Here is a 115343-nt window from a genome sequence, read left to right as displayed (position 1 = left end):
ATTACCATACGAACTGAATACAAATATTATTTCATTACCAAAAACAGCATTACGCCGCTATCTCATTGATAGTTTCATCTTTTTCGCAATGCTAGCAATCCCGCTTACTGGGATAAGTATATACTTTGAAAAGCACTACATCATGTGGGCATTACTACCGCTCGCAATCCTCATCTTTACACTTGGGTACGCAACATTTAAAACAAATGGTTACAGTGTAAATGGAGAGCAAATCACGCTTGTATATCGTAGCGTGGGAAAATATACAGGACTTGTTAGAAGAAGACACGTCCAATCAATGGAAAAGACACAATCATATTTCCAGCGCCGAGCAAATTTATGTACGTATAAGTTCTCTAACGCATCATCGGAGTATAAATTAGAGCATACGAGAGTAGAAGATGCGGAGAGAATGCAGGATTGGTATAAGAAGAGAATAAGTGAGAATTAAGTGGAATGGCTCGTCTTTTGCAGAAGACGGGCTATTTTTTCATGTGAAAATAATGAATAATATATGGGGAAGGGAAAAAGTGAGGTGAATGAGAGTGAGCAAATTTTTAATTCCGTATTCATTTTCTATATTAAGTTTTTTTATTTCAGTAACGGCACTTGATTTATATGATAGGATAGAAAATTTTAATGAGGGGACGTCGCCGAACATAATTGGAAAGGTAATTCAATCTACTTCGCAAATGGGAGTCCTTACATTGTATTTCGGAGTACCTATTATTTTAGGTGGATGTCTTCTTGGTGAGCTATTGTTTAGAGGTATCATTTTACGATTTAAATTGAGCTATATTATATCTTTATTATTATATCTACTTTTAGCTTTTAGTATCGTTTTCGTAACGGTAGGGATTCCAACTACATATGAAGATTCTAATAATTTTTTCATGGGGATAACTGTGATTTGCGCTGTTACATTCTTTGTGAGTCGGAATATATGGGAGAAAAAGTTGATAATGGAGTGACAAAATGAAACATACATGTCCATGCTGCGGATATAAAACAATAGAAGAAGAACCACCACCAGGTACATATGAAATTTGTAATATATGTTATTGGGAAGATGATGAGGTTCAGTTTAACGATCATGACTTTGAAGGCGGAGCGAATGAAGTTTCGTTAAGGCAAGCACAGAAAAATTTCATTGTATTTGGTGCTTGCGAGGAATGTTTTGTTGGATCAGTTAGAAAGCCGACTAGTGAAGATGTGAAGGATGCTAGTTGGAAGCAAACTTGTTAAATAGCTTTAAAAAAATGTTATTACTCAATGTAACAAGAGTAATAACATTTTTTTATGCAACGATGAAAGGATTAACGCCGTCTTATAAGGTAAAAAGAAGGAAGTAAATTTCACTAATGGATATATTAGGAATAAACATAAAGTATAGATGTATAGTCAGCTTTGTGTATTTAATGTTATCATATTGAATGATATGGAAATTTTTAATAGAAGAAGTAACGAACAATTCAAAGGCAATGAAGCTTTTGTTGTATAAAGAAAATATTTATTATTACTCAGCGATATTAAAAATAAGATACGTATTTATATAAATTTAGTAGAAATGGGGTTTTAAAAAGGAATGAGTACAAGTATAACACGGCAAAAGATTTTAGAAGCTGCTTCTCAAATTGTGCAATGTAAAGGGGTTGCTAAATTAACCTTAGAAGCGGTAGCAAAAGAGGCGGGGATAAGTAAAGGTGGATTGTTGTATCACTTTTCAAACAAAGAGGCTTTAATAGAGGGCATGATACTCAAAGGGACCGAGGAGTATCAAGACGCTATTCACAATAAAGTAGCGGAAGACTTAGAGAAGAAAGGAAGGTGGGTACGTTCTTTTGTAGAGGAAAGATTAAGTAATGAGAGAAGAGTAGAAGAGCTGGGTAGTAGTATGATGGCAGCATTAATGCTAAAACCTGAATTACTTGAACCGTTACAACAATCATTTCAGCAACTGCAACATAAAATAGAAAATGATGAGATAGATTCAGTTTGTGCCACAATTATTAGATTAGCAGCAGATGGATTATGGTATTCGGAATATTTAGGGGTTGGAAGATTAAGCCCCGAATTAAGAGAAAAAGTAATTCAAGCTCTTATCTATAATTCATATAAATAGAATATACAAACTATATAATGTAAAATAATTCACCATTACTTATTTAATGTAGTGGTGAATTATTTTTTTTATTAGAAAAATAGAACAATTTTATAGAGTATTGAATTATAACCGTCCAGACGGTATAGTAATATTTGGTTTAAGAGGAAAATGAAACAAAAAAAGAATAAAAAATATTTTTAGCACACTATTCGAAAGGATAGGCCGCAAAGCTTAGAGTCTACGGTAATACATATTGGTTACTAAGATCGTCTGGTTGCACATTTTTGATGCAACCGGACGGTCTTTTTTTGTTATATAAATATAAAAAATAGGAGGGAATTATGCAAATGAAAAGTACTAAAAGGCATATTTCAATGGTTTCATTAGTTTTTCTAGTATTATTTTCAGTGCTAAATGTGTGGGCTCCAGTTATTCAAGCCGCTGTGATAAAAAATCCAGTGGACGAGATTAATATCTCCCGTACTGATGGTACAACGTCTGAACCATATCAAGCCTCAGATGGCATGAAAGTAGAAGTGAAGTGGTCAGCTAAAGAAAAAATAAAAAGTGGTGATCAATTCACAATTGATATGCCAAAAGAATTTAGAAAAGATCTTATGAATATGAGTTTTCCTTTAAAAGATGCTGAAGGAAAAACAGTTGGTACATGTGAGATGAAAAAGGGTCTATTGACATGTACTATGGGTGATTACGTAGAAGGAAAGAATAACATTAAAGGTTCTTTATTCGTAGAATTTTATTTTGGTCTAGAAGCATATGATGGTATTAAAAAAATCCCATTAGAATTTAACGTTGATGGTCAAATCGTAAATAAAGAAGTAAGTGTAAATAATACGACAGAGAGACCGAAGCCACAGCCCAATACAGATAATCTAATGAAATGGGGTTCTTATAATCAGGAAGATCCTTCAATTGCAGACTGGACGGTATATGTAAATGCAACTGGAACAGAAATGCAAGATCTTAAATTAACAGACACATTAGGACCTGGACATGAATTAATTACAGATAGCTTAGTATTAGAAGAGGCTGTGTTTGAAGATGGCTATGCAGCAACAAATATTAAGCCAGCAGATTTATCTAAAATTAAAATTAATGCAATGAAAACTGGATTTACAATTGAGTTTCCAGACAGTTCAAAAGGTTATATTTTAAGATATAAAACAAAGATTACTAATCCTGCTGCAAAGCCTCATAAAAATACTGTGAAATTAGAAGGTAAAAATATTGTAACTGAAGAAAAAGTTGGAGAAGTATTCGTAAGTGGTGGGGGAGGAACAGGTTCAGGTGACAATAATCCACCTAGCATTGAAAAAAATATAGTTGATGAGAAAGATAAACTTGTAGAGAATCAGCAGTTAACACAAATCGATCAAGCTATTCAATACCAAGTTGGTATACATATACCAAACGATCCTCCTAAATACACATCTATGGTAATTAGTGATGATTTAGAAGATGTTTTAGAAGTATTAGAGGCAAAAGTGTATGATCAAAATGGCCAAGATATTACTTCTAAAGGAACGTTAAATATAGATAAACAAAGAAGTGAAGTAACATTTACGTTTGGTGAGAATTTTGACTATAAGTCATATGAAGACCAGGTAATTAACTTGAATATTAAGGCGAAAATTAAAGCCAATGCAGATTTATCTTCATACGTAGATAAGAAGATTCCTAATAAAGCGGAATTACATTTTGATGATAAAACATTAACATCAAAAGAAGTAACTGTTACGCCGCCTGAAGCTCCAAAAGACGGTACAGTATCGATTCATAAAATAGATTCTGAGAATCCGAACAAGGGGTTAAAAGGTGCCGAATTTGAAGTTCGAAATAGTGCAAATGAAGTTGTTGCAAAACTGATAACGGACGAAAACGGCTTTTCAGTACCTCAAACTTTAGCTCCTGGGACGTATAAAATTTATGAAACAGTAGCGCCAGAAGGATATCAAAAATCAACAATTCCAGTAGAGGTTACACTTCAAGCTGGTGAAACAAAAGCCATTGAAGTCAAAAATACTTTGCAAAAGGGTCAAATTGAATTAAAGAAAATTGATTCGGAAAATGGTGAAAAACCATTAGCAAATGCAGAGTTTGATATAGTAAAAGACAGTGTAGTAGTTGAGCATATTGTTACAGATAAAGATGGTAAGGCAATCTCTAAACCGTTAGCGCCAGGGAAATATATGTTAAAAGAAACGAAAGCGCCTGAAGGATACCAATTAAAAGAAACAGAGTTCGAAGTAAATGTAACAGGGGACGGCATATTCCCAATAACAGTAAAAAATGCAATGACAGACAAAGGTAATGTAGAAATTACAAAGGTGGACAAAGAAAACGGTTCAGTATTAGCGGGTGTCGAATTTGAAGTTCAAGATGAGAAAGGTGAAGTAGTAAAAAAAGTAACGACGGATAAAGAAGGAATGGCAAACGTTTCAGATCTTTCAGTAGGAAAGTACAAATTAGTAGAGACGAAAAGCTTACCAGGTTACAAGAAACTAACAGAGCCAGTATCGTTTGAAATTACAAAAGGTATGACGAAAGTCCTATCATTGAAAGTAGAGAATGAACAGTTAGATAAAGGTTCAGTAGAAATTACAAAAGTAGATAAAGACAGCCAGAAAGCATTAAAAGGCGTAGTTTTCGAAGTACGAGATGAAAAAGATAAAGTAGTGAAAGAAGTAACAACAGATAAAGAAGGAAAAGCAAACGTTTCAGATCTTTCAGTAGGAAAGTACAAATTAGTAGAGGCGAAAAGCTTACCAGGTTATAAGAAACTAAAAGAACCAGTATCATTTGAAATTACAAAAGGTATGACGGAAGTCCTATCATTGAAAGTAGAGAATGAACAGTTAGATAAAGGTTCAGTAGAAATTACAAAAATAGATAAAGACAGCCAGAAAGCATTAAAAGGTGTAGTCTTCGAAGTACAAGATGAAAAAGATAAAGTAGTAAAAGAAGTAACAACAGATAAAGATGGAAAAGCAACAATTGCAGATTTATCAGTAGGAAAGTACAAATTAGTAGAAAAAGAAAGCTTACCAGGCTATAAGAAATTAACAGAGCCAGTATCGTTTGAAATTACAAAAGGCATGACCGAGATCTTATCATTAAAAATAGAAAATGAAATGGTAGATACGGGGAATGTAGAGATAACAAAGATAGACAAAGATAATAAAGCACCGCTAGCGGGAGTAACGTTCGTTGTCCAAGATGAAAAAGGTAACGAAGTTAAAAAAGTAACGACAGATAAAGAAGGAAAAGCAAATGTTGCAGATTTACCTGTAGGCAAGTATGAATTAGTAGAGATAGAAAGTTTACCAGGTTATAAAAAGCTAGAAAAACCAGTATCATTTGAAATTACAAAGGGCATGACCAAGATACTATCATTAAAAGTAGAAAATGAAATGATGGATACTGGAAATGTAGAGATAATAAAAATAGATAAAGATAGTAAAGCACCATTAAAAGATGTTGTATTTGAAGTACGTGATTCAAAAGGAAAAGTAGTAAGAAAAGTAACGACAGATAAAGAAGGAAAAGCAAACGTTTCAGAGTTATCTATTGGAAAGTATGAGTTGGTGGAAGTAGGAACACCAGCAGGATACAAACCACTTGAAAAGCCAATTTCATTCGAAATTGAAAAAGGCAGAGTAACAGCATTAAAGCTAACAGTCGAAAATGAATTAGTAGATACAGGAAATGTAGAAATTAAAAAAGTAGACAAAGAAAATAAAGATGCTTTAGCTGATGCAGTATTTGATGTTCAAGATGAAGCAGGACAAGTAGTCGCTAAAATAACGACAGATAAAAAAGGACAAGCACAAGTCACTAATTTATCAGTTGGCACATACAAGCTAGTAGAAGTGAAAGCACCAAAAGGATATAAGCAATTAGTAGATCCGATTACTTTCCAAATTGAAAAAGGTATGACAAAATCTCTTGCTTTAACAGTAGAAAATGAAATGTTAGATAAGGGTAACGTAGAAATTACAAAAGTAGATAAAGACAGTCAAAAAGCATTAGCAGGCGTAGTCTTCGAAGTACAAGATGAGCAAGGAAAAGTAGTAACGACAGTAACAACAGATAAAGAAGGAAAAGCAACAATTGCAGATTTATCTGTAGGAAAATACAAATTAGTAGAGAAAGAAAGCTTACCAGGTTACAAACAATTAACAGAACCAGTATCGTTTGAAATCAAAAAAGGTATGACGAAAGTTTTATCACTAAAAGTAGAGAACGAACTGTTAGATAAAGGAACAGTAGAGATTACAAAAGTGGATAAAGAAAGTGGCGCAGTATTAGCGGGCGTAACATTCGAAGTGCAAGATGAAAAGGATAAAGTAGTAACAAAAGTAACGACAGATAAAGAAGGAAAAGCAAACGTTTCAGATTTATCAGTAGGGAAATATAAGCTAGTAGAGGTAGAGAGCTTACCAGGATATAAAAAACTAGCGAAATCAGTATCGTTTGAAATTACAAAAGGTATGACAGAAATTTTATCACTAAAAGTAGAGAACGAATTAGTAGATAAAGGTTCAGTAGAAATTATAAAAGTAGACAAAGAAAGTGGCGCGTTATTAGAAGGCGTAACATTCGAAGTGCAAGATGAAAAAGGAAAAGTAGTAACGAAAGTAAAAACAGATAAAGAAGGAAAAGCGAAAATTTCAGATCTATCTGTAGGAAGTTACAAACTAGTAGAAGTAGAGAATTTACCAGGCTACAAAAAATTAACAGAGCCAGTATCATTCGAAATTAAAAAAGGTATGACAAAAGTCTTATCATTGAAAGTAGAGAATGAACAGTTAGACAAAGGCTCAGTAGAAATTACAAAAGTAGATAAAGATAGTCAAAAAGCATTAGCAGGCGTAGTCTTCGAAGTACAAGATGAGCAAGGCAAAGTAGTAACCGAAATAACGACAGATAAAGAAGGAAAAGTGAAAGTCTCAGACTTATCTGTAGGAAAATACAAATTAGTAGAGAAAGAAAGCTTACCAGGTTACAAACAATTAACAGAACCAATATCGTTTGAAATCAAAAAAGGTATGACAGAAGTTCTATCATTAAAAATAGAAAATGAAATGGTAGATACGGGAAATGTAGAAATCACAAAAATAGATAAAGATAATAAGGCACCATTAGCAGGTGTAGTCTTTGAAGTTCAAGACGAAAAAGGCAAAGTAGTAACGAAAGTAACGACAGATAAAGCTGGAAAAGCAACAGTTGCAGATTTATCAGTAGGAAAGTACAAGCTAGTAGAAGTAGAGAGCTTACCAGGTTACAAAAAGTTAACAGAACCAGTATCATTCGAAATCAAAAAAGGTATGACAAAATCTCTAGCGTTCACTGTAGAAAATGAAATGGTAGATACGGGGAATGTAGAAATCACAAAAATGGATGCTGAAAGTAAGAATGTATTATCAGGGGCAGTGTTTGAAGTTCATGACGAAAAAGGAAAAGTAGTAACGAAAGTAACAACAGATAAAGAAGGAAAAGCGAAAGTCTCAGACTTATCTGTAGGTCACTACACACTTGTAGAAGTAGAAGCACCAAAAGGTTATGAAAAATTAACTCATCCAATTCCATTTGAAATTACAAAGGGAATGATAAGTTCAGTTCAATTAGAAGTATTAAACAAATTGACTTCTTTAGCACCACCAGGCCCAGGGAAACCAGAAACAACGGATCCAGAAAAGCCTGAAACACCAAATCCAGAAAAACCGGAAACAACGGATCCAGAGAAGCCTGGGACACCAAATCCAGAAAAACCGGAAACAACGGATCCAGAGAAGCCTGGAACAACGAATCCAGAAAAACCGGAAACAACGGATCCAGAGAAGCCTGGAACACCAAATCTAGAAAAACCGGAAACAACGAAGCCAGAGAAGCCTGGAACACCAAATCCAGAAAAACCTGAAAAAGAATTACCGAAGACAGGAAAGAAAATGCCTGTGGAACCATATATGGGAGCATTTCTTGTAATGATGAGTTTTGGATTACTCGTATTAGGTAGAAAACAGCAGAGATAATAAAAGAGAAAAGGTATCCTTCAAGTATTGAAGTGCACCCCAATTGTTAGACACGGTCTAACAATTGGAGGTGCATTTTTTATTTTATTTGGCATAAAAAAAGCATCTAGCACAAGAACTCGATACCAATAAAAACAAAAAGGAAGACAAAGTGCGTCCTATTTTCTTAATGTGGTTATATCAAAAAAGTTAGCTATATATTTAATGTGAAAGTACAAGGTTAAAGGTCTTCGTAATATTTGGGTGAAAAAAGAGTTATCTATGTAATTAATTTGAGTACTTTAGAAAAGAGGTCTATTTCCTAAAGTATTCAAAGGATGATAGTCCAATAGCAGGTGGAGATGAAACTCGTTTTGGCACTGTATTAGCGCCTTAAAATGTAGATTGGGGAAAATAATGTAAAAAAACTATTGTATATTCAAAAACCTTATGTTACATTTGTGTTACAGAAGAGTTACAAATCGTAACTTATATTACGGTTTGTTTTCTTTTGTCTTTCGGTATGTTACGAATTAGAGTTCGTATCCAATCAACTGAGAATATATAAAATTGAAAAAGAGTTTTTCTATGTGTATAAGAGTGTGTGTAGTAAAGAGCCTGGTGAGAGCTTTACGCACATTATTAAAATTCCTTTCTGTCTTAAAAGAAGAAAACCAACTACCAACTATTTAGGAGTTTTAAATAATGATAGTAAATGAAATGTACTTCCTTTCCCACACACAATGTAGTACATATTTACTTTCAGTCTAATTACTACACAGACTTTTATACATATGACGTTATTGTTTTAGGAATACATAGGGGGAGAAACATTGAGGAAGTTATTAACGGTAATTGGGATTACATTTTTAATGTTAGCAGGATGTAGTAATGGAGATTTTGAAAAAGAAATAGATGCAGGGAAGACCGCGTTAACGAATAAAGAATATAAGAATGCTTTATCATCATTTGAACGAGCGCTGGATGAGAAAAAAGACGATTCAGATGCAATAGTGCTTGCAGAACAAACGAAAATCATGATGGAAGCAGTAAAGTTAAAAGAAGAAACAAAGATAGAAGAATCAATTCAGTCATTTGAAAAAGTAGAGAACATGAAGGATGGAAATACTACGCTTATAAAGCAGGCCAAGGAAGAACGAACAGCATTACTAGCCATTTTAGAACAAAAAAAGAAGTATAGCGAGCAACTGACGAAAAGTGAAGAGTTAATAAATAAGAAAAATTATGGAGAAGCGAAAGAGACATTAAATAAGCTAGTTTCAGAAACAAAAAATAACAAGAACCTTGAAGAGTATAATAAAAAAGCAGTAGGATTAGTTACGAAAATTAGTGAAGAAGAAAAAACTACAAAGAGTGAAACAGCAGCAAAGGCACAAAAAACTGATGCAGGAACGAACCAAAAGGTAGCAACAGAAAAGACTCAAAAAACAGAGGCAGAAAAAAATCAAAAGGTAGCGACAGAGAGTGATAAAAAGGTAGAAGCAGACAAGACTCAAAAAGTAGCGACAGAAAATAATAAAAAAGTAGAAGCAGACAAGACTCAAAAAGTGGCGACAGAAAATAATAAAAAGGTAGAAACAGGAAAGACTCAAGATACATTTACTTTTGAGAAAGCTAAAGCATATATTAAAAATGAATATAAAGAAGACTATGATTACACACTAGAGAACACGCAAGTAGAGAATGGAAAGAAATATTATCAAATTAGAGTGCGTACGACATATAAAATAGAAGGCGCAGCTGGACCAGGATTTACTGGCGTATTCAAAGTATTCGAAGATGGTACAATTATTGAAATGCACTAAATTGATGAAAAAGGTATCCTCAAAGTATATGAGGGTACCTTTTTTCCATAAAAAAAGCATCTAGCAAAAGTACTAGATGCAAATAAAAACACAAGGGAAGACAAAATTCTTCCCTTTTCCCGTAAGTAATTATATCAAAAAATTTATAAAAAACTAGCTTTATTTTTAATATAATTGATGTGTGAAGCTATGAAAGTATAAGATTACACTATTTTTGTAGTGTTTTATTGAAAAAAGGAGCTGCGTATATGATTAATTTTAAACCAGAAAATTTGAACCAACTATTAAAAGTGATGTTAATTAGTGCGAATCAGTCTTATGATGCGATTAAAGAGTATGAATGTACGGGAGAAGCAGTCGTATTCCGTGTAGACTTCGAGTATATTGACGTTTCTCTAATGATTGTAGATATGTTAGGAAGATCAGCTTCTCAATTTACCATTTTGCCATATGCCCGCCCTAATACGAATGAAATAGATTACATTCAGTTTCAAGTGTATTCGATTAATGAAGGGAATTTTAAAGAAATGATCGATATGATGTAAAAACTATAATTTTACAAATATGTATATACCAACTAATATATAATTAATAAATTTATATAATTGGAGTGATGAGATGCAGCCGTTAGAAAGAGAGATTCATGCTAATATGCTGAAAGTGTGGCGAATTCACGCTTTAATTGGGGCGGCGGTTATACTAGCAGTCGTAATTGCATATTTCTTTTTTATGATCAATTTTAATTGGTGGGGTTGGTTGTTTGGCTTGTTAGTAACAGGGGCTATTATATTTATCCCACTTGATTATTTTGTGTTTCCAAATTTACGTCAACGCTATTATAGTTACAGATTAAATGAAGATGAGATTGAGATTCAAAAGGGAATGTTCGTTGTAAAACGCGTGCTCATTCCGATGATTCGCGTGCAGCACGTAACGATTGAACAAGGACCGATTATGAGAAACTATAATTTAGCAGAATTACATATTTCAACAGCAGCAATTTCTCATAGTATTCCAGGCTTAACGAAAGAAGAAGCAGAACAGCTGAAAAGACAAATTGGAGAGCTTGCGAAAGTGAGTGATGAGGATGTATAAGAGGCAACATCCGATTACGATATTATTAGGTATTCGAATTGCGACTTTGTTGCCTTTTATTCTTCTTGTTTTATTTCGGTCAGATGGTCAAGTAAAACCTTGGTATATCTTTCATCTTGTTCTCTTGGCCTTATTATTTATTATGGCTATTTTCTCAGCTATAAAATGGTATTTCAAAGTGTACTGGGTTGAAAACAATATTTTACATATTAAACACGGCGTTTTTGTAAAGAAGGAAAGTTACTTAAATAAAGAACGTGTGCAAAATATTAGTACGTCTTCTAACCTTATTTATCAAGTGCTTGGACTGACGAAATTAAATATAGAAGTAGCGGGCGGCGGGACTGAGCCAGAAGTGATGTTGGCGGGTATTAGAGAAGAGGAAGCGAAGGAACTCATTGCCTTATTACATAAAGAAAGAAGTATTGTGAGTGAAGAGGTGCCTGAGGAAGAAGGAAGTAAGACGGTTTATCAGTTAACAGCGAAAGAAATTTTAGCAGCATCTATTACATCTGGTAGATTCGGGTTAGTATTTTCTGGACTTCTTCTTATTTACTCAGAGTTTAATCAATTTCTACCAGAATGGCTTATTAATAAAGTGGAAGCGTATGTGATGGATAACGGTGTATATGAATTAATCGTTATGGCTGCGATTTTAATGGCGATTTCGTGGGTCGTTTCAACAGGTGGCTATGCGTTAAAATATGCGAACTTTAAAATTGAGCGAAAAGGAAATGAAATTCGCATCGTGCAAGGGTTGTTTGATAAGAAAGAGTTTGTGTTAAAATTACACCGCATTCAAGCGATTACGGTGAAAGAGGGAATTCTCCGTCAGCCTTTCGGTTATTGCTCTGTTGAAGTAGAAGTCATTCAAAGTATAGAATCGGCTGGAAATGAAGTGATGTTACATCCTTTTATGAAAAAGAAAGATGTCCAGCAGCTACTTACGTATTTGCAGTTGCCGTATGAAATGGAAGAGGAAATCGTTCACTTACCGAAGGATGCATTGCGCCGTTACGTAATAATGGGCTGGATTACAAGTACGGTGCTTGCACTGCCGATCATCGGTGCGAGTATATATTTTAAACAAAATATTGCGTTGTTCACGCTAATACCACTATTTATCACATTTACGTTACTTGCATACGCTCGGTATAAAAGTGGTGGATATATGATACGAGAAAATCAGTTAGTCATGGTATACCGTGGCCTTGCGAAATATACAGGGATCATGCGAAGAAGGCATGTTCAAGCAGTAGGATATAGTCAGTCGCATTTTCAAAAGAAAGACGAGTTATGTACAGCTGCCGTATCAGTAGCGGGGCATAGATATAATGTGAAACATATGCGAAAAGAAGACGCGCTTCGTATATATAATTGGTATAAAGAAAAAGGAAACACCGGTGTGTAATGGTGTTTCCTTTTTTATGTCGTGATTTGTCGATAAGTCGATATATTGGAAAAATCGTTGATATATTCAAAGATACGATAGATATATTCAGAAAATCGTTAATATAATTTCACATACCGACAACGCCGAACTCCGAAACCTAAACTAACACATCAAAAGTAGTCACAAAAGACGGACGAGAGAAAATACTTTTTTGCCCTTCTGCATGTGGATGCGCTTGAGCTTGTCCCTCTGCTTGTGCAGGGCGTTTTTTATGAGCATTTTCAAATGAACGTGATTCTGTCCAGTCTTTAAAGTTTTGCTCTGTTTCCCACATCGTTAAGATGACATATGTATCGTTACTTAATGGGCGAAGAACGCGGATCGCTTGGAATCCTGGTTCGTTTTCGATAAGGCCTGCGCGGTTTTTAAAACGGTTTTCAAATACAGGGCGACCTTCGTCTGTTACAGAAATGTTGTTACAAACGATATAGCCAGGTTGTCCGTTAAATTCGCCAACAGCGTCTAGTACGTCATACTGAAGTGATCCTTCTACAGATTCTTCAGTATTTTCTTTATAAAACATATTCTTCTCATCATTTTTTGCAGTGAAATGTGCTTGTTCTAGAGGTGTTTCGTATGAAATAATAGCCTTCATTTTAATGCCCCCTTAATTGTTTGTTTCCATTATATCAACTCTCGTAAAAAACTTCGAAGATTATATACATAAAGATACTTCTTTTTCAAATAATAAATGTACCATCATTTGGAAAGAAGGCCGATGTATGAAGAAAGTAAAGTGGACTTTATTAGGTGGGTTAGCAACGATTGTATTAGCGATTGTACTCTATAAACTTATTGTGTTAGCTGGTGGCTATATGATGGATGAAAAGCAGCTCGTTTTCCACTCTTCATCACGTATCGTTGACCAGAAAGGGAAAGAAATTACGAAATTATATGTAGAAAATAGGGACATCGTACCAGTCGAGCAAATTCCAAAGCATGTACAGCAGTCGTTTATTGCGGTGGAAGATTCTCGTTTTTATGAGCATCAAGGAATTGATTACCCGTCTATATTCCGTGCTCTTTATAAAGATACATTAGCTGGAGAAAAAGTAGAGGGCGGTAGTACGATTACGCAGCAACTCGCTAAAAACGTCTTTTTAACTCGTGAAAAAACATTTACGCGCAAGTTAAAGGAAATCGCAATTTCCCTTCAATTAGAGCAAAAATATACGAAGCAACAAATTCTTGAAATGTATATGAATCATATTTATTTTGGTCATGGAGCTTATGGTATTCAAGCTGCAGCAAAGTTGTATTTTAATAAAAATGTAGAGGATTTAACAGTAGAAGAGGGGGCAATGCTTGCAGGCCTTCCGAAGTCGCCAAACGGATATTCACCGTATTTCTCTCCAGAGAAAAGTAAGGAGCGCCGTGATCTCGTATTGTCACTTATGCATAAACAAGGTTATTTGACTGCAGAAGAAAGCGTACGTTATCAAGGAAAGACGATTGCTCTTTACAAAAACTTAGATGAGAATGAGCTCGCATATATGCCGTATATTGATATGGTCATAGATGAAGCAGCTCGTTTATACGGGTTGTCTCATCAAGAGGTACTCCGAGGAGGATATACGTTTGTCGTACCGATGGATGAAAAAATTCAAAACGTAGCGTATAACCAGTTTCAAGATGCAAGGAATTTTCCTGGTAAAGAAGAGGGGGCGCAAGGTGCTTTTTTATTAATGGATAATCGTACGGGCGGAATTAAAGCTGCGATTGGCGGAAGAAAGTATGTCCCGAGAGGGTTTAATCGTGTTTTTGCAAAAAGACAGCCGGGATCTGTGCTAAAACCACTGATTGTCTATGCACCAGCACTCGAAACGAAAAAATATAATCCGTATTCTTTATTAACGAATGAAAAAACTTCTTTTGAAGGTTATGAACCTCGAAATTACAATCGTCAATATACGAAAGAAATGACGATGTACGATGCGATTTTAGAGTCAGCAAATGTACCGGCAGTTTCTTTATTAAATGAGTTAGGGGTAGAAGAAGGCAAGCAATATTTAGAGAAAGGCAATGTTCATATTGCTGATGCTGGTTTAAGTACAGCGCTTGGCGGATTGAAAAATGGTGTTTCAACATTTGACCTTGTGAAAATGTATCGTGCATTTTTAGCAAATGGCGCTATTATTGAGCCGCACGTTATAGAAAAGGTGTTAAATAGACACGGCGCAGTCATTGGAGAATCGCCAAAAGTAGAAACGAAAATTTTCTCGAAACAAACGGCATGGTATATGACGAAAATGTTAGAAGGAGTTGTGAAGGAAGGGACAGCGAAAGCAGGTATATATAACGGGGCGTTAGCTGGGAAAACGGGTACCACTTCCTTACCAGATGACGACAATGGAGCGAGAGATATGTGGTTCGTTGGCTATACGCCAAATTTAGTAGGTGCAGTTTGGATTGGTTATGACCGTACGGATAAAGAGCATCAGTTGCAAGGAGAAAGTGCGTCAGCAACGAAATTGTTTAAGAAAATTTTAACGAAGGCAAATGTAGAACAGAAAGAGCAGTTTATGAAACCAGAAGGTGTGGAAACAATCGGTGCTCCAATACGGTTGCGCAAGATTGAAGATGTGAAAATGAAATTAGCGTTTAGCCCTTTCGGTTTATTTAAAGTGAAATTAAGCTGGACACCACTTCCAGATGAAAGAATTATGTACCGAATTTATAGAGTAGAAAATGGTATTCATACGCATGTAGACACTGTAAACGGTGCTGGAGAATATGAAGAAAAGTTTGTTAACATCTTTTCAAAACCGAGTTTTTACGTTGTACCATATAACACACAAACGAACCGTGAGGGAGAAAAGTCAAAAGTAGCTAAACCATAGTTTTTCTCTGTGCTATAATAAGAATGTTGTGAAAATAGTAAGCGGTTTTACGAATGTTTGTGTCAATTTCATGAACAACGTACATAATGTTATGCATTTTGTTTTTACAAGCTGTATAGTAAAAAAAGATAAATATCGGAATAGAACGTATTTAGAGCAAAAGCATTGGCAAGGAAGGGAGCAAGGGTCTTGGTAAGAACTATAAATGAGACATTTTTAAAAGCATGTAGGGGGGAACGTACCGATTATGTACCAGCATGGTATATGCGTCAAGCAGGTCGTTCACAGCCGGAATATAGAAAGATAAAAGAAAAGTATTCTTTATTTGAAATTACACACAATCCAGAGCTATGTGCTTACGTTACAAAGTTGCCAGTTGATCAATATAACGTAGACGCAGCAATTCTGTATAAAGATATTATGTCACCACTACCTGCAATTGGTGTGGATGTAGAAATTAAATCAGGTATTGGCCCAGTTATTGATAATCCAATCCGTTCTTTACAAGACGTAGAAAAACTAGGGGAAATCAATCCAGAAGATGATGTGCCGTACATATTAGATACGATTCGTTTATTAACGACTGAAATGTTAGACGTACCGTTAATCGGTTTTTCAGGAGCTCCATTTACGTTAGCAAGCTATATGATTGAAGGCGGTCCGTCTCGTAACTATCATAATACGAAAGCGTTCATGTATGCAGAGCCGAAAGCTTGGTTCGCATTAATGGATAAGCTAGCAGATATGGTTATTACATATTTAAAAGCGCAAATTAACGCAGGAGCAAAAGCAGTTCAAATTTTCGATTCTTGGGTTGGCACAGTGAATGTAGCAGATTACCGCATATTTATTAAACCAGCGATGGAGCGTATTTTTGCAGAAGTTCGTACGATGGGTGTTCCAATGATTATGCACGGCGTAGGAGCTGCGCACTTAGTGAATGAATGGCATGACTTACCTCTTGATGTTGTAGGTTTAGACTGGCGTTTACCGATTGAAGAAGCACGTGCACGCGGTGTTCATAAGGCGGTACAAGGAAATATGGATCCTTCATTCTTACTAGCACCTTGGTCTGTTATTGAAGAACATGTAAAAGCTATTTTAGATCAAGGGATGAAAGAGCCAGGTTATATCTTTAACTTAGGTCACGGTGTATTCCCAGAGGTAAATCCAGATACATTAAAACAATTAACTACATTTATTCATGAATACTCTAAAGAACAGTTAGCGAAGTAAAGGAGAATAGCTGTATGAAAAAGAAAATTGGTTTGCTTGTAATGGCATACGGAACGCCATATAAAGAAGAAGATATTGAACGTTACTATACACATATTCGTAGAGGAAGAAAGCCAAGTCCTGAAATGCTAGAAGATTTAACAGAGCGTTACCGTGCAATTGGTGGCATTTCTCCTTTAGCTACTATTACATTAGAGCAAGCTAAAAAGTTAGAACAGCGTTTAAATGAAGTACAAGATGAAGTAGAGTACCATATGTATCTTGGTTTAAAACATATCGAACCTTTCATTGAAGATGCAGTGAAGGATATGCATAACGACGGTATACAAGATGCAATCGCACTTGTTCTTGCGCCGCACTATTCTACATTTAGCGTGAAATCGTATGTAGGACGAGCACAAGAAGAAGCTGAGAAACTTGGAAACTTAACAATTCACGGCATTGATAGCTGGTATAAAGAACCGAAATTCATCCAGTACTGGGTTGATGCAGTGAAAGGTATATATAACGGTATGTCAGACGCAGAGCGTGAAAAAGCAGTATTAATCGTATCTGCTCATAGCTTACCAGAGAAAATTATTGCAATGGGCGATCCATATCCAGATCAATTAAATGAAACAGCGGATTATATTGCAAGAGGTGCTGGAGTAGCGAACTATGCAGTAGGTTGGCAAAGTGCAGGAAACACGCCAGATCCTTGGATTGGTCCAGATGTACAAGATTTAACGAGAGAACTAAATGAAAAGTATGGATACAGTTCATTCGTATACGCACCAGTTGGATTTGTTGCGGAGCATTTAGAAGTTTTATATGACAATGACTTTGAGTGTAAAGTTGTGACAGATGAAATTGGCGCGAAATATTATCGTCCAGAAATGCCGAATGCATCGGACGCATTTATTGATTGCTTAACAGATGTTGTATTAAAGAAAAAAGAATCTGTAATGTAAGAAGAAAGGGGGAGCCTGCTTGAGGAAAAAAGTTGTAATTATCGGCGGTGGCATCACAGGATTAACAACAATGTATCACTTACAAAAAGATATTCGTGACAAGAACTTGCCGATTGATACATTACTTATAGAAGCATCGGGTAAACTTGGCGGGAAAATTCAAACCGTTCGAAAAGATGGATTTACAATTGAACGCGGACCGGATTCTTTCTTAGCACGAAAAGAAAGTGCAGCTAGATTAGCGAAAGAATTAGGTCTTGGCGATGAACTTGTAAATAATAAGGCCGGTCAATCATTTATCCTCGTAAACAATCGGTTACATAAAATGCCGAGCGGATCAATGATGGGAATTCCAACGCAAATTACGCCGTTTCTATTTTCCAGGCTGTTCTCCCCAATTGGTAAGATAAGAGCTGGTTTTGATCTGTTAATGCCGCGATCAAAGCCAGTATCTGACCAATCACTCGGGCATTTTTTCAGACATCGCCTCGGCAACGAAGTGGTTGAAAATTTAATCGAACCATTACTATCGGGTATTTATGCAGGGGATATCGATGAAATGAGCTTAATGTCAACATTCCCACAAATGTATCAAATTGAGCAGAAACATCGCAGTATTTCACTCGGTATGCGTACGCTCGCTCCGAAAAAAGAGACATCTGAACCGAAAAAGGGAATCTTCCAAACAGTGAAAACAGGTTTAGAATCTATAGTAGAATCTCTCGAAGCGAAGATACATGAAGGTACGATAATAAAGGGAACTCGCATTGAAAAAGTTGCAAAACTTGGTGATGGCTATACGATTATTCTTAGTAACGGAAAAGAAATAGAAGTGGACGCGGTCGTAGTTGCGACGCCGCATAAAGTATTGCCATCTATGTTCGCGCAGTACAAGCAGTTCCGTTTCTTCCGTAACATTCCTTCTACATCAGTTGCAAATGTGGCAATGGCTTTTCCGAAATCAGCCATTCAGCGTGATATCGATGGTACAGGATTTGTCGTATCAAGAAATAGTGATTACACAATTACAGCATGCACGTGGACACATAAAAAATGGCCACATACAACGCCAGAAGGAAAAACGCTTCTTCGTTGTTACGTTGGACGACCTGGTGATGAAGCGGTTGTAGAACAAACAGAAGAGGAACTCGTTCAGCTTGTGCTAGAAGACTTACGAAAGACGATGGATATTACAGAGGATCCAGAGTTTACAGTCGTAAGCCGCTGGAAAGAAGCGATGCCCCAATATACAGTAGGCCATAACGAGCGAATGAAGAAACTCACAACATTTATGGAGAAAGAGTTGCCAGGTATATACTTGGCAGGTAGTTCTTACGCTGGTTCTGGTCTTCCGGACTGTATTGATCAAGGTGAGAAAGCCGCAAAGCGTGTACTATCTCATTTGGAGAAAGTAATAGAGACTGAATTAATCGCACAATAAAGTGAAACGCCTTCAATCATATTGAAGGCGTTTCGCTTGTTATATAAAATATTTATTCGCCAATAAACATATATAAGTTATTTGGCTTTATCACTGCATCTCCCGCATAAATAACCCACTCTGTTAAGTTATCAAAATCTAAATGATAACTATTTCCTTCACTCATATCTTTTATAAAATATGGTTCATTAATGAGTATTCCTTGAATGAAATCTTCCGTAATGTCTTGCATTTCAAACCACATATGTTCACTTTTTCCTTCTTCGTAGGAGACACCAAACTTAGCGAGGAAACGAAAATCTTCATTTGATTGTTCAATGTGAAAAATATTGCTGAAATACCCGAAAGTATTCTTCGCATTGTAAGCCATACGGTCGGTTTCACTATTTGTTTTATAGAACATAAGCCCTGTAGCTTCCTCGTGTTCTTTGAAAAAACTTTCAATATATTCTTCTGAAGTATTAAATTTGAATAAGAGAACGGATGGAGATTGATGGTATTCATCTCGGTCATCCATCCCGCCTAAGAATACGTTTTGTGCATCTATTGGTTGTAGTTTCACTTCTTCATCCTCGATGGAAGACAATTGATCCATACTCGTTTTATGCCCCATATAAGATAATCCTTTTTCCCACGGAACAGCTACTGTATGGATAGAACCTTGCTGACTATGTGCGATAACGATAGGCTCATTCATAGGGACTTGTCCATTCTCAACGGCATTATTAGCAAATGTTTGAAAGAGATCACCAATGCCGTAATAAGAAGAAATGCGATTTGGAATCATTAATTCTATTTCTGTTACGCCTGCTCTTAAAAGGCCGTGTGTATGAAACCAATATTGCGTAGGCTCGCCTTCTTTATCGTCTTCATAAACAGAATGAATAACGTATAGGTCAGGAATGTCAGGTAATAATTCATTTTCAACGTGATATTCAATATAGTTTCTAGATATCACTTTCATTGCTGCGCTTGAATCAATTACAAATAATAAGTCTGGAGCGAGGTTCCATAAAAATTGTATTTGCTGGAAAAAGCAGTCCAGTACATCACCTACAAATAGCGTGCGAGTGAAAATTTCAGTACCATTAGCTGCATCTTCAAAAGTACGGTCTACGATTGTGGAATCTTGTCTATTGTACAGTTTATATTCTTCAGGATCATTCGTTTCATCAATATGCAGTTCATACGGTATGACTGTTTCATCCATATGTAACTCAACAATAAGGCTTGTCTCATCACTATAAACAATTTTTAACTCATCAACTTTAGTAGAGACAGTTTCTAGCCGCTGTTTTAGCTGCTCAATTGTAATTCTAGTTGGTATAACGGCAATCATATCTGAAAAATGACGTTCTAATGTTCCATTCATAGCTGCGCGGTATGTTTCTGTTTGCACTTCCATCCAATCACTCCTATTCAAATGAATCCATTTTACATGCCAATTAAATTTCGATATTTTCTGTTTTCTCTCTCTACTATTATAGTTCGCATTCGTAGAAGGTGTAAAATTATTATTTTGTATTGTAGTTTGAAAGCTTGTAAATTAAATAAATTTTTTGTAAAATTTGTCGAAATATCATTCTATATAACGAATCATTTGATATGATAGAAATGCTGAGAAAATATGAAATAGGGAGAGGAAAATGGCTGTGAAGAAATTGTTAAGTATCTTTTTATCATTCTTGCTATTGCTTTCATTTACTGGAACTTTAGCACAGGCAGAAGAAACGACTTCTATGTCAGTAGAAAAAGCAATTCAAGTATTTAAGCAGCAAGGAAAAATGAAGGGGATGGTGGAAGGATATATTGTCGGATATACGCAAAGTCCTTCTAAATACACGAAAGATCCGGCTAAGTTTGATGATACAAACGTAGCAATTGCGGATTCGCCAAATGAAACGAATCCAGACAAAATTATGCCTGTTCAGTTGCCAAAAGGCGATGTGAGAGCAGCAGTAAACGTGAAAGATCATCCTGAAAATATCGGGAAGAAAGTTAGTTTAACAGGGACGCTTGAATTATATTTTAGTAGCCCAGGTTTAAAATCCGTAACAGCTCATAAGTTTCAAGGGGAAGGACAAAACCGTGTTAGCGATGTAGTAGCTTCGCCTGGTGGCGGAGAAATTGCGAAGGGCACAGCGGTAACATTAACAACGAATACAGAAGGAGCAACAATCTACTATACGTTAGATGGCTCTAACCCTACAAATAAAAGTGTTCGTTATAACGGACAAATTGTAGTGAATGAAAATAGTGTGATTAAAGCAATTGCAGAGAAAGAAGGGTTTACTTCTTCAGCAATTTCAACGTTTTCATTTATTATCGTAAACAATGAACAGGTTCGTATTCATGATATTCAAGGAAAATCACATATTTCTCCTTACAAAGGGAAGAAAGTATACAATGTGGAAGGCGTTGTCACAGCGCTTGATAAAAATGGTTTTTATATAGAAGATAATCAGCCAGATAATGACCCAGCTACTTCAGAAGGTATGTACGTATACAAAAAAGATGCGAATGTAGCGGTAGGAGATCTTATTCAAGTTGATGGAGAAGTGGAAGAATATGTTGGTCCTGGATATGCAGAGCGATTTGAAACTGACTTAACGACGACGGAAATTAAGGCGAGCCGTGTTGCTGTAATCGCAAAAGATCAACCTTTACCAGCACCGATTGTATTAGGGGAAAATGGTGTGAAAATTCCTGATCAAATTATCGATAATGATGCATTCGGTTTATTCGATCCAAATGAAGATGCAATCGACTTCTATGAAAGTGTAGAAGGTATGCGCGTTACGATGCCAACGCCAAAAATTATTGCACCTCAGAAAAACGGGAATTTATATGTAACAGTAGAAAATGGTGGAGATAAAGTCGTAACGAAATATGGCACACCTTTATTAGATGAAAATCAATTAAACCCAGAGCGCCTTTCTGTAAAGGTACCTCGTGATTATGTAGCAAAAGTAGGAGATACTTTCACTGGAGATATAACAGGGGTAGTCGGATATGATTACGGTTCGTTCCGCATTTCACCAGTAACAGAATTACCATCTGTAGTGGACGGTGGATTTAAGCAAGTAGGGGCAAATATTCAACCTCGTCTTGATAAGTTAACAGTTGCTACATATAACATTGAAAACTTCTCGGCGAATAAAAAAGAAACAACAGATGAAAAAGTAAAAGCGTTAGCCTATTCAATTAAATACAATTTAAAAATGCCAGATATTATCGGTGTAGAGGAAATGCAAGATAATAATGGAACAATTAATGACGGTACAACAGATGCTTCGTTAAGCGCAAAACGTATCATTGATGCAGTGCTAGAAATTCGTGGACCGAAGTATGAGTATGTAGAAATTGCTCCGCATAATAATCTAGATGGGGGAGCACCAGGAGCGAATATTCGCGTCGGTTTCTTCTACAATCCATCACGTGTGAAATTAGCAGCAGTACCGAAGTTACTTGATAAAAATGTTGTTCGTATTGGAGACGAAAACCCATTATTTGAAAGTACACGTAAACCGCTTGCAGCAGAATTTACGTTCCAAGGACAAAACGTTGTTGTCGTTGCAAATCACTTAAACTCAAAAATAGGGGATGCAACGCCATTTGGAAAAGTGCAGCCGCTCGTATTAATGAGTGAAGAAAAACGAATTCAATTAGCGCAAGAAGTAAATCACTTCGTACAAGGAATTCAGAAAAAGAACACGAATGCACCAGTTGTTGTGTTAGGGGATATGAACGATTTTGAGTTCGCTAAACCACTAAAAACACTAGAAGGAACAAACTTAAAAAATATGTTAAACACAGTGCCGAAAGAGAACCGCTACACGTACATTCATGAAGGAAATGCACAAGTGTTAGATCATATTTTAGTAACAAACAACATCGCACCACACACAATTGTAGATCCAGTACACTTAAACTCAAACATTATGAAAGAACATGGACGTGTAAGTGACCACGACCCAGTACTTGCTCAAATCGATTTGAAGAAAGCTTCTTAAATAGTTGAAAAAGAGCGCTTAATATACTAAGCGTTCTTTTTCTGTGAAAATCATGTTAAAATTGATTAAAAATTCAGTTTTTTTAACAAGGAGGTTAAAGATGCAAGCAGGAATAAATGGAAAGTTAATGAATCAGCTTGCAATATTTTTTAGTACAATTGTCATGCTCCAATTTGTAGCGGAGATAACAGGACTTACTCAAAATTTGGACATTACGTATAACTTAATACATACAGCATCGTCCTATGTAACATTTAGTTTGGCAGTGATTTTTACTTTAATAGGCGCAAGAAGAGAATTAAGTAAATATGCAATTATTTTATTATGTTCAGTTGTAGGTATTAAAGCGATTTATTTTGCGGCGGTCGTTATTTTATGGGGATTGGCAGGTACGCCGTAAAGGGGGGATGATTATATGAGTATTGAAAATATAAGATTGATACATGTAAATGAGAATAAGAGCGTAATTCTCTAAGCTAAATTAGGGAATTACGCTCTTATTCATATCATCATTTAGTCTGAAATTGCTTGAAACGCTTTTCTACACCGATCTCTTTTTTGCAGTCTTCTTCTATATTTTTTTCGATCCCGTTTTACTCCTTGTATATACATGAATAAGCTAACGAGAAGGAAGAAAGTACATTGCATCGTTAAAATATACGGTGACATGCCTTGCAATGGTTGTTTCGGATCATATAAATGAAAAGGTGCTCCGCCTATTGAAGGAAGTATTGTATTTAGCAGGACGTACGGAATGGAGGCAACTGCAAATGGAAAGAGAATTGCCATATAGTCCTTTTGTGACCATACAGATGCAGCAAGTCCTAAAAGGGCCATTAAACCTGCAAATAAAAAATTAATTCCGATATATACAGTAATGTAAGTGAGAGGTGCATCAAAATATAGGTTTGCGAACATTCCCTCATCATTTATGATGCCTGAACCAGCTGTAGGTTCTCCGTCTGGAATGGTTAATTTGCAAAATAATAATGATAAGATGAATGGAAGCGTATAAAGAAATCCTCCGCAAAAAAACGTAACGATATATTTCGTTACTGAATAAGTAAAGATAGAAATCCCCTTACTCACAAACGGTTTAAAACCATCTGACTTATCCGAATTGTAACTTGTACTAAAGGGAAAACTCGCAATAACTGGCATTAATAACAAATAAACGTCCATTTCATTGTCGCGAAATCCAATCCATTTCATATCTGTTGAAATAGGTCCACTCGCTGGATCTCCTAAATAACGAATTACATAATAATAGTGATAAATACAAATAAGAACGAATCCACTAAACATAATAATTAAAGAAACACGATTACAAAAAGCTTGCTTTATATTTAAACGAAGCGCACGCATCATGACTGAAAAAGCCTCCACTATTTTGATAAACTTGTCTATTTTCTATATTACTATTAAATGTAAAGATTTTCTTGGTTTTTTTATTTGATTATTTGAAAAAAGGGAAATTTGTTGTTGTTAAGTAAGGTTTAGTTGAAAGTAGTTTTTTCTAAAATTTGGTTGACAATTAAGTATTACATTTGTAATCTTAGTTATAGATTACAAATGTAATACAAGGGAGTGAAATATACTATGACATATCAATTACCTAAAATATCTGAAGCAGAATTAGAAATTATGAAAGTACTTTGGTCGAACTCTCCACAAACAGCGAATGAAATTATAGAAGAACTGGAAGATGCAATGGATTGGAAACCGAAAACAATCCGGACATTAATTAATCGGTTAGTACAAAAGGAAGCCGTTTCTTACCATCAAGATATAGGGCGTATGTACGCTTATTATCCGTTAGTATCACAAGATAATTATTTACAAGTTGAAACGAAATCTTTGCTAAAGCGTTTTTGTGGCGCAGCGTTTAAGCCACTACTTGTTAATTTTTTAAAAGAGGAAAAATTATCTTCAGAAGATATTAATGAACTGAAACGCATTTTAGATGAGAAGACTGAGGAGAACAAGAGGAAGGATAGATAACAATGATAGACACGCTTATAAATGTATACCTTCCTCATTTTTTTGATTGGCTTATAGAAACGTCACTTATGGCTAGCATATTAGTTGGATTTATTCTATGTATAAAAGTGCTATTTAGAAATAAATTAACGCCCCGGTGGCAATATATGCTGTGGATCGTACTAATGATAAGACTCCTTTTACCATGGTCACCAGATAGCTCTTATAGCATTTATTCATTACTTTCTTATAGTTCTAGTGTGTCGGAAGTTATTCCAAAAAATATGCCGGCTACTGAGAGTATAGTGAACATAGAAAGCGACCGTAAAGTGGAATTCGAATCAAATTCAGAAACTGTGACAAAAAATAGTGGACCTGAAGTAAAAGCGGGTGCGGAACAACAGACTGCATTTTCTTTATACAAAATCGCTCTATATGTTTGGTTAGCTGGGGTAATCATATTAGCAGTCATAACGTTTATTACAAATAGACGTTTATATTCTTACATAAAGAAACAACCGGATATTACAGATGAACAGGTCGTTACAGTGTTTAATCGCTGTAAGCAGTCTATGAAAATAAAGAAGGCAGTTTCATTACGTCTAGCAGGAAAAATTGCGAGTCCAACCGTATTTAGTTTCTTTCGTCCGAAAGTATTACTATCAAAAAAACATATGAAAGTATTAAATGAACAACAATTACAATATGTCTTTTACCATGAGTTAGCTCATATTAAGAGAAATGACGTAGCGGTAAATTGGATTATGTATAGTTTACTCCTATTAAATTGGTTCAATCCGATTCTTTGGTACGCCTATTTCTGTATGCGAGAAGATCAAGAATTAGCCTGTGATGCATATGCGCTTACTTTTATAGATAAAGAGGAGCAAATTGCATACGGTCATACAATTATTACCCTTCTAGAACACTATTCCTATCAAGCACCAAGCCTAGCAAATTTAAGTAGAAATAAACGAACACTAAAAAGGAGAATCGTTATGATTAAAAAGTTCCAAAAGAAATCGTATCGTCTTTCTTTACTTGGAGTTATTGCTATAGTTGCTATAGCATCCCTCTCTTTATTCAACGCACGTGCAACGGAAGGGCAAGAAAAACAAGAGGATCAGGTAGAGCAGTCAAAGGATGCTTTCCAAAATGCTGTAGATATGCTGTATGGTACAGAAGAAAATGCGAAAAAAGAATATCATTATTCAGCAAGAGTGTATGAACAAAAGACAGATTATATATATTTAGCTGAAAAGGCTTTAACAAAAGATGAATTCCAGCAGTACATAAAATTATCTAAAGAAATTATTAATATACAGAAAAAAGGGGCTCCGAGAGATTCTGACTACGAGTCAATATTTTTTAGAGAAGAGCGTTTAACAGAAGCTGATCGTGACAAATTATATGCACTTTATGATCAAGCAAAACCATTTGATGACAAAGTATACGAATCTTTAAATTACACGGTAAAGGAAGCGCAACAACATGTTGATTTTCAAATTAAGAAGCCAACGTACACAATTGAAGGATACAATCTGAAGGATGAAAATGTAGGTTATTTTATTAAGAGAAGACCTGAATTAATTATTGAATTAGAGTATACAAACGGAAAAGGAAACTATACAATTTATCAATCGCAAGTATTTGGAGAAAGTAAAGATCCGTTTCATGCTTTATTCGGTGTAGAAGAAAACATTGAACAGTACGAATTAGAAGGTAATCAAATATTCTACGCTACTCATAACTCGGATAGTAATTTACAAGGTATGAAGATGATTGTTCCTGCAAAAGGGAAAGATAGTGCGTATCAAATTGTCATTATTAATCATAGTTTAGAGGATCAAGGAGAAGCAGTATTTGATAAAAATGTAAATAAGAAAGAGTTAGAGAAGATTATGATTTCTATGTTGAAATAATAAAAAGGTGTTCTAGAGATGTATATCTTAAGAACACCTTTTCCTTTTCTCTTTTCTTCTGATACACTATGGACAGTATGATATAACTTGACTGGAATTTTTTATACTGGAAATAATAAAAAAGAGAACTTGTATAGAATGTAAGCGTGTGGTAATATCAAAGATGTACTGATTGACTATATTATCCAATTGGTCATTTTTGGAGGTGACGATGTGGCGATAGATCGAAAGCGTTCTATTATTGAAGCTGCAACAAAGTCTTTTTCAGCGTTCGGTTATAAAGCAACAACGATGGATCAAGTAGCGAAGTTAGCGAATGTAGGAAAAGGAACGATTTATACTTTTTTCAAAAATAAAGAAGAGCTATTTGGTGAAATTATTTCTAATTTAATTACAGAAATGAAGCAAGTTGCAGAACATGCAATTCGTTCAGATGTTTCATTTTTTGAAAATGTACATAGAGCATTATATAGCATATTAGAATTCAGAAAAGAACATCAGCTCATGATTAAGTTAATTCAAGAAGAACGTGATATGGGAACGAAAGAAGTACAAGAAGTGATGCAACAAGTAGATGTGGAAATCGTTTCTGTCATTCAATCGTATTTAAAGATTGCGATTGAAAAAGGTGAAATTAGCAAATGCGATCCAGAAATTACAGCATTTATTATGCTTCGCTTATACGTATCGCTTATTTTTGATTGGGAAAAAAATCATAAACCGTTAGAAAAAGAAAAAATCGCAGAATTATTTGAACTTTATTTATTAAAAGGATTGTCAAACTAAGATAATCCTTTTATTATTATAAAAAGTGACCACTTGAACAAAATGGTCATATATTTATTTTAGGAGGGATAATAGAAATATTTACTTCATAGTAAGGAACATTTGCATAGTATAAATTCGGGGATAAGGCATATGTATGAATAAGTATAGCCTTTTTATTTGGGTAAAAATGACCAAATGAACATTTTGGTCATTCAGAAAAAAGGGGGAGAAATGATGAAAGGAAATCAGTTACTTCGTAAAGAGTTCACACAAATTATAAAAAGTAAAAAAATATTAATTCCAATTATCGCGGTTTTATTCGTACCAATTTTATATGCAGGTATGTTTTTATGGGCCTTTTGGGATCCGTATAAACAGTTAGATGATTTACCAGTTGCGGTAGTCAATTTAGATAAAGGTGCAGTATTTGATGGGAAACCAATTGAGGTCGGAAAAGGGCTCGTTGATAACTTAAAAGATAATACAAGTTTTAAATGGGAATTTGTAAGTGAAAAAGAGGCGAAAAAAGGAATGGAAGGTAGAAAGTATTACATGTTAGTACGCATTCCAGATGACTTCTCAAGTAACGCTACAACGTTATTAAAAGATGATCCAAAACCATTAAACTTAGAATACATTCCAAACGAAAGTTTAAACTTCTTATCTTCACAAATTGGCGGAACAGCCATTGAAAAGATTAAAACTGAAGTATCAAGTACGTTAACCAAAACATATGCAGAGAAAATGTTTGATTCCATTCAAGACGTCTCAAAAGGATTAGCAGATGGGGCGGAAGGAGCAAATAAACTACACGACGGATCAAGTGAATTGCACGATGGTTCAAGTAAAGTGACAGATGGCCTTCATACACTGCAAGGGAAGTCTGGGGAGATGAAGGATGGAGTTCAGAAATTAGCAGATGGATCTAATAAATTAGTAGATGGCTCCGGAAAAGTAACAAACGGTTTAAATACGCTAAATAGCAAAACAGGTGAAATGCAGATAGGTGTCGGGAAATTATTAGACGGTTCCGGAAAAGTAACGAACGGTTTAAATACGTTACATAGTAAAACAGGTGAGATGCAAACAGGTATTGGAAAATTGGTAGATGGCTCCGGAAAAGTAACAGACGGTTTAAATACGTTAAATAGTAAAACGGGTGAAATGCAAAAAGGAATTGGCGAATTGCGTGATGGATCTGAGAAAGTGACCGGTGGTTTGAACCAATTAGTAATTAAATCCGGTGAATTAAAAGCAGGAACAACGGATCTATCAAATGGTATGGGAAAACTTGCTGAAGGGCAAAGTCAATTAGAAAAAGGGTCTCAAGAAATTCAAAAGGGATTGCAAGATTTAAATAGTAACGTACAAAAGTCTGCTGCAGGATTAGGTGAAATGCAGTCGGAAATTCCTTCTATATTGAATGCAGTAAATGAGAAAATAGATGGGGCTGGGGCGAATGTAAATCAGTTAAATGAACTTACACAATCAACAGCAGGAGATGCAAAAAATGCAGCACAAGAGGTAGCGAATTTACAAAAGCAAATTGAAAGTTTACCAAAAGAATATCAAGAGCAGTTACAACCGTTCATAACAAGTGCTGTAAAAAGTACAGCGACAGTTCAGCAAAAAGCTTCCGGAGTAGCGGGTGGAACAAATAAATTAAATGAAGAAGTAAAACAATTAAAAGGCGAAATACATCAAAAAACAAATGGATTGCAAAACAAATTACCAAATCCAGCAGGGGTGGAAACTCTAGCAGGTGGTATTGAGAAACTAACGAACGCACAAAATGAATTTGTTAGTAAGTTTCATGGGTTTGGTGAGGGATTAGATAATGCAAAAATAGGTGCTGATAAATTAAAAGATGGATCAGTTCAATTAATTGATGGCGTAACGCAATTACAAAACGGATCTGGAAAAGTGACAGCTGGTCTAGGTGCATTATCTGCAGGAGCAAATCAAATGGCAGGTGGAGTAAATCAATTAGCAGATGGCTCAAGCCAAGTAACAGGCGGTTTAGGTACATTATCTGCAGGAGCAAACCAAATGGCGGGTGGAGTAAATCAATTAGCAGATGGCTCAAGCCAAGTAACAGGCGGTTTAGGTACATTATCTGTAGGAGCAAACCAAATGACAGGTGGAGTAAATCAATTAGCAGATGGCTCTGGTCAAGTAACAACTGGCTTAGGTACTCTAAATGGTGGTCTAAATAAAATGTCAACTGGTTCAACCCAGCTAATCGACGGCGTAAATAAACTAGCAGACGGCTCAGGAAAAGTGACAGATGGCCTCGTAAAAGTAAACGATGGTTCAGGTGAACTTGCTGAGAAACTTGGCGAAGGGGCTGAGAAAACGGGTGAAGTAAAAGGAACCGATAAAACGTATGATATGTTTGCAAGTCCTGTAAAAGTGAAGACGGAGAAAATGGCGGAAGTTCCAAACTACGGAACAGGATTCACACCATATTTCTTATCACTCGGTTTATTCGTTGGGGCATTGCTACTATCAATCGTATATCCATTACGTGATACAGTCGGCGTTCCGAAATCAGGATTTAGCTGGTTTATTAGTAAGTTTGGTGTTTTACTATCAGTTGGAGTTATTCAAGCGGTAGTAGCTGATGTTATATTACTATTTGGGTTAGGTGTAGAAGTACAAAGCATTCCGTACTTTATACTCTTTAGCATCGTTACAAGCTTAGCGTTTATCGCATTAATTCAATGTTTAGTAACAGCATTCGGTGATGCAGGGCGTTTTATTGCCATTATCACATTAATTATTCAGCTTACAACAAGTGCTGGAACATTCCCACTAGAATTGATTCCGAAGTTTTTACAACCATTCAACGCTTGGTTACCGATGACATACTCTGTATCAGGATTGAAAGCAGTCGTATCAAGTGGAGACTTTAACTTCATGTGGCAAAACATAGGAATACTCATGATTTTCATCGTTGTGTTATCACTTGGAACTATCGCCTCATTAACTTGGATGCATAAACGACAGTTTAAAAATATTGCTGAAAATCAATCGGTTGAAGCGTAAATAAGACCAATAAAAAAGGCACTGAAAAGGTGCCTTTTTTATCGGTTTTATTTTATTGGATGAGAAATTTTATTTGTTTTTTTATTTTTACGGAACAAGTGTATACCAACACTTATGAGGAGAATAGTAGCTACAATCCAAACAAATGGACCATATCTTTCAGCAAAAGTATATAGTTTCATGTTCCTGGCAATATCCTCTTTTGTTTTTCCTATTAGAATTTCTGAGCCACTATAGCCTTCAAGTGTATCTCCTTTTTTTATACCAAAAATAAGAGTATCTGATTTGTTTTCTATTCCTGTATATCGGTAGCCCTTACCTTTAATTGTTAATTGAGTATCATCCTTTTTTAGTGAGTAATCTTCGGCAGAAATATCTTTTCCTAACAGTGTAATTGGCTCCATTGAAAAACGGATTTCTTTTAATGTAGGAAGAGTTTCATTGTTTAATAAGAGTTGCTTTGCAATATGCTGCTCAGTATCAATGTTTATCCAATTTGCCTTTCGGCGTTTATACGTATTAATTTCAAGGAGTGCGAATTCTTTATTTTGAAGTTTTTCTTCTGTAATAGGTTGCGCAGTAGTTAACGTCCCTTTTAACAAAATTACACCGTCTTTTGCAGATTGAAATGAAGAGACTTCTTCCGTTTTTTTAATGTATTGATAGCATTTCTATAATCTTCTTTTCCTAAAAGAACAGCTCCTGTATGTACAGTTAAAATCAGATATAGGATGCTTAATACTATAATAGCTTTTTTCACTATGTACCCTCCAAAGTATGTATAAGTTAATTATAACATAATTTACCATATGAAATTATTGATTTGAATAATAAGTTACAAGTATAAAAATGATGAATAAATTAAAAAAGTGTGGAGGAGAGGAGTAAAAGTGAAAAGGACTTACAACAATTTACAGAGAAACATAGGGTAGGGGAGTTGATATGATGAAAGGAAATCTTATTTATTATTTTATCTTAAATCCATTAATCATCTTTCTTGTTTCATAAAGAAAAATATATAAATATGAAAGATGCACTAGGAATACTTGTAGTTTACTATGTGCTAATTAGTGGGTATTACTTTATGGATGTTGTAAGTGAAAGAATGAAGAAGAATAGTAAGGACAAACAATAAAGTTTTATTGTATAAAAATCAATGGGGGACAATAAAATGACTGAAAGTGAAATGAAATTTAGGGATACGACTATCCGTAACTTTTTCGATAAAGAGGATCGCTTAAAATCGATTCCAGGTCAAAAGAAGAAAAAACTAGTATTGTTAGAGCATTTAATTAGCAAATTAAACGCTGGAAATCAATATACGGAAAAAGAAATGAATACATTTATAAAACAATACCATGATGATTTTTGTACGATTAGACGTGAGTTTATTGTGCACGGGTTTATGGATCGAGAGGATAATACGTACCGTATAAATGGGAGAGAAGTTTGGGTGAAGTGGGAGGAGTTAAAATAATGAATCAGCAGGGGGATCCCCACTGATTATGAGCTCGTACTAGTCTTGCACTTTCTGCGTAGTAAGTCTATGAATTCTTCAATATTTGAACTTGTAATGTATCCCAGCGTGATATATTCATCTTCATAGTAAAATATTATTTTTTTATCAAAGATTCTTCTCTTCGTTTCTATGGATAGAATTTTTTCATAATCAAATTCGGCAATGAATGTGTTTTTATATTGGCTAAAAAAGAGAAGTCTTCCATTCGTAGCAAGTAGCATGCCTGGATGCGGAACTTTATGCGTAATTATATAGCCAGTAAGTGAACAATTTAAAGTAGATAAAATTGTTTCTTCTTTATGTAATAGTTGTTTTGCAGCTGTTAAAATTGGATTCATTGTATACATTCCTTTTATATAGATGTAAAGATATTGTATCAAAAGTGGAAAAATTCTCAATATGTAATGTTGCATTTTGAGCGTTATATAGTTTTAATGTTATTTTTTAAAGAAAAAGGTACGAGGTGATTTAGTGATACGATTTGCAAAAGAGATTGATGCAGAATCAATTATAGATATTAGAAAAGAAATTATACTATCGGAAACTACTACAAAGTTTTTTATAGTATCTCCAAATAAATTACCAAATGATAGTAATGCAGAAATTGAAAAGATACGGAAAAGTAATGAAAAAGGTAATCTTTACATAGTTTATGAAGTTGATAAAAAAGTGGTTGGTTTTTTAATTTTCAATCGATATGAACTAGAATGCTTACGACATGCAGGTACAATGGGAATGGGGATAAGGGAGGCGTACTGTAATCAAGGCATTGGTACGAAACTAATTGAATTTCTTATTAGTTGGGCTAAAGAGCAGAAAGGTTTAGAGAAAATTTGCTTAGGCGTAGTTTCTGTTAATGATAGAGCGATTAAGGTGTACAAACGTATGGGATTTGTAGAAGAAGGCAGACAAAGAAAGCAAATTAAATATGAAGATGGATCATATGGAGATGACGTATTGATGTGTTTTTATATTGAATAAAAAAGAGGAGTCTTCTATTGATAGCAAGTGGGAATTTATGAATTGTATAGGCGGTGCATATTTTAGTGAAGAGACTGCCAATATGGGCAGTCTCTTTTTAGTGGAAATGTTAACACTTAGCAAACCTTAAGTTCCAATCTTTCTTTCTGACGTAAATGATGTGCAAAATGCATAGAAATAAGCTGGAACCATTCTGCTGCATGTAAGTAACCAAGCCCAGGATGTTCGACTTTACAATCACTAGAGATAGAAGAAAGCGTTGGCTCAATGTCTTTAACAATTGTAATTAATTCTAGAATCTGTTTCTGTACGTCTTCTTTATTAGCTGGGTTTTCAGGCGTATATCCAGGATGATCTGGTAATTTGATTTTTATGTCTGGGAAAGCTCCCATCATATATACCTTTTCTCCCATATCTGTTTTCTTGTTAGTTACAGAAGGTAATTCAGTTCTGCATTTTGCGATTGCATCTAACTGCATGCGTGTAGCTGAAATTAAGTGATTATACATTTGACCGAGAGACCATTCCTCATTAGAAGGCTTCATCCTAAATTGTTCTATAGAGTACTTTTCTAATTCCTCTATGTAGTACGTTGCTAACTCTTCAAATTTCTTCATATCACTAACTCCTTTTTATGAAAATGTATTTGTTAATACCTACTATAAAGGAGAGATACTGACAGCATTATGTCAGTAGTGAAATTACAGTTTTAACATTTTTTTTGCTTCATCACGGATTTTCTCAGAAAGAATTTTTGGCTCAAGTACTTGTACTTGGCTTCCCCAGCTTAATACCCATTGAAATACTTCGTCTATGTTTCTTGATTTCAAAAAAACGTGAAAACCGCTATCTCTATGCTCATATGAATCTATAAAATAATATCGTGATTCAATAATTTTATGTGCAATATGAGATGGAAACAATAAATGAATCATAACAGTGCGATTATTTTCAGGTTGATAGTTTTGTAAAGAAAAGTCTTTCGGTTTCGTAAAGAATTCTTGCTCTTGTTGTAATTCCTCCATACGATCTAAACGAAAATTACGTATTTGTTTTCGAAGTAAACAGTGGGCAACGATGTACCAAATTCCTGAAATATTGACTAAGCCGTAAGGATGAACAGTCCGTTTTATTTTTGTAGTTTCCCTCGGTTTACGATAAGAAAAAGAGATAACCTGTTCTTTTTGAATAGATTCTTGCAATAGGAGAAGTTGATTTTCTAGTGTTTCTTGTTCAGATTGCTGATGTGAGAATATAGGAGAAAGGAAACGAAAAGTTCCTCGTAATTCCTGGGCTTTCTTTTGTTGATCAGCAGGGAGAACAATTTCAAGTTTCTCTTTTGCTGATCGTGCATGTACAGAAAAAGAAGAAGTGAAAGTTTTCTCGATATAATCACCGCCTAATAAAAGAGTAACAGCCTCTTCAGGCGTAAGTTGAATGGGGGGTAAGAAATAACCATCCATTAATGAATAACCGTGGCCGGGCATGGCGAAAAGTGGGACGCCAGATTCACTAAGTGCATCCATGTCTCGATAAATAGTTCTTATACTTGTCTCAAATTTTTCCGCTAAGCTTTGTGCTGTAACAGTGTGTCTTCTTTGTAATTCAATTAATATAGCTAATAAACGATCCGTCCGATTCATGAAATATCTCCCTTTATCTTTAGTAAATATGCCTACTGTAAAGTTCTAAAAGTAGTATAAATTCCCCTCCCATTAACAGACTTTTCCCTATGAATAATATTAATATAGTAAAATCATAACAACCCATATTGCAGTTTCCAATAATATACTATATAATCAATTTAAGAAAACGTTTTCATGCAAAGGGGGAGAATTTCGTGTCGACTATAGAGGACGTGGCGAAATTAGCGGGGTTATCAAGGACAACGGTTTCTAGGGTGATTAATAATCATCCATATGTTTCAGATGAGAAGAAAAAAAGGGTTCAATTAGCAATGAAGCACTTAGGCTTCGTTCCTAATTCTGCGGCGAGAAGGCTTCGTAAACAAAAGACGGAAACAATTGCGGTGCTCGTTCCAAGGATTACAAATCCTTTCTTCAGTAGATTTATCGAAGCAATCGAGATTGCTGCTTCTGAACATAAATATAAACTGATTATTTGTCAAACAAGATATTTACCAGAAAAAGAGATGGAGTATTTACAATTATTATCTACGAAACAAGTAGATGGGATTATTCTATGTTCACTAGAAAATCCGTGGGAAGATGTAGAGCCATACTTACAGCACGGTCCAATTGTGTTATGTAATGAATATATTGAGGAAGCAAATGTTCCAACAGTGAAGTTTGATCATGCGCAAGGAGCATACATAGCTGCTAAGCATGTGTTAGAACAAGGATATCGTAATCTTATTTTTTGCCGTGGTAACGAAACCAAAGTAGTTAGCCAGCAGCGAAAAATGGGCTTTTTACGTGCCATAACGGAGAAGAGCCGCCAAGTAGAAGCGATCGATTTTCTTGAAAACGCTTTCTCTTGGGATGATGGAAAGAGAATATTCCATGAAGTATTAAAGGACAAAAAAAATCCTACCGCGATTTTGGCAGGAGGCGATGAGGTAGCAGCTGGAATTATTTCAGAGGCGAAACGCCATAATTGGAGTATTCCAGATGATCTCGCTGTTATTGGTTTTGATAATCAAATTTTATCACAGATTACAGAGCCAGGTATTACGACAATTGAACAGCCAATCGATGAGATGGCCCGAAAAGTTGTCGACCTGATGATGGATAAAATCCATACGAAAAATTATCGAAAAAAAGAATTGTATGAGTTTGAACTGGAGCTCTTGGTGAAAGGTTCAACGATGAAGGATACGATGTTATTAGCCTAGTAGACTATGTCTGCTAGGTTTTTTTATGTTCATAAACTACTATTCTTCGTGAACGCAGTCATCACATTTGTTATGGTATGCTTCGTGTTGCTCATCAATTTCTTTCCCGCAGTGCGCACAAGTTTTCGTCGGTAAATTTCTGAAAAACTCCATTGGTTGATCGATCATGTCAATCCCTCCATTTCCATTTCTTACTATCATTGTATTAGTACAAAAAATAAAAGTCAACAACTGTTTTATAACAAAAGTGAAAATTAATGAAAAAGTTTAGGAAATGGATTATAGTTAACAATGTAGGATGTAAGTGAAACATGCATTCCTACTCGGTTTAGAAAGGATGGATACATATGAAAATGACTGTTGTCGGCTTTTGGGGCGGCTTTCCAGAAGCGGGAGAAGCAACGTCGGGCTATTTGTTTGAACACGATGGTTTTCGTTTACTTGTAGACTGTGGCAGTGGTGTACTAGCACAGCTTCAAAAATATATAACACCATCTGATATAGATGCAGTTGTACTTTCGCACTATCATCACGATCATGTTGCAGACATTGGGGTATTGCAATATGCGAGATTAATTACGAGTGCGACAAAGGGGCAACTACCGGAATTACCAATATACGGTCATACGTTTGACGAGAATGGATTCCATTCTCTAACGCATGAACCACATACGAAAGGAATCGCGTACAATCCAGAAGAAACACTTCAAATTGGACCGTTCTCGATTTCATTCTTAAAAACTGTTCATCCTGTTACATGCTTTGCGATGCGTATTACAGCTGGTAGTGACGCTGTAGTATACAGTGCTGATTCAAGTTATATTCCTGAATTTATTCCATTCACAAAAGATGCTGATCTTTTCATTTGTGAGTGTAATATGTATGCACATCAAGAAGCTGCAAAAGCAGGGCATATGAATAGTACAGAAGTAGCAAGTATTGCGAAAGATGCAAATGTAAAAGAACTTTTATTAACGCACTTACCGCATACAGGCAATCCATCTGATTTAGTAACAGAAGCAAAACAAATTTTCAGTGGCCATATTACGCTAGCGCATAGTGGCTACGTATGGAACTCATGAGGTGATACGATGTTATTTATTGATAATAAAGGGATTACAGATCCTAGAATAAACTTAGCAATTGAAGAATATTGTGTGAAGAATTTAGATATTAACGAAACATATTTATTGTTCTACATTAACGAGCCTTCCATTATCATTGGTAAAAACCAAAACACAGTAGAAGAAATTAATGCAGATTACGTAAAAGAAAAAGGCATTCATGTCGTTCGTCGTCTATCAGGCGGAGGCGCAGTATATCATGATTTAGGAAACTTAAACTTCAGCTTTATTACGAAAGATGATGGAGACAGTTTCAGCAACTTCAAAAAATTCACAGAGCCTGTAACGAAAGCGCTTGGTAAATTAGGAGTAAATGCAGAACTAAGTGGTCGTAACGACATTTTAGCTGAAGGTAGAAAAATTTCAGGTAACGCGCAGTTCTCAACGAAAGGTCGTATGTTCAGTCACGGTACGTTACTATTTGACTCTGAAATCGATCACGTCGTATCAGCGTTAAAAGTAAAAATGGATAAGATTCAATCAAAAGGCATTAAATCAATCCGTAGCCGCGTTGCGAACATTACAGAGTTCTTAAACGAAAAAATGACGACAGAAGAGTTTAGACAACTTCTTCTAGAAACAATTTTCGAAGGAGAAACAGAAATTCCAACGTACGAATTAACAGAAAATGATTGGAAGGAAATCCATAAACTTTCTGAAGAACGCTACCAAAATTGGGATTGGAACTACGGAAAATCTCCGAAGTTCAACTTACAACATTCACACCGCTTCCCAGTTGGACAAGTTGACGTTCGTCTTGAAGTGAAAAAAGGAACAGTAACAGAATGCAAAATTTACGGTGACTTCTTCGGTTCACTAGATGTGCATGACATTGAAGAACGTCTAACAGGCGTACAATTTGATAAAGATGCATTCACTGTAGCTTTAGAAGGCGTAGATATCGCACGCTACTTCGGTAATATTACAACAGAAGATTTCTTACATTTGTTCTTCTAAAAATAAGAGGGGCTGTCATAACTGGCAGCCTCTTTCTTTTTGCGTAGATTGTCATGTTTTTTCGGTAAGTCGATATAATTTCACTTACCATAAAATCACAGGGCATCTGCCCCTTACAAAGGAATATATATATTCAAAAGGAGGCGGATCGAAATGAAAAGGGTAATGTACGTTGTATTATTGCTTAGCTTTGTCATCGGAATGACAGCTTGTAACGATGAAACGTCCTCAAGTCGCATACTTTTATCGATTGGAAAGCCAGCGAAAGATAATGTTATATATTTTACGCATACAGATAACAGACGAAAGATACAGGAAATACAAGACATGTTTCAAAATAAGAAGTGGAAAAGAAATGAAACATTCAGCACTGTTAATAAGACACCAGATGTCGTTTTTTCAATAGATAAAGACAATACAGGGTTACCGACATTATATGTTACGGTGTATTTTCATGAAGATGGAGCGGACGCGATCAACTTGTTTGGAGAGCATACGACGTTAAATAAAGAGGAACTTAATAAACTTAGAGAAAAGATGAATGCATATTATCCTAAAATGATTTCTGGTCTAGTTTCATAAATTACTTGCAAACAAAATCCCCTTATCCTTCCAAAGTAAACTAAGAGGAGGTGATCCTTGTATATGCAGTTAATAGAATATCACTTGCTACTTTAATTTTCTTTTAATATAATTAATTTAGAATTTTTAAATATTCTAAATTTTATAAAGGTGGGGTTTGTGTGAATCTCGTTCAATCTTTGGCTGAAACGGCGAAAAAAAAGGAGGATAAACCGGCTTATATATTTATGGATCAGTCGGTCTCGTATGACCAATTAAACAAAATGGTCACAAGGTTTTCTAACAATTTAGCAGAAATGGGCATTGGAAAAGGGGACAATGTCGCATTAGTTGTTGGAAATTCACCACATTTTTTGGTCGGTTTATACGGAACAATGAAAGCCGGAGCAACTGTCATTCCAGTTAATCCAATTTATACAGCAGACGAAATGCATTACATTTTACAAAATGGAGATGTAAAAACAATCATCGTACTCGACGTCCTTCTACCTGTTATACAATCTCTTACAACAAGACTTCCTTCATTAGAAAACATCATTATATGCGAAACCTCATCAGATTTTAACCATACAGAAACCGAAAAAATGAAAACGTTTACTAGAATGATAGGGGCTGGAGATTTAACTTACGAAGGCCCAGAGCTAGATGAAGAAGATGTAGCGGTTATTCTATACACTTCAGGCACAACTGGAAAACCAAAAGGTGCTATGTTAACACATAAAAATTTATATAGTAATGCGAGCGATGTGGCGTCGTATTTACAATATACTGGTGACGATCGCGTCGTTGCGGCACTGCCGATGTTCCATGTATTTTGTTTAACAGTGGCGGTCAATGCGCCGATTGTGAACGGGGCAACGATTTTAATGTTACCGAAATTTAGTCCGAAAGAAGTATTCCGTATTTGTCGTACGTACGAACCAACGATTTTTGCTGGTGTACCGACAATGTACAATTATTTATATTTATTTGAAGAAGCGAGCGCAGAAGATGTGAAGACGCTTCGCCTTTGTATTTCAGGTGGTGCATCAATGCCTGTTGCTCTTCTGCAAAACTTTGAAAAACGTTTTGACGTAATTGTTTCAGAAGGGTACGGTTTATCAGAAGCATCACCAGTTACTTGTTTCAATCCGCTAGATCGTCCGCGTAAACCAGGTTCAATTGGCACAAATATTTGGCATGTAGAAAATAAAATTGTGAACGAACTTGGAGAAGAAGTACCTGTCGGTGCAGTCGGTGAATTAATTGTTCGCGGACCTAACGTGATGAAAGGATACTATAACGCGCCAGAAGATACAGCTGCGACATTAAAAGACGGCTGGTTATATACAGGTGACTTAGCGAAAATGGATGAAGAAGGTTACTTCTATATCGTTGATCGCAAAAAAGATATCGTCCTAGTTGGTGGTTATAACGTATATCCGCGTGAAGTAGAAGAAGTATTGTACACGCACGAATCTGTAGCGGAAGTTGTCGTAATTGGCGTACCGGACGAAAACTTAGGAGAAGCAGTACGAGCTTACGTCGTTCTAAAACAAACGAGCGTAACAGAAGAAGAACTTATGCATTATTGCACGTTACATTTAGCGAAATATAAAGTGCCAATGAGTATCGAGTTTTTAACAGAGTTACCAAAGAATACGACAGGTAAGTTGTTAAGAAGAGCTTTGAGAGAAAAAGCGATGCAAGTTTAAAAATAGGGGCAACCATCTTTCTGAAGATGGTTGCCTTTGTATTTTTTAGTATTGGTTAAGCTATAACCCCATATATTTAAACCGTAATATGACTAATAAGGAGGAGATATACGTGGAGCAAAAGGAATTACGCTTGCGGAGAGTGCAATATCTTATTTGTGACATTATGGATGAAATGAACGCTGAAAGTGAGAAAAAAAACTTAGAAATTTTGCAGCAAGTCATTGATCATCTTTCAGGTGCGATAGGTGATTTAGTGGATCCATCAAGCTCGTATTCTATCGATTATTTAGAAAGGAAAGTTCATACTGCATGAATCCTTCTATTCAAAATGAATTTCAACTATTTTTTTAATAACTGTGCTGTAATTTAACGTCTTCTCTACTAGAAAAACTGGCAAATAGGAAAAGAAATAATTGTGAAATGGGTTCTTTTTATAATTAATGTGCTATAAACTAAAAAACTTGATAAAATTTTATTTATATTGAATATTCTGTCTTTTATTGTTAAAATTTGTAATGTATTACCAATACTTTACAAATGGGTTGTTAGTATGAGTAATGTTTTAGCAAAATTATTTGGGGTAAAAAATGAGGTTGTTGGTCCACAATATTATGAAGAAGGCTGTGACTATGATAGTTATTGTGGTACAAGCCGTCGCACATTACTTCGTCATTATGGTAACGGACGTTTTGTTGCTGTTGGTTGTTGCTAAAAGTGTAAAATTCAAAGCTAAGAATATAAAATTTTTAGCTTTGAATCCTATTAAATTAAAGATAGAAAGGCGTTTAATATGATTATATATCTTCTACTATTTTTCATATGGTTACTTTTTCTATTAGTTCTACTTATACAAATTAGTAAGTTGAAAAAAGCGCTCGCTCTATTACCCAAACCAAAATTTATTCAGAAAAAATCAAACTCCTTAATAAAAAAAGATATTAGTAATATATTACAATTACCAAATTCCTACTCCACCCATGATGAATCTATTATCTTGTTAATGGCCGCATCATGTAAAATATGTCATGAAAAATTAAATGAAATTATTCATAAAAATAAGCACAAATCACATAACCTAATAATATATTTATATTCCGAAACCCCAGATTTATACAATCAATTTAATAATAGTATTCCAGCACATTGTAAGATTCCGATATTTCCTTTATCTGAGATTCAAAAAAAACAATTACAAATATTTGTTTTCCCGACATTTATACGTATCAATTCTGAAGCTACTATTACTAAGTTTTCTCCAATATCTGACAATGTCCTCTAAAAGAAGAAAAAGTGAGGGTTTTTTATATGTTCATTACTTACATACTAAGAACTATTAAACTAATTTGGAAACTCAATAAGATTTGGTTTTGCTTTTCTAGCATATTCATGATTATTTTAGGGATGTTACCTGTGGCTACAATATGGACTACAAAAGAACTTGTTAACAATGTATCCACCATCATTACAAGTGAAAATAAAAATTATACATTAGCTATTACTCTGCTTGTACTACAATTTTTGCTATTATTAATTGAAACTATCATTAAACAATTACAGTATTATATTGACGAAAATATGCGCTTTAAGCTCACTAAATTTTTAACTGAAGAAATTGCTTATAAGACATTTAAAACACCGTATTCATATTTTGATAATCCTGATTTTTATAACTATACCAATCGAATAAAATCAAATACTGGTAGACGTCTACTATCACCAATTAACAATTTATTTTTAATTGCACAATCTTTAATAACCATTTCATCTTTAATTATTTTTTTACTCTCTATTCATTGGAGTTTAGCTGTAGTTGCTAGTATTACCTTTTTTCCAGCTCTTTTCATAAAATCATATCTTGGTAAACAAGGATTTGAACTCACAAAAAAAACTACTCCCCTCTTAAGGGAGACAAATTATATAGAGAACTTGTTAATGCAAAAAGATACGATTAAGGAAATTAGAATTTTTAACCTACATACGTACTTCATACAAAGATGGGAAAAAAAATATAATAAAAATATGAGTTATTCTTTAAATTTCTTAAAAACCAAAAGTAAAGCGGAAATATTCTTAGATTTGCTAGTAGCTCTTTCATATTGCGGTTCGGCCGGAATTATTATTTGGCTCATTAAAAAATCTGCTGTTAAAATTGGTGACTTCGTTTCTATAGGACAAGCAGTACATAATACACAAAATGCATTACATAACATTTCAGCTAATTTGGCTCAATTATATGAGGATGTATTATATATATATGACTATTTTCATTATATCGATTCACTAGATGAGGATGAAATAAATACCGATGAACAAGTACCATTTCCTAGTGTTTTACAATATGGCATACGCTTTGAAAATGTATCTTTTTCATACCCTAATAATAAAAATAAAATTTTACAAAATGTATCTTTTTCTATATTACCTAATGAAAAGATAGCAATAGTCGGTCATAATGGATCTGGAAAAACTACATTAATAAAATGCCTGCTTGGACTATATCCACTTACATCTGGAAATATATATTTTGATAATATACCTATTAACAAAATTCAATTACATTCTTTAAGAGAGCACACGACAGTAATGTTTCAAGATTTTATTCAGTACCATTTAACCATAAGAGAAAATATCGCTCTTGGTAATGTTTCCGAAATAAGTAATGATGAAAAACTAAAAAATGTAGCTATGCAGTCAGGAATCCATGAAGATATCCAACTATTCCCGAATGCATACAACACTCCATTAGGGAGATTTTTACAAGAGGGTGAAGAGCTCTCAGGAGGTCAATGGCAAAAATTAGCAATCTCTCGATCGTTATTTAAAAATGGTAATATCATGATTCTAGATGAGCCAACTGCTGCGTTAGATCCTATTTCAGAAAGAGAAATTTTTGATAAATTTAAATTACTGACCAACCAGAAAACTACAATTATGATTTCTCATAAAATGTCTGCAGCTAAATTAGCAGATAAAATTGTTGTATTAGACAATGGTGAATTAGTTGAGTTCGGCACTCATGAAGAGCTCTTCCTAAAAAAAGGGAAATACTATGAATTATACACAACCCAAGCAACTCTATATCAAAATAAACTTGATGAGGTTTTAATATGAATGAAATTATCTTAATTTTAAGGATATTAATAGGTACTCTTTTTCTATCGTCCTCTATTAGTAAACTATTACATTTTAGCAAACACGTTGTCATTGTAGGGGAATATAAAATCCTCCCCAAAAAATTCATAAAATTCTTTTCTAGGATGGAAGTAAGCCTTGCGTTAATTTGTTCCATTTCACTCATTCTAGGATTATTACAGCTTTGGGTAGGCGCTATACTTTTACTTTTATTAATTATGTATACAATAGGAATCATTGTTAATTTATATAGGAAGAGAACCAATATTTCTTGCGGATGTGGTGGAATTGTAGGAGATCATAACTTATCTTGGACTTTAGTGTTTCGCAATATTTTTTTAGTAGGATTAATTATTTTCCTTATTAAAAATGAAACAGATTTTTTCAGCTTGCAATCTCTTCTTATATATGAAAAGGATATATCACTAATTTTCAATCATAATGGAATCTTCTCTATACTTTTATCAACATTCTTAGTTTTATTAATAGCAATTTTAAACTCAACATTCACAATTTATCGTAGTATGAATCATTTTTTATATCTTACAAAACAAATAAAGGAGTGAAAGATATGAACTGGACGGATTATTTACTTTGGGCTTGCATGATTATCCAAATGATTATTTTCTTTTTGTTAATTAGGTTAGTAACAGACTTCTTGAATAAATTCCAAAATCAAGTAAATATAATCGAATTTAAAAATTCTGCTAAGACAAATATGGAGATAAACAAAGAAGAGTTAATGAAAAGCTAATAAATAAAATTTTTCCCCTGTCAATTCAAGTATATGAAGTGTTTCTTTTTCCTGAATTTGTTGTAAAAACTAGTTCATTAGGCTACCACCAGTAGAGAATCTCTACTGGTGGTAGCTTCACTTTATAGGAAAGGTTAGGCTAACATGAAAAAAATTTCTGCACAAACATATTTAACGATACCGTTCCACCTATTCTTATCGTTTATTATCATTATATTTATCGGCACATTACCGCACTTATTTATTGGAATGAAGATTGACTTTAACAATTACCTGCACACACTTACGGACGTCACCTCTAAATTAATAGGGTGGGATCCATTAACTTACACGAAATTTGCAAAACCCCTATTTCCTCAAATTCTAATTCAATATGGAAACACGGTTATTATCTTTTTAGCTGCTCTTTTTATTTCCGTATTAGTTTCTTTTATGACTGTTTATGCCTTGTTGCTACTCCCTGTAAAAAAAAGAGAAAGAATAAAATCATTTTTTTTACTATTAGAAGCAATTCCCGATATTTTTATTATTTTGTGTCTCCAATTACTTGTCGTTTGGATTTATAAACAGACAAACTTTTTAATCGCAAATATAGCTGGTACAAAAGACAACTCAATCTTACTATTTCCAATTATTTGCTTAAGTTTTCCAACTATTCTTATGTTTAACAAACTACTATTGCTACGTTTTGAAAATGAATTACAAAAAGATTATACCTTGCTAGCACGCGCCAAAGGATTTGACACGTTTTATATTCTCAATCGTCACGTTCTAAGAAACGTCTTTTTAAGTACTCTCTACTTCTCAAAAACAAATATTTGGTATATGTTATCTAATTTATACATTATTGAATACTTACTCAATGTTCAAGGTATTTTCACATTTTTAAAAACGTATAATACCGAATTAGAACCAGCACCTGAAATATTTTGCGTTACATTGTTTTTAATTTATATTCCTATCTTTATTGTCTTTAAGCTTTTCAATATTTTCATACCTGATGAACTGAAAGGAGAATCTTAACATGTGGGCCCATTTAAAAAGAGATAAGTATTTCATAATTTGTATATCCTTTTTGCTTCTATTAATCATAGTAAGCATTGGAAATTCCATATTCTTTGATGGGAAAGTTCGCCAAACATCTATTCTATATGATGAAAGTGGTAATGTACAAGCGGCACCATTTCCCCCTTCTTTCACTTTTCTGTTAGGTACGGATATGAAGGGATTTGATTTATTACATAGAGTAGTAGATGGAGCGAAATGGACCATTGGTATATCGTTATTGATAGCATTTCTACGAACATTTATCGGGCTAGCAATTGGATTATTCTTCGCTTTTTATGTAAGAAAAAGTTTTAAGACACTTGAAGCTCTCTTTGATTGTTTTACAGTTGTTCCAATGACCCTCATTGGTTACTTTATTCTTGATACAGTATTGCGTTTTCAAAACGGGTCTCCAGTTCCCTCTTTCTTTGAACGAGCATCCTTTGAAATCATAGTCTTAGTCATTCTCGCTTTACCCGTTCTTATATTTTATTTTGCAAAAGAGACAAAAGAGATACTGAACGAAGAATTTATAGAAGCTGCTACAATATTAGGAGGAAGCAAATTTCATCTCGCTATAAAACACATATTTCCAAATATATTTCCTATTCTAATCATTGTCATGATGCAACAATTTGTACAAACTTTAATCATTTTCTCTCATTTTGGTATTTTAGAATTATTTTTTGGTGGTACAATTCTTTTCTACGGAAATGAAGCTGAGTCAGTTAGCAATGAATGGTCAGGTTTAATTGGTCTCTATTTTCGTTCCCTCTCTGTTCAACCTTGGATTCCAATGGTTCCTATTACATTTTTCATCCTGACTATTATTACAGCACATATTATGCTACAAAGGATACAATTAGCATTTGAAAAACGACACATGAAACAAACATCTCAAGAACCAATAGAACAACTCAATACTCCTAATTTTACACAACAACTCCCGGCTAATTCATTTACACTCTATGATGACAAATAGCAAAGAAAGGATTAGGTATATTCAGAGGTATATCTAACCTTTTCTATAAGAGGTACCATCACATATCCATAACTTAAGGATTGAGACTATTCTTGAAGGTGAAAGCACGTTACTATTTTCTTATGTTAATGAGAATAGTAACGTGCTTTTTACGAATATGCATCAAAATCAAAAGTTGTCTTTATTTTCCTGAAGGGTTATATCGCTACTACCTCTCTTGCTCTTTCTGCTTCCGTTGAACGTATTCTGATCCTTGATTCTACAACATTTCAAGTACCGGATCGATTCTTGATGCTGGAGGATATAGTTATAAAATTGGGACTTTGGTGTGCAAATAGAATTAGAAGATTTCATGTTATATACAAAAGAAGTATTACATTTCATTGGATATGATGAGGCTCAAAGAGGATTAATTCATTCTAGCCTTATTGTAGTAAATGAGTCTATGAGAAGTGCATTTTCTTTTTTAAAAAATGAGTATAATGTCGAGATAGTGATATGGAAAGAAAGCTAAATGTATTAGATAGAAGGAGTAACGAAATGGATATTTACGATTTAGCTGATGGTGTAGATTCAAAAGAAAAACTAGTAGAATTCTTATTTTATCTTCAAAAAGATTTCAAAGAAAATCAAGGAGATTGGGAGAATATAACGTTAGCAGATTACTTAGAATCGATGGAAGCATGGCTAAATGATTGTGATGGTGCTTTTCAAAATAAAGGTGAAGAGATGCCTCATGGAATTTTTAAGCGATGGTATTACTAGTTGGATCTTTTTATGAGTAATGAAAATTTTAAAATGAGGCGACTATATGATTAAACTGATTAAGCAAGAAAAAGATAAAATGTTGTACTGGGAAGTATGGGGAGAAGATGAGAAAACTTTAATTGTACATTGTGGCTGTGTTGGTGATACAGGTGAAATGTATGAAATAGAACTTTATCCATTTCAGCGTGTTGAAAAAGAAATGAAAGACTTAGCAGATGAACAGTTAGCAGATGGGTATAAGAAACTCGATGAGGAAGAATTGATAGAATTTGTTTTGCAATATGAGTATGCAGACGATCAGTTGGAAGAAGCATTGGAAAAGCGCCATCAAGTTCAAGAGGTTATGGATGAAGCATTAGGCTGGTCTGGAAATGGACATTGTGATGGTGGAGATATTGGTAGCGTGACAATTAACATATTTACTTTTGTAATTGATGTTGATAAAGCGCTGCAAACAACGCTAGAGGAATTGAAAAACCAGCAGTTGTTAGATGGTGTGAAGATTGCTTATGTGAATGATGAGGAAGATTATATACAGGTTTATCCTAGTGAAGGGGCATTTAATTTATTATAAATCTACCAAGTTGAGGTACAAAAATGTATGTATCAGGAGTAGGTATTTTTGAAGACGATTGATCCGAAAGAACGTATTCACCTCGTACATAAAAATATAGAAGTACCATCAAAAGAAACATATCCAATCATGTCTGTAGCATGGGATGATTTGGATGATGATATCGAGGAATATTACGGATTAAAATAAAGGCGTTAAAATGTAAAAAATGCACCCAACAATCTGGGTGCACTTTTTCATAACCGTTATATATTCCTCCTCATCAACTCCCCAACCTGCTTCGCAACGTACTCAACATCATTATCAATCTCATCCAACACGTAAGATTCCAAAATGCCCATGACAGCGGTTCCTAAAAACTTTAAAACGATGTGTGTATCAATGTTTTTATTTAATGAGGTATTTGTATTTAATTTTTTCTCTAGTTCACCCATGATGAACGTTAGGAACTTTTTCTGAAATGATAATGTGCTGTTGCTTCTAAATAACGATGTAAAAAATGGTTTATGTTCTTTGAAGTATTCAAACCATATGATAGTTCCTTCTATATAGCCTTTTGTTTGCTTTATATCACATATTTCTCTTAATTGATTTAAATGGTCGTCCACAATTTTGTCTAATAAATTGTATTTATCTAGGTAGTGTAGGTAGAAAGTTTTTCTTCCGATGTTCGCTTTTTCTGTAATGTTTTTTACTGTAATTTCATCAAAGCCATCTTCAATTAACATTTCGATAAATGCGGATTGAATGGCGTTTTGTGATTTTATAATTCTTCTATCGATTTTCTCCATATGATGTTCCTCCGGTATTGATACACATATTTCGTTATGTGTGTATTATCACCCAAATGCGTAAATGTGGTCATTGAAACAAGTGGTTGCTCGCTTTATTATAAATATACACGTGAGTATTAACTCTCACAAGTGTAAATGAAAAATAAAGTAAGGGTGGTTTTATATATGGCAGTTACGAAGAGAAATGTTCATTTTTATGCAAGAGGATTAAGAGTTGCAGGCATTTTAAATATTCCTGTAGGTGCTGAGGAAAAGAAACAAAATGCAGCGATTGTTTGTGTGCATCCAGGTAGTAGCTGTAAAGATCAAACAGCAGGATTATATGCGGAGAAATTAGCAGAACAAGGTTATGTAACGCTTGCGTTTGATGCATCGTATCAAGGTGAAAGTGAAGGGGCACCGAGATATATGGAAGAACCAGCTGCGCGCGTCGAAGATATTCGCTCAGCGGTAGATTATGTAACTACTCTTCCTTATGTAGATGAAGAACGTATCGGTGTGTTAGGTGTTTGTGCGGGCGGAGGATATGCGGTAAGTGCTGCAATGACGGAGCGCCGTATTAAAGCAGTTGGCACAGTTGTTGGTGCAAATATCGGCCGATTAAATCGTGAAGCTGATCCAATCGGGGGTTTAGAGGCTATCGGTAAACAACGTACCGCTGAAGCACGCGGAGCAGAGGCGATGATTACAAACTGGATTCCTAAAAATCAAGAGGAATTAAAGGCAGCAGGTATGACGGATATAGATATTGTAGAAGCAGTTGAGTATTATACAACACCGCGAGGGCGAAGTGTTAACTCTCCAAATAAGTTAAACTTTACGAGCATGGGGTCGGTAATTGGTTTTGATGCGTTCCATTTAGCAGATACATTATTAACACAACCGTTACAAATTATTGTCGGCAATAAGCAAGGTGCATTCGGTTCTTATAAAGATGGTCATGAGCTGTATGAGAAAGCAGCTTCGGAGAAAAAAGATTTACTTGTTGTGGAAGGTGCGAGTCATTACGATTTATACGACCAACCAGAACCAGTTACAATTGCAGTTGAAAAATTAACAAGTTTCTATAACGAAAATCTGTAAAAGTAATTTTGTTTTGAATGGCACCTCTAATTGTTAGGTTTGCATCTAGCAGTTAGAGGTTTTTATTGTGAAGGTTGCTGTGCTTAATATTTACGTTAAACGTGCATAACAAGATATAATAGAAGAAATCAATAAGGAGGCTATCAGTGAAAAATTTTCGGTATCTCAATATATTTACTATTTTAATTGTATACACACTACTCATGTTTTACATTGGCTGGAACGGATGGGTTTGGCTTCATGCGGTGTTCGGCTGGGAATCTTGGGGATATTACGCTTTCGTAGTCGGTTTTATTTCATATGCGTACATTCTTGTGCAAGTGTTTAAGTTTTTGCCATTTCTACGAACGGTCGGTTCAATTTGGTTTGCGGTCATACAATATGCGATTATGTTGTTGCCACTTGCTGATATTACAGTTTTCCTTCTACAGTTTTCAATGGAGAAAGAGACGGCAATTATTTGGACAGGAACGGCAGTGTTACTTGCGTTCATCTTTATTTTTGCATATGGGGTATTCAACGCATATAGCCCAGTAGTAAGAAAGTACGAGGTGCACATCCCGAAAAAAGTAGAGGGACGTAAAAGCTTACGCATTGCGATGGCTTCTGATATGCATTTCGGTAAATTATCTGGCGTTGCACATTTAAAAAGACTTGTCCGTCATGTAAATGAGATGGAGCCTGATATTATTTTACTGCCAGGTGATATTATCGATGATCATCCAGGTGTATTCATTCAAAAGAATATGGGACCAATTATGAAACAAATGAAGGCTCCATTAGGCGTATATGGTGTGTTAGGAAACCACGAATATTACGGAAGAGCAGTTCCTGAATTCTTGCAGGAGATGGATAAGATTGATATTCGTATTCTTTTAGATGAAGTGATCACCATTGAAGATGATTTTTATATCGTTGGAAGAAGAGATAAAACAGAGCGAGATCGCCAAAGTTTTGAAAATCTAATGAGTACGGTAGATAAAACGATGCCAGTTATCGCGATGGATCACCAGCCGTTTGAATTGAAACAAGCAGCGGATGCTGGCGTCGATTTATTATTATCCGGTCACACGCACCGCGGACAAATGGCACCGAATCATATTGTAACGAGAAGAATGTACGAACTAGACTGGGGATACGCACAAAAAGGTGCATTCCACGCGATTGTTTCTTCTGGTTTCGGATTCTGGGGACCACCACTTAGACTCGGAAGTAGGTCGGAGATTGTACAGGTGGAGGTTACGTTTGAATAAGTGTATGTAATAGAGAGCTAATGGCTCTCTATTTTTATAAATAAAAAAAGGCTCCACATAAGGAGCATTCAATAAAAACAAATGAATTAAAACAAATAACAGACATGTATAATATACAACATTAATAATTGATATAAAAATATTCAGATTTACAATTTGTGTTGATGTCGATTTCATAAAAGAGGTACGATTATAAAACGCGGCTGAAATAAAGGGGGATTATAAGTGATTATATCAGATGTACTATACGGAGAATTTGAAGTGGATCCAGTAGTAGAAGAATTAATTGTAAGTAAGTCTGTGCAAAGGCTGAAAGGTACTCATCAAAATGGCGCAAGCTACTTAATAAATGAGAAATGGAATGTAACACGCTTTGATCATTCAGTTGGTGTTATGTTGTTAGTTAAAAAACTAGGTGGTTCAGTAGAAGAGCAAATTGCTGGTTTACTGCACGACGTATCGCATACTGCTTTTTCTCATGTGATTGATTACGTTTTTGAGAATAGAAATGAAAGTTATCATGAAGAGATATTTAGTTCTGTTGTGAAAAACTCAGAAATTCCAGCGATTCTTTCAAAGTATGGTTATAACTATGAAGATATTTTATTAGATGATTCGAAGTGGACGTTACTGGAAAGGTCAGCGCCCGAATTATGCGCAGATCGTGTGGATTATACGTTACGAGATATGTATACATACGGATATATTTCGTTAGAAGAAGTTCATAGATTTTTAGAGGATATCATTGCAGTAGAGGGGAAAATGGTCCTTCAAAGTATCGAAATGGCAGAGTGGTTTACAGAAACGTACTATAAAGAAGTAATCGATTTCTTTATGAAACCAATGAATATTTACGGAAATGATATGTTAGCTAAGACGTTAAAGCTAGCTTTTCATAAAGAGGTTATTCATGCAGATGATTTTCTTCTTGAAGATGATGAGCTAATTTCGAAATTGCAGCAATGTAGCAATCCAGAAGTACATAGTTTATTAAGCAAAGTTCATCCGAATGTAAAAGTAAAAGAAGATAGAAACGACTATGATTTGTATCAGAAAAATAAAGTCCGTCTCATTGATCCTCCATTACTTCGGGAAGGTGAAGTTGTTCGATCGTCTGTTGTGTCGGAAGAAATAAGACGGATGAGTGAGATCGCTTATGAAAAAGCGGTGAGAGGGATGTATGTGAAAGTGATTTCGGATTAAAAAGGTAGAGCATCACCCCTAGATGCTCTCCTTTTTTTATATTACTGATCAAACCAATTCCAAACCTCAATATCTCCAAGAGTCGCATAACGAACGTGCGGTGAGTTTTGTAATTTTAATAACTCTTTTGACGGGCCAGTAATGACAATGCCGTATACTTTTACACCGTTATCTTTTACATACTCATAACGCTTATCTAAGTTCAGCTCTTTTTCAGGAGTCCGAGTAGTTTTACTTACAGTTTCTTTATGTGTAGAAAGAATACGCATCATTTCGATTACTTCATATTCTTTTGTCTTTGGTCGCATTTCTTCATTATCAGGGAGATTTATATGTTCTGAAAACCCGATAACCTCTCCGCCATGTAGGATGAAATCTTTCTCATCTATTCTCTCTTGTCCTGTGTCTAAAGCGTACCATACAGGAGTTGGTGGCATTTCTTGCGCTTCAAATACGCTATATAAAAGGGATTCTAATTCTTGTAAAGTGTAAGGTTTGTCGAAAGATATCGCTACTTCAGCAACGGTTCCGTCATGTACTTTTGCAAGTGTATCCCAAACTTTTTTAGATGATTCTTTCAAAGAAGCATCTTCCTTGATTTTTGGATGAACAAAGGAAAGTTTTTTTGAATAGGGTTTATTTTTCCAAGATTGATTTGTGGCAGTTACAGATGATAAGAAACTACGCGTTGTTACTGTACCGATTGGAATTTCTTTTTTGCCGACCGTTTTAACTAAATTCATTTCATTTTCTGTACGGAAAAAGGGTTTAATTTTTGCACTGCCTACAGTGGAACGACTATTTGGAATTGTTGCTTCTAGTGCGAGTGCTGGAATCTCATCTACTTCGACTAACTTTTTCATATTATAGAAGTAAAGAGAAGACGAAAAATGACCGACAAAATAGATTGCTATACAAACCGCAAGGACAAAACTAACAGTTTGCCAACGCTGTTTCCACTTTATTTTCCAAAACGGGACTTTTAGATTTTTTGGTGGTAGTCTTTTCTTTAGTGGTTCACTCTTCGAAAGCAACTCATCTAAGTAAGCTTCACACTCTTCACATGTCTCAATATGACTTTCTAATCGCTTTTGTTCATCATGCGTGAGCATTCCGTTTTCGTACTTCTCCCATAGTTTTTTTAATGCTGTACAACCCATCCGTATCACTCCTTTATGCTTTTCGTTTCTTTTCGTCCTCGGTGTAATTCAATTTTCACTTTCGCTAATGAGAGACCGGTCATTTCGGCTATTTCCTTATACGAGAATCCGTAGTAATCTCGTAGTAACAGGACATTTCGTCTTTGGAGCGGAAGAGAAGATAAACTGTCTAACCAACTAGCAATCTCATGTTTTACGAAATATTCATGTTCTGTACTAGGCACGTTTGGTAAATGGAATTCTGCAAGCTTTGTTGTTTTATATTTCTTTTCTTTACGATACCAATCGATAAAGGCGTTGTAGGCAATTGTAAATAACCACGGCCTAATTTCTTCTCCTTTATAATAGTCAATATGGACGAGCATGCGGTAAAATGTTTCTTGCATGAGATCTTCCGCACAGTGGGAATCTCCGGTTAGGGAGAGAAGATAGCGAAATAAATCTTGCGTATGCTCTGAGTAAATTTCTTCTAATGATTGTTTGCGTTTCACTACATTTCCCTCCCTTCATACATAACAACGAAATACATATAAAAAAGTTACAATGTTTTATGGAATTATAGTAAAAAACGTCAAGAATTGGATTGCGTTCTCTTTTATCATAATACATATAAGGCGGGTGAACAGAGATGGAAAGCTATGAAACACAAATTCAAAGGTCCATTGATTATATTGAGGAAGATGTAATGGAAAAACAGACGCTGCGTAATTTAGCTCGCATTGCAGGTTTTTCTGAGTCGCATTTTCATCGTGTATTCCAGGCGTTAGTAGGTGATACGGTAATGGAGTATGTTCGAAAGAGGAGGTTAGCCCGGGCAGCTTATCAACTTTCTCATACGGATGAAAAAGTTATTGATATCGCATTTGAGCATGGCTTTCAATCTCACGAAACGTTCACGAGAGCCTTTAAAAAATTATTTCAAATGACACCAAGTGAATATCGAAAACAAGAAATTGAAACACCGATGTATTACAGTGTGAATGTAAAGCAAAGAAAATTAAATCCGTATTTAGGAGGCATACAAATGGAATATCGTATTGTAAATAAACCAGAATTTTTAGTGGCAGGTTATGAACTGAAGACGACAAGTAAGGAAGGGAAAAACCATCAAGACATCCCAGTATTTTGGCAAGAATATTTACAAAAAGATCTTGGAACGACAATTCCGAATCGTAAAGATACGAGTCAATGGGTAGAGCTTGGATTATGTACTGATTTTAATTTAGAAACAGGGGACTTCACGTATATTATTGGAATGGAAGTTACAGACTTCGAAAATGTACCAAATGAAGTTGCGAAGCGTACTTTCCCAGCAGCAACATATGCAGTATTTACAACGCCGAAAGTTCCTCATGAAGAAATGGTATCGTCTATTCACCAAACGTGGAACGCCGTATTCTCAGAATGGTTCCCGCATTCAGGATATGAACATTGCGGCGTTACAGAGTTTGAACTATACGATGAGCGTTGCCATGAAGATAAGAGTGAGTTCGCTCAAGTAGAGCTTTGGATACCGGTGAAGAAAAAATAATAGATTGAGAGCGAGTCATTGAGAAATGGTTCGCTTTTTTATAAAGGGGGAAATGGGACAATGTTCAAAAAATTAGAATGTGTATCTATACATACGAAGGATATAGAAAAATCAGTTTCTTTTTATACAGAAATGGGAATGAAGCAAAACTGGGTTATAGAAAGAGAATTAGAAGAAGGGGCTATTTGGACGTTAATAGGATTGAAGTTTCCAGATGAGAAAAGTTCGGAGTTAGTAATAAGCAATTAACAGTTTAGAAATGTATTTGTTAATAGTTTTATTGTTACTTTTACTTTGTATAGTAGGGGAGGAAGACTGGCATTGTCGGTAAATCGATACAATTTCATTTACCACCGAACTACCGAGAAAATAGATTCCATTCACCCAAAAAAGAAAAGGCGCCACATAGCGCCTTTCCTACGAATGAAACGGGAACACAAGTGTAATCGTCGTTCCTTTTCCAAGTTCGCTATCAATAGAAATCGTTCCGTTATGAGCATGAACGAGCTGTTTTGTAATAGCGAGGCCAAGTCCAGTTCCGATGTTGCTTTCTTCTGTATTTGTTCCTCTGTAATAGCGCTCAAAGAGAAGTTCTTTCGTTTTGTCATCCATTCCTTTTCCGTTATCTGAAATAGAGAGTGTAAATGAAGTAGCGTTTTGCGAAAGTTTTACGCTGACATTTGTCGTTTCATTATTATGTTTTACAGCGTTTACTAGTAAGTTTTCGATAATACGCTGGAACCATTTTTCTTCAATAAAATATTGAATTTTGTTTGAGCTCGGCACGAATTCAATATTTTGATTTTGAAGTGTCGGATTATTAATAAATTGTAATAAGACTTTTTGGACGAATTGATTCATTTCAATGTTCACGTGCTGCGCAGGAAGACTGTTATTTTTTAATTGATACGTTAAGCTTAAATCATCAATTAATGTCGTCATATATTGAGATTTCTCCTTCATAACGCTACCGAACTGCTGGATGTCTTGATCGGTCCAGTTATACTGCTTTGATTCTAGTAATAAAGCGTAGCCGTAAATAGAGCTTAGTGGTGTTTTTAAATCGTGCGTTAGACCGGTAATCCATTCTTCACGTGTTTGCTGCAGTACTTGCCTTATTGCATCATTTTTTTTGAGTGTAATAGAGAGGTGCTCTAGTGAATTTGTAACATCTCGAAACAAGCGGAATGACCATTTTTCTTTACCGGACCGCCTGAACCGGATAGGTTTCCCTTTTTTACTAACAGGCTCTTCGTACTTTCCACCAGCGATGTTTTTAAGCCAGCGCATCGCATGTAATAACGGTTTTCCAAATTTATTACCGTACCAAATAGAAAGAATGACTAAATAAACAAATACGATAAGAAGGATTAATCCGCATCCGATTAGAAACTTTTTAGTAAATACATCGTCTATTTCATCATCTGGGTAGTAGTACTCATTTTTTGCAGTTACAACAAGAAGATGATTGCTATTTGTGTCATAAAAGCTAGACGTGTTTTCCTTATGATTCCACGGTTCTTTTTCGCTAAGAGCGGCTTGTATAACGGAAAACGTTTTTTTCTTTCCATTTGGATAGGAGAAGACTTCATCGCCGTTACTATTAAAAATTTGAAGTGTTGCTTCTTCTTTGGAAAGTAACTGTTGTTCTTCTTCTGTTAATGTGAACGAATCAGTAGATACAGAAGGGTGCCCTTTCTGAATTGTTTTTAGTAATGCATTGCTTTTTAACATACCACCGTAAATAACAAGTACGTTCTTTTCTTCTAATTCAATTTCCCAATATGTAAATGTATAAGGGCTTTCTATTTGGTTCTGTATATATGAGAATAAAGATATTTTCGTATAAGATGTTGGTACGTCACTTGGTGTATTAAAGTGATAGAGAACTTTTCCGTTTTCCTCCACAACTTGTATCCAATCATTTTTCTCTTTAATTAAGTCTTTTACTTCAGCTTTTAACGAAATATCGCCATCTTCTGAAGATATATATCTTGAAATCATAAAACTATCAGAATCTGGAATGTTCGGTTCATATGAAGTACTAGTAACAAGAAAAAATAAATAAGTAAAAGCAGCTACTACAGCAATCAGTAACGTAACTAAAACAAATACGTGCTGCAGGATAAACTGTATAATAAGTCGTTTATTAAAGTTCATATCGTCACCCTACTTTGTAATGAACTTGTAGCCAAGTCCACGAACGGTTTTTATATATTCTGGTTTGCTTGGATCTTGTTCAATTTTTTCACGTAGTTTTCGAATGTGAACCATAACGGTATTATCATCGCCATTATAGGCAGGTGCTCCCCAAACTTTTTCGTATATTTCTTCTTTCGAAAATACATAGTTCGGATTCTCGCAAAAGAAGAGTAGTAGCTGAAATAGCTGGGCTGAACATTCGACAACATGTCCATTTACTGTAAGTTCTGCGGAATATCGATCAATTTCAAATCTACCAAATGAATTGGAGTGTACTTTTTGTTCATGTGGCATTACTTGTTTTATATGTCTTCGGAGTTGTGCTTTCATACGAGCTACTACTTCAAGTGGATGAAATGGCTTCGTAATATAATCATCTGCACCGTGTGAAAATCCAGATATTTTATCTAAATCAGATGTTTTAGCTGTGAGGAAGAAGATAGGGCAATCTGTTTTTTGGCGAATAATCGGACAAATATCAAAACCAGATTGTCCAGGAAGCATGACATCTAAAATAATTAAATCGTAATTGTTTTGCTCAGTGAGAGATAATGCTATTTCAGCTGATGTTGCAGTTGTAATATGAGAAAAACCTTCTTTTTCAAGAATGGTAGTTAGTAATTGTAAAATTGCTGTTTCATCATCAACGAGCAAAATATTTGCTTGGTACATAAAAAATCCCTCCTAATTTCCTCGAATATCATATCATCTTTCTATAATTTATGGAATTTTTAAGGAAATTTTAAGGTTTTCTTTCGCAAAAAATTAAGAATCAAATGATATGATAAAAGAACATAGGGGAGGAGATGAGTGTGAATCCGTTTCAAACGATGCGAGCTAGATATTTTTTAATTGTATTTGCACTATTAACTTTAGTTGCAAGAGTCAGTAATGAATTGATAGAAAATACATTTCATATGCAAAATTCTACTTTTATAAATATTCTTATATTCTACATCCTTCCGATTATATGGATTTTTTATGAATATAGAAAACACCGTGTTTCATTTTCATTATTTGTTAATAAAAATGAAACATTTAACCTGGTGCAAGTTTTATACATTACGATTATGTTATGCGTGTTTAGTTACGGGTATCTTATTTTGTACATGTATAGCTTTGCGTGGATTACACCGGAATTTATTATGAACGCATTACGTGAACCGATTATAGATAGTACAGGGGGATATGTATATCAATTTATTATGGTCGTATTCATTGCGCCAATTATTGGTGAATTTGTTTTTCGTGGATTTTTACTGCAACGCTTTGCAGCAAAATGGGGAACGAGTATAGCGATTATTGTAGTAGCGATGTTGTTTGCGTTGTTACATGTTGATTTCCTAGGCGCAGTAGTATTTAGCGTTGTACTATCAATCGTATATATTCGTACGAATAGTTTACTTATGCCAATTGCTATTCACATGTTAAACAATGCATTTGTAATCGGCGCTTCTTATTTAATAAATAAAGAAGAAATAATGAGTTTTGCAGATTTCTCAAATTATACGACCTTTTTCCCAGGACTTATTATTTTTATAACAGGATTAAACTTAGTACTCATCTTCTTATTTGTTAACCGCAAATATTGGAGTAAAGAAATGCCAGCTATATATGTAGAGCAGGAAAAAAGCTTTTCAGACGTAGTGGGGAGTAAATGAGATGAAGAAGACGATTGAAAAAATATTGAAAGACATTATAGATTCTACGTCTATTACAGATATGTGTGATAAAAGCGTTTGTCATTGGGTGCAACCTGTAGTAGATACGATTGTGTTTCCAGAGTATTACTTATTTTCTAGTACTCATGTAAAAGAAAATATTATTTCTCTTCTTATTGTGTTAGGGGTTTTACTAATATTTGGTCTAATTGTAGAAGAAATGATGAAGCGCATCTTCAGAAAAAATGAAGAGAAGTATATGTGGGTTCATAAAGTATTCGAGAAAGTAATAGTGGCTTTCCTTTTGTTTTATAGTATGAAAACAATCATTTACTTTATAGCTTTGAAACATCATTCATTCTAAATTTGAAAGGGATGTATAAAATTATATGAATGAAACAATATCATCAAATAAGTTTTTTTATTTGATTTTGCTTAGTATTGTGCTGATAACGACAGTCAATGTTATTCTTCGCTGGGAGGAAGCTTATTTCTTTATGTATTTAGCACTCCATTTGTTAGGAATATTATGTATAAGCGGCGGAATAGTTGCTGAAAAAAAGAGTGAAGAAAGCATTAATTATATGTGTGTGACCGGTCTTATTTTACTTTTAGCTGTACAAGGTATTATGAAATATAGTACTTTTTCTTTACAAGATTTTAGTTTATTAGTGGATGTACTTCCTTAAGGGGGACACGTTATGTTATGTAAGAAGCAAATAGGATACGTACTAGTTTTAATTGGATTTTTTACGCTTATTGTAACGACTTTATTTTTTCAAGACTATGAATATATACGCTATATAAAAGGCGCTGGTTTAATATGTTGGGTTGTAAGTACGTTTCTTATCCCAGAGTATGAACCGAAGAAAGTGTCTAAAGGTAGGTAAAACTCTTCTTTTTGTAGAAGAGTTTTTTTATGTAAATAAAAGGATCTCGAGCAATTCGCGTAATAAGCTTGTTCTAATTTAGCATGTACGAACTTACAATAATAATAGACAGGCAGCATAGAGGAGGGAATAGCGTGAGGAAGGTTATTGGGTGGTCGCTTTTTTTGTACGTTGGGTTTGCGTTGCTTATATATTGGTATTTATTTGGATGGAATCATGAACTGATTCCGGACATGTATAAAGGAACAAAGGCAGATCCAGAAACGTTTATGAATGCAAGAGAGCTTACGCTAAGCCAAGATTATTCGCGCGTGAAAAATTTACTGTACTTTTTAGCGACGCCTCTTGAATGGATTATTTTATTATTTGTACTTGTGCTCGGTGTTTCAAGAAAGTTTGAGAAATGGTCGAAGGAAACGACGAAAATAAGTGTCCTGCAAGTCGCGATTTATTTCTTTTATTTATCACTACTCACAACAGTTCTAGCCCTGCCGATGCAATGGATTAGCCGAAAAGTGTCAGTTGATTACGGCATTTCAACGCAAAGTACACAAAGCTGGATAAAAGATCACATTATCGGTTTTTGGGAGAGTTATGCGACGATGCTAATCGTAGTTACCGTTCTGTTATGGCTTATCCGTAAATTCCCGAAGCGATGGTGGCTAGCAGGGTGGGCACTCTCTGTTCCATTTACAATCTTTTTAACATTTATACAGCCTGTTGTTATCGATCCACTGTATAACGACTTCTCGACGCTGAAAAATAAAGAATTAGAAACGAAAATTTTAGCGATAGCAGACAAAGCTGACATTCCTGCTAAACATGTATATGAAGTAAATATGTCGGAAAAAACGAAAGCGTTAAATGCTTACGTGACAGGAATTGGTCCTAACGCACGTATTGTAATGTGGGATACAACGCTTAAGCAATTAAAAGATAAAGAGATTTTATTTATAATGGCCCATGAAATGGGGCATTATGTTATGAAACATATATATTGGGGTGTTGCGAGTTATGTGTTGCTATCGTTTATAGGTATGTATCTCATTAGTCGTATTATAAATATGTGTATTCGAAAATGGGGAGATACGCTGCAAATTTCAAAAGTAGCATGTTTCTCAATTTTACCTTTATTTTTCTTAATTTCTTCTGTACTCTCGTTTGCATCACAGCCAGCAACAAACTATGTTTCTCGTATAGAAGAACGAGCGGCAGATCAATATGCTTTAGATATGACGAAAGATGGAGAATCTGGTGTAAAAACGTTTCAATATTTATCAAAAACGAGTTTAAGCCAAGTGAATCCACCTGCGTTAGTGAAGTTTTTCTTATACACACATCCACCAATTTTCGAAAGAATTCATACGTTTGAACAATATGAGAAACAAAGCAAAAAGGAGTAGCTATTATGCTACTTCTTTTTTTATAGAAATATAAGTTTGATATTGGGAATATTTATCATTGCTTTTTATTGTGATTTTGTAAATAATAAGCTATAAAATTCTAAAAATCTATATATAAAGGAATAAAGGTGAAAAAATGTATTTTTTACAAAATTTAAAAGTGAAATATAAATTATTATCGCTTATTTCATTAGCAGTTTTAGGTATGGTAATTATGAGCTGTGTAGCAATTCATTCTATTAATAAGATTAAGCACGATACAGAGGTTGTAGTAGATGATTATCAATATTCTGCAATTTTATTAGAAGGAATGCTTCGTACACAAAATTCATTAGAATATAACTTATTAGAATTAATTACGGTATCACAAAATGAAGGGACAAATAAAGAGGGGATAATTGATAATATTGAAAAGGATCTTAAAAAATATGATTCTTTATTAAAAGAATATGATGATGGCTTTAATTTAAGTAAGCAAGAGGATGAGCTGTTTCAGAAGATGAAAAAATCTTTGCCAAGTTATATAGATACATATAAAAAGTTGTTTGAAAAGGCGAAGGTAACAAACGAGCTACAAATGGTAAACGAATTTCAGAAGGAATTAAAACCGAAGGGAGTAGAGTTAGCTGGTTATGCGGTGGATTTAGAATCGTATGTTTCAAATTTAGCTGATCAAGTATTTAAAGATTCTCAAAAAATGATAGATCGATCCGTTATTACTTTTATCGTTCTTGTAGTAGTTACTACAATCGTTATATGTATAGTAAGTTATATTATTAGCAGGCTTATAGTTGCTCCTTTACAAACGGTTAGTCGTATGATGGAAAGAGCAAAAGATGGAGATTTAACTGTACATGGTGAGTATAATGCTAAAGATGAATTAGGTGTATTAGTAAGTGATTTTAATGAAATGATTACAGGGTTAAGAACAAATATGAAAGAAGTAGATAATAATATTCAGCTTTTATTCCAACATGCAGACGGAGTCGTATGTGCATCAGAAGTATCTAGCAGTGCGGCGAAGAAAATAACGATGGATATTGAAGAAGTTGCAAATGGTGCAGAGAGCCAAATGCAAGCAATGGAACAAACTGCGGGTGCGATGGAAGAGTTGACACAAGGAATGCAGAGTATAGTGAATACATCATCATCTGTAAATGAATTGTCTGCTCAGTCAGCATTAGATGCAGAGAGTGGTAATAAGTTAATGAAACAAATGATTCAACAGATGGATATAATCCAAATTTCAGTACATAGCGGTGTGAAACAAGTAGAGACTATGAAAGAACAATCAGAAGAAATTGTTAAAATCATTGATGTTATGCAAGGTATTGCCGCTCAGATTAATTTATTAGCATTAAATGCCGCAATTGAGGCTGCACGTGCTGGGGAAAGTGGTAGAGGGTTTGCAATTGTGGCAGATGAAGTGCGTAAATTAGCTGAACAATCTAGTAATTCTGCAAAACAAATTGAGAAGCTTATTACTCAAGTTATGGGAACAACGAGCCACACCGTAGATATGATGGGGGCAGTAGATAATGAGGTACAGGCAGGTACACAAGTGGTACTGCATACAGAAAAAGTATTTGGAAAAATTACAGAAAAAGTACAGCAAGTATCTGAGCAAATTCAAACTGTATCTATGTCTACAGATGAAATTGCAGCGAGTAGTGAAGAGATTTCGGCTTCTGCAGAAGATATGGCTCAAATTTCCCAAAGATCATCTGACCGAACTGATAGGGTAAAAGAGTCTATTCAACAGCAAGAAAAATCTGTTCAAGAGATCTCGGTTTCAATGGAACATATGCATAACGCAGCAGGAGAATTAAAACAAATAGTTGCTCGATTTACTCTTCAAAAGTAGTAGTATATTTAAGCTTTAATATAGAGAAATTCCTCTCAATAAATAAAAAAATCATCCTATGTAAACAAGGATGATTTTTTTATGGGAATTTTGTACGGCTGTCACTTGTTATATTCTAATTTTTTACAATTTTCCGATTGTAATATATAATAATACGTAATGTTTTGGAGATTTTTCGTTTGTAAAAGGTAGGTTATAGGAGGAGAGAAAGGGTGTTCAATAAAAAATCAATGCCGGCTATAAAAATGATCCTTTCGATGTCTATTTTCGGATCAATTGGATTTTTTTCTGTTCAAACAGGTTTACCGTCTTTTGAATTAGTATTCGTTCGTTGCATTTGTGCGACTCTATTTTTAGCATTATGTTGGCTCGTAACAGGACAGTATAAAAGTGAGAAATGGAATAAAAAAGAAGTAATGCAAATATTAGCATGCGGCGTATTTCTCGTCTTTAACTGGGTGTTTCTATTTAAAGCCTTTGAAGTTATGTCAATTACAATTGCGATTTCAGTGTACCATCTTGCACCAATTATCGTATTAATGATTGGTAGTATTGTATTTAAAGAGAGACTTACAGTGTTTGCTGTTATGTCCATTGTCATTTGTTTTATCGGTACAGTTTTAGTAGCTGGAGTAGATGGAAGTCTATCGCTCGAAAAACTTATGTCATCTGGCATGGTATGGGCACTTCTTGCAGCTGTATTTTATGCTTTTACCACTTTATTAGGAAAAGGAATTCGGCATACGAGCGCATATGCGATGACATTTTTACAAACATTTTTAGGGATATTTTTATTGCTACCATTCGTAGACTTCGGGAAGTTTCAAGGACTAACAGAGATGAACTGGATGATGATCACAGCGACAGGACTTATACATACGGGGTTTGTTTATTATTTATTTTTTGACAGTTTAAGAGATTTATCGACAAGATTAATTTCTGTATTAGTGTTTTTAGATCCTGCGGTTGCAATACTATTAGATACAGTCTTTACCGGGTTTAGACCGACTAGTATGCAAGTAGTAGGGATTGTTCTTATCTTTGTAGGGATGGCTCTAACTTTTCGCAAGGGAAGAGAAAAGGAATTATCGGTAAAGGAAAGTGCTACTTCTTAATTTTAGAAGATATCATTTTCATTTCAATAAGAAGATATTGCAATTTATTTACATGTTTTATACAATAAATTAGTAAATAAAGGGAAAAAGAGAGAAAAGAAAAAAGGGTGGATGGACGTAATGAGACAGCACGTATTAAAAGGAATCACAGCGATGACTTTATTAAGTGGAGTATTTGTGAGTGCAAATAGTACTAGTGCAGAAGAATGGCCAGTGCATGAGCCAGAAATGATTGTATTTACTGATGTAGCCGAGGATCATTGGTCGAAGGATGCAATCTATGATTTAGCATATCATAAAATCATGGTTGGTTATGGAAATGGAACATTTGGTGCTAAAGATAATGTAACACGTGAGCAAGCGGCAGCTGTAATTGCTCATGCTCTTAAAATACCAAATAATCTAGAACTATTAGACAATCCATATACAGATATCAATGAAAGCACAACAAATTTTGCTTATGAAATTAAAGCATTAACGACTCGTCGAATTTTCGCAGGATACGAAAATAACACATTTCGTCCGAAGGATCCAGTAACTCGTGCACAGCTGGCACAAATTATTGTGAACGCCTATGAATTTAAAGTGAAACAGAAGCATACATTTACAGATGTACCAGATACCCATTGGGCAACAGATGCAATTAGTGCGTTACAATCTAATGATGTTGTTAAAGGGATGGGTAATGGACAATATGAGCCGAATACTTTTGTAACACGTGAGCAATTTGCGGTGTTTTTAAAAAATGCAATGGTAATGAAAGCATTAAATAATTAATCTAGTTTACTATTTGTGCTAGATTTGGACAAAATCGTTATTAATTCATATAGAATTACAAAAGACGCAAATATATATTATTTGCGTCTTTTTGTGTCAATAAAGTGAAATTTAAAAATGCAAAGGAGTTCACAAAGAGATTGTAGAATTTTTAATATATAGCACCTTAGATGTGACAGCTTCCTTTTTGAAATAAGAAAGAAGGAGGTATAAAGCAAAAAGGTAGTCGAAATGGTTCTTCTAGAAGATGTGCATTTTATCTTACATTCACCAACAAATTAATACTCCTGAAATAATGAAGTTCATTTTATTTGAAAATACTTCATATGTAGTATGGATAACTTCGTATTATCTATTATTTTTCTATTTAACATAAAATAGAAATAGGGAGAGAGGACAATGAAGAAAAAAATATTGGGTGTAATGATGATTGCGACAATGGTAGGCGGTATATTTACAGGAACGAATGTGGCCCCTGTAAAAGCGGAAGAATATCCGGAAATGATTGTATTTGATGATGTTCCATACGGATTTTGGGCATATGATGCTATTTTAGACTTAGCTTATAATAAAATTATAGTTGGATACGGAAATGGAAAGTATGGTGTTGGAGATCTTACAACACGTGAACAAGTAGCTGGGGTTATTTACAAAACACTTGAAATGAAAGACGAAGGGGCAGTAGCGAATCCATACAAAGATATTTCCGGAAGTTCAACTAATTTCCAAAAGGAAATTTTAGCGTTAACAAAACGTGGTGTTTTTAAAGGTGATGCAAACGGAAACTTTAGACCGAAAGCACCAATTACTCGAGCTGAAATGGCAGTAGCACTTCAAAAGGCATATACTTTCGAAGCAAAACAAAAGCATACATTTAAAGATGTGCCAAAAGGACATTGGGCAGAAGGTGCAATTAGTGCATTACAATCTAATCAAGTTGTGACAGGAACTGGAAAAGGTATGTATGAATTAAATAGCTTCGTACCGAGAGAACAATATGCTCAGTTTATAAATAACGCAATTATTAATTATCATTTGAAAGAGGATTGGAAATAGAGTGAAATAGGAAAGCACAAATAGAACTATTTGTGCTTTTTGTTTGTTTATAGAAGAATTATTATGCGTTTTTATGTATTTTTATTGTTGTACATGAGCTTTATAATCAACCCCGTAAAAAAGACATGATATGTAATATGATTCACAAAACCGTCACGAAATGTGTCGAGAAATCTATTGTCACTATAGCATTTGTTATGTATATTTTTTAAAAACATATACATATTGGGGAGATAATTTGATGAGCAAAAAATTATTAAAAACAGCTACGGCATTAACAATTATGGGTGGGATGTTATTCTCAGCAGAGAGTAACAATGTAAAAGCGGAAAGTGCACCGTTACAAAATACAAATCCAATTGTATTTAAAGATGTACCAAAAGGACATTGGTCAGAAGAGGCAATTCATAATTTAGCGGCAAACGAAATTATTTTTGGATATGGAGATGGAATTTTCGGTTTTGGAGATGATGTAACACGGGAGCAAGTTGCAGCTTTAATTTATCGTGTGTTTGATATAGAAGAACAAGATGAATATGAAAATCCATATGGGGATATCGATGAAAACTCAACAAACTTTATTGAAGAAATATTAGCTTTAACGGAACTAGAAATTTTCATGGGAGATGAGCATGGAAACTTTAGACCGAAAGCAACGTTAACTCGTGCAGAAATGGCGCAAGTTCTTACGAATGCGTTTGAGTTACAGGCGAAGGGTCCTCATAATTTTAATGATGTTTCAGCGAATTCATGGGCAACGAATGCAATTAGTGCAATACAAACAAATGGTATTACAGCGGGAATCGGAGATAATAAATTTGGTCCTTCCATGAAAGTAAAAAGAGAACAATACGCACAGTTTTTATATAAAGCAATTTTGCATGATATGGAACAAGGACAGTAATAAGGTTTAATTAGTAAATTGAGGTTTGGAAAATAATACAAAAAGGTCATTGTTGTATAACAGTGACCTTTTTTTGTATGGAATAAAGCGCGAAAGAAAAGCATTTTGGAAAAAAACGAAATGAATTTTCAAAAAAAACTTCCTTTTCTGAAGATTTGTTATATAATATAAAACATAAAATCAAATCTGTTATAAAACAGTTTAAGAAGGGGATGCTAATATGTCGACGCAAACTTCACGGGTTACACTCGTCGGAGAAATGTTACCAGCGTACAACGAAATATTGACACCTGAGGCGCTTAGTTTTTTAAAGGAACTACATGAAAATTTCAATGAGCGCCGCATAGAACTTTTACAAAAGCGTGCGGAGAAACAAAAAAGAATTGATGCAGGAGAGTTTCCGAAGTTTTTAGAAGAAACAAAACGTATACGTGAAGCGGATTGGACAATTGCCAAACTGCCAAAAGATTTAGAGGATCGCCGTGTAGAGATTACGGGACCAGTAGATAGAAAGATGGTTATTAACGCTTTAAATTCAGGAGCGCATCTTTTTATGGCGGATTTTGAAGATTCGAATTCACCAACTTGGGAAAATGCAATTGAAGGTCAAATAAACTTACGAGATGCAGTGCAGGGAACGATTTCGCATAAAAATGATAACGGAAAAGAATATCATTTAAATAGTAAAACAGCAGTATTAATTGTGCGTCCAAGAGGATGGCATTTAGAAGAAAAACATATGCAAGTTGATGGGAAGAATATGTCTGGTAGCTTAGTAGATTTCGGACTTTATTTTTTCCATAATGCGAAAGCTCTTTTAGCAAAAGGAAGCGGTCCATACTTTTACTTACCGAAAATGGAAAGCCATTTAGAGGCGAGGTTATGGAATGATGTTTTCATATTTGCTCAAAAATATATCGGTATTCCAAACGGAACGATTAAAGCGACGGTGTTACTGGAAACGATTCACGCTTCGTTTGAAATGGATGAAATTTTGTATGAGCTTAAAGATCATTCTGCTGGATTAAATTGCGGAAGATGGGATTATATTTTCAGTTTTCTAAAGAGTTTCCGTAATCATAATAAATTTTTACTTCCAGATAGAGCGCAAGTCACGATGACGGCGCCGTTTATGCGCGCGTATTCTTTGAAAGTAATTCAAACGTGCCACCGCCGCAATGCACCGGCAATTGGTGGAATGGCAGCACAAATTCCGATTAAAAACAATCCAGAAGCGAATGAAGAAGCATTTGAAAAAGTGCGTGCAGATAAAGAGCGCGAAGCTTTAGACGGTCATGACGGGACTTGGGTTGCCCACCCGGGACTTGTACCAGTCGCGATGGAAGTATTTAATCACATTATGAAAACACCGAATCAAATTTTTAGAAAACGTGAAGAAATACATGTTACAGAAAAGGATTTATTAGAAGTACCAGTGGGAACGATTACAGAAGAGGGGCTTCGCCTAAATATTAGCGTAGGTATTCAATATATCGCATCTTGGTTAAGTGGACGGGGAGCAGCGCCAATTTATAACTTAATGGAAGATGCGGCAACAGCGGAAATTTCTAGGGCACAAGTATGGCAATGGATTCGCCATGAAGGTGGAAAGCTACATGATGGCCGTAATATTACGCTTGAATTGATGGAAGAGCTAAAAGAAGAAGAATTAGAAAAAATAGAAAGAGAGATTGGTAAAGAGGCCTTTCAGAAAGGGAGATTCCAAGAGGCAACAACGTTGTTTACCAATCTCGTTCGGAATGATGAATTCGTACCATTTTTAACATTACCGGGTTATGAAATTTTATAAAAAATGAAAAGGGGATGGATCATATGAAAAACGAAAGAATCGAGAAATTACAAGAGAGCTGGGAATTAGATACGCGCTGGAAAGGGATCACACGTCCATATTCGGCAGAAGATGTAATTCGCCTGCGAGGATCAATTGATATTGAACATACATTAGCGCGCCGTGGTGCTGAAAAGCTTTGGTCGTCGCTTCATACGGAAGATTACATTAACGCACTAGGCGCATTAACAGGAAACCAAGCGATGCAACAAGTAAAAGCTGGGTTACAAGCAATTTATTTAAGTGGATGGCAAGTCGCTGCGGATGCGAACCTTTCTGGACATATGTATCCAGACCAAAGTTTATACCCAGCGAACAGCGTACCTGCTGTAGTAAAACGAATTAATCAAACACTTCAACGTGCGGATCAAATTCAGCATATGGAAGGAAGCGGTGATACAGATTATTTCGTACCGATTGTAGCAGATGCAGAAGCTGGATTTGGCGGACAATTAAACGTATTTGAACTGATGAAAGGTATGATTGAAGCAGGTGCATCTGGCGTGCACTTTGAAGACCAATTATCTTCAGAGAAAAAATGCGGCCATTTAGGCGGAAAAGTATTATTACCTACGCAAACAGCGGTACGTAATTTAATTTCGGCACGTCTTGCAGCAGACGTAATGGGAGTGCCGACCATTATTGTTGCAAGAACAGATGCGGATGCAGCTGATTTAATTACGAGCGATATTGATCCGGTTGATAAAGCATTTATTACAGGAGAAAGAACTCCAGAAGGGTTTTACCGTACGAAAGCAGGTCTTGATCAAGCGATTGCACGTGGTTTAGCATACGCTCCTTATGCAGATCTCGTTTGGTGCGAAACGTCTGAACCAAATTTAGAAGATGCAAAACGATTTGCAGATGCAATTCATAAAGAGCATCCAGGGAAATTGCTTGCATATAACTGTTCACCTTCATTCAACTGGAAACAAAAACTAGATGAGAAAACAATTGCGAGCTTCCAAAAAGAAATCGCATCTTACGGTTATAAGTTCCAGTTCGTAACGCTAGCTGGATTCCACTCATTAAACTACGGCATGTTTGAATTGGCGCGTGGCTATAAAGAGCGCGGCATGGCAGCGTACTCAGAACTACAACAAGCAGAATTCGCAGCAGAAAAACACGGCTACTCTGCAACTCGTCATCAACGAGAAGTAGGGACAGGTTACTTTGATGAAGTAGCACAAGTTATTACAGGCGGTACATCATCAACGACAGCATTAAAAGGATCTACGGAAGAAGCACAGTTTACGAAATAAAAGGAAAGGGCACCTTTTTCAAGGGTGCCCCTTGTTATTTTATGAACGATTCGACAAAAAAGAAGATATTATCAAATCCATTCTTTCCCATGCGTACGAATGAATGCAATATCTTTCTTATAATGCTCTAAATGTCCTTCATCAATCATTCTTTGGAAATTCAAGTCGCCTTCTTGCGCTTTTCGTTTCATATAGGCACATAACGCTTCTAGGCGTAGTAGTACCATACCTACGTAATCTTCGTCCATACTTTTACCGTAGGACTGGACAAACAACTTCACTCTTTCTTTCGTATGGGCAGCATGTCGTGACGATTCATAATGAACGGCCTCACCCGATTCTGTATAATACATTCTACTTAAAGGTACACAAGTATAAAGCGTATAGGCGATATCCCAAATTCTTGGACCAGGAGCAGCAACATCAAAATCAATAATGCCTACTGGTTTTTCTTGATTAAAAATAATATTGTATATGGCAAAATCGTTATGGCATACAACCTCAATATTATTTGGAGTATGATCCATCGGTTTCCAATCATCTAATAAAGGAAAATCACTTACAGCATCATGGTACAGACGAAGCATCTTTGCTAGTTCTTTTAAAACAGCATTAGACCGCATATATTCTTTTAACGGATAATTCCCAGATTCTCCTTCAATAAAGGATAAAATTTCTCTATCTTTTTCATCTACACCTAAAAACTTTGGAGCATGATGAAACCCTTTGTTTTCTAAGTGTTGTAATAACTTATGAATTTTTGTACTGTCTGGCTTTAATTCTCTACGAACAGTATTTTCAGAACGATATACATTGGATACATTTCCCCCTGTAAGCTTTTCTTCGTTAGCGTAGTTTGGCATATAATCCCCTCCATTATCACGACTGTACGATTATATTGTAACACCTTAGAATAAGGGATGTAATCGCATTCGAATGATGTGTGTGTTCACTTTATAGTGAAATCCGTATATGTTAAAATCAAATATTTGTGTATGTACAATCAATTTAATTTGTCAGTTATTTTCAAAAAAGATTGTACATTTCATTTTAAGTGTGCTATGATGGTGTCAGTTGAATAGTTAAATTAAGCAATCCATATGTTATCAAGTGCTGAAAACGAACGAGAAAAAGTATGTGAGAACTAGTTTATGTTTCGTATTTGATAATGTGTGGATTCTTTTTTTAGACAGGAAGACTAAAATAAATTGTGTTTTCTTTAGGAGGAAATAATTATGGCAGTAACAGGACAAGTAAAATGGTTTAACAACGAAAAAGGCTTCGGTTTCATCGAAGTTCCAGGCGAAAACGATGTATTCGTACATTTCTCTGCAATCGAAACTGAAGGTTTCAAATCTCTAGAAGAAGGTCAAAAAGTTAGCTTCGAAATCGAAGAAGGTAACCGTGGACCTCAAGCTAAAAACGTAATCAAACTATAATTTTATAGTTTATTATGGAAAAAAGGGATGGCTGCTGCCATCCCTTTTTTTGTTGTAATATACGAGCATAATGATTATATTTTGGGGAAAAGTATACAAATGAAGTCATACTCAATGTTCGTAGAGGTAACGAAGAAGACTTAAACAATACGATTGAAGAGATAAAAGCGTATGCGAAAACGTATGAACATGATAAAGTGACGTTAATTGATTTGAAGAAATCTCATTCTCCTGTTTTAGATGAGGATCGATATATAGTTCTATTACAAATTGAAAGAGATACAAAGAATCTTGGAAGAAAATATGAATATGAAGAATAGTAAAAGGCTTTCCGAAATGGAAGGCCTTTTACTATTCTTTTTCAACCTTTTTCTTCTCGCGTTTCTTACATTCAGAGCATTTCGATGTACGAAAAGGCTTTGCAAAGAATAAGAGAATGAAAAATAGCCCAAATATAATACTAGCTGAGTTTTTCACAATCACAATACTACTATTTTTCATTTGAATCGTTGGTTGAATTTCTTTTTCTTCCATAGTGGACCTCCATATATTGGATTTTCCTTTTAATTATAGCAAAGTTAATTGTCGTAATGATGCGAAATGAGGAAGTGATTGTAAATATTTATAGATAGTATAAATACATTTTGTTTAGGTTGTTTATTATTTAATCACTATATAATTATTTTTTAATTTAAAAAATGTTTGATAAATGATAAAGTATTGTAAAAAAGCGGAATCTGTAGCCTATTTTCGTCTCATAGATGCTAAAATTACATATGCAGCTGCTAATATAAATAGAAAAAAGGAGACAGTAGAATATGGAAAGTAAAGTAGAGCGCTATGTCGAAAACTATGTGGTAAATAAAAATACAATGGCCTTACTTCCTGTTATTTTGAGTGAGAAGAAAATTGTTACACGAGTTGTTGAGAGGGAAGATTCTTTTTTCGTATTTCAAAAGCCACTAGATATTATAGAAAGAAGTTGCCGTAAGCATGGCTCTAGCTTCTTAGGCAGAAAAGAAGGAACGAAAGAGTTAACTCATATTACACATAAAGCACCGATTGCGATTAGTCCGACAGATCAACTTTATTTTTTCCCTACTTATTCTTACTCTAGAAAAGAGTGCGCTTGGTTGTCTCATTTTTATATCGAAAGTAATAAACAGTCAAAAGATGGAAATGTCATTGTTCGATTTATAAATGGCTTTGCTGTGAAATTAGAAATATCAAAAAGTAGTTTTGAAAATCAACAAAATCGTACAGCGAAATTGCGTACTGAATATGAAGATTGTAGAAAAAAACAAGGGAACCCTTCCTTTAAACTAATTGATAAAAGTGAAGAATCTAAATTAAAACCAGCATACGAGAAAGTGTATTTTGTTAAGGAAGGCGAAGTTTGAAAAGATGGGGGAAAACCCCATCTTTTTTTATTTGTCGGTAAGTCGATATAATTTCACTTGTCGTGACAAGTACTGAGAAAAATCACCCAAGTAACCAAACATACGACACATCCTGTCGAATATTGATAGATTATCATAGCTAAATAATGAAGGAATTCTCATGAAAGATATGGAAACTTTAATAAATACATCTCCATATGTCGTATCTACCATTTCCTCTTTCTTATAAGCGATGATACAGTAGAGGTAGTATTTAGAGTAAAGGGGTAAAGTGTAGAATGGATTTTCAGACAATCAAAGATTATTTTTCACCAGAAAATATGGATCATATTGTTGAAAGTTATAAAGCGTTCGGACCACTTCTTGGTATTGGTTTACCGATGATAGAAGCGTTGATTCCAGCATTGCCACTCATCGTATTTGTACTGGCGAATGCTGTTGCATTTGGATTTTGGCTCGGTTTTCTTTATTCTTGGCTTGGATCAGTAATGGGTGCCTTACTTGTCTTTTTCATTATCCGCCATTTTGGCCGAAGTCGTTTCTTTTCTTTTGTAAATAAGCATGAGAGAGTACGAAAGGCAATGGGATGGATTGAAAGGAAAGGGTTCGCGCCGATTTTCGTCATATTTTGTTTTCCGTTTACACCGTCTGCGCTTATAAATGTTGTCGCTGGTTTATCTCGCATTAGTGTAAAACAGTTTGGACTTGCGCTCGCGTTCGGAAAGCTTGTAATGATTTTTATTTTAACGTATATCGGCCATGATTTAATGTCATTTATTCATAATCCGGTGAAATCAGTCATTGTAGCAATTGGTATTTTTATTTTATGGTATGTCGGTAAGAAAATCGAAGTAAAGTTAGAGCTACATTAAGAATAGTCTTCTTTGTCCCGCTATTTGTGGGCAGTAAAACTCCCACCAAAAAAATCGGCTGAAGCAAAAAAGTTAGGTGGGAGATCAAACTGCCCGTAAATGCCCGATTGGTGCGGGCTGATAATCGGTGGGGGATGAACAAAACCCCACCGATTAAGTTTCACTTTATAAATGCAAGCTTCATTATTAAAGGGTAAGGGGAGAAGCGGATGAAGAAAACTTTGAAAAAAGAAGGCATAGAGTGGATACGAACAATTTTAATTGGTGTATTATTAGCTGTATTTTTTCGAACGTTTTTCTTTTCAACGTACGTTGTAGAGGGGAAGTCAATGATGCCAACATTGCAAGATGGCAATATGCTCGTTGTAAATAAGGTGAGTTATCAAGTAGGGGACTTGAATAGGTTTGATGTCGTTGTGTTTCATGCGAATAAAAAAGAGGACTATGTAAAACGAATTATTGGTTTACCTGGGGACCATATTGAATATAAGCATGATAAGCTATATATAAATGGACAATTCGTAGATGAACCTTATTTAGAGAAATATAAGAAAGAGATAAATGGACGACAACTAACAGGTGATTTTAAATTAGAAGAATTAACGAAAGAGAAGTTTGTACCACCTGGTTACATTTTTGTGGTAGGCGATAACCGCCTCGGGAGCTGGGATAGTAGACACTTTGGATTTGTAAAAGCTGATACAGTAGTCGGTAAAGTTGATTTACGATATTGGCCAATTCAAGAGGTACAAACGAATTTTTCAAAAGGTTGATATAATAGGTAGAAGTATAGAAAAAGACAAACTACTCCGTTTGTCTTTTTTCGTGTCCTATAATACAATTATAGTAGCAAACTAACGTTCGTTATGTAAGTGAAAGGTGGGGTTACATGTCACTTCGATTTGTGATTGGTAGAGCGGGAAGTGGAAAAAGTACACTTTGTTTACACGAAGTGCAAGAAGAGTTAAAGCAGCGCCCAAGAGGGGAAACAATATTATACCTTGTGCCAGAACAGATGACATTCCAAACGCAGCAGGCCTTAATTGGAAGCGAGGATGTAAGAGGTTCTATTCGGGCACAAGTTTTTAGTTTTTCACGGTTAGCGTGGAAGGTGCTGCAAGAAGTTGGCGGAGCGAGTCGTCTTCACATTGATGAAGCGGGCGTACATATGTTGCTTCGTAAAATTGTAGAGTCTCGTAAAGATGGATTATCGGTGTTCCAAAAAGCAGCGGAGCAAAACGGTTTCTTTGAACATCTTGGTAGTATGATTGCGGAGTTTAAACGTTACAATGTGACGCCATCAAACGTATATGAAATGTGGCAACAATTAGATGCGCATAGTAGCAGTGCCGAGCAAAAGCTATTAGCGAATAAAGTGTATGATTTACAACTACTATATGATGATTTTGAACGTGCTTTAATCGGAAAATATTTAGATTCAGAAGACTACCTGCAATTACTAGTCGAAAAGCTTCCGCAGTCTGAATATGTAAATGGGGCTGAAATTTATATAGATGGATTTCATTCATTCTCACCGCAAGAGCTAGAAATTGTAAGACAGCTTATGATTTGTGGAGCGAGAGTTACGATCACGTTAACGATAGATGAAAAAACGTTAGCACAGCCAGTAAATGAACTAGATTTATTTTATGAAACGACGTTAACATATGAAAAAATAAAACAAGTAGCACGTGAAGAGAAGATAGAAATTGAAAAAACGATTCCACTTATGGAACAACCGCGTTTTCATTCTCCGGCATTAGCTCATTTAGAAGCTCATTATGAAGCGCGTCCGAATGAAAAGTTTCACGGTGAAGCAAGTGTAACGATTAGTACAGCCGCGAATTTACGAGCTGAAGTAGAAGGTGTTGCTCGGGAAATTCGTAAACTTGTCGGGGATGAACAGTATCGTTACCGAGATATTGCAGTCCTTCTTCGTAACGGAGAAAGTTATTACGATGTGATGCGAACGTTATTTACGGATTATAATATCCCGCATTTCATCGATGAAAAACGCCCGATGTCACATCATCCGTTAGTAGAATGTATTCGTTCTGCATTAGAAATTATTAGCGGGAACTGGCGCTACGACGCGGTGTTCCGCTGCGTGAAAACAGAGCTTTTATATCCATTAGATGTAAGAAAAGAAACGATGCGCGAAGAGATGGATGAGTTTGAAAACTACTGTTTAGCGTACGGTGTACAAGGGAAGAGATGGACTTCAGAGGACCCGTGGATGTATCGCCGCTATCGTTCTCTTGACGATACGGACGGAATGATTACAGACAGTGAACGTGAAATGGAAGAGAGAATAAATCGACTGCGCGACGTTGTAAGAACGCCTGTTATTCGTATGCAAAAAAGACTGAAGCGTGCGGGAACAGTTATGCAAATGTGTGAAGCTGTTTACTTATTTTTAGAGGAGCTTGACGTTCCGAAAAAACTAGAAGCATTACGTATTCGTGCAGAAGAGAGCGGAGATTTCTTATTTGCGACAGATCATGAGCAAGTATGGGAAGAAGTAATGAGTCTTCTTGATACGTTTGTAGAGATGCTTGGCGAAGAGAAAATGTCACTTTCTATGTTCACAGATGTTATGTCGACAGGTCTTGAAGCGCTTCAATTCGCTAACATTCCGCCGTCATTAGACCAGGTGTTAGTTGCCAATATTGATCACTCCAGGTTATCAAACGTGAAAGCAACATTCATTATAGGAGTAAATGAAGGCGTCATTCCAGCAGCACCTATGGATGAAGGTATGCTTTCTGATGAGGAAAGAGAAGTTCTTGGCGCGGCAGGAATTGAATTAGCGCCAACGACGAGACAAACTTTATTAGAAGAACAGTTCGTTATGTATCAAATGGTAACGAGAGCGACTGAGAAATTATATATTTCATGCCCGCTTGCAGATGAAGAAGGAAAGACATTACTAGCGTCTAGCTTTATTAAGAAAATAAAAAGAATGTTCCCGGATGTGAAAGATTCGTTTATTACAAATGACGTAAATGACTTATCACGTTCAGAACAAATTTCATACGTAGCAACACCAGAAGTAACGTTGTCTTACGCTATGCAGCAATTACAAACGTGGAAGCGATATGGATTTGAAGGGAATTTAGACTTTTGGTGGGATGTATATAATTTCTACGTAACTTCAGATGAATGGAAGCAAAAAAGTAGCCGCGTGCTATCAAGTTTATTCTACCGAAATCGTGCGCAGAAACTAAGCACAGTTGTAAGTAGAGATTTATACGGAGATACCATTAAGGGAAGCGTCTCTCGTATGGAATTATTTAATCGTTGTGCGTACGCTCATTTCGCGCAGCACGGTTTATCATTAAGAGAGCGTGATATTTTCAAATTGGATGCGCCAGATATCGGGGAGCTATTCCATGCAGCGCTGAAGAGAATTGCAGACAGGCTATTGCGTGAAAACCGTACTTGGGCAGATTTATCAATAAAAGAGTGTGAGCATCTTTCTGTTTTAGTAATAGAGGAGATTGCACCGTTATTACAAAGACAAATTTTATTAAGTTCAAATCGTCATTTCTACTTAAAACAAAAATTACAGCAAATCATTTTCCGTACATCAATCATTCTACGTGAGCACGCGAAGTCAAGCGGTTTCGTACCAGTTGATTTAGAAGTGCCGTTCGGTATGGGCGGTACAGGATCACTTCCGCCGATGGAATTCTCATTACCAAATGGTGTGAAGATGGAAGTTGTCGGCCGTATTGACCGTGTGGATAAGGCAGAAGATGAAAATGGGACATTCCTACGTATTATTGACTATAAATCAAGCTCAAAAGCGCTAGATTTAACGGAAGTGTATTACGGATTAGCACTGCAAATGTTAACGTATTTGGATGTTGTTACTTCGAATGCACATACGTGGATGAAAAAAGGCGGCACGGCATCACCGGCAGGTGTACTGTACTTCCATATTCATAACCCGATTGTTGAGATGAAAGGTGACGCATCGGAAGCAGAAATTGAGAAAGAAATTTTAAAGAAATTTAAAATGAAAGGTCTCGTACTAGGCGATGCTGATGTTGTTCGTTTAATGGATAACAAACTTTCAACAGGAAGCTCTGATATTATTTCTGCTGGTCTGAAAAAAGACGGTAGTTTTAGTGCGCGTTCGAGCATTGCAAGTGAACAAGAGTTTAATGTACTGCAAAAATACGTACACCATACGTTTGAAAATATCGGAAAAGACATTACAGAAGGTGTGATCGATATTGCTCCTTACAAAAAGGGAAATAAAGCGGCATGTACGTTCTGTAACTTCAAATCTGTTTGTCAGTTCGATGAATCACTTGAAGATAATCAATTCCGTACGTTAAAAGATATGAAAGATAGCGAAGCGATGGAGAAAATTAGAGAGGAGGTTGGCGGAGAATGATTGAAAATTGGCCTGAAAAACCAGAAGGTAGTCAGTGGACAGATGACCAGTGGAAAGCGGTTGTAGCGAACAGACGTGATATTTTAGTCGCAGCAGCAGCTGGATCGGGTAAAACAGCAGTATTAGTTGAACGTATTATTAAAAAGATTATAAATGAAGAAAACCCAGTCGATGTCGACCGCCTGCTCGTTGTAACGTTTACGAATGCAGCGGCGCAAGAGATGAAAAACCGAATTGGGGAAGCGTTAGAAAAAGTATTAATTGATGAACCAGGCTCTCAGCACGTAAGAAAGCAGCTTAGCTTATTAAATAAAGCTTCTATTTCGACAATCCATTCATTTTGTTTACAAGTAATTAGAGGATACTATTACATGCTTGATGTGGATCCTCGTTTCCGCATTGCGAATCAAACGGAAAATGAACTGTTAAAAGAAGAAGTATTAGATGACATATTAGAAGAAGAGTACGGAATTGAAGATAATAGTATTTTCTTTGAACTTGTTGATCGTTATACGAGTGACCGTAGTGATGATGACTTACAGCGTATGATTTTAGCGCTTCATACAGAATCAAGAGCGCACCCGAATCCGGAAAAATGGCTCGATAAATTAGTAGAAGCATACGACGTGGAAGGAAAGACAATTGAAGATTTAGTGTACGCTTCTTACTTATTAGAAGATGTGAAATTCCAGCTTGAAACAGCGGAACAGCATATTCGTAAAGCGACTGAACTTGCGATGCTTCCTGACGGTCCAGCGCCTCGCGTTGAAACGCTGCAAGCAGATATAGCTTTACTTGGAACGTTATCAGCAGCGGCTCGTGAATCATGGACAAGCGTGTATGAAGCGATGCAAAATGTATCGTGGCAAACGTTAAAACGTATTAAGAAAAGTGATTACAACGAAGATGTTGTAAAACAAGTAGACGCTCTTCGTAATAAAGCGAAAGATGAAGTGAAGAAATTACAAGAAGAGTTGTTTAGCCGCAGACCGGAAAGTTTCTTACGAGATTTTCAAGATATGCATCCTGTATTAGAAAAACTCGTACAGCTCGTAAAAGTATTTACAGAGCGTTTCCAATCGATGAAGCGTGATAAAGGAATGGTCGATTTCACAGATTTAGAGCATTTCTGTTTACAAATTTTAAGTGAACAAAGTGAAAACGGTGAAATGAAGCCGTCAGCAGTAGCGCTTCAATATCGTAATAAATTTGCTGAAGTACTAGTCGATGAATATCAAGATACGAACTTCGTACAAGAATCTATTATTAAATTCGTAACGAAAGATTCTGAGAGTGAAGGAAACTTGTTCATGGTTGGTGATGTGAAGCAGTCGATCTATCGTTTCCGACTAGCAGAACCAGGCCTATTCCTAGGAAAATATAAACGTTTCACACAAGAAGGATTAGACGGCGGAATGAAGATTGACTTAGCAAAAAACTTCCGTAGTCGTCATGAAGTGCTAGCAGGTACGAACTTTATATTCAAACAAATTATGGGTGAAGAAGTCGGTGAAATCGATTACGATGCTGACGCTGAATTAAAGCTAGGTGCTAGCTATCCAGAAGGTGAAGATGTAGCAGCTGAGCTACTATGTATTCAGCAAACAGAAGAAGAAGTGATAGACGGAGAAGAAGGTGCCGAGGTAGAAAAAGCACAGCTGGAAGCTCGTCTTATGGCGCAACGTATTAAAGCGATGGTCGATTCAGGTTATGAAGTGTATGACCGTAAAAATAATAGTATGCGTCCGGTGCAATACCGTGACTTCGTTATTTTACTTCGCTCCATGCCGTGGGCGCCGCAAATTATGGAAGAGTTAAAGCTGCAAGGAATTCCAGTATACGCTGATCTTGCGACTGGTTACTTTGAAGCGACAGAAGTAAATATTATGATGAACGTCTTCCGTGTGATTGATAATCCGATGCAAGATATTCCGCTTGCTGCAGTACTTCGTTCACCAATTGTTGGACTAAATGATGAAGAACTTGCAACGCTTCGTTCTCACGGGAAAAAAGGGTCATTTTATGAAGTAATGAGCTCATTCTTAAAAGGAGCACCGCTTGAAGAAGAGCAAGAACTACATGATAAATTAGAGTGGTTTTATAATTTACTGCAAGGATGGCGTGAATTCGCGCGTCAACAGTCACTTTCTGATTTAATTTGGAAAGTGTACGGTGAGACAGGATATTACGATTTCGTTGGTGGTTTACCTGCTGGAAAGCAAAGGCAAGCAAACTTACGCGTACTATATGATCGCGCAAGGCAATATGAAGCAACATCGTTTAGAGGATTATTCCGCTTCTTACGCTTTATTGAGCGTATTTTAGAACGCGGTGATGATATGGGTACGGCGAGAGCTTTAGGTGAACAAGAAGATGTCGTTCGCATTATGACGATTCATAAAAGTAAAGGACTAGAGTTCCCAGTCGTATTTGTAGCTGGACTTGGGCGTCGTTTTAATACACAAGACTTAATGAAACGTTTCTTACTTCATAAAGATTTCGGTTTCGGTTCACAGTTCATTGATCCTCGTAAACGAATTAAATATACGACATTATCACAATTAGCGATTAAGCGTAAAATGAAGATGGAATTAATTGCGGAAGAAATGCGTGTATTATATGTGGCGTTAACGCGTGCGAAAGAGAAGTTAATTTTAATTGGAACGGTTAAGGATGCAAATAAAGAAATGGAAAAATGGCTCGATGCGAGGGAGCATAGTGAGTGGTTATTACCAGACCATATACGTGCCGGAGCGTCTTGTTATTTAGACTGGATTGCACCTTCATTATATAGACATCGTGATAGTGAAATGCTTCTGGAATTAGGACAAGGAAGTATTCCAGGTGAAATTTATGGGTATGACACTAGCTGGAAAGTAGAAATTGTAGACGGTAACACGTTACTCGCACCAGAACCGGTTCAAGAAGAGAAACAAGAATTACTAGAAGCGCTTCGTGAGAAAAAAGCTGTTCCGTTACAAAGTGAACGGAAAGAAGAAGTGTACGACAGATTAATGTGGAAGTACGGATATGAGGAAGCAACATCATATCGTGCGAAACAGTCTGTTACAGAAATAAAGAGAAATTATCAATCTGAAGAAGGTAGCGATAACGCCTTTATTAAAAAACTACGTGCGCCAATTAAAACACGTCCTCGTTTTATGGAGAAAAAAGGATTAACGTACGCTGAAAGAGGTACGGCAGTACACGCTGTTATGCAGCATGTAGATTTGAAGAAGCCGATTACAGAAGAAGTGATTCGGGAGCAAATTAATGGCATGGTTAATAAAGAACTATTAACATTTGAACAAGCGGAAGAAATAGCAATCGAAAAAGTGATTTCATTCTTTGACAGTGATCTTGGTAAAAGGGTATTAGCGGCGAAAAGTGTTGAGCGTGAAGTACCATTTACGATGATGCTTGCAGCAGAAGAAGCATATCAAGATTGGCAAGGGAAGAGCGGAGAATCGATTCTTGTCCAAGGGGTTATCGACTGCATGATTGAAGAGGAAGATGGTATCACTTTAATCGACTTTAAAACAGATACGATTGAAGGGAAGTTCCCAGGCGGATTCGATCAAGCGAAACCGATTTTAGAAGATCGATATAAAGTGCAGCTTTCGTTATATGCAAAGGCGCTAGAGAAAAGCTTGCAACATCCTGTGAAAGAGAAATGCTTATACTTCTTTGATGGCAACCATGTTGTGAAAATTGAGGAATAGAGGAACTGGAAAATGGCAACGGAAAAAACGTTAAGAACGTGTGAAAAAGGACATGAATACTATAAAAGTAGCGATTGTCCAACTTGCCCAGCTTGTGAGAAAGAAAAGAAACCAAAAACAGGATTTCTTTCACTTCTTTCATCACCGGCACGAAATGCGTTACAACATCATGGAATTCACACTATAGAAGAACTCTCAAAATATAGTGAAAAGGAAATTTTAAAACTACATGGTATGGGCCCGGCATCTTTACCAAAGCTTAGAAAGGCTTTGGAGGAGAACGGGTTATCATTTAAATAAAATGAAATTATAATTTGTATGGGAATAAGAAAAAAGTAGGAGAGCATCTCCTACTTTTTTTACGCTGTTCCAATTTGATCTTGATCTGCCACATCAGAATCAAACGTATTTGTTGCACTAACGCCGCTAAACGTATTCACGACAAATCCAACATTGGAAGCACCAGATCCGTTATAAGCTTTCGTATTTTCTTTCGGAGATACGTTATAAAAATCTCCTAAATTGAAAGAGCCATTACTGTTTTGAACGACAAGATTTCCAACAACAGAGGGCATACCATCCACCTACTTTTCTAAGCTTTTTAATTACTATATGAACTATTGAGCGGAAGGTTCATCCGAAATATATTGGCGGATTTGCATAATACGAGAGTTATTAAAAACATAATCAACATTTCCAATTTGAAAGCAACCAGAATTTAAAAGGGTTCGTAATTCAACATTGTTTACTTCAATAAAAGGGTATTCATTTACAATATTTAATTTTACATCTGTCGTTCGCTTTGGGATTGTGATGTGTTCGTCTGTAAAGATTTCAAACGCATCTAAGCGACCTTCTCCCTTTATATAACAAGGAATTTCCCTGTGTACGGCAAGAGCTCTACTTTTTAATTCCATTTGATTTGCATCTCCAACTTGAAATACACCAGTAATCCCTAAAGAAATAATAGAAACATTTTGGACAACAGACACATGATGTAACATAATTTCTCAGTCTCCTTAACCTGGAGTAGGAGGGACATCTGTGACTAGTGGTACAAATGGACCCTCTGTAACAGTTTCAAATGGTGTATCAAGAATAGAAGATAGTATGAGGAGATTCGCATCTCCAATTAAAAAGAGTGCGGACGACGATACACCGTTCATTTTAATCTGTCCGACTTTTAATTCACGATTTACAACGTTAACATTCATACATACTTACTCCTTTCGGAAATTGCCCGGTATGTGTTGAATAAAAGATAGGAAAGCTTTGTCGATATCATGTTTCATTGCTTGAATAATGATATCTCGTAAATAATCTGGATCTGTTGAAATCCCTTCATATGATTGCGCTTGTGATAAATAATAAGGAAGTCTATGCTCCATTTGTTTTTTTATGTCATCCACCATCATTTGTCGATACATTTCATCGAGCGGCGTTCTCTCTTCTTGTTCAAAATGGAGAATTCGATTATATGCTTCTTCATCTAAGTAACGATGCATTTCTTGAAGGATGCCTTGGTAAAAATCTGGGTTTGTATCTGTTTCAGGATTTACCTTTAATGTTTCTGTATCCACTTGAAAATCCTCAATTGGCTGTCCTTTTGCTGAAAACGGATTTAAACCAATATTTAAAGTACCATTTAAATTTTCTACTTTTAACTGATCGAATTTGTATTCCACTTTTCCTACAGAAGAGGAGGGGCGATTTTTTAATTCGGTAAGCTCTTCTTGTAATTGGCGCACTTGATCTTCTAGGTGAAGAATGTTTGCTTGTTGTGCTTGAAGAGCTTGTTGAAGTTGGTGTAAGTAAGTATATATATCTTGGTTCATTTTGTGAAACCTCCTTTTCAATAGGGAGGGTAAAAATATTCCTGCTATATATTTATGACAAGGATGTCTTAAGAAGAACTAGTTGATGGTTTGATAGAAATAATTTGTCCCTTCCCCTGTAATGGGCGAAGAGGCTGTGTAAATCCGCCGGAATTTGAAAATTTAGATAGAGCTTTAATACTTCCGGCAGTTCCAATTTGGAATACAGAAGAAGTTGTAATGCTATCAATCCTAATACTGTTGATGATGATACTTTGGTTTACATAAAAATTCAATGCAATCGCCTCCTCTAAGTTGAACCAATTATCGCTTGATCAATTACATCTGAATCATTGACAGTCGTTGTACTTTGATAATTGTAGACAGAAACGTTATCTCCAACATTAAAGGAGCCTGCCCCAGCGAAAGCGCGTGAATAACTAATAGGTCTAATCGCAAATACATCTCCAATATGAAAAATACCACTTGATCCAATATTAACGATACGAATATGTCCGACCATAGCTGGCATAAAAAACACCTTTCGTTTTTAAAATTTTCTTTTCTACTATTGTATGGGCGTTTTCAATAAAATGTGTGTGTTTTTGAAATAAAAGAAACACACACGTTATTGTGTGTGTGTATCGAGTGTTTGATTGGGGTGAAAATCCGTATGTACATGCCAAATTGCATTTAAGAGCCTGTCCAGTTCTTGGCTACAATCCACTGTTTTTTGAGAAGTCATTCCGTAGCGTTCAGCAAAATAAATCATTTTTTCACGTTTTTTTTCAATCGCTTGCTCAAACATTGAAATCGGCTCCATCTCTAAATGAAATTTTTAGTATATATGTAGTACATATTATACAAAAATCCCATAAAAAAGAAATACCTTCGCTAAAAAAAGTAAAATTTCTACATTTTATGCCAAATGATAAAGGGGTAACGAATAGGATATGAGAAGAATATTGTAAAAATTAGCGTGCATGAGAAGGTTTTTTTCTTACGGATGCGAATACAATTAAAGGGTATGAGTTTTAGGATGGAGAGTGGAAATATTGCGTTTGGTAACAGCGAAAAAAGATGAAAAGGTATTTGTAGGTATTGTGGATGAAGAGGAAGAAAAGGTATTGCACTTAAGAGAAGCGCAAAGGCAAAAGGGAGAAAAGGTTACAATCCCCATTACAATGTTAGAGTGTATTGAAAGAGGGACTGAATGTTTTGAGAAAGTACGTGAAATTGTAAATTGGGCAAAAGAGCATGGGGAAACGGCGTATTATCCGTTAACTGAGGTGAAAATATTAGCACCGATTCCAAGGCCAAGAAAGAATATTTTGTGCGTTGGAAAAAACTATCGTGAGCATGCGATAGAAATGGGCGGAGTAGAGTCCATTCCAGAAAATATAATGATCTTTACGAAAGCGCCAACGACAGTTATTGGAATGAATGAAAAAATTAATAGTCATCCCCACGCAACGAATGAACTAGACTATGAAGGAGAACTAGCTATCATCATTGGTAAGCGAGGGAAACAAATAAAAAAAGAAAAAGCGCTAGAGCATGTTTTTGGTTATACCATTATAAATGATATAACTGCTCGCGACATTCAACGGAAGCATAAACAATTTTTCCTTGGAAAAAGTTTTGATACATTTTGTCCGATGGGACCGTATTTAATTCATAAATCAATGGTTGAAACGCCAAATGCGTTACACATTGAAACGGTAGTAAATGGGGAAGTAAGGCAAACTTCAAATACAAATAAAATGATTTTTTCAATAGAAGAGATTATTTCAACGATAAGTAAAGGAATGACATTAGAACCAGGAGATATTATCGCAACAGGAACGCCATCTGGTGTCGGAAAAGGTTTCACACCACCGAAGTTTTTACATGCTGGTGATGAGGTGATCATTACAGTAAAAGGAATTGGTACTTTGCGAAATGTAGTGAAATGAAAAAAGAGCTATCTTGTGAAAAGATAGCCCTTTTCTATGGTCTTGGGTTATAGAGGTAATCGATAACGGAAAAAGTGTAAAGACCAATAAATGCAAGTGTACAAATACCAAATAGTATAACCGTAAGTGCGCTTTTTTCTCGTCCAAAACCAATGATAGTCAGAATAACAGCGGTCCAAAATGATGCTTTCAGTAGTGTGAATGTAGTAGAAGATGAGTAGTGACTAAGTAATGTTACGGAAAGGAGGAAGCCAAAGAATGTAACTAAAATAAAAGATGTGGCTAAATAGTTAATATGTTTACCATACCTTAATAACATATCGCACCTGCTTTCTAAAATAAAATACAGAAAATTACAATTTTATTTTAGTATAAATCAATATAAAAAGAAAGAGGTTGTCCCAACATGTAGGACAACCTCTCTATTATTACGATAATACTGCTTTAATTTTTTGGAACGCCCACTCTAAATCTTCTTCAGAGATTACTAGAGGTGGTGCGATACGAATTACATTTTCGTGTGTTTCTTTACATAATAGACCAGCTGCTTTTAGTTGTTCACAGTAAGGACGAGCTGGCTCGTTTAATTCGATACCGATGAATAAGCCTTTACCGCGAACATCAGTAATCATTGGGTTATCAATTTCTTTTAATTGCCCAACTAACTTTTCACCTAATTGAAGAGAACGCTCTGTTAATTTTTCTTCTTCTAACACTTCAAGAGCTGCGATAGAAACAGCACATGCAAGTGGGTTACCACCGAATGTAGAACCGTGAGAACCTGGCTCGAATACGCCTAAAATGTCGCGGTTTGCTGCTACGCAAGAGATTGGGAATACGCCGCCACCAAGGGCTTTACCAAGTATGTACATGTCAGGAGTTACATTGTCCCAGTCGCAAGCAAATACTTTACCAGTACGGCCTAAGCCTGTTTGGATTTCATCTGCTACGAATAAAACGTTTTCTTTTTTACATACTTCAAGAGCTTCTTTTAAGAAACCAGCTGGTGGAATGTTAATTCCTGCCTCACCTTGAATTGGCTCTAAAATGAATGCAGCTGTATTTGGTGTAATTGCAGCTTTTAACGCTTCTAAATCACCGTAAGGAATTACGATAATACCAGGAAGCATTGGACCGAATCCACGCTTGTACTCTTCGTTTGATGACATAGAAACAGCACCCATTGTACGGCCGTGGAAGTTATCTTCACAAACGATGATTTCAGCACGATTTGCTTCTACTTTTTTCACATCATAAGCCCAGCGGCGAGCTGTTTTAATTGCAGTTTCAACAGCTTCTGCACCTGTATTCATTGGAAGTACCATTTCTTTATTAGTTAGTTTCGCAACTTTTTCGTACCAAGGACCTAATTGATCGCTATGGAAAGCACGAGAAGTTAACGTAACACGATTAGCTTGGTCAATTAAAGCGTTAATAATTTTTGGGTGACGATGACCTTGGTTTACTGCAGAATATGCACTTAATAAGTCCATATAGCGGTTTCCTTCAGGATCTTCTACCCAAACGCCTTCTGCTTTAGAAATAACGATTGGAAGTGGGTGATAGTTATTTGCTCCGTATGTGTCTGTAAGTTCGATAATATCCTTAGTTTGAATCATGATTGTTCCCCCTTTTGTTATTACAAGAAGTTTGTAAATACTCTAAATATTATATCATTTAAATGTAAAAAAGCGAAACATTTCCTGAAAATAAATGAACATGTTATCATATAGAGTGAAAAAGTGTGAAAAGAGGAGGTAAGGGATACGATGGTACATATGCATATTACAGCATGGGCGTTAGGTTTAATTTTATTCTTCGTTGCGTATTCACTTTATTCAGCAGGAAGAAAAGGTAAAGGTGTACATATGGGGCTTCGCCTAATGTACATTATCATTATTGTGACGGGCTTCATGTTGTACATGAGTATTGTGAAAACAGCAACAGGTAGCATGCACATGTGGTACGGCTTAAAAATGTTAGCTGGTATTTTAGTTATCGGTGGAATGGAAATGGTTCTTGTAAAAATGAGCAAGAACAAAGCAACAGGGGCAGTTTGGGGACTATTTATTGTTGCGTTAGTAGCAGTATTTTACCTTGGACTGAAATTACCGATTGGCTGGCAAGTATTTTAATTAAAAATAAAACCACCTTATAATCTCAAATATTTGGGAGATAAGGTGGTTTTTTTACTTTATGTCGCATCGATATGCAACTCTTCTCCGTTTACTTTCGTAAAACGAAACATGTTTTTATTTGACGTAGGGTGACGAACGAAATGGTGTTGCAGTGTACAAATCATCTCTTCGTTATCGAACAAAAGAATATTTACTCCTTCGCACGTTTCCTCTTTCGGTAAGAAAGATAAATAATTATGACAATACATGCAATCATATAAAGAGTAATGAAGGGATTGCAATGATTCCGTTAATAATGTAAAGACAGAGTCAGGTAATTCCTCAAGCCATTCCGTATAGCTAAGAAGTAATTTTTTTCGAATTCGTATCATTTCCCCATTTTGCAAATGGTGCTGTTCGTTGGCGATTTGTAATACATCTTGTTCATAGAAACGAGCTGGTAGCCAGTTGTTGTTATATAAAATCTCAAAGCCATCTTCGGCAATATCTTCTAATAAAAATGCTTCATCATTTTCATCGTCAAAGAATACCCATTCATTGTTTATATATTCTACATTACCGACTGTATGAGCGCGTGGCTGGTTATATAAAATATGGTTACGTTGTATCATACACGATTTCTCCTTTATGAAAAGTAGTTATTTCTGTTATAGACAGTTCGGGCGTACTTTATAACTAGACACACCTAGACATAGGTGGGCATACAATAAAACACGTTTTACTGAGTGAAAATGCTATTCCGTATGTGGATAGTACGTTATCGTCAAGTTTGTCATTTTTTTGATCCGCATCTCTAAGGTGGGGATTACTGCTCGTTTAGGAAAAGAAATAAGATGGAAGGATGATTTATATGTGCGGGATTACAGGATGGGTGGATTATAAACGCTCATTAGAAGGAGAACGGGACGTCGTTACGAAGATGGCTGAGACGTTAGCGAAGCGTGGCCCAGATGATAATAAAGTTTGGATTAAAGGCAATGTCGCATTTGGGCATAAACGGTTAATCGTTGTTGATCCTGAGGGTGGTAAACAACCGATGACTTGTTTAAAGGACGAAGCGAATTATGCAATTTGTTATAACGGGGAACTGTATAACACAGAAGATATTCGAAAGGAACTATTAAGAAGAGGATATACGTTCAAAGGTCATTCTGATACGGAAGTACTATTAGCGTCGTATATTGAGTGGAAAGAAGAATGTGTCGATCATTTAAACGGTATATATGCGTTTGCCGTATGGGATGAACAGAAAGAACAAGTATTTATTGCAAGAGATCGATTAGGTGTAAAACCGCTATTTTATAAATATGATAGTGGACGATTGCTATTTGGTTCAGAGTTAAAAGCGATACTGGCTCATCCAGATGTGAAGGCGGAAGTAACGTTAGAAGGGTTATCCGAAATATTCGGCCTTGGACCATCTAGAACGCCTGGTCACGGCATTTATGCTGGTATAAAAGAATTACGTCCAGGTCATGCGATGACATTTTCAAAGAACGGTTTATGTATATGGAGATATTGGAATGTGGAAAGTAAAAAACATGAAGACTCCTTTGAAGAAACAGTAGAGAAAACACGCTTTTTATTACAAGATGCGATTACAAGGCAGCTCGTTTCTGATGTACCACTATGTACTTTTCTATCAGGTGGTGTAGATTCGAGCGCGATTACAGCGATTGCTGCGAAAGAATATGCAAGGTCAGGAAAAGGGCAATTACACACATATTCTGTTGATTACGAAGATAATGATAAATACTTTAAAGCGAATGCGTTCCAGCCGAATTCAGATGCACCATTTATTCATTTGATGACGGAGACGTTTCAAACAATCCATCATCGCTGCGTCATTTCAAATGAACAATTAGCACAGTATTTAACAGAAGCAGTAATCGTTCGTGATTTGCCTGGTATGGCAGATATCGATTCGTCATTATTATGGTTTTGTCGCGAAATTAAACAAGATTTTGTCGTCGGTTTATCTGGGGAATGTGCAGACGAAATATTTGGTGGTTATCCGTGGTTTTATAGAGAAGATGATTTGCAATCGAGTGCATTTCCGTGGATGCGCTCTACAGAAGCGCGTGAACAACTGCTAAAGAAAGAATGGAGAAGTAAATTAAATTTACAACAATATGTACAACAGCGTTATGAAGAATCTATTCAAGAAGTTCCTATTTTAGAGGGAGAAAGCCCGCTAGAAGCAAAAAGAAGACAATTATTTTATTTAAACATGGTATGGTTTATGACAACATTATTAGACAGAAAAGACCGTATGAGTATGGGCGCAAGCTTAGAAGTACGCGTTCCATTTGCGGATCACCGACTTGTCGAATATGCGTGGAATATTCCTTGGGAAATGAAAATGTATAAAAACCGCGAAAAAGGTCTATTGCGTAAAGCGTTAGAAGGATTACTTCCAAATGACATCTTATATAGAAAGAAGAGCCCCTATCCGAAAACGCATAATCCGCACTATACAAAAGCAGTAACAGTATGGCTACAAGATTTATTAACGGATAAAGGCTCAATTTTACACGAACTATTTGATAAAGAACAGCTTAGCGGATTAATTGAGTCAGGCGGCAGTGCATTTCAAACGCCTTGGTTTGGTCAATTGATGAGCGGGCCACAACTTTTAGCTCATTTAGCACAAATTCACGTTTGGTTTAAAGAATACGGGGTAAATATTAAAGAATAGAAGAAAAGCGGCTTACATAAAAGTAAGTCGCTTTTTTATTAAATAAATTGTCAAATAAAATTTAAAATCATATTAGAAATAATACTTATTTATAATAATTATTTTGACGTACTTATTATTAGTTGTTATAATTGGAAACAAATGTTCTTGAAAAAGATTCTCATTTATAAAATTGAGGTGTGATATAGATGACAAAGAAAAAGATAGGTTTACTCGTAATGGCGTATGGGACGCCAGAATCATTAGATGATGTAGAAGCGTACTACACACATATTCGCCACGGGCGTAAACCTTCCGAAGAAGCACTCCAAGACTTAATCGGGCGCTATAAAGCGATTGGCGGAATTTCACCACTTGCAAAAATTACGAAAGAGCAGGCGCATAAATTAACAGATTCAATGAATAATATATTTACAGAGTATGAATTTACTTGTTACTTAGGCTTAAAACATGTTGCACCATTTATAGAAGATGCAGTAGAAGAGATGAAGCGCGATGGAATTGAGCAGGCAATTAGTATCGTATTAGCGCCGCATTATTCTACTTTTAGCATTAAAGCGTATAATGACCGTGCGATTCGTCTTTCAAAAGAAATCGGTGGTCCTGTTATTGAACCAATTGAACAATGGTACGATGAACCGAAATTTATTTCCTATTGGGCAGATCAAATACAAGAAACGTTTACTAAAATTATAGATAAAGAGAAAGCCGTCGTAATTTTTTCTGCACATAGCTTACCAGAAAAAATTATTGCAGCAGGGGACCCGTACGTAGAGCAATTACAACATACAGCGGATTTAATCGCTACAGCTGCGAATATTCAAAACTATACAATTGGTTGGCAAAGTGCTGGGAATACTCCAGATCCATGGATTGGACCGGATGTGCAAGATTTAACGAGAGATTTATTTGAAGAGCATGGATATGAATCTTTCGTATATTGCCCAGTTGGCTTTGTGGCAGAGCATTTAGAAGTTTTATATGACAACGATTACGAGTGTAAAGTGGTAACTGATGAATTAAATTTGGCATATTTTAGACCAAATATGCCAAATTCAAAATCTGTATTTATCGATTGCTTAGCTGCAATTGTTTCCAAAAAAATGAAGGAAATAGTTGACAAAGATTTAGTTTTGAATAATAATTAGTTTATAATAATTTTAAATAAATAATAATTACTATGAAAGAAAGAGGAGGATCCCCCTAGATGAATCCAAATAATCGCTTAACAACAAACCAAGGTGCTCCAGTTGGAGACAACCAAAATTCTCGTACAGCTGGTCGCCGTGGACCGGTATTATTAGAAGACTATCATTTAGTAGAAAAACTGGCACACTTTGATCGTGAACGTATTCCAGAGCGTGTTGTGCATGCACGTGGTGCAGGTGCTCACGGTGTATTCGTAACGAAAAACAGCATGAAGCAATATACGAAAGCGGCATTTTTACAAAATGAAGGAACTGAAACGCCAGTATTTGTTCGTTTCTCAACGGTTATTCATGGTCAAGGTTCTCCGGAAACAGCGCGTGACCCACGTGGGTTCGCTGTTAAATTTTATACAGAAGAAGGAAACTACGATATCGTAGGTAATCATTTACCAGTTTTCTTCATTCGTGATGCAATTAAATTCCCAGACATGGTGCATTCTTTAAAACCAGCACCTGATACAAATATTCAAACTCCAGATCGTTACTGGGATTTCATGACGTTAACTCCAGAATCAACACATATGATGACATGGGTATTTTCTGATTATGGTACACCAGCGAGCTATCGTGAAATGGAAGGTTTCGGTGTCCATTCATTTAAATGGATTAATGCAGAAGGTAAAATCGTTTACATTAAATATCACTGGAAACCACAGCAAAGTGTACGGAACTTAAGCGCAAAAGAAGTGCAAGAAGTACAAGGGAAAGATTTCAACCATGCAACTCGTGACTTGTTCGATGCAATTGAAAAAGGAAATTATCCGAAGTGGGATTTACACGTACAAGTGATGCAACTAGATGAAACGGATTCTTTAGACTTTGATCCGCTAGATCCAACGAAAGTATGGCCAGAAGATCGCTTCCCGTTAATTGAAGTAGGGACAATGACGTTAAATCGTAACCCGAAAAACTTCTTCGCAGAAGTAGAACAGGTGGCGTTCTCTCCAAGTGCAACTGTAAATGGTATTGAACCATCTGAAGATAAATTATTACAAGGTCGTTTATTCTCTTACCCAGATACACAGCGTTACCGCCTTGGTGCAAACTACTTACAAATTCCTGTAAACTGCCCATATGCAGCTGTCCATAACCAACAACGTGATGGTGCGATGCAAGTGAATCAAAACCCATCTACAATTAACTATGAACCTAGTCGTCATACTGAAAATCCAGTTGAAGACCCGACTTACCGCGATTCAACTATGAAAGTAGAAGGCTATGTATCTCGTGAAAAAATCGAGAAACCAAATGACTTCAAACAAGCAGGTGAGCGTTACCGTTCATTCTCTAAAGAGGAGCAAGCGAACTTAATTGCAAACTTAACAAATGACTTAAAAGATGTAAATGAACGCACGAAATTATTAGCTGTGTGTAACTTCTTCCGTGCAGATCAAGAGTACGGTATGCGTTTAGCACAAGCGTTAAATGTTGATATCACGCAGTACGTTGGAAACGCTCCGAAATAAATAGAAAAAGACGACCGGATTTCGGTCGTCTTTTTTATGTAAAACATGTTTTACATAAGGTGTAAAAGATGTTATACTTTTGTCAAATAAATTTTACATACAAGAGGTGTATTGAATGGATGTTGCTATTTTTATTATTGCGCTCAGTGTTTTTTTATTTGTAGTGTTTGCTATTATAAAAATGTTTATAGCGATTGGAAAACAAGGTGATGAACGCGCTGCATTTATAAAAAACAAAGCGATGGCTGAGACGTTTCAAATTGCGATGGGGCTAATGGTGCTTGAGATGATCCCTTTTATTTATCATCGTTTTAATGAAACGGTAGGAACACCGTTTAATCCAGTTCGCTTTTTAGCTGTCATAGCTGTGGCATTTCTTATTATCTTAAGTGCCAATAAAAGAAAGTACGGTGATTCGTAAGTTACAAGGGGTATTTTACGTTTAAATCAGGTCGGAATTTGTTGGTAAATCGATATATCGAAATGAGCGCTGATATATTCATAGAAATACTGAATGGGGTATGCCACCAACAAGTACAATAAAAAGAGATGCAATCTACTACCAATAGATTGCATCTCTTTTTTAGTTCACTCGCTCCGTATACTCATAAGCTTTCTCTCCATGCATCGAAATATCAAGTCCCATATGTTCCTCATGCTCATCTACCCGAACGGGGAGGAAGAAGTTAATCGCTTTAATGATGGCGTATGTCATGATAATTGTGAATGCATATGTTGCGCCGATTGCTACCAGTTGCTTAAACAGTAAAGCGGCGTTTCCGTAAAATAATCCGTTAGCGCCATCACCGTTTACAGTAGTAGTTGCAAATAGTCCTGTCGCAATCCCACCCCAAGTTCCGCCGATGCCGTGGCATCCGAATGCATCAAGTGTATCATCATATCCGAATTTCGTTTTTAAGAAGAAGACCGCTCCGAAGCATAATACGCCGCCAATTGCTCCGATAAGAAGAGCGGAGAAAGGTGTAACGAACCCGCAAGCTGGTGTAATAGCGACTAGACCAGAAACTACACCACAAGCAGCCCCCATCGCAGTCGGTTTTGATTGGAAGAACCACTCTGAAAGCATCCAAGTTAATGCTGAGGCAGCGGCGGCTATATTTGTATTAATAAATGCGGTTAGTGCTACATCATTTAAAGATAATGCGCTACCGACGTTAAAACCGAACCAGCCGAACCATAGTAAGCCTGCGCCTAACATCGTAAATGGTAAATGGTGAGGAGAAGAACCGTTTATGTTTTTTCGTTTTCCAAGGAAAATAGCTAATACAAGACCAGCAACGCCGGATGTAATATGAACGACATTACCACCAGCGAAGTCTAACGCGCCAAGTTCTCTTAGCCACCCGCCAACGCCCCATACCCAATGAGCGACAGGATTGTAAACAATTGTTGTCCATAGAAGGATGAAAATAAGGAAAGCTGAAAATCGCATTCTTTCGGCGAATGCACCTGAAATTAAAGCGGGAGTTAAAATAGCGAACATGAGTTGGAACATCATAAATAAATTGTGAGGAATAGTGGATGAATAGTCTGGATTTGGTGCGTAGGTAACTCCGTTTAAACCGAACCAATCGAGATTGCCGATAAGCCCGTGCCAATCTGGTCCGAATGATAAAGAATAACCAATTACGATCCACTGAATCGAAACGATAGCCATTGCGCTATAACTATGCATTGTCGTACTGAGTACATTTTTACTGCGAACCATACCCCCATAAAAAAGTGCCAATCCTGGTGTCATCAACATGACCATTGCTGTCGTTACAAACATAAAAACCGTATCGCTTGTATTCATTCTCTCTCCTCCTGTAATGTTAGAAAAAATAACATGAACTTGTTATGTTTCATATCATATTCGAAATAAAATTAAAAATCAACTAAAAATTCAGAAAACTTTATAATTCATGTTAGGAAATCTGACATGAATTATTTTAGGGAGAAAGAAATCAACGTATGCGATTCATTCGGATAATTGGTATAATATTCTTACAATTAAAAAACATGGGGGATGCGTGTGGGAAAAATACAGACTAGGAAACTATTCATTTGTTTTTGTTTAGCTGTCGTTTTGTTTGTACCAATACATGCTTTTGCAGATGAAACAAGAGAGTGGCGAGACGAAGTTATATACTCCATTATGATTGATCGCTTCAATAATGGAGAACCGAAAAATGACAAACAGTTAGAAGTTGGTAATTTAGAAGGATATCAGGGCGGAGATATAAGAGGGATTATAAAAAGACTGAATTACATAAAAGAAATGGGCTTTACCGCTGTTATGCTTTCTCCGCTTTTTGAAAGTGGAAAGTACGACGGATTAGACGTGCGCGATTTTCAAAAGGTAAATGAACATTTCGGAACAGAAAATGATGTGAAAGAACTTGTACAAGAAGCGCATGCAAAAGGAATGAAAGTTGTACTTCAATTTCCGCTTGGAGAAAACGAACAACAAGTCATCGACTCGATGAAATGGTGGATCAAAGAAGTCGATTTAGATGGAAGTTATGTAATACATAGTGAAAAAAAGCCGCGTTCTTTCTGGGATGACGTGCAAAAAGATATGCAAGTGATAAAGAAAGATTTTCGTGTTATAACAAAAGAAGATAGTGAATATAACGAAAAAATAGTAGAATCGTTTTCCGAAGCGGATGTATCGGTGAAACCCTTATATGATGTGAGTAAAAAAGAAGGGGAATCCATTACATTTTTAGATAATCAAGATACAAAAAGATTTGCCCGGATTGCAAAAGAGAATATGAATTATCCACCATCTCGTTTGAAACTAGCTCTTACATATTTATTAACATCACCCGGTATTCCGAATTTTTATTACGGGACTGAAATTGCATTAGATGGAGGGGATACTCCGGATAATAGACGATTAATGGATTTCAAATCAGATGAAAAATTTATGCAACATATAACGAAACTTGGTGAGCTTAGACAAACGAGACCATCTCTACGACATGGTACGTTTGAGCTTTTATACGATAAAGATGGAATGAGTATATTAAAGCGAAAGTATAAAGATGAAGTGACAGTAGTAGCGATTAATAATACGAAAGAAACACAAAAAGTTGCTTTACCTGTAAGTGCAATTGGTGAAAAACAAGAGTTAAGAGGATTGTTAGAAGATGAAATTATAAGAGAAGAAAACGGAAAGTTTTATCTCGTTTTAAAGCGGGAAGAGTCAAATGTGTATAAAGTTAACAGAGAAACAGGTGTGAATTGGTTATTTATCTCCTTAATCGTCGGTGTGAACGTATTATTTATTGCGTTTTTAATTGCCGTTAAAAAGAAGCGTAGATAAGGGGACATTCTCTTTTGTGTTGAATTGAAAGTGCGTGGTGGGGTGAGATGTTTGGGACAACCATGATGATGGGGAATTTGTTCGGTGGGGCGATAGTGTTCATTCTGTTGATACAGCAATTCTGAAGGGAAATAATACAAAATCGAAAATGATAAAGTGTACATTCCTAAAAAATCATTTGATAAAGCGATATGGTGTTGCTCTTAATAAATATAAAAACTCCTCGAATGAGAGGAGTTTTCCAGGTTAGGGAGAAATTTTTCTTCCTAGCCAGTTTTTTTGTCAACACCGATAGAAAAAGGGAAGGGGAAGGTTTCTTATAGTGGGAGGAAAAGACCTTTGAAATAAACAATCATTGCAACTATATTAATTTTACATTACATTAAAAGTTAGAGAATACTCTTATACTAAAGTACTAAATAGTAGGAGGAAAAATGGAATTTTACGATTTGGGTATTACCATTAAAGAACTTAGAATTAAAAAAAATATATCGCAATCCGAATTATGTCATGGAATATGCTCACAAAGTCAAATTAGCAAGATCGAAAAAGGTGTGATTTATCCATCTAGCATATTGTTATATCAATTATCAGAAAGACTTGGTATTGATCCAAATAATATATTTGCACTAACTAAAAACAAAAAATTTAAATATATAGAAAATGTGAAATGTGTAATGAAGGATTGCATAAGACAACATCAATATAAAGAGCTTTATGAAATAGTAACAAAAGAAAAAAACTTAAATAATTTTCGAATAAAAGAAGATAAACAATTTCTAATATGGCATGAAGCAATTGCTATATATCGTGTGAATAACTCAATAAAAACGGCTTTAGCTCTTTTAAATAATGCATTAAAAATAACTGTAACGAATATTGATTTTTTAACAGAGAGAGAAATAGATATTATGCAGACAATGGCTATATTTCATGCAGAAAATAAAGAATATAAAGAGAGTATTAATATATTAAAAAGATGTTTAAATAATTTTAATAAGTTAGATTTTCCTAGAGATAAAGAAATTAAATTAAAAATCATTTATAATTTAGCAAAATGTTTAAGTTACACATATCAATACGAAGAAGCAAAAAAATACATTGATAAGGGTATCAAATTAGCTATTAATCTAAATACTTTATACTTATTGGGTGAACTATACTATGAAAAAGGTTCGAATTTATTAAAGCTTAAACAATCTAATAAAGAAAATGTTGCTAATAACATGAAAAAAGCGTTATTTATATTTGAATTAACAAAAAACGAAAAAAAATTACAAATAATTAAAGAAGAATATTTCGAAAAACATAATTGTTAAATAACTACTTATAGTACAATAAAACCCACAGGAAAAGTTCCCGTAGGTTTTACACTTATAAACCTCTTAATATTTTTTATAAACTTGATTCTAAAATATTATTACTTAATATGTTGAATGAAAGTTTACTTAACGTACTTTCTATTTTGAAATCTGCATCCCTATTAACACTTTATACTTCTTTTCACTTCCATATTAAAATTAAGATGGTTCAAGTAAGAGGAAGGCACCTTAGAGTGTCTTTTTTATGACCTTTATCATCAACTATTTAATGTTTCTTTAAATTATTACATAACATATTTTTTTTGTACCAAGCTTTGTTAATGCAATTAGATTTATCCTTTAGTGTAGTCATATTATTAGAACATCCTTTAATATTTAGAAAGAATATAGCCGATAAAAAACATAATATTAACTTCTTCAAATAACCACTTCTAACCCTTTTATAATTAACTTTTTTTCACAAAATAAGATTCCTTATTAATTCTACATTACATTGAAGGGTGGAAAATATTCTTATACTCATAAATTGTTACGCTTGAGTAGGGAGAGAGATTTTGGTTTATGGAGGTAGTTGTGGTGACTTTGGCTTGGGATTCAATTGATAAGGAAAGTGATTCAAGTTGAAGGGAAACGTCCTAAGGTGTCTTTTCCTTATTTTTAAAAGGACATGCTCAAATTCCATGTATAAAAAAATTCTACAATGAGACCTAGTCTAACCACGCGGTCACCGGTAAGATATTCGTATGAATAGACTCTGTTCGCTCAGCAATTTTCACCGCAAATACCCTCTCATGTCCTTGTCGTATTGTCCCTACATGATAAAAAGAAAAACTCCTCTAATTAAGAGGAGTTTTCTTTTTAGCGGTAGTTAATAAATTGTACGTCAATCGGTAAGTCAGCGCTGCGAACAGCTGCGATAACTGCTTGTAAGTCATCACGGCTTTTCGCTGTAACACGTACTTGGTCATCTTGTACTTGTGTTTTTACTTTTAATTTCATTTCTTTAATGATGTTGTTAATTTTTTTCGCGTTATCTTTATCGATACCTTGTTGAAGTGTTGCGCGTTGGCGAACAGTGTTACCAGTTGCAGCTTCAACTTTTCCGTAATCTAAGTTCTTAATTGGAACGTTACGTTTTACAAGTTTAGAAATTAGAACGTCCTTTACTTGGTCTAATTTGAACTCATCGTCAGAAGTTAAAACTAGTACTTCTTTTTCTAATTTAATATCACTTTTACTTCCTTTAAAGTCATATCGGTTTTGGATTTCCTTTAATGCGATGTTAATTGCGTTTGTTACTTCAGGTAATTCTACTTTCGAAACGATGTCAAAAGAACTATCTTTTGCCATAGTTAGCACCTCCAAATAAATTTCTAATCTTTTTATGTACTGTACATACTAAAGTATAGCTGAAAACGAGCTTAGACTTAAGTGTTTTCATACTTATATTCATGTAACCTCATTTTATTATAGTGAATTTTGGGCAGTTGGACAAATAAAGGAAAAATCGTGTTATAATTAACTTTTGTTTGGAATGATAAAAAAGATAATTTTATATATATAGAAGGGAATTAAAAAAATATGTATTTGCAATTAGGATCGATTGAACAGGTAACTGTTTTACGCGAAACGGAAATCGGATATATGGTTGGGAATGAAGAAGAAGAAATTTTCCTACATAAAAACGAATTAGTTGGAGAAATTGAAGAAGGCGCTAAGATTGATGTATTCTTATACCTTGATCACCAAAATCGTATTTCAGCAACAATGAAGGAGCCACTTATTACAACTTTTGATTGGAACTGGGTAAAGGTTGTAGAAGTTATTCCTAGTTTAGGTGTGTTTGTTGATATTGGTGTATCAAAAGATATACTAATCCCAGCTGATGAGTTCCCGATTTATATGCCAGTATGGCCAGAAGTTGGAGACGAATTATATTGTACGTTAAAATTAACGAATCGTGATCGCCTTATCGCTCTTCCGGCAAGAGACAGTGATATGCAAGAAATTATCGTAGATGCGACGCCATCTATGCGTAATAAAAACGTAAATGGACGTGTGTATCGTTCACTTCAAGTTGGTTCATTCATACTAACTGATGAGCATTTCCGTGCTTTCTTACACCATACTGAAAGAAAAGAACAAGTCCGCATCGGTGAACGTGTAACGGGCCGTATTATTGACGTAAAAGATGACGGTACAATTAACATTTCACTTCTTCCTCGTAAAGAAGAAGGAATGGAAGATGACGCTGCAGTGATTTATGCATATATGGAAGAACGTGGCGGAGCAATGCCGTTTTGGGATAAGAGTCACCCAGAAGATATTAAAGAACGTTTCAACATGAGTAAAGCTGCATTTAAGCGCGCGCTTGGTAAGTTGATGAAAGAAGAAAAGGTTTATCAAGAAGAAGGCTGGACTTACTTTAAAAAATAAAGCAAATAAAAGCATCCCCTTATATTTTGTGAAATATAAGGGGATGCTTTCTTAATTTCCTCGCTCATGCGCAAAAGTAAATGTATCTTTCAAGTCATTATCACTTATTTTAATATTTGCCTTTTTTAATTCTCTTTGTAACAACTTTTGACTGAATGTAGGATCAGCAATACGTTCTGCTTCTAAGTTTTTGCGGATGGAGTCTTTTACTTCATCGTAAGGTTGTAAATCTTTTTTACCAGTTAGTTTAATAATGTGATAGCCATTTGGTGATTTGACTGGATCACTAACTTGGCCGATTTTTAGTTTGTAGGCAGTTGTTTCGAATTCTGGTGTCATTGCACCGGAATGGAAGTATCCGAGGTCTCCGCCTTTATCTTTTGATAGTAGATCTTGTGATTCTTGCTTTGCTAATTCTTCAAATGAAGCACCAGCATCTAATTTTTTCTTTATTTCTTTCGCTTCATTTTCGTCACTTACTAAAATGTGACTCGCTTTAATTTCTGGTTTATAGTGGTCTTTCACATCTTTTTCTGTAACACTCTTCTTAATTGCTTCATTCATAGCAAGTTTGAACTTAATTTGATTTTTGAAATCGGCTTCATCTTTTAAACGATTGTTTTCTAGTACTGCTGTGAATTGATCTCCGTATTGATTTTTCGCTTTTTGTACTTCTTTATCTACATCATCGTCAGATACTTTATATTTTTTTGTGATAACGTCTTGTGCCATCATTTCGTATAGCATGTCTTTTCCATAACGATCTTTCAACTGCTTTTCGAAGTCACTCTTCGTAATGGTTGAGTCTGTTGCCGTAGCGACTGTAGTTGAGCCGTTTTTTTGTCCACAAGCAGATAGCATTAATATACTTAGTAGTGCAGTAATAATGAAAATATGTTTCCCTCTCATGCTAACACCTCATCCGAATATGTTATCGCTATTGTAGAATATAGAAGTGAACATGAAGTGAATTTTTAATGTTTTTTCCCCGTAAACTGTAAAAAAAGTACACCAACAATACTGTTGGTGTACGATGGAATCAAAGGTGATCGGTCTTTTTGGAATAGGCACGCTTACCTTGCTCTATATTCTTTTGTTCTTGTTCATTTTTTTGCGTACGCTTTGCATTATTATCGCGTGCTTTTTTGTCGTTATCACTTGTATGTGGCATATGTATCAACTCCATTTCTAAACGTTGTACGTTTATCATTTCCTTTTTCGTAAAGACTATGTATAGCAGTGCATTCATGAATAATAAGGGTGGATTAGAAATGGATTTGAAGTTGAATTATACCGAACTTATAAAGAAGTTAATCGTTGTAATCGTCGCAGGTTTGTTAAACGCGATTGGAATGAATTTATTTTTAACGCCAGCGAAAGTGTACGCGAGTGGTTTTGCTGGATTGTCTCAATTATTATCACAAATATTAAGTGACTTTTTATCTATTCATATATCAACGGGGGTATTGTTTAGCTTATTTAATATTCCTGTCGTTATTTTAGCGTGGAAAAAGGTTGGGAAGGCTTTTACTTTTTTTAGTTTTCTTTGCGTTATATTTATGACTTTGTTTCTAGAAATTATCCCAGTTAAAGCAGTTTCGAACGACATCATATTGAATGCGATTTTTGGCGGGATAATTTCAGCAATTGGGGTAGGGATTGCTTTAAAGTGGGGGGCTTCTACAGGTGGTTTAGATATCATCGCGATGATTTTATCTAAGATAAAAGATAAACCTGTTGGCACATACTTTTTCTTTTTTAATGCAATTATCATTATCGCTGCAGGTTATGTATATGGATGGGAAAAAGCGTTATATACTTTGTTGACGTTGTATGTTTCAACGAGAATTATTGATGCGATTCATACCCGTCACGTGAAGATTACAGCATTAATCGTTACGAAGAATGGGGCAGATGTACGCAAGGCGATTCATTCACGCTTAGTGAGGGGGATTACAACTATACCGGCAACAGGTGCTTATACAAATGAAAATAAGGAAATGTTAATGATTGTGATTACTCGTTACGAATTGTATGAATTAGAGAGGGTTATTAAACAAGTGGACCCAGGTGCATTTACAAACGTACTGCAAACGGTTGGGGTGTTTGGATTGTTTCGAAAAGATTAAAGAGGACCAAAGCTGGTCCTCTTTTTTAATGTAAATTCGTAATGTTTTGCAACTGCTCCTGCATTTCGCGTAGCTGAACTTTTTCAGCTGTTGAAGAGTTTGCATAAGCAGATTGCAAAGCGTTTTTTGCTCTATATACGAGATCTTGTTGCTCAGTGCCGCTTGAACAAGATACGGCATTTGTGACAGCATCTCTAGCTTGTTGGAATAGTAAGTTCCCCATTTAAACCCCTCCAAAAGAAGAGTTGTTTCTCGCTTTTTCTGCCTCAGCTAATGTACCTCTGTACGGGAATCTTGCATCATGCTTCATAACAGCATCGGCTCCTTGTTGGATAAAACGTTTTGATTTGTTCTTTTTACCCATTCGAAAAACCCCCTTTATTTAGCTGAAAACAATCGACGCGCTGACTTTTGCGTCTAATTATAGTATGAGCGTTTGGCGAGAAACTATAAGCAGGGAATTTTTAGATTATAACCCAAGAACCTCTTCTAAATATAGAGCGATACCATCTTCTTCATTCGTTAACGTTGTATGGTTTGCAAGTGATTTTAATTCAGGGATGGCATTTCCCATTGCGATGCCGTGACCAGCAAATTCAATCATTTCAAAGTCGTTATCTTCATCACCGAAAGCGATAATTCGCTCTTGTGGAATGTTGTAATGATTAGAAATTTTTTGTAATCCGACAGCTTTATTTAACCCGCTTTTTACAATTTCAATAATTGGCCAAGGTGCGCCCCATTTTCTGTGATCGATTACTTCAGCATGCATATCAGTTAAGTGTTGACGAATTGCACTGGAATGCTCGTCATGTGCGTCGATTAATAAGCAAGTTGGATGATCGTTTAAAATATTTAATAAGTCTCCTGTAAAAATCTTTGGAGAACCGAATTCGAAAATATGTTTTTTATCTTCATCAATTTCACGAACATACACATCGTCCATTACTTCAGCATATATATTTTTCACGCCAAAATCAAAGCAAGCTCGGACAATTTCTTGAGCTGTTGCTAGCTCGAGAGGTGAGTGATGTGTACCCCACTTTGAATCAAGAGGGTGATGTACGTAAGCGCCATTAAAGTTTACGATTGGTGTGTTAAGACCAAGTTCTTTATAGTAATCAAAACTAGCGCGGAATGGACGTCCTGTTGAAATAACGACAATATGTCCTTGTTCTTTTGCTTTTGCAATTGTATGTTTCGTTCGAGTAGAAATTATTTTGTTGTCTGTTAATAAAGTGCCGTCTAAGTCTAATGCGATTAAATGCTGTTTTTTCATAATTTCACCTCTTATAATAATTTTTTTGTTTTTATCTGTATTTCCGTTTTTTAATATGCAGAAATAAGAGGTTAAACTGGGTGATACCACCATAGATGGGAATTTCACTATATATCCATCTTACGTCTCGAAGTGCTGTGGTGTCTACTATTTCTCGCTGGAAATTAGGAAAAGTCAACATCTTTTTAGAAAGTTCAAACAATGTTTCTTTCATTATGTACAAATTGTGAAAAGGGTTACATTGCTCGTATGAGGAGGCTTATAATGAACATGTAATCTTCTCGTATATGTTTGACTCTCCTTTGAAACTAGCCTAGAGTAGGTTGGTTTCTTTTTTTTCTACAAATAGGGAAGAAATCCCTGCTTACACTTGTGTCATTCATATATATGTACAAGAACGAGATGTAGTACTTGTTTCCTAAACATGACAGAAAAGCTTTCTTTTAAAATGGATATACTAATGAGGCAAGACGTCATGGAAGGAGAATGAAGATGGGACAAAATCGCAGGTTTCGTTCTGGACAAAAAGCGCCAAATGATGGCATTTACGTAGAAATTGGTGAAACGGGAAGTATGGTGAAAAATCCCCAAATGGTACAATTAACTGCCGGTGAAAAGTTTCCAGAGAACACGAATCATAACCGTCAGTGGACATATAAAAGAAAACCGTAAAAGGAGCCGCAATCATCATTGCGGCTTTTTTGTCATTACACGTTATAATTTCATTTACCGTATATTTTTCAATTGTATCATGCATGCGCACTTTTCTTTTTTCCAATAATAAGTTTGAAAATACATAAGCAAAATTATTGTATAAAAAAGTCAGTTGGCGTATAATCAAATCAAAGGTCAAAGAAAGTCAAACATTTGGAGGGCTGTAAAGATGGACTTAAATCAAATGACAACAAAAACACAAGAGGCGATTATGAGTGCCCAATCTTTAGCGGTGTCTCATCATCATCAAGAAGTAGATACTGTTCATCTCTTGTTTACATTATTAGAAGAGCAAGATGGGTTAGCAGTACGTATTTTTCAAAAAATGAATGTCGATATAGAAGCGTTAAAGCAAGGTGCCGAAAGTTTAATTAAGAAAAAGCCTTCTGTAACGGGAAGCGGAGCAGAAGCGGGCAAATTATATATAACAGGTGCTCTGCAACAACTACTTGTAAGAGCAGGAAAAGAAGCAGAGAAATTGCAAGATGACTACATTTCAGTTGAACATGTATTGCTTGCTTTTTCTGAAGAAAAAGGCGATATAAATCAATTACTTACAAGATTTCATATTACGAAAGACAACTTATTACAGTCTTTAATGACAGTTCGGGGGAATCAAAGAGTGACTAGTCAAAATCCAGAAGCAACTTATGAAGCGTTAGAAAAATATGGCCGTGATCTAGTGGCGGAAGTAAGAGCGGGGAAAATTGACCCTGTAATCGGCCGTGATAGTGAAATTCGCCGCGTCATTCGTATCCTTTCACGTAAAACGAAAAACAACCCGGTTTTAATTGGTGAGCCAGGTGTTGGTAAAACAGCAATCGTTGAAGGATTAGCACAGCGTATTGTAAAGAAGGATGTACCTGAAGGATTAAAAGATAGAACAATCTTTGCGTTAGATATGAGTGCGCTTGTAGCTGGAGCAAAATTCCGCGGTGAATTTGAAGAGCGTCTGCAAGCGGTATTAAATGAAATTAAAAAGAGTGAAGGCCGCATTTTATTATTCATTGATGAACTTCATACAATCGTCGGCGCTGGTAAAACAGAAGGTGCGATGGACGCAGGAAATATGTTAAAACCGATGCTTGCGCGTGGTGAATTGCATTGTATCGGGGCGACAACGTTAGATGAATATCGTAAATATATTGAGAAAGATCCAGCGCTAGAAAGACGTTTCCAACAAGTATTAGCAGAAGAACCAACTGTTGAAGATACAATTTCCATTTTACGTGGATTAAAAGAGCGTTTTGAAATTTATCACGGTGTAAATATTCATGACCGCGCGATTGTAGCAGCATCTGTTTTATCAGATCGATATATTTCAGATCGCTTCTTACCTGATAAAGCGATCGATCTTGTTGACGAAGCGTGCGCAACAATTCGTACAGAAATTGATTCTATGCCGACAGAATTAGATGAAGTAACGCGCCGCATTATGCAGCTGGAAATTGAAGAAGCGGCTCTTGGAAAAGAGAAGGACTTTGGTAGCCAAGAACGTCTCAAAACATTGCAACGTGAATTATCGGATTTAAAAGAAGTTGCAAGTGGTATGAGAGCGAAATGGGAGAAAGAAAAAGAAGATATTCACAAAGTTCGTGACTTACGTGAACATTTAGAGCGACTGCGCCGTGAATTAGAAGAAGCAGAAGGTAATTACGATTTAAATAAAGCAGCGGAACTTCGTCACGGGAAAATTCCTGCAATTGAAAAAGAGTTAAAAGAAGCAGAAGAAATGGGCGCGCATAATAAACAAGAAAATCGTTTATTACGTGAGGAAGTAAGTGAAGAAGAGATTGCTGATATTGTTTCACGCTGGACTGGTATTCCTGTCGCAAAACTCGTTGAAGGTGAACGCGAGAAATTACTACGCTTAGAGCAAATTTTATCAGAGCGTGTAATCGGACAAGAGGAAGCGGTAAGCTTAGTATCAGACGCAGTTCTTCGTGCACGCGCCGGTATTAAAGACCCGAACCGTCCGATTGGTTCCTTCATCTTCTTAGGACCGACTGGTGTTGGTAAAACAGAACTTGCAAAAACGTTAGCACAGTCTTTATTCGATAGTGAAGAGCAAATGATTCGTATCGATATGTCTGAGTATATGGAGAAACATGCTGTGTCACGCTTAATTGGTGCGCCTCCTGGATATGTTGGATATGAAGAGGGCGGTCAATTAACAGAAGCAGTAAGACGTAAACCATATTCTGTTATTTTATTAGACGAAATCGAAAAAGCACATCCAGAAGTATTTAACATTTTATTACAAATGTTAGATGATGGACGCATTACAGATTCACAAGGTCGTACAGTAGACTTTAAAAACACGGTCATTATTATGACTTCAAATATTGGATCCGCTCATTTGTTAGATGGATTAGAAGAAGATGGTTCCATTAAAGAAGAATCAAGAGAACTTGTAATGGGACAATTAAGAGGACATTTCCGACCAGAGTTTTTAAACCGTGTCGATGAAATTATTTTATTCAAGCCTCTTACAACGAATGAAATTAAAGGTATTGTTGATAAAATTGTAAAAGAATTACAAGGCCGTTTAGCTGATCGTCACATTACAGTGGAATTAACGAATTCTGCAAAAGAATTCGTTGTAGAAGCTGGCTTTGATCCGATGTACGGAGCTCGTCCATTAAAACGATACGTACAACGTCAAGTTGAGACGAAATTAGCGAGAGAATTAATTGCAGGAACGATTACTGATAACAGTCACGTAGTTGTAGATGTAGAAAATAACGAATTAGTCGTTCGTGTGAAATGAAAAAAGAGTTCGGATAAAATCCGGACTCTTTTTTTAGTGTTGTTCTACTGGCTCGTTTGGAATTGCAGCTGAAATCGCAAGTACTAATACCGCAAGAACAACTGAGAAAATAGACGCTTGGTTAAAATCGTATGTACCGCCAGTCATAGAACCAATTACATAGCTCATCATATGTACAAGCGCGAACGACCAAATTAATGCCCAAATGAAACGCATATTTTACACCTCTATTCGTTCAATCTGTCCTTATTGTAACACAATTGAAAAAAGAATATAGAAAAATATTTGTAGATTTTTCAACGCAAATTTGCATTCTGTTCATACATTATAAAAGAGTACTTTTATATGTTTAGAAAATAAGGCGGGGGAAAAATGAGTATTACGGAACGTTTTTTTTACTTAGAAAAAGAACCATGTGTCATTTATTTACCAGAGAAGCCAAATGGATTTTCTGTAATGCTTCTTGGTGATTACAACTACTTTATTGAGAATGGTACAAGTTTATGGACACAGCATGCGGGAAGATCTTATTTTTTACATGGCCTTATTGAGGAAGGCTACACGGTCTTTTCTTCTAATTTATACGGAAGACATTGGGGAAACGACCAATCTGTTCGGCTAGCAAAACGTTTATATGATGTTGTTTTGAGAAAAGAGACATTGAATGCGAAAATGCACATTATGGCAGATGGTATGGGTGCACTTGTAGCACTTGAAATGATGAACAAATACCCTGAATCTATACGCTCTGTCATTATGTTAAATCCGTGTTTAGATTTACCAGAATATGTGGAGTTTGAGAAAGAGCATAAGTTTTTTTACAAAAGGTTAGTGAAGGAATTAAGTTTGGCGTATGATTCCAAAGAAGAAGAATTAGCATCAAAAATAAATAAGAAATCATTTACGCTTCTTCCGTCTTGTGTACCTGTTAAAATTTTCGTGTCAACACAAGAAAAAAGAGGAAGAAAACAGTTGTTACGTAAATATGAGAAAATGAGGCAATTTAATCAATGTGATACTTCTGTCTTATTCCATCTGCAAGATGTGAAATATAAAATGGTTAGGCAAGCGACTGATTTCTTTAAAAAATATGAAGAAGAATTGTGAAGCTCCCATATACATAAATGAGGAGCTATTGGTTTCAAGGGGAAAGGGTTGGTGGTATGGAACGCGTGCTAATTATAGGTGCACTTACGTTTGTAGGTTATCACCTTGTGAATAAAATGATCGCAGAAGAAGTAGAAGTGTATGGTCTTGATTTTGATGAATTCGATAGTATGACAAAAATCAATGAAGAGAAGTTATTGTTAATTGGGCGAAATGCGTTATTTACGTATTATTCGATAAGAGGTGAAGATGGATGGAAATCAGTGGAAGGAGAGAAGTTCGATACGGTTTACTTTTGCTTGTATGAGCCAAATCAGCATAGTGGGTTTCGGAATGAAAGGCTTATATTGCAATATTTAAAGCGAATTATAAAAATGTGTGAAGAACATAAAGTAAAGTTAAATTTAATTTCTTCTATTGAAGTAGGAAGTGCAGATGAATCTGAAAATAAACGTCTATTTTCGAAAGTGGAAGAAGGATTGAAAAAAGGAGAGGTACAATATAGTGTATTTCGAGTTCCTACATTATATGGACCATGGCAACCATCTTTTATGATGTATCATCAGCTCATCTTATCAGAACTGGATGAGAAAGAGTGCCGTTATGCGAGCGAGGAAAACGGAAGTGATCTACTGTATGTTGAAGATGTATGTGAATGCTTATGGGAAAATGGAATGAACGAGGAGTATCTCGGTATATACAATTTACTTAGTGGTAAAAAGTCATTATGGAAAAAAGGTATGAATCTTTTACGTGCAGAGGATAAAGTGAATAAAAAGAATGAGGAAGAAAGAGATGAAGCTGTAGAGGTTATTTCGATAAAAAGAAATACCCCGTTAGAATACGGTTTAAATAAACAATTGGCACATATGAAAAAATATAAAGAGTTATACGAAGGGTAGAGCACGTGTTACACTATTGTATGTGAAAGTTTATTGGAGAGAGGAAGAACATACTATGAACGAAAAAAGCATGCAATTTTTACAAATCGCAATGAAGCATTTACCAGAAGCAAAAGCAATTTTAGATGATAATGGAATTGCACTTGATATGGAGAAAGCACAACCAGTATTAGAGTTATTGATGAAAGTTATGAATGAAGCATATGAGCTTGGGAAAGCAGATAAAGAGTAAGACCCTTCTTTTTTGAAGGGAGAGAGGCTCGAACCGTAAGTAGAAGCGGTTCGGGTCTTTTTATATTTCGAAAGAAACTAGGAAAGGTATGTTTCTGTTTCTTTTTATAAACAATAAAGTGAATAATGCCTAGCTTTATGCTTTAGCTGAAATATATTCTAGACAAAAATACATTTATGTTTTAAAATTAGTACCAAGTCATAATAATTGATATAAAACGGAGGGCTGCGATGTGAACGTGGGCATTTTAGGGATCGGAAGATATGTGCCAGAAAAAGTAGTCACAAATCACGATTTAGAGAAAATAATGGATACATCCGATGAATGGATTCGTACGAGAACGGGAATTGCAGAAAGACGCATTGCCGATGATACAATAGATACTTCATATATGGCCGTAGAGGCTGCTAAAAAAGCACTTGAAGATGCAGGGGTTAGCGGAGAAGATATCGATCTTATTTTGGTGGCGACAGTAACACCAGATCGTGCGTTTCCAGCAGTAGCTTGTGTCATTCAAGAAGCGATTGGAGCGAAACATGCAGCTGCAATGGATGTAGGTGCAGCATGTGCTGGTTTTATGTACGGAATGATTACAGCGCAGCAATTTATTCAAACGGGAACTTATAAAAATGTATTAGTAGTTGGTAGTGATAAACTATCTAAAATTGTAGACTGGAATGATCGCAATACAGCAGTATTATTTGGAGACGGAGCCGGTGCGATTGTAATGGGAGCCGTTTCAGAAGGAAGAGGCGTTCTATCTTTCGAATTAGGAGCAGACGGAAGTGGCGGTAAGCATCTTTATCAAGACGAGTATGTTATGATGAATGGCAGAGAAGTCTTTAAATTTGCCGTTCGTCAACTTGGTGAATCTTGTCTTCGCGTGCTGGATAAAGCTGGTCTTACGAAAGAGGATGTGGATTTCTTAGTACCACATCAAGCGAATATTCGTATTATGGAATCTGCAAGAGAGAGATTAAATTTACCACAAGAAAAAATGAGTATGACAATTGAAAAGTTTGGTAATACATCAGCTTCTTCAATTCCAATTGCAATGGTAGAGGAATTGCAAAATGGACGTATTCAAGATGGGGATTTAATTATACTTGTTGGTTTCGGAGGCGGATTAACATGGGGAGCGGTCGCTCTTCGTTGGGGTAAATAAGGACTGAGAGAAAAAAAGGAGTGTATTTTGTATGGAAAAAAAGAGGGTCGTAATTACAGGACTAGGAGCTGTTACACCGATCGGAACAGATGTTGAAACAGCGTGGGAAAACATTAAAAAGGGTGTATCTGGAATCGGACGACTTACAAGAATTGATCCGGAACTATTTCCAGCAAAAGTAGCAGCAGAAATTAACGACTTTGAAGTCGAGAAATATATTGATAAAAAAGAAGCGCGCCGTATGGATCGCTTTACACAATATGCAGTAGCAGCAGCGAAAATGGCAGTTGAGGATGCAAAACTTGAAATTACAGAAGAAAACGGACCTCGAATTGGTGTATGGATTGGTTCTGGTATTGGCGGTATGGAAACATACGAAGAACAATTTAAGATTTTTACTGAGAAAGGCCCGCGCCGCGTGAGCCCATTCTTCGTACCGATGATGATTCCAGATATGGCAGCAGGTCAAGTATCAATCGCGACAGGAGCAAAAGGGATTAACACTTGTTCTGTAACGGCTTGTGCATCTGGTGCAAACTCAATTGGTGATGCATTTAAAGCAATTCAGCGCGGTGATGCTGATGCAATGATTACAGGCGGAGCTGAAGCACCGTTAACAAGTATGGCATTCGCAGGATTTAGTTCAGCGAAAGCATTAACATTTAATGAAGATCCAGCAACAGCTTGCCGTCCATTTGATAAAAACCGTAGTGGTTTCGTAATGGGTGAAGGTTCAGGTATTCTAATTCTTGAAGAATTAGAGCACGCATTAGCTCGTGGTGCTCACATTTATGCGGAAATCGCTGGTTACGGTGCAACTGGTGATGCATTCCATATTACAATGCCGGCTCCTGGTGGTGAAGGCGGCGTGCGCGCAATGCGTCAAGCTTTAGCAGATGCAGGTCTACAGCCAGAAGATATTGATTACATTAATGCACACGGTACAAGTACGGATGCGAATGAAAAGTATGAAACGATGGCAATTAAGGAAACGTTCGGTGAGCACGCGTATAAAGTAGCAATTAGCTCAACGAAATCAATGACAGGTCACTTATTAGGAGCAGCTGGTGCTGTTGAAGCGATCTTCTCAATTAAATCAATTACAGACGGAGTAATCCCTCCAACAATTAACTATGAAACACCAGATCCAGAATGTGACTTAGATTACGTACCGAATAAAGCGAGACAACAAGAAGTAAATGCAGTATTAAGTAACTCACTTGGATTCGGTGGTCATAACGCGGTGTTAGTATTTAAATCGTATAAATAATAGATGAAATAAGGAGTTTTTTCGTAATATATTACGAAAAAACTCCTTATTTATTTTTACGCCTTTTTCTCCTTTTGCATATACATAAGAAAAAGGAGGAATAAAGATGGGGGTTATTGAAACAGCCGAGTGGTTACATCTATATTACGGGCGGCCAGAAAAGCTGTGTGAGAAATTTACGAAGTATATCCCGCTGCCAAAAGAAAGGTTGTATCGCTTTTTAATTTCTAAAGGTATGTATCGTCCAGTTATGCGGGGAGAACAAGAAATTAAAGAGTTAGAGAAAAAGGAAATTTGGAAAGAGTTACGTATGGAGTATGAGAAACTGAAAAGTTGGTTAAAAGGTCCGGATGTCCCTGTCTTTATTTTATTATCAGATTCTTATAATCGGACTGTACAAGAAGAATATAACGGCAGGGCTGGATTATCTATGCGTCACGTTATTTTCTTATTCGTATGTGGACGGAATTCGGTGGAAGAATTAAAAGTGTTATTGGCGCATGAATATCACCACATATGCAGGTTACATCAAATTGAGACGAAAGAAACAGAATATACATTACTTGATACGATGATTATGGAAGGGTTAGCTGAGCAAGCAGTAACGGAAAGATATTCAGAAAAAAACAATGCACCATGGACGACGTATCTTTCAAAAGAAGAGGCTATATACTATTGGAAAAACGTTGTACATGAAAGAATAAGTATAAAACGAGGAACAAGGGAGCACGACATCTTATTAAATGGACTTCATTCTTATCCGAAGATGCTTGGCTATGCACTTGGATTTCATATTGTCAAAGACTGTGTAGCTTCCGCATCTATAGATACACTTTCTTTATTATCTATAGATGCAAAAGAAATATTGAATAAAGCAAATACATTTCATATATAAAAAACAGGAGCTCTATTTCCTGTTTTTTTTAGTATTAATAGAAGAAAAAATAATAATTAGAATATATTTCCTTAGGTGGAATAAAGTTAAGAAAAATTGAACATAATGATTGATACAAACAGTAGTGAAGTGAGGGGTAGTGAATGTTATATCTACATGATGTATGGGTAAATTGGTTTGAAGGTGAAGAAAATGGGTATAACGTTTGTCATTTTTACGAATGGCGGAAAGATGATACGATTGAGCTATTAGATCAAGTGCCATTATTAAAAGTAGATTCCACATTATATCATTACATCGAGGACGAATTGTTAGAGCTTCCGCAAAAATTGTTGGAAGACGTACATCATAAGGCTTATATTCGTAAAAATCATGAACGTTTGCAGCAAGAGTATTGCTTTGTTGTTACAGATGGAAAAGGAATTATTGCGATCGACACAATTGGTTACAATGTACCAATTCGAAAAAGTAGACTTATACCACGCCAAGAGCAGATGGTATATGAGATGGTAGAAAGCGTACAAGCAGAAAAGTATGAGTTCCAAGTAGAAGAAATGGAAAAAGAACATCATATTTTATCACCATCACCTTTCATTATGAATGGCTTAACTCGTAAAGAAAGACAGCTAAAACAATTATTATTTATGGCGTTAGATCAATTACATACAACGAAAAACACAGCAGAAATTCGCTATTGGTTCACAGAGTGGGATCCATCAGCATACGGAATGGTTCAACATATGGAATTTGAAGATATTTGGGCTAGATTGTATGATGAAGCGAAAGCAGGCTGGTCTGAGAAGCACGAACAATTATGCGAGCGTCTTGTAAAAGGACAGCCATTTTTTGAAAAGTTATGGGAAATGGAAAACGAGCAAAAGGTAAATTAAAAAAACCGCCAATTGGCGGTTTTTTTAATTTTGTGTAGTCTAGCTCCGGCGGCAAGAATATTCGGTGGCTTCGCGCCTTCCTGCGAGGCAAAAAGCGCCTCTACGTCAGGAGCTCCATCCCCCTCATATTCTAAGCGAGCCGCCTCCGCTTTTTATGTAATCCAGCTCCGGCTCCTAGCCCTTCGCGTCTAAGAACCTTCCCCACGAGAAGGTAAAAAGCACCTTCTGTGGGAAAGAACCTTAGCCGTCAGGGCTAAGCAGTCGCCTCCGCTTTTTACATTACCTACGTTTTCTGCTTAGTCCCATTGCGTTTTCTACTTTGCGTAGTTGTTTGAATGCAACGCGGTTTGCTTTTTCGGCACCTTTGTCTAGAATTTCGTCTAGTTCTGGTGAGTTGATTAGTTCGTTATATTTGTCTTGGATTGGACGAATTGCTTCTACGACTACTTGTGCTAGGTCGCCTTTGAAGTCGCCGTATCCTTTTCCTTCGTACATTGTTTCGATTTCTTCAACTGTTTTTCCAGAGAATGAAGAGTAGATTGTTAATAAGTTAGAGATGCCAGGTTTGTTTTCTTTATCAAATTTCACGATACCTTCAGAATCAGTTACAGCACTCTTAATTTTCTTTTCAATTGTTCTTGGTTCATCAAGCATGCTGATCATTGATTTTGGATTTGGATCAGATTTACTCATTTTTTTCGTAGGCTCTGTTAATGACATAACGCGAGCTCCTACTTTTGGAATGCGAATTTCAGGAACAGTGAACACTTCACGGAAGCGTTTGTTGAAACGCTCTGCTAGATCACGTGTTAATTCCATATGTTGTTTTTGGTCATCACCAACAGGTACGATTTCAGTGTTGTAAAGTAAAATATCAGCAGCCATTAATGGTGGGTACGTTAGTAATCCAGCTGGAACTGAATCTCTGCCCGATGATTTATCTTTATATTGCGTCATACGCTCTAATTCTCCAACGTAAGCAACTGATTGCATAATCCATCCTAGTTGAGCGTGTGCCGGTACTTCTGACTGTACAAATAAAGTAGCTTTTTCAGGATCGATGCCGCATGCTACATAAAGTGCAGCAAGACTGCGGATGTTTTTACGAAGTTGTACGGGATCTTGAGGTACTGTAATTGCATGTTGGTTTACAATACAGAAATAACAGTCGTGTTCATTTTGAAGCTCCGTAAATTGCTTCATAGCTCCTAAATAGTTTCCAAGTGTAATCGTTCCACTTGGCTGAATACCAGAAAAGATAACTGACATAAGTAATTCCTCCTAAATTTGAATGCGTGATGGGGGAAGAGAAGGCAAACAAAAAAGCCCATTCATCCCAAAAACTATAGGGACGAATGGACCGCGGTACCACCCTAATTATTTCACTACTGTGAAATCTCTCTAATCCATAATAACGTTTGGATATAACGCCAAAGCCTACTACTTTCGGTTCGGTTTGGTGCTCAAAAGCCCATTCCATACTGTACAATTACTTGTTCACACCAGCCACAAGCTCTCTGAAATTGCCTCAATATGTACTCTTCTTTATCATCGCATACATATAAATTTATTTATTGTTACCTGAGCTCTTTTAATATGAAAGAACTAAAGTTTTATAACAAAATGTTTTGCTGATTATTATATCATATGGGATAGTGTTTGCAAACTACATCAAAATAGTAAAGCTAATGATGGTCGAGAACAACCCAAGAACGAGACCTGTAATGCAAATTGGATACGTCCATTTGAATGAATATGTTTTATAAATACGTTCTTTCTTATCGACAGGTTCCTCTACTTCTTCAATTAATGAGTCAATTTTTTTGTTCGTACCAAATACTCTTTGGAAGGCGTAAATTGTTACGTTAAAAAATCCATTTTGAAATATGAATAAAAAACCGCCTATAAGAATAAAAAATAGCGCAATATAAAACGAGATATTGACAAAATTCAACAAAAATTGCGATGAAACGAGGAATGCGCCAATACTAGAAGCGACTATCGCTATGAAAATTAGTATACAAGTATGAAAAAAAACTTTATTCAAAATGTTCCCCTCCGTCAAAATATTACTAGAATTATTATACTATAAAAGCTA

The 115343-nt window shown here is 35.7% G+C and carries 112 protein-coding genes, 5 pseudogenes, 1 riboswitch and 1 other annotated feature (1 of these 119 cut by a window edge); of the genes and pseudogenes, 82 read left to right on the top strand and 35 right to left on the bottom strand.

The genetic code is table 11. The features are described from left to right. From QCI44_RS22740 to QCI44_RS22700, 9 genes are all read left to right on the top strand, one after another. Window positions 1–451 carry the end of a PH domain-containing protein gene (locus QCI44_RS22740; protein WP_016133850.1) on the top strand. It extends 989 nt beyond the left edge of the window, so only the last 451 of its 1440 coding nucleotides appear in the window; the start codon falls outside the window, past its left edge; the stop codon is at window positions 449–451. A gap of 94 nt (window positions 452–545) precedes the next feature. Continuing rightward, window positions 546–971: a hypothetical protein gene (locus QCI44_RS22735; RefSeq protein ID WP_016088998.1), complete on the top strand. Its 426-nt coding sequence runs from the start codon at window positions 546–548 to the stop codon at window positions 969–971. Between the two features lie 4 nt (window positions 972–975). Then, window positions 976–1245, top strand: a complete 270-nt coding sequence (locus QCI44_RS22730) for a CPCC family cysteine-rich protein (RefSeq protein ID WP_098986627.1) — start codon at window positions 976–978, stop codon at window positions 1243–1245. A gap of 340 nt (window positions 1246–1585) precedes the next feature. Next, window positions 1586–2122 (top strand): TetR/AcrR family transcriptional regulator, encoded by a 537-nt coding sequence (locus QCI44_RS22725; RefSeq protein ID WP_016088996.1) that lies wholly within the window; start codon window positions 1586–1588, stop codon window positions 2120–2122. A gap of 171 nt (window positions 2123–2293) precedes the next feature. After that, a riboswitch (cyclic di-GMP riboswitch) is annotated at window positions 2294–2386 on the top strand. Between the two features lie 59 nt (window positions 2387–2445). Continuing rightward, entirely contained in the window at window positions 2446–8157 is a 5712-nt protein-coding gene (locus QCI44_RS22720) for a SpaA isopeptide-forming pilin-related protein (protein WP_098986628.1), read from the top strand. A gap of 812 nt (window positions 8158–8969) precedes the next feature. Further along, window positions 8970–9962, top strand: coding sequence for a hypothetical protein (locus QCI44_RS22715; protein ID WP_016133853.1), 993 nt, complete (start codon window positions 8970–8972; stop codon window positions 9960–9962). Window positions 9963–10210: 248 nt separating this feature from the next. Then, entirely contained in the window at window positions 10211–10507 is a 297-nt protein-coding gene (locus QCI44_RS22710; protein ID WP_098986629.1) for a protoporphyrinogen oxidase, read from the top strand. 73 nt (window positions 10508–10580) lie between these two features. After that, window positions 10581–11057 (top strand): PH domain-containing protein, encoded by a 477-nt coding sequence (locus QCI44_RS22705; protein WP_098986630.1) that lies wholly within the window; start codon window positions 10581–10583, stop codon window positions 11055–11057. Next, window positions 11050–12468, top strand: coding sequence for a PH domain-containing protein (locus QCI44_RS22700; protein WP_353811449.1), 1419 nt, complete (start codon window positions 11050–11052; stop codon window positions 12466–12468). Before QCI44_RS22705 ends, QCI44_RS22700 begins: the two co-directional genes overlap by 8 nt. A gap of 139 nt (window positions 12469–12607) precedes the next feature. On the opposite strand, the gene hmoB is transcribed toward QCI44_RS22700, so the two are convergent. Then, a complete protein-coding gene (gene hmoB / locus QCI44_RS22695) occupies window positions 12608–13105 on the bottom strand; it encodes a heme-degrading monooxygenase HmoB (RefSeq protein WP_016133857.1) in 498 nt (165 codons plus the stop codon). Between the two features lie 127 nt (window positions 13106–13232). Here hmoB and QCI44_RS22690 point away from each other — a divergent pair, with 127 nt between their 5' ends. From QCI44_RS22690 to hemY, 4 genes are all read left to right on the top strand, one after another. Next, window positions 13233–15350 (top strand): transglycosylase domain-containing protein, encoded by a 2118-nt coding sequence (locus QCI44_RS22690; protein WP_016133858.1) that lies wholly within the window; start codon window positions 13233–13235, stop codon window positions 15348–15350. Between the two features lie 189 nt (window positions 15351–15539). Continuing rightward, the gene (gene hemE / locus QCI44_RS22685; RefSeq protein WP_000252602.1) at window positions 15540–16586 is read left to right on the top strand and encodes a uroporphyrinogen decarboxylase; all 1047 of its coding nucleotides are present in this window, start codon (window positions 15540–15542) and stop codon (window positions 16584–16586) included. Window positions 16587–16600: 14 nt separating this feature from the next. Continuing rightward, entirely contained in the window at window positions 16601–17536 is a 936-nt protein-coding gene (hemH, locus tag QCI44_RS22680) for a ferrochelatase (protein WP_088083422.1), read from the top strand. Between the two features lie 19 nt (window positions 17537–17555). Beyond that, window positions 17556–18977, top strand: coding sequence for a protoporphyrinogen oxidase (gene hemY / locus QCI44_RS22675; RefSeq protein ID WP_016133860.1), 1422 nt, complete (start codon window positions 17556–17558; stop codon window positions 18975–18977). 52 nt (window positions 18978–19029) lie between these two features. Here the strand turns inward: hemY and QCI44_RS22670 are convergent, their stop codons facing one another. Further along, entirely contained in the window at window positions 19030–20382 is a 1353-nt protein-coding gene (locus QCI44_RS22670; protein WP_016133861.1) for a DUF4026 domain-containing protein, read from the bottom strand. 241 nt (window positions 20383–20623) lie between these two features. On the opposite strand from QCI44_RS22670, the gene QCI44_RS22665 reads away from it, so the two are divergent. Continuing rightward, window positions 20624–22990 carry a DUF6359 domain-containing protein gene (locus tag QCI44_RS22665; protein WP_016133862.1) on the top strand — a complete coding sequence of 789 codons (2367 nt, stop codon included), beginning with the start codon at window positions 20624–20626 and terminating at the stop codon, window positions 22988–22990. 100 nt (window positions 22991–23090) lie between these two features. Further along, window positions 23091–23390, top strand: a complete 300-nt coding sequence (locus QCI44_RS22660) for a hypothetical protein (protein ID WP_016088982.1) — start codon at window positions 23091–23093, stop codon at window positions 23388–23390. Window positions 23391–23503: 113 nt separating this feature from the next. On the opposite strand, the gene QCI44_RS22655 is transcribed toward QCI44_RS22660, so the two are convergent. Continuing rightward, window positions 23504–24358, bottom strand: a complete 855-nt coding sequence (locus QCI44_RS22655) for a hypothetical protein (protein ID WP_016088981.1) — start codon at window positions 24356–24358, stop codon at window positions 23504–23506. Window positions 24359–24589: 231 nt separating this feature from the next. On the opposite strand from QCI44_RS22655, the gene QCI44_RS22650 reads away from it, so the two are divergent. The 4 genes from QCI44_RS22650 (at window position 24590) to QCI44_RS22635 (ending at window position 30708) form a co-directional block, all read left to right on the top strand. Continuing rightward, complete coding sequence (locus QCI44_RS22650; protein ID WP_353811448.1) at window positions 24590–24991, top strand: BlaI/MecI/CopY family transcriptional regulator; 402 nt, start codon at window positions 24590–24592, stop codon at window positions 24989–24991. 2 nt (window positions 24992–24993) lie between these two features. Beyond that, window positions 24994–26892 (top strand): M56 family metallopeptidase, encoded by a 1899-nt coding sequence (locus QCI44_RS22645; protein ID WP_353811447.1) that lies wholly within the window; start codon window positions 24994–24996, stop codon window positions 26890–26892. A 213-nt stretch (window positions 26893–27105) separates the two neighbouring features. Beyond that, complete coding sequence (locus QCI44_RS22640) at window positions 27106–27678, top strand: TetR/AcrR family transcriptional regulator (protein ID WP_016088979.1); 573 nt, start codon at window positions 27106–27108, stop codon at window positions 27676–27678. 216 nt (window positions 27679–27894) lie between these two features. Continuing rightward, window positions 27895–30708, top strand: a complete 2814-nt coding sequence (locus tag QCI44_RS22635; RefSeq protein WP_098986634.1) for a YhgE/Pip domain-containing protein — start codon at window positions 27895–27897, stop codon at window positions 30706–30708. Between the two features lie 47 nt (window positions 30709–30755). On the opposite strand, the pseudogene QCI44_RS22630 reads toward QCI44_RS22635, so the two are convergent. Then, window positions 30756–31468, bottom strand: a pseudogene (locus tag QCI44_RS22630) (hypothetical protein). A 182-nt stretch (window positions 31469–31650) separates the two neighbouring features. On the opposite strand from QCI44_RS22630, the pseudogene QCI44_RS22625 reads away from it, so the two are divergent. Both QCI44_RS22625 and QCI44_RS22620 read left to right on the top strand, forming a co-directional pair. After that, window positions 31651–31843: pseudogene (locus QCI44_RS22625) on the top strand (hypothetical protein). A 36-nt stretch (window positions 31844–31879) separates the two neighbouring features. Next, window positions 31880–32185 carry a DUF2087 domain-containing protein gene (locus QCI44_RS22620; RefSeq protein WP_016088975.1) on the top strand — a complete coding sequence of 102 codons (306 nt, stop codon included), beginning with the start codon at window positions 31880–31882 and terminating at the stop codon, window positions 32183–32185. A gap of 26 nt (window positions 32186–32211) precedes the next feature. Here QCI44_RS22620 and QCI44_RS22615 read toward each other — a convergent pair whose 3' ends face one another. Continuing rightward, a complete protein-coding gene (locus tag QCI44_RS22615) occupies window positions 32212–32565 on the bottom strand; it encodes a PH domain-containing protein (protein ID WP_016088974.1) in 354 nt (117 codons plus the stop codon). A gap of 133 nt (window positions 32566–32698) precedes the next feature. On the opposite strand from QCI44_RS22615, the gene QCI44_RS22610 reads away from it, so the two are divergent. After that, window positions 32699–33208, top strand: coding sequence for a GNAT family N-acetyltransferase (locus QCI44_RS22610; protein ID WP_098986635.1), 510 nt, complete (start codon window positions 32699–32701; stop codon window positions 33206–33208). Between the two features lie 116 nt (window positions 33209–33324). Here the strand turns inward: QCI44_RS22610 and QCI44_RS22605 are convergent, their stop codons facing one another. Further along, window positions 33325–33825, bottom strand: coding sequence for a DinB family protein (locus QCI44_RS22605; protein ID WP_016088972.1), 501 nt, complete (start codon window positions 33823–33825; stop codon window positions 33325–33327). An 84-nt stretch (window positions 33826–33909) separates the two neighbouring features. Then, complete coding sequence (locus QCI44_RS22600) at window positions 33910–34851, bottom strand: helix-turn-helix transcriptional regulator (protein WP_098560804.1); 942 nt, start codon at window positions 34849–34851, stop codon at window positions 33910–33912. Window positions 34852–35048: 197 nt separating this feature from the next. Between QCI44_RS22600 and QCI44_RS22595 the strand changes: the two genes are divergently transcribed. After that, complete coding sequence (locus tag QCI44_RS22595) at window positions 35049–36062, top strand: LacI family DNA-binding transcriptional regulator (protein ID WP_016088970.1); 1014 nt, start codon at window positions 35049–35051, stop codon at window positions 36060–36062. A 39-nt stretch (window positions 36063–36101) separates the two neighbouring features. On the opposite strand, the gene yhfH is transcribed toward QCI44_RS22595, so the two are convergent. Next, window positions 36102–36230 carry a protein YhfH gene (gene yhfH / locus QCI44_RS22590; protein ID WP_000567010.1) on the bottom strand — a complete coding sequence of 43 codons (129 nt, stop codon included), beginning with the start codon at window positions 36228–36230 and terminating at the stop codon, window positions 36102–36104. 179 nt (window positions 36231–36409) lie between these two features. Between yhfH and QCI44_RS22585 the strand changes: the two genes are divergently transcribed. The 15 genes and pseudogenes from QCI44_RS22585 (at window position 36410) to QCI44_RS22515 (ending at window position 47868) form a co-directional block, all read left to right on the top strand. Next, window positions 36410–37144, top strand: a complete 735-nt coding sequence (locus tag QCI44_RS22585) for an MBL fold metallo-hydrolase (RefSeq protein WP_016088969.1) — start codon at window positions 36410–36412, stop codon at window positions 37142–37144. 9 nt (window positions 37145–37153) lie between these two features. After that, window positions 37154–38143 (top strand): lipoate--protein ligase, encoded by a 990-nt coding sequence (gene lplA / locus QCI44_RS22580; RefSeq protein WP_016088968.1) that lies wholly within the window; start codon window positions 37154–37156, stop codon window positions 38141–38143. Between the two features lie 153 nt (window positions 38144–38296). Next, window positions 38297–38725 (top strand): hypothetical protein, encoded by a 429-nt coding sequence (locus tag QCI44_RS22575; protein ID WP_353811446.1) that lies wholly within the window; start codon window positions 38297–38299, stop codon window positions 38723–38725. Window positions 38726–38886: 161 nt separating this feature from the next. Continuing rightward, the gene (locus QCI44_RS22570; protein ID WP_098560803.1) at window positions 38887–40419 is read left to right on the top strand and encodes a fatty acid--CoA ligase family protein; all 1533 of its coding nucleotides are present in this window, start codon (window positions 38887–38889) and stop codon (window positions 40417–40419) included. A gap of 112 nt (window positions 40420–40531) precedes the next feature. Beyond that, complete coding sequence (locus QCI44_RS22565; protein ID WP_016088965.1) at window positions 40532–40735, top strand: hypothetical protein; 204 nt, start codon at window positions 40532–40534, stop codon at window positions 40733–40735. A 237-nt stretch (window positions 40736–40972) separates the two neighbouring features. Then, on the top strand, window positions 40973–41134 hold the full coding sequence (locus tag QCI44_RS22560; protein ID WP_000073170.1) for a hypothetical protein: 162 nt from the start codon (window positions 40973–40975) through the stop codon (window positions 41132–41134). A 593-nt stretch (window positions 41135–41727) separates the two neighbouring features. Further along, complete coding sequence (locus tag QCI44_RS22555) at window positions 41728–43533, top strand: ABC transporter ATP-binding protein (RefSeq protein ID WP_353811445.1); 1806 nt, start codon at window positions 41728–41730, stop codon at window positions 43531–43533. Beyond that, complete coding sequence (locus tag QCI44_RS22550; protein WP_016088962.1) at window positions 43530–44120, top strand: MauE/DoxX family redox-associated membrane protein; 591 nt, start codon at window positions 43530–43532, stop codon at window positions 44118–44120. The genes QCI44_RS22555 and QCI44_RS22550 overlap by 4 nt, the downstream gene beginning before the upstream one ends. A 5-nt stretch (window positions 44121–44125) precedes the next feature. Next, the gene (locus QCI44_RS22545) at window positions 44126–44308 is read left to right on the top strand and encodes a hypothetical protein (protein WP_001104600.1); all 183 of its coding nucleotides are present in this window, start codon (window positions 44126–44128) and stop codon (window positions 44306–44308) included. Between the two features lie 144 nt (window positions 44309–44452). After that, the gene (locus QCI44_RS22540) at window positions 44453–45331 is read left to right on the top strand and encodes an ABC transporter permease subunit (protein WP_016133875.1); all 879 of its coding nucleotides are present in this window, start codon (window positions 44453–44455) and stop codon (window positions 45329–45331) included. Between the two features lies 1 nt (window position 45332). Further along, window positions 45333–46337: an ABC transporter permease gene (locus QCI44_RS22535; protein WP_016088960.1), complete on the top strand. Its 1005-nt coding sequence runs from the start codon at window positions 45333–45335 to the stop codon at window positions 46335–46337. 313 nt (window positions 46338–46650) lie between these two features. Continuing rightward, window positions 46651–46851: pseudogene (locus QCI44_RS22530) on the top strand (hypothetical protein); the annotation flags it as partial. Between the two features lie 26 nt (window positions 46852–46877). Next, a pseudogene (locus tag QCI44_RS22525) lies at window positions 46878–47122 on the top strand (DUF7660 family protein). Between the two features lie 26 nt (window positions 47123–47148). Continuing rightward, window positions 47149–47679 carry a hypothetical protein gene (locus tag QCI44_RS22520; RefSeq protein WP_016088957.1) on the top strand — a complete coding sequence of 177 codons (531 nt, stop codon included), beginning with the start codon at window positions 47149–47151 and terminating at the stop codon, window positions 47677–47679. A gap of 48 nt (window positions 47680–47727) precedes the next feature. Next, the gene (locus tag QCI44_RS22515) at window positions 47728–47868 is read left to right on the top strand and encodes a hypothetical protein (RefSeq protein WP_016088956.1); all 141 of its coding nucleotides are present in this window, start codon (window positions 47728–47730) and stop codon (window positions 47866–47868) included. Between the two features lie 56 nt (window positions 47869–47924). Here the strand turns inward: QCI44_RS22515 and QCI44_RS22510 are convergent, their stop codons facing one another. Beyond that, window positions 47925–48470 (bottom strand): TetR/AcrR family transcriptional regulator, encoded by a 546-nt coding sequence (locus QCI44_RS22510; RefSeq protein WP_016088955.1) that lies wholly within the window; start codon window positions 48468–48470, stop codon window positions 47925–47927. Between the two features lie 168 nt (window positions 48471–48638). Here QCI44_RS22510 and QCI44_RS22505 point away from each other — a divergent pair, with 168 nt between their 5' ends. From QCI44_RS22505 to QCI44_RS22495, 3 genes are all read left to right on the top strand, one after another. Then, window positions 48639–49556 carry an alpha/beta hydrolase gene (locus tag QCI44_RS22505; protein ID WP_016088954.1) on the top strand — a complete coding sequence of 306 codons (918 nt, stop codon included), beginning with the start codon at window positions 48639–48641 and terminating at the stop codon, window positions 49554–49556. Between the two features lie 146 nt (window positions 49557–49702). Further along, window positions 49703–50809 carry a metallophosphoesterase gene (locus QCI44_RS22500; protein WP_353811444.1) on the top strand — a complete coding sequence of 369 codons (1107 nt, stop codon included), beginning with the start codon at window positions 49703–49705 and terminating at the stop codon, window positions 50807–50809. A gap of 225 nt (window positions 50810–51034) precedes the next feature. Further along, the gene (locus QCI44_RS22495; RefSeq protein ID WP_016133881.1) at window positions 51035–52012 is read left to right on the top strand and encodes an HD domain-containing protein; all 978 of its coding nucleotides are present in this window, start codon (window positions 51035–51037) and stop codon (window positions 52010–52012) included. A 41-nt stretch (window positions 52013–52053) separates the two neighbouring features. Here the strand turns inward: QCI44_RS22495 and QCI44_RS22490 are convergent, their stop codons facing one another. Continuing rightward, window positions 52054–53172 (bottom strand): anti-sigma factor, encoded by a 1119-nt coding sequence (locus QCI44_RS22490; protein WP_353811443.1) that lies wholly within the window; start codon window positions 53170–53172, stop codon window positions 52054–52056. A 5-nt stretch (window positions 53173–53177) separates the two neighbouring features. After that, window positions 53178–53663, bottom strand: coding sequence for an RNA polymerase sigma factor (locus tag QCI44_RS22485; protein ID WP_098986638.1), 486 nt, complete (start codon window positions 53661–53663; stop codon window positions 53178–53180). Window positions 53664–53800: 137 nt separating this feature from the next. Between QCI44_RS22485 and QCI44_RS22480 the strand changes: the two genes are divergently transcribed. Together QCI44_RS22480 and QCI44_RS22475 are read left to right on the top strand one after the other, a co-directional pair. Then, window positions 53801–54703, top strand: coding sequence for an AraC family transcriptional regulator (locus QCI44_RS22480; RefSeq protein ID WP_000446848.1), 903 nt, complete (start codon window positions 53801–53803; stop codon window positions 54701–54703). A gap of 60 nt (window positions 54704–54763) precedes the next feature. Beyond that, window positions 54764–54949, top strand: a pseudogene (locus tag QCI44_RS22475) (VOC family protein); the annotation flags it as partial. 171 nt (window positions 54950–55120) lie between these two features. Here the strand turns inward: QCI44_RS22475 and QCI44_RS22470 are convergent. Next, a complete protein-coding gene (locus QCI44_RS22470; RefSeq protein WP_098485922.1) occupies window positions 55121–56863 on the bottom strand; it encodes a sensor histidine kinase in 1743 nt (580 codons plus the stop codon). Between the two features lie 9 nt (window positions 56864–56872). Then, window positions 56873–57577: a response regulator transcription factor gene (locus QCI44_RS22465; protein WP_016133886.1), complete on the bottom strand. Its 705-nt coding sequence runs from the start codon at window positions 57575–57577 to the stop codon at window positions 56873–56875. 140 nt (window positions 57578–57717) lie between these two features. Here QCI44_RS22465 and QCI44_RS22460 point away from each other — a divergent pair, with 140 nt between their 5' ends. The 12 genes from QCI44_RS22460 to aceA all read left to right on the top strand — a co-directional run bounded on the left by QCI44_RS22460 (window position 57718) and on the right by aceA (window position 69686). After that, window positions 57718–58566, top strand: a complete 849-nt coding sequence (locus tag QCI44_RS22460; protein ID WP_001067969.1) for a CPBP family intramembrane glutamic endopeptidase — start codon at window positions 57718–57720, stop codon at window positions 58564–58566. Between the two features lies 1 nt (window position 58567). Further along, window positions 58568–58930: a hypothetical protein gene (locus tag QCI44_RS22455; RefSeq protein ID WP_016133887.1), complete on the top strand. Its 363-nt coding sequence runs from the start codon at window positions 58568–58570 to the stop codon at window positions 58928–58930. Between the two features lie 25 nt (window positions 58931–58955). Continuing rightward, the gene (locus QCI44_RS22450; RefSeq protein WP_001006045.1) at window positions 58956–59255 is read left to right on the top strand and encodes a hypothetical protein; all 300 of its coding nucleotides are present in this window, start codon (window positions 58956–58958) and stop codon (window positions 59253–59255) included. Between the two features lie 12 nt (window positions 59256–59267). Beyond that, entirely contained in the window at window positions 59268–59456 is a 189-nt protein-coding gene (locus tag QCI44_RS22445; RefSeq protein ID WP_000882301.1) for a hypothetical protein, read from the top strand. 134 nt (window positions 59457–59590) lie between these two features. Continuing rightward, on the top strand, window positions 59591–60859 hold the full coding sequence (locus QCI44_RS22440) for a M48 family metallopeptidase (protein WP_016133888.1): 1269 nt from the start codon (window positions 59591–59593) through the stop codon (window positions 60857–60859). Between the two features lie 136 nt (window positions 60860–60995). Beyond that, window positions 60996–62723, top strand: a complete 1728-nt coding sequence (locus tag QCI44_RS22435) for a methyl-accepting chemotaxis protein (RefSeq protein WP_016133889.1) — start codon at window positions 60996–60998, stop codon at window positions 62721–62723. Between the two features lie 212 nt (window positions 62724–62935). Then, window positions 62936–63838, top strand: a complete 903-nt coding sequence (locus tag QCI44_RS22430; protein ID WP_016088939.1) for a DMT family transporter — start codon at window positions 62936–62938, stop codon at window positions 63836–63838. Window positions 63839–63958: 120 nt separating this feature from the next. Further along, a complete protein-coding gene (locus tag QCI44_RS22425) occupies window positions 63959–64615 on the top strand; it encodes an S-layer homology domain-containing protein (protein ID WP_016088938.1) in 657 nt (218 codons plus the stop codon). A 399-nt stretch (window positions 64616–65014) separates the two neighbouring features. Then, window positions 65015–65671 (top strand): S-layer homology domain-containing protein, encoded by a 657-nt coding sequence (locus tag QCI44_RS22420; protein ID WP_016133890.1) that lies wholly within the window; start codon window positions 65015–65017, stop codon window positions 65669–65671. Window positions 65672–65912: 241 nt separating this feature from the next. Next, a complete protein-coding gene (locus QCI44_RS22415) occupies window positions 65913–66575 on the top strand; it encodes an S-layer homology domain-containing protein (protein WP_016088936.1) in 663 nt (220 codons plus the stop codon). Window positions 66576–66795: 220 nt separating this feature from the next. Beyond that, complete coding sequence (gene aceB, locus QCI44_RS22410) at window positions 66796–68385, top strand: malate synthase A (protein ID WP_016088935.1); 1590 nt, start codon at window positions 66796–66798, stop codon at window positions 68383–68385. A gap of 23 nt (window positions 68386–68408) precedes the next feature. After that, the gene (gene aceA, locus QCI44_RS22405; RefSeq protein ID WP_016088934.1) at window positions 68409–69686 is read left to right on the top strand and encodes an isocitrate lyase; all 1278 of its coding nucleotides are present in this window, start codon (window positions 68409–68411) and stop codon (window positions 69684–69686) included. A 71-nt stretch (window positions 69687–69757) separates the two neighbouring features. On the opposite strand, the gene QCI44_RS22400 is transcribed toward aceA, so the two are convergent. Further along, entirely contained in the window at window positions 69758–70549 is a 792-nt protein-coding gene (locus tag QCI44_RS22400) for a phosphotransferase (RefSeq protein ID WP_016088933.1), read from the bottom strand. 372 nt (window positions 70550–70921) lie between these two features. Here QCI44_RS22400 and cspA point away from each other — a divergent pair, with 372 nt between their 5' ends. Together cspA and QCI44_RS22390 are read left to right on the top strand one after the other, a co-directional pair. Next, window positions 70922–71125, top strand: a complete 204-nt coding sequence (gene cspA / locus QCI44_RS22395; protein WP_000301522.1) for an RNA chaperone/antiterminator CspA — start codon at window positions 70922–70924, stop codon at window positions 71123–71125. A 107-nt stretch (window positions 71126–71232) separates the two neighbouring features. Continuing rightward, entirely contained in the window at window positions 71233–71445 is a 213-nt protein-coding gene (locus QCI44_RS22390; RefSeq protein ID WP_080118056.1) for a hypothetical protein, read from the top strand. 31 nt (window positions 71446–71476) lie between these two features. Here QCI44_RS22390 and QCI44_RS22385 read toward each other — a convergent pair whose 3' ends face one another. Next, window positions 71477–71659, bottom strand: coding sequence for a hypothetical protein (locus tag QCI44_RS22385; protein ID WP_016133893.1), 183 nt, complete (start codon window positions 71657–71659; stop codon window positions 71477–71479). Window positions 71660–71943: 284 nt separating this feature from the next. Here QCI44_RS22385 and QCI44_RS22380 point away from each other — a divergent pair, with 284 nt between their 5' ends. From QCI44_RS22380 to QCI44_RS22355, 6 genes are all read left to right on the top strand, one after another. After that, a complete protein-coding gene (locus QCI44_RS22380) occupies window positions 71944–72525 on the top strand; it encodes a competence protein ComK (RefSeq protein ID WP_016088931.1) in 582 nt (193 codons plus the stop codon). A 278-nt stretch (window positions 72526–72803) separates the two neighbouring features. Then, the gene (locus QCI44_RS22375; RefSeq protein ID WP_016088930.1) at window positions 72804–73397 is read left to right on the top strand and encodes a TVP38/TMEM64 family protein; all 594 of its coding nucleotides are present in this window, start codon (window positions 72804–72806) and stop codon (window positions 73395–73397) included. Between the two features lie 209 nt (window positions 73398–73606). Beyond that, complete coding sequence (gene lepB / locus QCI44_RS22370; protein WP_016088929.1) at window positions 73607–74170, top strand: signal peptidase I; 564 nt, start codon at window positions 73607–73609, stop codon at window positions 74168–74170. 116 nt (window positions 74171–74286) lie between these two features. After that, on the top strand, window positions 74287–77802 hold the full coding sequence (gene addB / locus QCI44_RS22365; RefSeq protein ID WP_353811442.1) for a helicase-exonuclease AddAB subunit AddB: 3516 nt from the start codon (window positions 74287–74289) through the stop codon (window positions 77800–77802). Next, a complete protein-coding gene (gene addA, locus QCI44_RS22360) occupies window positions 77799–81524 on the top strand; it encodes a helicase-exonuclease AddAB subunit AddA (RefSeq protein WP_016088927.1) in 3726 nt (1241 codons plus the stop codon). The genes addB and addA overlap by 4 nt, the downstream gene beginning before the upstream one ends. Before the next feature lie 12 nt (window positions 81525–81536). Beyond that, a complete protein-coding gene (locus QCI44_RS22355) occupies window positions 81537–81824 on the top strand; it encodes an RNA polymerase alpha subunit C-terminal domain-containing protein (protein WP_016088926.1) in 288 nt (95 codons plus the stop codon). 59 nt (window positions 81825–81883) lie between these two features. Here the strand turns inward: QCI44_RS22355 and gerPF are convergent, their stop codons facing one another. From gerPF to QCI44_RS22320, 7 genes are all read right to left on the bottom strand, one after another. Next, entirely contained in the window at window positions 81884–82099 is a 216-nt protein-coding gene (gerPF, locus tag QCI44_RS22350) for a spore germination protein GerPF (protein ID WP_001141570.1), read from the bottom strand. A gap of 42 nt (window positions 82100–82141) precedes the next feature. Beyond that, window positions 82142–82528, bottom strand: coding sequence for a spore germination protein GerPE (locus QCI44_RS22345; protein ID WP_016088925.1), 387 nt, complete (start codon window positions 82526–82528; stop codon window positions 82142–82144). Window positions 82529–82543: 15 nt separating this feature from the next. Continuing rightward, the gene (gerPD, locus tag QCI44_RS22340) at window positions 82544–82738 is read right to left on the bottom strand and encodes a spore germination protein GerPD (protein ID WP_001102342.1); all 195 of its coding nucleotides are present in this window, start codon (window positions 82736–82738) and stop codon (window positions 82544–82546) included. Window positions 82739–82744: 6 nt separating this feature from the next. Next, complete coding sequence (gene gerPC / locus QCI44_RS22335) at window positions 82745–83359, bottom strand: spore germination protein GerPC (RefSeq protein ID WP_016088924.1); 615 nt, start codon at window positions 83357–83359, stop codon at window positions 82745–82747. 68 nt (window positions 83360–83427) lie between these two features. Further along, window positions 83428–83634 (bottom strand): spore germination protein GerPB, encoded by a 207-nt coding sequence (gene gerPB, locus QCI44_RS22330; protein ID WP_016088923.1) that lies wholly within the window; start codon window positions 83632–83634, stop codon window positions 83428–83430. Between the two features lie 14 nt (window positions 83635–83648). Next, the gene (gene gerPA, locus QCI44_RS22325; protein ID WP_016088922.1) at window positions 83649–83870 is read right to left on the bottom strand and encodes a spore germination protein GerPA; all 222 of its coding nucleotides are present in this window, start codon (window positions 83868–83870) and stop codon (window positions 83649–83651) included. A 96-nt stretch (window positions 83871–83966) separates the two neighbouring features. Further along, entirely contained in the window at window positions 83967–84146 is a 180-nt protein-coding gene (locus tag QCI44_RS22320; RefSeq protein ID WP_000462840.1) for an aspartyl-phosphate phosphatase Spo0E family protein, read from the bottom strand. 247 nt (window positions 84147–84393) lie between these two features. Here QCI44_RS22320 and QCI44_RS22315 point away from each other — a divergent pair, with 247 nt between their 5' ends. Beyond that, on the top strand, window positions 84394–85293 hold the full coding sequence (locus QCI44_RS22315) for a fumarylacetoacetate hydrolase family protein (RefSeq protein ID WP_016088921.1): 900 nt from the start codon (window positions 84394–84396) through the stop codon (window positions 85291–85293). A 34-nt stretch (window positions 85294–85327) separates the two neighbouring features. Here QCI44_RS22315 and QCI44_RS22310 read toward each other — a convergent pair whose 3' ends face one another. Further along, window positions 85328–85612 carry a hypothetical protein gene (locus tag QCI44_RS22310; protein WP_098485919.1) on the bottom strand — a complete coding sequence of 95 codons (285 nt, stop codon included), beginning with the start codon at window positions 85610–85612 and terminating at the stop codon, window positions 85328–85330. A 109-nt stretch (window positions 85613–85721) separates the two neighbouring features. Further along, a complete protein-coding gene (rocD, locus tag QCI44_RS22305) occupies window positions 85722–86912 on the bottom strand; it encodes an ornithine aminotransferase (RefSeq protein ID WP_016088919.1) in 1191 nt (396 codons plus the stop codon). Window positions 86913–87062: 150 nt separating this feature from the next. On the opposite strand from rocD, the gene QCI44_RS22300 reads away from it, so the two are divergent. Continuing rightward, entirely contained in the window at window positions 87063–87428 is a 366-nt protein-coding gene (locus QCI44_RS22300) for a YisL family protein (protein ID WP_016088918.1), read from the top strand. Between the two features lie 59 nt (window positions 87429–87487). Here the strand turns inward: QCI44_RS22300 and QCI44_RS22295 are convergent, their stop codons facing one another. Beyond that, window positions 87488–88042 (bottom strand): DUF2777 domain-containing protein, encoded by a 555-nt coding sequence (locus tag QCI44_RS22295; RefSeq protein ID WP_016088917.1) that lies wholly within the window; start codon window positions 88040–88042, stop codon window positions 87488–87490. A 239-nt stretch (window positions 88043–88281) separates the two neighbouring features. Between QCI44_RS22295 and asnB the strand changes: the two genes are divergently transcribed. From asnB to QCI44_RS22275, 4 genes are all read left to right on the top strand, one after another. Beyond that, window positions 88282–90129: an asparagine synthase (glutamine-hydrolyzing) gene (gene asnB / locus QCI44_RS22290; RefSeq protein WP_016133896.1), complete on the top strand. Its 1848-nt coding sequence runs from the start codon at window positions 88282–88284 to the stop codon at window positions 90127–90129. A 188-nt stretch (window positions 90130–90317) separates the two neighbouring features. Then, the gene (gene hemH, locus QCI44_RS22285) at window positions 90318–91277 is read left to right on the top strand and encodes a ferrochelatase (RefSeq protein WP_016133897.1); all 960 of its coding nucleotides are present in this window, start codon (window positions 90318–90320) and stop codon (window positions 91275–91277) included. A gap of 59 nt (window positions 91278–91336) precedes the next feature. Then, window positions 91337–92803, top strand: coding sequence for a catalase KatB (gene katB, locus QCI44_RS22280; RefSeq protein WP_016088914.1), 1467 nt, complete (start codon window positions 91337–91339; stop codon window positions 92801–92803). Window positions 92804–92918: 115 nt separating this feature from the next. Next, window positions 92919–93224: a hypothetical protein gene (locus QCI44_RS22275; RefSeq protein WP_016088913.1), complete on the top strand. Its 306-nt coding sequence runs from the start codon at window positions 92919–92921 to the stop codon at window positions 93222–93224. A 162-nt stretch (window positions 93225–93386) separates the two neighbouring features. Here the strand turns inward: QCI44_RS22275 and QCI44_RS22270 are convergent, their stop codons facing one another. Next, the gene (locus QCI44_RS22270) at window positions 93387–94619 is read right to left on the bottom strand and encodes an ammonium transporter (protein WP_016133898.1); all 1233 of its coding nucleotides are present in this window, start codon (window positions 94617–94619) and stop codon (window positions 93387–93389) included. 213 nt (window positions 94620–94832) lie between these two features. On the opposite strand from QCI44_RS22270, the gene QCI44_RS22265 reads away from it, so the two are divergent. Further along, the gene (locus QCI44_RS22265; protein WP_050582712.1) at window positions 94833–96134 is read left to right on the top strand and encodes an alpha-amylase family glycosyl hydrolase; all 1302 of its coding nucleotides are present in this window, start codon (window positions 94833–94835) and stop codon (window positions 96132–96134) included. A gap of 434 nt (window positions 96135–96568) precedes the next feature. Next, window positions 96569–97453, top strand: a complete 885-nt coding sequence (locus QCI44_RS22260; RefSeq protein WP_016088910.1) for a helix-turn-helix domain-containing protein — start codon at window positions 96569–96571, stop codon at window positions 97451–97453. An 861-nt stretch (window positions 97454–98314) separates the two neighbouring features. Here QCI44_RS22260 and QCI44_RS22255 read toward each other — a convergent pair. Continuing rightward, entirely contained in the window at window positions 98315–98806 is a 492-nt protein-coding gene (locus QCI44_RS22255) for a YajQ family cyclic di-GMP-binding protein (RefSeq protein ID WP_001040146.1), read from the bottom strand. Window positions 98807–99037: 231 nt separating this feature from the next. Here QCI44_RS22255 and QCI44_RS22250 point away from each other — a divergent pair, with 231 nt between their 5' ends. Further along, window positions 99038–99892 carry a CvfB family protein gene (locus tag QCI44_RS22250; protein WP_016088909.1) on the top strand — a complete coding sequence of 285 codons (855 nt, stop codon included), beginning with the start codon at window positions 99038–99040 and terminating at the stop codon, window positions 99890–99892. Between the two features lie 51 nt (window positions 99893–99943). On the opposite strand, the gene prsA is transcribed toward QCI44_RS22250, so the two are convergent. Both prsA and QCI44_RS22240 read right to left on the bottom strand, forming a co-directional pair. Further along, complete coding sequence (gene prsA, locus QCI44_RS22245) at window positions 99944–100801, bottom strand: peptidylprolyl isomerase PrsA (RefSeq protein ID WP_016088908.1); 858 nt, start codon at window positions 100799–100801, stop codon at window positions 99944–99946. Between the two features lie 130 nt (window positions 100802–100931). Then, window positions 100932–101063, bottom strand: coding sequence for a DUF3941 domain-containing protein (locus tag QCI44_RS22240; RefSeq protein ID WP_001120850.1), 132 nt, complete (start codon window positions 101061–101063; stop codon window positions 100932–100934). A gap of 100 nt (window positions 101064–101163) precedes the next feature. On the opposite strand from QCI44_RS22240, the gene QCI44_RS22235 reads away from it, so the two are divergent. Then, the gene (locus QCI44_RS22235) at window positions 101164–102021 is read left to right on the top strand and encodes a YitT family protein (protein ID WP_016133900.1); all 858 of its coding nucleotides are present in this window, start codon (window positions 101164–101166) and stop codon (window positions 102019–102021) included. Between the two features lie 25 nt (window positions 102022–102046). On the opposite strand, the gene QCI44_RS22230 is transcribed toward QCI44_RS22235, so the two are convergent. The 3 genes from QCI44_RS22230 to QCI44_RS22220 all read right to left on the bottom strand — a co-directional run bounded on the left by QCI44_RS22230 (window position 102047) and on the right by QCI44_RS22220 (window position 103300). Next, window positions 102047–102244 carry a DUF3813 domain-containing protein gene (locus tag QCI44_RS22230; RefSeq protein ID WP_016133901.1) on the bottom strand — a complete coding sequence of 66 codons (198 nt, stop codon included), beginning with the start codon at window positions 102242–102244 and terminating at the stop codon, window positions 102047–102049. Then, window positions 102245–102385 carry a hypothetical protein gene (locus QCI44_RS22225; RefSeq protein ID WP_016088905.1) on the bottom strand — a complete coding sequence of 47 codons (141 nt, stop codon included), beginning with the start codon at window positions 102383–102385 and terminating at the stop codon, window positions 102245–102247. Between the two features lie 105 nt (window positions 102386–102490). Next, window positions 102491–103300 carry a Cof-type HAD-IIB family hydrolase gene (locus QCI44_RS22220; RefSeq protein WP_098412882.1) on the bottom strand — a complete coding sequence of 270 codons (810 nt, stop codon included), beginning with the start codon at window positions 103298–103300 and terminating at the stop codon, window positions 102491–102493. A gap of 492 nt (window positions 103301–103792) precedes the next feature. Here QCI44_RS22220 and QCI44_RS22215 point away from each other — a divergent pair, with 492 nt between their 5' ends. Next, window positions 103793–103972: a YjzC family protein gene (locus tag QCI44_RS22215; protein WP_002095847.1), complete on the top strand. Its 180-nt coding sequence runs from the start codon at window positions 103793–103795 to the stop codon at window positions 103970–103972. Window positions 103973–104183: 211 nt separating this feature from the next. Then, window positions 104184–106784 (top strand): ATP-dependent chaperone ClpB, encoded by a 2601-nt coding sequence (gene clpB, locus QCI44_RS22210; protein WP_016133902.1) that lies wholly within the window; start codon window positions 104184–104186, stop codon window positions 106782–106784. Between the two features lie 33 nt (window positions 106785–106817). On the opposite strand, the gene QCI44_RS22205 is transcribed toward clpB, so the two are convergent. Then, the gene (locus QCI44_RS22205) at window positions 106818–107000 is read right to left on the bottom strand and encodes a YjzD family protein (RefSeq protein ID WP_001211112.1); all 183 of its coding nucleotides are present in this window, start codon (window positions 106998–107000) and stop codon (window positions 106818–106820) included. A gap of 156 nt (window positions 107001–107156) precedes the next feature. On the opposite strand from QCI44_RS22205, the gene QCI44_RS22200 reads away from it, so the two are divergent. The 7 genes from QCI44_RS22200 to QCI44_RS22170 all read left to right on the top strand — a co-directional run bounded on the left by QCI44_RS22200 (window position 107157) and on the right by QCI44_RS22170 (window position 113245). Then, window positions 107157–107891: a lipase family protein gene (locus QCI44_RS22200; RefSeq protein ID WP_016088902.1), complete on the top strand. Its 735-nt coding sequence runs from the start codon at window positions 107157–107159 to the stop codon at window positions 107889–107891. A gap of 17 nt (window positions 107892–107908) precedes the next feature. Continuing rightward, window positions 107909–108793, top strand: a complete 885-nt coding sequence (locus QCI44_RS22195; protein ID WP_116329241.1) for an NAD-dependent epimerase/dehydratase family protein — start codon at window positions 107909–107911, stop codon at window positions 108791–108793. Window positions 108794–108848: 55 nt separating this feature from the next. Further along, entirely contained in the window at window positions 108849–109025 is a 177-nt protein-coding gene (locus tag QCI44_RS22190; protein WP_001986215.1) for a ComZ family protein, read from the top strand. 232 nt (window positions 109026–109257) lie between these two features. After that, a complete protein-coding gene (fabH, locus tag QCI44_RS22185; protein ID WP_001100533.1) occupies window positions 109258–110190 on the top strand; it encodes a beta-ketoacyl-ACP synthase III in 933 nt (310 codons plus the stop codon). A 31-nt stretch (window positions 110191–110221) separates the two neighbouring features. After that, the gene (gene fabF, locus QCI44_RS22180; RefSeq protein ID WP_016088900.1) at window positions 110222–111460 is read left to right on the top strand and encodes a beta-ketoacyl-ACP synthase II; all 1239 of its coding nucleotides are present in this window, start codon (window positions 110222–110224) and stop codon (window positions 111458–111460) included. Window positions 111461–111566: 106 nt separating this feature from the next. Continuing rightward, window positions 111567–112355: a DUF2268 domain-containing putative Zn-dependent protease gene (locus QCI44_RS22175; RefSeq protein ID WP_016133903.1), complete on the top strand. Its 789-nt coding sequence runs from the start codon at window positions 111567–111569 to the stop codon at window positions 112353–112355. 143 nt (window positions 112356–112498) lie between these two features. Beyond that, a complete protein-coding gene (locus QCI44_RS22170; protein WP_016088898.1) occupies window positions 112499–113245 on the top strand; it encodes a YjbA family protein in 747 nt (248 codons plus the stop codon). A gap of 279 nt (window positions 113246–113524) precedes the next feature. Here the strand turns inward: QCI44_RS22170 and trpS are convergent, their stop codons facing one another. Then, window positions 113525–114514: a tryptophan--tRNA ligase gene (gene trpS, locus QCI44_RS22165; protein ID WP_016133904.1), complete on the bottom strand. Its 990-nt coding sequence runs from the start codon at window positions 114512–114514 to the stop codon at window positions 113525–113527. Between the two features lie 75 nt (window positions 114515–114589). Next, window positions 114590–114806: a binding site (T-box leader), on the bottom strand. A 105-nt stretch (window positions 114807–114911) separates the two neighbouring features. Further along, a complete protein-coding gene (locus QCI44_RS22160; protein ID WP_016088896.1) occupies window positions 114912–115292 on the bottom strand; it encodes a DUF3899 domain-containing protein in 381 nt (126 codons plus the stop codon). Between the last annotated feature and the right edge of the window lie 51 nt (window positions 115293–115343).

The sequence above is a fragment of the Bacillus cereus group sp. RP37 genome (genome assembly GCF_040459695.1).
GTDB lineage: Bacteria > Bacillota > Bacilli > Bacillales > Bacillaceae_G > Bacillus_A.
Note: the sequence above shows the minus strand (reverse complement) of the source record. Positions and strands in the feature narration are given on the sequence as shown.

Bases quoted from the DNA above. Each gene is read 5' to 3' on its own strand.
- QCI44_RS22455 (WP_016133887.1), top strand. From the start codon at position 58,568: ATGAAGAAGACGATTGAAAAAATATTGAAAGACATTATAGATTCTACG.
- QCI44_RS22320 (WP_000462840.1), bottom strand. From the start codon at position 84,146: ATGTTTGAGCAAGCGATTGAAAAAAAACGTGAAAAAATGATTTATTTT.
- addB (WP_353811442.1), top strand. From the start codon at position 74,287: ATGTCACTTCGATTTGTGATTGGTAGAGCGGGAAGTGGAAAAAGTACA.
- QCI44_RS22265 (WP_050582712.1), top strand. From the start codon at position 94,833: ATGCGTGTGGGAAAAATACAGACTAGGAAACTATTCATTTGTTTTTGT.
- aceB (WP_016088935.1), top strand. From the start codon at position 66,796: ATGTCGACGCAAACTTCACGGGTTACACTCGTCGGAGAAATGTTACCA.
- QCI44_RS22170 (WP_016088898.1), top strand. From the start codon at position 112,499: ATGTTATATCTACATGATGTATGGGTAAATTGGTTTGAAGGTGAAGAA.
- QCI44_RS22690 (WP_016133858.1), top strand. From the start codon at position 13,233: ATGAAGAAAGTAAAGTGGACTTTATTAGGTGGGTTAGCAACGATTGTA.
- QCI44_RS22730 (WP_098986627.1), top strand. From the start codon at position 976: ATGAAACATACATGTCCATGCTGCGGATATAAAACAATAGAAGAAGAA.
- QCI44_RS22480 (WP_000446848.1), top strand. From the start codon at position 53,801: ATGGAAAGCTATGAAACACAAATTCAAAGGTCCATTGATTATATTGAG.
- hemH (WP_016133897.1), top strand. From the start codon at position 90,318: ATGACAAAGAAAAAGATAGGTTTACTCGTAATGGCGTATGGGACGCCA.
- QCI44_RS22620 (WP_016088975.1), top strand. From the start codon at position 31,880: ATGACTGAAAGTGAAATGAAATTTAGGGATACGACTATCCGTAACTTT.
- QCI44_RS22345 (WP_016088925.1), bottom strand. From the start codon at position 82,528: ATGTTACATCATGTGTCTGTTGTCCAAAATGTTTCTATTATTTCTTTA.
- aceA (WP_016088934.1), top strand. From the start codon at position 68,409: ATGAAAAACGAAAGAATCGAGAAATTACAAGAGAGCTGGGAATTAGAT.
- QCI44_RS22585 (WP_016088969.1), top strand. From the start codon at position 36,410: ATGAAAATGACTGTTGTCGGCTTTTGGGGCGGCTTTCCAGAAGCGGGA.
- QCI44_RS22250 (WP_016088909.1), top strand. From the start codon at position 99,038: ATGTATTTGCAATTAGGATCGATTGAACAGGTAACTGTTTTACGCGAA.
- katB (WP_016088914.1), top strand. From the start codon at position 91,337: ATGAATCCAAATAATCGCTTAACAACAAACCAAGGTGCTCCAGTTGGA.
- QCI44_RS22240 (WP_001120850.1), bottom strand. From the start codon at position 101,063: ATGCCACATACAAGTGATAACGACAAAAAAGCACGCGATAATAATGCA.
- QCI44_RS22540 (WP_016133875.1), top strand. From the start codon at position 44,453: ATGAAAAAAATTTCTGCACAAACATATTTAACGATACCGTTCCACCTA.
- QCI44_RS22660 (WP_016088982.1), top strand. From the start codon at position 23,091: ATGCAAGCAGGAATAAATGGAAAGTTAATGAATCAGCTTGCAATATTT.
- QCI44_RS22650 (WP_353811448.1), top strand. From the start codon at position 24,590: ATGACATATCAATTACCTAAAATATCTGAAGCAGAATTAGAAATTATG.
- QCI44_RS22665 (WP_016133862.1), top strand. From the start codon at position 20,624: ATGGCTGTGAAGAAATTGTTAAGTATCTTTTTATCATTCTTGCTATTG.
- QCI44_RS22200 (WP_016088902.1), top strand. From the start codon at position 107,157: ATGAGTATTACGGAACGTTTTTTTTACTTAGAAAAAGAACCATGTGTC.
- hemH (WP_088083422.1), top strand. From the start codon at position 16,601: ATGAAAAAGAAAATTGGTTTGCTTGTAATGGCATACGGAACGCCATAT.
- QCI44_RS22505 (WP_016088954.1), top strand. From the start codon at position 48,639: ATGGCAGTTACGAAGAGAAATGTTCATTTTTATGCAAGAGGATTAAGA.
- lplA (WP_016088968.1), top strand. From the start codon at position 37,154: ATGTTATTTATTGATAATAAAGGGATTACAGATCCTAGAATAAACTTA.
- fabF (WP_016088900.1), top strand. From the start codon at position 110,222: ATGGAAAAAAAGAGGGTCGTAATTACAGGACTAGGAGCTGTTACACCG.
- QCI44_RS22425 (WP_016088938.1), top strand. From the start codon at position 63,959: ATGAGACAGCACGTATTAAAAGGAATCACAGCGATGACTTTATTAAGT.
- QCI44_RS22355 (WP_016088926.1), top strand. From the start codon at position 81,537: ATGGCAACGGAAAAAACGTTAAGAACGTGTGAAAAAGGACATGAATAC.
- QCI44_RS22535 (WP_016088960.1), top strand. From the start codon at position 45,333: ATGTGGGCCCATTTAAAAAGAGATAAGTATTTCATAATTTGTATATCC.
- QCI44_RS22510 (WP_016088955.1), bottom strand. From the start codon at position 48,470: ATGGAGAAAATCGATAGAAGAATTATAAAATCACAAAACGCCATTCAA.
- QCI44_RS22230 (WP_016133901.1), bottom strand. From the start codon at position 102,244: ATGGGGAACTTACTATTCCAACAAGCTAGAGATGCTGTCACAAATGCC.
- gerPF (WP_001141570.1), bottom strand. From the start codon at position 82,099: ATGCCCTCTGTTGTTGGAAATCTTGTCGTTCAAAACAGTAATGGCTCT.
- QCI44_RS22710 (WP_098986629.1), top strand. From the start codon at position 10,211: ATGATTAATTTTAAACCAGAAAATTTGAACCAACTATTAAAAGTGATG.
- prsA (WP_016088908.1), bottom strand. From the start codon at position 100,801: ATGAGAGGGAAACATATTTTCATTATTACTGCACTACTAAGTATATTA.
- QCI44_RS22255 (WP_001040146.1), bottom strand. From the start codon at position 98,806: ATGGCAAAAGATAGTTCTTTTGACATCGTTTCGAAAGTAGAATTACCT.
- QCI44_RS22270 (WP_016133898.1), bottom strand. From the start codon at position 94,619: ATGAATACAAGCGATACGGTTTTTATGTTTGTAACGACAGCAATGGTC.
- QCI44_RS22560 (WP_000073170.1), top strand. From the start codon at position 40,973: ATGAGTAATGTTTTAGCAAAATTATTTGGGGTAAAAAATGAGGTTGTT.
- QCI44_RS22225 (WP_016088905.1), bottom strand. From the start codon at position 102,385: ATGGGTAAAAAGAACAAATCAAAACGTTTTATCCAACAAGGAGCCGAT.
- rocD (WP_016088919.1), bottom strand. From the start codon at position 86,912: ATGATTCAAACTAAGGATATTATCGAACTTACAGACACATACGGAGCA.
- asnB (WP_016133896.1), top strand. From the start codon at position 88,282: ATGTGCGGGATTACAGGATGGGTGGATTATAAACGCTCATTAGAAGGA.
- QCI44_RS22190 (WP_001986215.1), top strand. From the start codon at position 108,849: ATGAACGAAAAAAGCATGCAATTTTTACAAATCGCAATGAAGCATTTA.
- lepB (WP_016088929.1), top strand. From the start codon at position 73,607: ATGAAGAAAACTTTGAAAAAAGAAGGCATAGAGTGGATACGAACAATT.
- QCI44_RS22615 (WP_016088974.1), bottom strand. From the start codon at position 32,565: ATGAATCCAATTTTAACAGCTGCAAAACAACTATTACATAAAGAAGAA.
- QCI44_RS22720 (WP_098986628.1), top strand. From the start codon at position 2,446: ATGCAAATGAAAAGTACTAAAAGGCATATTTCAATGGTTTCATTAGTT.
- QCI44_RS22645 (WP_353811447.1), top strand. From the start codon at position 24,994: ATGATAGACACGCTTATAAATGTATACCTTCCTCATTTTTTTGATTGG.
- QCI44_RS22520 (WP_016088957.1), top strand. From the start codon at position 47,149: ATGATTAAACTGATTAAGCAAGAAAAAGATAAAATGTTGTACTGGGAA.
- QCI44_RS22705 (WP_098986630.1), top strand. From the start codon at position 10,581: ATGCAGCCGTTAGAAAGAGAGATTCATGCTAATATGCTGAAAGTGTGG.
- QCI44_RS22215 (WP_002095847.1), top strand. From the start codon at position 103,793: ATGGGACAAAATCGCAGGTTTCGTTCTGGACAAAAAGCGCCAAATGAT.
- gerPC (WP_016088924.1), bottom strand. From the start codon at position 83,359: ATGAACCAAGATATATATACTTACTTACACCAACTTCAACAAGCTCTT.
- QCI44_RS22275 (WP_016088913.1), top strand. From the start codon at position 92,919: ATGGATGTTGCTATTTTTATTATTGCGCTCAGTGTTTTTTTATTTGTA.
- yhfH (WP_000567010.1), bottom strand. From the start codon at position 36,230: ATGATCGATCAACCAATGGAGTTTTTCAGAAATTTACCGACGAAAACT.
- QCI44_RS22465 (WP_016133886.1), bottom strand. From the start codon at position 57,577: ATGTACCAAGCAAATATTTTGCTCGTTGATGATGAAACAGCAATTTTA.
- QCI44_RS22375 (WP_016088930.1), top strand. From the start codon at position 72,804: ATGGATTTTCAGACAATCAAAGATTATTTTTCACCAGAAAATATGGAT.
- hmoB (WP_016133857.1), bottom strand. From the start codon at position 13,105: ATGAAGGCTATTATTTCATACGAAACACCTCTAGAACAAGCACATTTC.
- clpB (WP_016133902.1), top strand. From the start codon at position 104,184: ATGGACTTAAATCAAATGACAACAAAAACACAAGAGGCGATTATGAGT.
- QCI44_RS22260 (WP_016088910.1), top strand. From the start codon at position 96,569: ATGGAATTTTACGATTTGGGTATTACCATTAAAGAACTTAGAATTAAA.
- QCI44_RS22545 (WP_001104600.1), top strand. From the start codon at position 44,126: ATGAACTGGACGGATTATTTACTTTGGGCTTGCATGATTATCCAAATG.
- QCI44_RS22235 (WP_016133900.1), top strand. From the start codon at position 101,164: ATGGATTTGAAGTTGAATTATACCGAACTTATAAAGAAGTTAATCGTT.
- QCI44_RS22445 (WP_000882301.1), top strand. From the start codon at position 59,268: ATGTTATGTAAGAAGCAAATAGGATACGTACTAGTTTTAATTGGATTT.
- addA (WP_016088927.1), top strand. From the start codon at position 77,799: ATGATTGAAAATTGGCCTGAAAAACCAGAAGGTAGTCAGTGGACAGAT.
- QCI44_RS22195 (WP_116329241.1), top strand. From the start codon at position 107,909: ATGAGGAGCTATTGGTTTCAAGGGGAAAGGGTTGGTGGTATGGAACGC.
- QCI44_RS22295 (WP_016088917.1), bottom strand. From the start codon at position 88,042: ATGATACAACGTAACCATATTTTATATAACCAGCCACGCGCTCATACA.
- QCI44_RS22575 (WP_353811446.1), top strand. From the start codon at position 38,297: ATGAAAAGGGTAATGTACGTTGTATTATTGCTTAGCTTTGTCATCGGA.
- QCI44_RS22385 (WP_016133893.1), bottom strand. From the start codon at position 71,659: ATGGAAGAAAAAGAAATTCAACCAACGATTCAAATGAAAAATAGTAGT.
- QCI44_RS22725 (WP_016088996.1), top strand. From the start codon at position 1,586: ATGAGTACAAGTATAACACGGCAAAAGATTTTAGAAGCTGCTTCTCAA.
- gerPD (WP_001102342.1), bottom strand. From the start codon at position 82,738: ATGAATGTTAACGTTGTAAATCGTGAATTAAAAGTCGGACAGATTAAA.
- QCI44_RS22470 (WP_098485922.1), bottom strand. From the start codon at position 56,863: ATGAACTTTAATAAACGACTTATTATACAGTTTATCCTGCAGCACGTA.
- QCI44_RS22700 (WP_353811449.1), top strand. From the start codon at position 11,050: ATGTATAAGAGGCAACATCCGATTACGATATTATTAGGTATTCGAATT.
- QCI44_RS22220 (WP_098412882.1), bottom strand. From the start codon at position 103,300: ATGAAAAAACAGCATTTAATCGCATTAGACTTAGACGGCACTTTATTA.
- QCI44_RS22400 (WP_016088933.1), bottom strand. From the start codon at position 70,549: ATGCCAAACTACGCTAACGAAGAAAAGCTTACAGGGGGAAATGTATCC.
- QCI44_RS22670 (WP_016133861.1), bottom strand. From the start codon at position 20,382: ATGGAAGTGCAAACAGAAACATACCGCGCAGCTATGAATGGAACATTA.
- QCI44_RS22175 (WP_016133903.1), top strand. From the start codon at position 111,567: ATGGGGGTTATTGAAACAGCCGAGTGGTTACATCTATATTACGGGCGG.
- QCI44_RS22600 (WP_098560804.1), bottom strand. From the start codon at position 34,851: ATGAATCGGACGGATCGTTTATTAGCTATATTAATTGAATTACAAAGA.
- QCI44_RS22605 (WP_016088972.1), bottom strand. From the start codon at position 33,825: ATGAAGAAATTTGAAGAGTTAGCAACGTACTACATAGAGGAATTAGAA.
- QCI44_RS22205 (WP_001211112.1), bottom strand. From the start codon at position 107,000: ATGCGTTTCATTTGGGCATTAATTTGGTCGTTCGCGCTTGTACATATG.
- QCI44_RS22300 (WP_016088918.1), top strand. From the start codon at position 87,063: ATGGTACATATGCATATTACAGCATGGGCGTTAGGTTTAATTTTATTC.
- QCI44_RS22420 (WP_016133890.1), top strand. From the start codon at position 65,015: ATGAAGAAAAAAATATTGGGTGTAATGATGATTGCGACAATGGTAGGC.
- QCI44_RS22550 (WP_016088962.1), top strand. From the start codon at position 43,530: ATGAATGAAATTATCTTAATTTTAAGGATATTAATAGGTACTCTTTTT.
- QCI44_RS22380 (WP_016088931.1), top strand. From the start codon at position 71,944: ATGGAAAGTAAAGTAGAGCGCTATGTCGAAAACTATGTGGTAAATAAA.
- QCI44_RS22415 (WP_016088936.1), top strand. From the start codon at position 65,913: ATGAGCAAAAAATTATTAAAAACAGCTACGGCATTAACAATTATGGGT.
- trpS (WP_016133904.1), bottom strand. From the start codon at position 114,514: ATGTCAGTTATCTTTTCTGGTATTCAGCCAAGTGGAACGATTACACTT.
- QCI44_RS22490 (WP_353811443.1), bottom strand. From the start codon at position 53,172: ATGGGTTGTACAGCATTAAAAAAACTATGGGAGAAGTACGAAAACGGA.
- gerPA (WP_016088922.1), bottom strand. From the start codon at position 83,870: ATGCCAGCTATGGTCGGACATATTCGTATCGTTAATATTGGATCAAGT.
- cspA (WP_000301522.1), top strand. From the start codon at position 70,922: ATGGCAGTAACAGGACAAGTAAAATGGTTTAACAACGAAAAAGGCTTC.
- QCI44_RS22655 (WP_016088981.1), bottom strand. From the start codon at position 24,358: ATGATGCGTGCGCTTCGTTTAAATATAAAGCAAGCTTTTTGTAATCGT.
- QCI44_RS22555 (WP_353811445.1), top strand. From the start codon at position 41,728: ATGTTCATTACTTACATACTAAGAACTATTAAACTAATTTGGAAACTC.
- QCI44_RS22635 (WP_098986634.1), top strand. From the start codon at position 27,895: ATGAAAGGAAATCAGTTACTTCGTAAAGAGTTCACACAAATTATAAAA.
- QCI44_RS22435 (WP_016133889.1), top strand. From the start codon at position 60,996: ATGTATTTTTTACAAAATTTAAAAGTGAAATATAAATTATTATCGCTT.
- QCI44_RS22310 (WP_098485919.1), bottom strand. From the start codon at position 85,612: ATGTTATTAAGGTATGGTAAACATATTAACTATTTAGCCACATCTTTT.
- QCI44_RS22450 (WP_001006045.1), top strand. From the start codon at position 58,956: ATGAATGAAACAATATCATCAAATAAGTTTTTTTATTTGATTTTGCTT.